General features: G+C 44.4%; 104 protein-coding genes, 1 tRNA gene, 2 pseudogenes and 1 riboswitch (1 of these 108 running past the window's edge). Of the genes and pseudogenes, 90 read left to right on the top strand and 17 right to left on the bottom strand.

Translation table 11 applies throughout. The features are described 5' to 3' along the window. Positions 1-929, bottom strand: the 5' portion of a protein-coding gene (mvaD, locus tag IE039_RS00530; protein WP_189428545.1) for a diphosphomevalonate decarboxylase. The gene continues 25 nt to the left of window position 1, outside the view; only the first 929 of its 954 coding nucleotides appear in the window; the start codon lies at positions 927-929; its stop codon lies beyond the left edge, outside the window. 206 nt (positions 930-1,135) lie between these two features. Between mvaD and IE039_RS00525 the strand changes: the two genes are divergently transcribed. The 4 genes from IE039_RS00525 to IE039_RS00510 all read left to right on the top strand — a co-directional run bounded on the left by IE039_RS00525 (position 1,136) and on the right by IE039_RS00510 (position 5,463). Then, entirely contained in the window at positions 1,136-2,284 is a 1,149-nt protein-coding gene (locus IE039_RS00525; protein ID WP_010006077.1) for an AI-2E family transporter, read from the top strand. Further along, on the top strand, positions 2,281-2,793 hold the full coding sequence (locus IE039_RS00520; protein WP_189428544.1) for a tRNA (cytidine(34)-2'-O)-methyltransferase: 513 nt from the start codon (positions 2,281-2,283) through the stop codon (positions 2,791-2,793). Before IE039_RS00525 ends, IE039_RS00520 begins: the two co-directional genes overlap by 4 nt. 69 nt (positions 2,794-2,862) lie before the next feature. Further along, positions 2,863-2,934, top strand: a tRNA-Glu gene (locus IE039_RS00515). A 126-nt stretch (positions 2,935-3,060) separates the two neighbouring features. After that, the gene (locus IE039_RS00510) at positions 3,061-5,463 is read left to right on the top strand and encodes an FtsK/SpoIIIE family DNA translocase (protein WP_189428543.1); all 2,403 of its coding nucleotides are present in this window, start codon (positions 3,061-3,063) and stop codon (positions 5,461-5,463) included. A gap of 26 nt (positions 5,464-5,489) precedes the next feature. On the opposite strand, the gene IE039_RS00505 is transcribed toward IE039_RS00510, so the two are convergent. Both IE039_RS00505 and ade read right to left on the bottom strand, forming a co-directional pair. Continuing rightward, the gene (locus tag IE039_RS00505) at positions 5,490-5,981 is read right to left on the bottom strand and encodes a hypothetical protein (protein WP_010005457.1); all 492 of its coding nucleotides are present in this window, start codon (positions 5,979-5,981) and stop codon (positions 5,490-5,492) included. Between the two features lie 2 nt (positions 5,982-5,983). After that, complete coding sequence (gene ade / locus IE039_RS00500) at positions 5,984-7,639, bottom strand: adenine deaminase (RefSeq protein WP_189428542.1); 1,656 nt, start codon at positions 7,637-7,639, stop codon at positions 5,984-5,986. Positions 7,640-7,849: 210 nt separating this feature from the next. Between ade and glmS the strand changes: the two genes are divergently transcribed. From glmS to IE039_RS00420, 16 genes are all read left to right on the top strand, one after another. Next, positions 7,850-9,655, top strand: a complete 1,806-nt coding sequence (gene glmS, locus IE039_RS00495) for a glutamine--fructose-6-phosphate transaminase (isomerizing) (RefSeq protein ID WP_010005454.1) — start codon at positions 7,850-7,852, stop codon at positions 9,653-9,655. A gap of 110 nt (positions 9,656-9,765) precedes the next feature. Continuing rightward, positions 9,766-10,545, top strand: coding sequence for an undecaprenyl pyrophosphate synthase (gene uppS, locus IE039_RS00490; RefSeq protein WP_010005452.1), 780 nt, complete (start codon positions 9,766-9,768; stop codon positions 10,543-10,545). 3 nt (positions 10,546-10,548) lie between these two features. Beyond that, positions 10,549-11,343: a phosphatidate cytidylyltransferase gene (locus IE039_RS00485; RefSeq protein WP_189428541.1), complete on the top strand. Its 795-nt coding sequence runs from the start codon at positions 10,549-10,551 to the stop codon at positions 11,341-11,343. A 3-nt stretch (positions 11,344-11,346) separates the two neighbouring features. Continuing rightward, positions 11,347-12,600, top strand: coding sequence for an RIP metalloprotease RseP (gene rseP / locus IE039_RS00480; protein WP_189428540.1), 1,254 nt, complete (start codon positions 11,347-11,349; stop codon positions 12,598-12,600). 65 nt (positions 12,601-12,665) lie between these two features. Then, entirely contained in the window at positions 12,666-14,381 is a 1,716-nt protein-coding gene (locus IE039_RS00475; RefSeq protein WP_010005501.1) for a proline--tRNA ligase, read from the top strand. 57 nt (positions 14,382-14,438) lie between these two features. Continuing rightward, on the top strand, positions 14,439-18,752 hold the full coding sequence (locus IE039_RS00470; protein WP_189428539.1) for a PolC-type DNA polymerase III: 4,314 nt from the start codon (positions 14,439-14,441) through the stop codon (positions 18,750-18,752). Positions 18,753-18,812: 60 nt separating this feature from the next. Then, the gene (locus tag IE039_RS00465; protein WP_029509222.1) at positions 18,813-19,238 is read left to right on the top strand and encodes a phosphate-starvation-inducible protein PsiE; all 426 of its coding nucleotides are present in this window, start codon (positions 18,813-18,815) and stop codon (positions 19,236-19,238) included. Positions 19,239-19,410: 172 nt separating this feature from the next. Beyond that, positions 19,411-20,322, top strand: coding sequence for a ribokinase (gene rbsK / locus IE039_RS00460; protein ID WP_189428578.1), 912 nt, complete (start codon positions 19,411-19,413; stop codon positions 20,320-20,322). Next, positions 20,322-21,770 carry an RsmF rRNA methyltransferase first C-terminal domain-containing protein gene (locus tag IE039_RS00455; RefSeq protein ID WP_010004080.1) on the top strand — a complete coding sequence of 483 codons (1,449 nt, stop codon included), beginning with the start codon at positions 20,322-20,324 and terminating at the stop codon, positions 21,768-21,770. The genes rbsK and IE039_RS00455 overlap by 1 nt, the downstream gene beginning before the upstream one ends. A 175-nt stretch (positions 21,771-21,945) precedes the next feature. Then, the gene (locus IE039_RS00450; protein ID WP_010004078.1) at positions 21,946-23,061 is read left to right on the top strand and encodes a BMP family lipoprotein; all 1,116 of its coding nucleotides are present in this window, start codon (positions 21,946-21,948) and stop codon (positions 23,059-23,061) included. 154 nt (positions 23,062-23,215) lie between these two features. After that, on the top strand, positions 23,216-23,554 hold the full coding sequence (locus IE039_RS00445) for a DUF1831 domain-containing protein (RefSeq protein ID WP_010000266.1): 339 nt from the start codon (positions 23,216-23,218) through the stop codon (positions 23,552-23,554). 1 nt (position 23,555) lies between these two features. Continuing rightward, on the top strand, positions 23,556-24,209 hold the full coding sequence (locus IE039_RS00440) for a histidine phosphatase family protein (RefSeq protein ID WP_010004077.1): 654 nt from the start codon (positions 23,556-23,558) through the stop codon (positions 24,207-24,209). Between the two features lie 39 nt (positions 24,210-24,248). Then, positions 24,249-26,636 carry an SF1B family DNA helicase RecD2 gene (gene recD2, locus IE039_RS00435; protein WP_189428538.1) on the top strand — a complete coding sequence of 796 codons (2,388 nt, stop codon included), beginning with the start codon at positions 24,249-24,251 and terminating at the stop codon, positions 26,634-26,636. 43 nt (positions 26,637-26,679) lie between these two features. Further along, on the top strand, positions 26,680-27,654 hold the full coding sequence (locus tag IE039_RS00430) for a ribose-phosphate diphosphokinase (protein WP_189428537.1): 975 nt from the start codon (positions 26,680-26,682) through the stop codon (positions 27,652-27,654). Further along, the gene (locus IE039_RS00425) at positions 27,651-28,544 is read left to right on the top strand and encodes a GDSL-type esterase/lipase family protein (protein ID WP_010004566.1); all 894 of its coding nucleotides are present in this window, start codon (positions 27,651-27,653) and stop codon (positions 28,542-28,544) included. The genes IE039_RS00430 and IE039_RS00425 overlap by 4 nt, the downstream gene beginning before the upstream one ends. A gap of 3 nt (positions 28,545-28,547) precedes the next feature. After that, positions 28,548-29,537 (top strand): aldo/keto reductase, encoded by a 990-nt coding sequence (locus tag IE039_RS00420; RefSeq protein ID WP_029509232.1) that lies wholly within the window; start codon positions 28,548-28,550, stop codon positions 29,535-29,537. Positions 29,538-29,563: 26 nt separating this feature from the next. Here IE039_RS00420 and mvk read toward each other — a convergent pair whose 3' ends face one another. Next, on the bottom strand, positions 29,564-30,496 hold the full coding sequence (gene mvk / locus IE039_RS00415) for a mevalonate kinase (RefSeq protein ID WP_048701856.1): 933 nt from the start codon (positions 30,494-30,496) through the stop codon (positions 29,564-29,566). A gap of 156 nt (positions 30,497-30,652) precedes the next feature. On the opposite strand from mvk, the gene IE039_RS00410 reads away from it, so the two are divergent. From IE039_RS00410 to IE039_RS00390, 5 genes are all read left to right on the top strand, one after another. Further along, positions 30,653-33,058 (top strand): exonuclease domain-containing protein, encoded by a 2,406-nt coding sequence (locus tag IE039_RS00410; RefSeq protein ID WP_189428536.1) that lies wholly within the window; start codon positions 30,653-30,655, stop codon positions 33,056-33,058. Between the two features lie 38 nt (positions 33,059-33,096). Beyond that, the gene (locus tag IE039_RS00405) at positions 33,097-33,630 is read left to right on the top strand and encodes a cell wall elongation regulator TseB-like domain-containing protein (protein WP_010005381.1); all 534 of its coding nucleotides are present in this window, start codon (positions 33,097-33,099) and stop codon (positions 33,628-33,630) included. A 22-nt stretch (positions 33,631-33,652) separates the two neighbouring features. Further along, complete coding sequence (locus IE039_RS00400; RefSeq protein WP_182056086.1) at positions 33,653-34,834, top strand: pyridoxal phosphate-dependent aminotransferase; 1,182 nt, start codon at positions 33,653-33,655, stop codon at positions 34,832-34,834. Between the two features lie 52 nt (positions 34,835-34,886). Further along, positions 34,887-36,194 carry an asparagine--tRNA ligase gene (gene asnS, locus IE039_RS00395; RefSeq protein ID WP_189428535.1) on the top strand — a complete coding sequence of 436 codons (1,308 nt, stop codon included), beginning with the start codon at positions 34,887-34,889 and terminating at the stop codon, positions 36,192-36,194. A 132-nt stretch (positions 36,195-36,326) separates the two neighbouring features. Continuing rightward, positions 36,327-36,965, top strand: coding sequence for a DnaD domain-containing protein (locus IE039_RS00390; protein ID WP_010004532.1), 639 nt, complete (start codon positions 36,327-36,329; stop codon positions 36,963-36,965). Here IE039_RS00390 and IE039_RS00385 read toward each other — a convergent pair. Further along, positions 36,957-37,241 (bottom strand): hypothetical protein, encoded by a 285-nt coding sequence (locus IE039_RS00385; RefSeq protein WP_010004533.1) that lies wholly within the window; start codon positions 37,239-37,241, stop codon positions 36,957-36,959. The genes IE039_RS00390 and IE039_RS00385 overlap by 9 nt on opposite strands. 59 nt (positions 37,242-37,300) lie before the next feature. Here IE039_RS00385 and IE039_RS00380 point away from each other — a divergent pair, with 59 nt between their 5' ends. The 4 genes from IE039_RS00380 to IE039_RS00365 all read left to right on the top strand — a co-directional run bounded on the left by IE039_RS00380 (position 37,301) and on the right by IE039_RS00365 (position 41,219). Then, positions 37,301-38,434, top strand: a complete 1,134-nt coding sequence (locus IE039_RS00380; protein WP_189428534.1) for a THUMP domain-containing class I SAM-dependent RNA methyltransferase — start codon at positions 37,301-37,303, stop codon at positions 38,432-38,434. 129 nt (positions 38,435-38,563) lie between these two features. Then, positions 38,564-39,763 carry an aminotransferase class I/II-fold pyridoxal phosphate-dependent enzyme gene (locus tag IE039_RS00375; protein ID WP_010005510.1) on the top strand — a complete coding sequence of 400 codons (1,200 nt, stop codon included), beginning with the start codon at positions 38,564-38,566 and terminating at the stop codon, positions 39,761-39,763. A 221-nt stretch (positions 39,764-39,984) separates the two neighbouring features. Next, positions 39,985-40,509 carry a GNAT family N-acetyltransferase gene (locus IE039_RS00370; RefSeq protein WP_029509244.1) on the top strand — a complete coding sequence of 175 codons (525 nt, stop codon included), beginning with the start codon at positions 39,985-39,987 and terminating at the stop codon, positions 40,507-40,509. 110 nt (positions 40,510-40,619) lie between these two features. After that, positions 40,620-41,219, top strand: coding sequence for a nitroreductase family protein (locus tag IE039_RS00365; protein ID WP_189428533.1), 600 nt, complete (start codon positions 40,620-40,622; stop codon positions 41,217-41,219). A 34-nt stretch (positions 41,220-41,253) separates the two neighbouring features. Here IE039_RS00365 and IE039_RS08465 read toward each other — a convergent pair whose 3' ends face one another. Continuing rightward, a complete protein-coding gene (locus tag IE039_RS08465; RefSeq protein ID WP_259651141.1) occupies positions 41,254-41,388 on the bottom strand; it encodes a hypothetical protein in 135 nt (44 codons plus the stop codon). Positions 41,389-41,507: 119 nt separating this feature from the next. On the opposite strand from IE039_RS08465, the gene IE039_RS00360 reads away from it, so the two are divergent. From IE039_RS00360 to IE039_RS00325, 8 genes are all read left to right on the top strand, one after another. Then, positions 41,508-42,452 carry a LacI family DNA-binding transcriptional regulator gene (locus IE039_RS00360; RefSeq protein WP_189428532.1) on the top strand — a complete coding sequence of 315 codons (945 nt, stop codon included), beginning with the start codon at positions 41,508-41,510 and terminating at the stop codon, positions 42,450-42,452. 111 nt (positions 42,453-42,563) lie between these two features. Continuing rightward, positions 42,564-43,919 carry an SLC45 family MFS transporter gene (locus IE039_RS00355; protein WP_189428531.1) on the top strand — a complete coding sequence of 452 codons (1,356 nt, stop codon included), beginning with the start codon at positions 42,564-42,566 and terminating at the stop codon, positions 43,917-43,919. A 24-nt stretch (positions 43,920-43,943) separates the two neighbouring features. Beyond that, complete coding sequence (locus IE039_RS00350; RefSeq protein WP_010005029.1) at positions 43,944-46,211, top strand: glycoside hydrolase family 65 protein; 2,268 nt, start codon at positions 43,944-43,946, stop codon at positions 46,209-46,211. A gap of 40 nt (positions 46,212-46,251) precedes the next feature. Further along, the gene (locus IE039_RS00345; RefSeq protein ID WP_010005031.1) at positions 46,252-47,220 is read left to right on the top strand and encodes an aldose epimerase family protein; all 969 of its coding nucleotides are present in this window, start codon (positions 46,252-46,254) and stop codon (positions 47,218-47,220) included. Positions 47,221-47,232: 12 nt separating this feature from the next. Next, entirely contained in the window at positions 47,233-47,907 is a 675-nt protein-coding gene (gene pgmB / locus IE039_RS00340; RefSeq protein WP_010005033.1) for a beta-phosphoglucomutase, read from the top strand. A 337-nt stretch (positions 47,908-48,244) separates the two neighbouring features. Then, positions 48,245-49,549: a histidine--tRNA ligase gene (hisS, locus tag IE039_RS00335; RefSeq protein ID WP_189428530.1), complete on the top strand. Its 1,305-nt coding sequence runs from the start codon at positions 48,245-48,247 to the stop codon at positions 49,547-49,549. Further along, positions 49,546-51,324 (top strand): aspartate--tRNA ligase, encoded by a 1,779-nt coding sequence (aspS, locus tag IE039_RS00330; RefSeq protein ID WP_189428529.1) that lies wholly within the window; start codon positions 49,546-49,548, stop codon positions 51,322-51,324. Before hisS ends, aspS begins: the two co-directional genes overlap by 4 nt. Before the next feature lie 110 nt (positions 51,325-51,434). Further along, a complete protein-coding gene (locus IE039_RS00325; protein WP_189428528.1) occupies positions 51,435-52,301 on the top strand; it encodes a YitT family protein in 867 nt (288 codons plus the stop codon). 58 nt (positions 52,302-52,359) lie between these two features. Here IE039_RS00325 and IE039_RS00320 read toward each other — a convergent pair whose 3' ends face one another. Together IE039_RS00320 and IE039_RS00315 are read right to left on the bottom strand one after the other, a co-directional pair. Next, positions 52,360-54,003 carry an alpha-glucosidase gene (locus tag IE039_RS00320; RefSeq protein ID WP_189428527.1) on the bottom strand — a complete coding sequence of 548 codons (1,644 nt, stop codon included), beginning with the start codon at positions 54,001-54,003 and terminating at the stop codon, positions 52,360-52,362. A gap of 18 nt (positions 54,004-54,021) precedes the next feature. Next, positions 54,022-54,657, bottom strand: coding sequence for an alpha-amylase family glycosyl hydrolase (locus IE039_RS00315; protein WP_010002372.1), 636 nt, complete (start codon positions 54,655-54,657; stop codon positions 54,022-54,024). On the opposite strand from IE039_RS00315, the gene IE039_RS00310 reads away from it, so the two are divergent. The 4 genes from IE039_RS00310 to IE039_RS00295 all read left to right on the top strand — a co-directional run bounded on the left by IE039_RS00310 (position 54,605) and on the right by IE039_RS00295 (position 58,252). Next, entirely contained in the window at positions 54,605-54,913 is a 309-nt protein-coding gene (locus tag IE039_RS00310; RefSeq protein ID WP_229782818.1) for a type 2 periplasmic-binding domain-containing protein, read from the top strand. The two genes, IE039_RS00315 and IE039_RS00310, sit on opposite strands and share 53 nt — an antisense overlap. A 57-nt stretch (positions 54,914-54,970) precedes the next feature. Next, positions 54,971-56,332: a carbohydrate ABC transporter permease gene (locus tag IE039_RS00305; protein WP_189428526.1), complete on the top strand. Its 1,362-nt coding sequence runs from the start codon at positions 54,971-54,973 to the stop codon at positions 56,330-56,332. 2 nt (positions 56,333-56,334) lie between these two features. After that, positions 56,335-57,183: a sugar ABC transporter permease gene (locus IE039_RS00300; protein WP_068850036.1), complete on the top strand. Its 849-nt coding sequence runs from the start codon at positions 56,335-56,337 to the stop codon at positions 57,181-57,183. Between the two features lie 61 nt (positions 57,184-57,244). Further along, a complete protein-coding gene (locus IE039_RS00295) occupies positions 57,245-58,252 on the top strand; it encodes a LacI family DNA-binding transcriptional regulator (protein ID WP_189428525.1) in 1,008 nt (335 codons plus the stop codon). Between the two features lie 140 nt (positions 58,253-58,392). On the opposite strand, the gene IE039_RS00290 is transcribed toward IE039_RS00295, so the two are convergent. Together IE039_RS00290 and IE039_RS00285 are read right to left on the bottom strand one after the other, a co-directional pair. Then, complete coding sequence (locus IE039_RS00290) at positions 58,393-59,790, bottom strand: amino acid permease (RefSeq protein ID WP_189428524.1); 1,398 nt, start codon at positions 59,788-59,790, stop codon at positions 58,393-58,395. 133 nt (positions 59,791-59,923) lie between these two features. Continuing rightward, positions 59,924-61,471, bottom strand: a complete 1,548-nt coding sequence (locus IE039_RS00285; RefSeq protein ID WP_189428523.1) for a PucR family transcriptional regulator — start codon at positions 61,469-61,471, stop codon at positions 59,924-59,926. 169 nt (positions 61,472-61,640) lie between these two features. Between IE039_RS00285 and IE039_RS00280 the strand changes: the two genes are divergently transcribed. The 22 genes from IE039_RS00280 (at position 61,641) to IE039_RS00175 (ending at position 80,450) form a co-directional block, all read left to right on the top strand. Beyond that, a complete protein-coding gene (locus tag IE039_RS00280; protein ID WP_068850025.1) occupies positions 61,641-62,906 on the top strand; it encodes an MFS transporter in 1,266 nt (421 codons plus the stop codon). A 33-nt stretch (positions 62,907-62,939) separates the two neighbouring features. After that, positions 62,940-64,442: a carboxypeptidase M32 gene (locus tag IE039_RS00275; protein WP_189428522.1), complete on the top strand. Its 1,503-nt coding sequence runs from the start codon at positions 62,940-62,942 to the stop codon at positions 64,440-64,442. Between the two features lie 135 nt (positions 64,443-64,577). Further along, positions 64,578-64,763 carry a 30S ribosomal protein S21 gene (gene rpsU / locus IE039_RS00270; protein ID WP_004899901.1) on the top strand — a complete coding sequence of 62 codons (186 nt, stop codon included), beginning with the start codon at positions 64,578-64,580 and terminating at the stop codon, positions 64,761-64,763. An 86-nt stretch (positions 64,764-64,849) separates the two neighbouring features. Then, positions 64,850-65,296, top strand: a complete 447-nt coding sequence (locus IE039_RS00265; RefSeq protein ID WP_010003440.1) for a GatB/YqeY domain-containing protein — start codon at positions 64,850-64,852, stop codon at positions 65,294-65,296. Between the two features lie 112 nt (positions 65,297-65,408). After that, complete coding sequence (locus IE039_RS00260; RefSeq protein WP_010003439.1) at positions 65,409-66,290, top strand: CvfB family protein; 882 nt, start codon at positions 65,409-65,411, stop codon at positions 66,288-66,290. Next, entirely contained in the window at positions 66,274-67,170 is an 897-nt protein-coding gene (gene xerD / locus IE039_RS00255) for a site-specific tyrosine recombinase XerD (RefSeq protein WP_189428521.1), read from the top strand. The genes IE039_RS00260 and xerD overlap by 17 nt, the downstream gene beginning before the upstream one ends. A 38-nt stretch (positions 67,171-67,208) precedes the next feature. Continuing rightward, complete coding sequence (locus tag IE039_RS00250; protein ID WP_029509273.1) at positions 67,209-67,565, top strand: hypothetical protein; 357 nt, start codon at positions 67,209-67,211, stop codon at positions 67,563-67,565. Further along, a complete protein-coding gene (locus IE039_RS00245; RefSeq protein WP_189428520.1) occupies positions 67,544-68,320 on the top strand; it encodes a segregation and condensation protein A in 777 nt (258 codons plus the stop codon). The genes IE039_RS00250 and IE039_RS00245 overlap by 22 nt, the downstream gene beginning before the upstream one ends. Next, positions 68,313-68,912, top strand: coding sequence for an SMC-Scp complex subunit ScpB (scpB, locus tag IE039_RS00240; RefSeq protein WP_010002770.1), 600 nt, complete (start codon positions 68,313-68,315; stop codon positions 68,910-68,912). Before IE039_RS00245 ends, scpB begins: the two co-directional genes overlap by 8 nt. After that, positions 68,905-69,654, top strand: coding sequence for a pseudouridine synthase (locus IE039_RS00235; protein WP_010002769.1), 750 nt, complete (start codon positions 68,905-68,907; stop codon positions 69,652-69,654). The genes scpB and IE039_RS00235 overlap by 8 nt, the downstream gene beginning before the upstream one ends. A 52-nt stretch (positions 69,655-69,706) precedes the next feature. Then, a riboswitch (FMN riboswitch) is annotated at positions 69,707-69,842 on the top strand. A 66-nt stretch (positions 69,843-69,908) separates the two neighbouring features. Beyond that, entirely contained in the window at positions 69,909-70,493 is a 585-nt protein-coding gene (locus IE039_RS00230) for an ECF transporter S component (protein WP_146976651.1), read from the top strand. 76 nt (positions 70,494-70,569) lie between these two features. Further along, entirely contained in the window at positions 70,570-71,142 is a 573-nt protein-coding gene (locus IE039_RS00225) for a hypothetical protein (RefSeq protein ID WP_019041101.1), read from the top strand. A gap of 13 nt (positions 71,143-71,155) precedes the next feature. Next, positions 71,156-71,833, top strand: coding sequence for a (d)CMP kinase (gene cmk, locus IE039_RS00220; RefSeq protein WP_189428519.1), 678 nt, complete (start codon positions 71,156-71,158; stop codon positions 71,831-71,833). A 95-nt stretch (positions 71,834-71,928) separates the two neighbouring features. Next, complete coding sequence (gene rpsA / locus IE039_RS00215; RefSeq protein ID WP_010005410.1) at positions 71,929-73,119, top strand: 30S ribosomal protein S1; 1,191 nt, start codon at positions 71,929-71,931, stop codon at positions 73,117-73,119. Positions 73,120-73,222: 103 nt separating this feature from the next. Continuing rightward, positions 73,223-74,536: a ribosome biogenesis GTPase Der gene (der, locus tag IE039_RS00210; RefSeq protein WP_010005409.1), complete on the top strand. Its 1,314-nt coding sequence runs from the start codon at positions 73,223-73,225 to the stop codon at positions 74,534-74,536. Positions 74,537-74,731: 195 nt separating this feature from the next. After that, complete coding sequence (gene hbs / locus IE039_RS00205; RefSeq protein WP_010000207.1) at positions 74,732-75,007, top strand: non-specific DNA-binding protein Hbs; 276 nt, start codon at positions 74,732-74,734, stop codon at positions 75,005-75,007. A 261-nt stretch (positions 75,008-75,268) separates the two neighbouring features. Next, positions 75,269-75,496, top strand: a complete 228-nt coding sequence (locus tag IE039_RS00200) for a CsbD family protein (protein WP_010000206.1) — start codon at positions 75,269-75,271, stop codon at positions 75,494-75,496. 201 nt (positions 75,497-75,697) lie between these two features. After that, entirely contained in the window at positions 75,698-76,963 is a 1,266-nt protein-coding gene (locus IE039_RS00195) for a tetratricopeptide repeat protein (protein WP_189428518.1), read from the top strand. Between the two features lie 95 nt (positions 76,964-77,058). After that, positions 77,059-78,264, top strand: a complete 1,206-nt coding sequence (locus IE039_RS00190) for a CCA tRNA nucleotidyltransferase (protein ID WP_010004312.1) — start codon at positions 77,059-77,061, stop codon at positions 78,262-78,264. After that, on the top strand, positions 78,257-78,757 hold the full coding sequence (locus tag IE039_RS00185; RefSeq protein WP_010004311.1) for a dihydrofolate reductase: 501 nt from the start codon (positions 78,257-78,259) through the stop codon (positions 78,755-78,757). Before IE039_RS00190 ends, IE039_RS00185 begins: the two co-directional genes overlap by 8 nt. A 7-nt stretch (positions 78,758-78,764) precedes the next feature. Next, the gene (fakB, locus tag IE039_RS00180; protein WP_029509285.1) at positions 78,765-79,616 is read left to right on the top strand and encodes a DegV family protein; all 852 of its coding nucleotides are present in this window, start codon (positions 78,765-78,767) and stop codon (positions 79,614-79,616) included. Between the two features lie 141 nt (positions 79,617-79,757). Continuing rightward, entirely contained in the window at positions 79,758-80,450 is a 693-nt protein-coding gene (locus IE039_RS00175) for an SGNH/GDSL hydrolase family protein (protein ID WP_010006356.1), read from the top strand. Positions 80,451-80,484: 34 nt separating this feature from the next. Here the strand turns inward: IE039_RS00175 and IE039_RS00170 are convergent, their stop codons facing one another. Further along, positions 80,485-81,516: a lactonase family protein gene (locus IE039_RS00170; protein ID WP_146976661.1), complete on the bottom strand. Its 1,032-nt coding sequence runs from the start codon at positions 81,514-81,516 to the stop codon at positions 80,485-80,487. 122 nt (positions 81,517-81,638) lie between these two features. On the opposite strand from IE039_RS00170, the gene IE039_RS00165 reads away from it, so the two are divergent. Genes IE039_RS00165 through IE039_RS00155 form a run of 3 tightly spaced genes read left to right on the top strand, consistent with a single transcriptional unit; the run spans position 81,639 to position 86,134 of the window. Then, complete coding sequence (locus tag IE039_RS00165; protein ID WP_189428516.1) at positions 81,639-82,802, top strand: metallophosphoesterase family protein; 1,164 nt, start codon at positions 81,639-81,641, stop codon at positions 82,800-82,802. Between the two features lie 5 nt (positions 82,803-82,807). After that, entirely contained in the window at positions 82,808-85,171 is a 2,364-nt protein-coding gene (locus tag IE039_RS00160) for an ATP-binding protein (RefSeq protein ID WP_189428515.1), read from the top strand. Between the two features lie 15 nt (positions 85,172-85,186). After that, positions 85,187-86,134, top strand: a complete 948-nt coding sequence (locus IE039_RS00155) for a 3'-5' exoribonuclease YhaM family protein (RefSeq protein ID WP_010005969.1) — start codon at positions 85,187-85,189, stop codon at positions 86,132-86,134. Positions 86,135-86,167: 33 nt separating this feature from the next. On the opposite strand, the gene IE039_RS00150 is transcribed toward IE039_RS00155, so the two are convergent. From IE039_RS00150 to IE039_RS00140, 3 genes are read right to left on the bottom strand one after another with little or no spacing between them, the layout of a single operon-like run. Beyond that, complete coding sequence (locus IE039_RS00150; protein ID WP_010005967.1) at positions 86,168-87,079, bottom strand: peptidyl-prolyl cis-trans isomerase; 912 nt, start codon at positions 87,077-87,079, stop codon at positions 86,168-86,170. Positions 87,080-87,133: 54 nt separating this feature from the next. Next, complete coding sequence (locus IE039_RS00145) at positions 87,134-87,373, bottom strand: hypothetical protein (RefSeq protein ID WP_189428514.1); 240 nt, start codon at positions 87,371-87,373, stop codon at positions 87,134-87,136. A gap of 5 nt (positions 87,374-87,378) precedes the next feature. Then, positions 87,379-87,810, bottom strand: a complete 432-nt coding sequence (locus tag IE039_RS00140; protein ID WP_010000190.1) for an HIT family protein — start codon at positions 87,808-87,810, stop codon at positions 87,379-87,381. Positions 87,811-87,880: 70 nt separating this feature from the next. Here IE039_RS00140 and IE039_RS00135 point away from each other — a divergent pair, with 70 nt between their 5' ends. Genes IE039_RS00135 through trmB form a run of 3 tightly spaced genes read left to right on the top strand, consistent with a single transcriptional unit; the run spans position 87,881 to position 90,589 of the window. After that, positions 87,881-88,624, top strand: coding sequence for an ABC transporter ATP-binding protein (locus IE039_RS00135; protein WP_010004275.1), 744 nt, complete (start codon positions 87,881-87,883; stop codon positions 88,622-88,624). Continuing rightward, positions 88,617-89,882, top strand: coding sequence for an ABC transporter permease (locus IE039_RS00130; protein ID WP_220727649.1), 1,266 nt, complete (start codon positions 88,617-88,619; stop codon positions 89,880-89,882). The genes IE039_RS00135 and IE039_RS00130 overlap by 8 nt, the downstream gene beginning before the upstream one ends. 47 nt (positions 89,883-89,929) lie before the next feature. After that, complete coding sequence (gene trmB, locus IE039_RS00125; RefSeq protein ID WP_029509297.1) at positions 89,930-90,589, top strand: tRNA (guanosine(46)-N7)-methyltransferase TrmB; 660 nt, start codon at positions 89,930-89,932, stop codon at positions 90,587-90,589. A gap of 487 nt (positions 90,590-91,076) precedes the next feature. Here the strand turns inward: trmB and IE039_RS00120 are convergent, their stop codons facing one another. Further along, a complete protein-coding gene (locus tag IE039_RS00120) occupies positions 91,077-91,643 on the bottom strand; it encodes a hypothetical protein (protein WP_019041817.1) in 567 nt (188 codons plus the stop codon). Positions 91,644-91,754: 111 nt separating this feature from the next. Then, on the bottom strand, positions 91,755-91,985 hold the full coding sequence (locus IE039_RS00115; RefSeq protein WP_010002824.1) for a hypothetical protein: 231 nt from the start codon (positions 91,983-91,985) through the stop codon (positions 91,755-91,757). A 350-nt stretch (positions 91,986-92,335) separates the two neighbouring features. Between IE039_RS00115 and IE039_RS00110 the strand changes: the two genes are divergently transcribed. From IE039_RS00110 to IE039_RS00055, 12 genes and pseudogenes are all read left to right on the top strand, one after another. After that, positions 92,336-93,331 (top strand): nucleoside hydrolase, encoded by a 996-nt coding sequence (locus IE039_RS00110; protein ID WP_010002822.1) that lies wholly within the window; start codon positions 92,336-92,338, stop codon positions 93,329-93,331. Continuing rightward, complete coding sequence (locus IE039_RS00105; RefSeq protein ID WP_010002820.1) at positions 93,328-93,873, top strand: ECF transporter S component; 546 nt, start codon at positions 93,328-93,330, stop codon at positions 93,871-93,873. Before IE039_RS00110 ends, IE039_RS00105 begins: the two co-directional genes overlap by 4 nt. Before the next feature lie 312 nt (positions 93,874-94,185). Further along, positions 94,186-96,126, top strand: coding sequence for a transketolase family protein (locus tag IE039_RS00100; RefSeq protein WP_010002819.1), 1,941 nt, complete (start codon positions 94,186-94,188; stop codon positions 96,124-96,126). Between the two features lies 1 nt (position 96,127). After that, entirely contained in the window at positions 96,128-96,961 is an 834-nt protein-coding gene (locus tag IE039_RS00095) for a shikimate dehydrogenase family protein (protein WP_010002817.1), read from the top strand. After that, complete coding sequence (aroF, locus tag IE039_RS00090; protein WP_010002816.1) at positions 96,958-97,968, top strand: 3-deoxy-7-phosphoheptulonate synthase; 1,011 nt, start codon at positions 96,958-96,960, stop codon at positions 97,966-97,968. The genes IE039_RS00095 and aroF overlap by 4 nt, the downstream gene beginning before the upstream one ends. Positions 97,969-97,993: 25 nt before the next feature. Further along, positions 97,994-99,061 (top strand): 3-dehydroquinate synthase, encoded by a 1,068-nt coding sequence (gene aroB / locus IE039_RS00085; protein ID WP_010002815.1) that lies wholly within the window; start codon positions 97,994-97,996, stop codon positions 99,059-99,061. A gap of 43 nt (positions 99,062-99,104) precedes the next feature. Continuing rightward, on the top strand, positions 99,105-100,283 hold the full coding sequence (aroC, locus tag IE039_RS00080) for a chorismate synthase (RefSeq protein WP_048701894.1): 1,179 nt from the start codon (positions 99,105-99,107) through the stop codon (positions 100,281-100,283). Between the two features lie 37 nt (positions 100,284-100,320). Next, positions 100,321-101,616 (top strand): 3-phosphoshikimate 1-carboxyvinyltransferase, encoded by a 1,296-nt coding sequence (aroA, locus tag IE039_RS00075; RefSeq protein ID WP_146976791.1) that lies wholly within the window; start codon positions 100,321-100,323, stop codon positions 101,614-101,616. Then, positions 101,613-102,452 (top strand): prephenate dehydrogenase, encoded by an 840-nt coding sequence (locus IE039_RS00070; RefSeq protein ID WP_189428512.1) that lies wholly within the window; start codon positions 101,613-101,615, stop codon positions 102,450-102,452. The genes aroA and IE039_RS00070 overlap by 4 nt, the downstream gene beginning before the upstream one ends. A 13-nt stretch (positions 102,453-102,465) precedes the next feature. After that, positions 102,466-103,266: a shikimate kinase gene (locus IE039_RS00065; protein WP_010002810.1), complete on the top strand. Its 801-nt coding sequence runs from the start codon at positions 102,466-102,468 to the stop codon at positions 103,264-103,266. Then, positions 103,263-103,816: pseudogene (locus IE039_RS00060) on the top strand (hypothetical protein). Before IE039_RS00065 ends, IE039_RS00060 begins: the two are co-directional and overlap by 4 nt. Further along, a complete protein-coding gene (locus tag IE039_RS00055; RefSeq protein WP_010002808.1) occupies positions 103,813-104,700 on the top strand; it encodes a type I 3-dehydroquinate dehydratase in 888 nt (295 codons plus the stop codon). Before IE039_RS00060 ends, IE039_RS00055 begins: the two are co-directional and overlap by 4 nt. Before the next feature lie 28 nt (positions 104,701-104,728). On the opposite strand, the gene IE039_RS00050 is transcribed toward IE039_RS00055, so the two are convergent. After that, the gene (locus IE039_RS00050) at positions 104,729-104,926 is read right to left on the bottom strand and encodes a DUF2929 family protein (protein WP_010002807.1); all 198 of its coding nucleotides are present in this window, start codon (positions 104,924-104,926) and stop codon (positions 104,729-104,731) included. A gap of 127 nt (positions 104,927-105,053) precedes the next feature. Between IE039_RS00050 and IE039_RS00045 the strand changes: the two genes are divergently transcribed. The 9 genes and pseudogenes from IE039_RS00045 to IE039_RS00005 all read left to right on the top strand — a co-directional run. Then, complete coding sequence (locus IE039_RS00045) at positions 105,054-108,407, top strand: DNA polymerase III subunit alpha (RefSeq protein WP_189428511.1); 3,354 nt, start codon at positions 105,054-105,056, stop codon at positions 108,405-108,407. Positions 108,408-108,503: 96 nt separating this feature from the next. Next, positions 108,504-109,925 (top strand): pyruvate kinase, encoded by a 1,422-nt coding sequence (gene pyk / locus IE039_RS00040; protein ID WP_010002699.1) that lies wholly within the window; start codon positions 108,504-108,506, stop codon positions 109,923-109,925. A gap of 153 nt (positions 109,926-110,078) precedes the next feature. Then, positions 110,079-111,275 carry an ammonium transporter gene (locus IE039_RS00035; RefSeq protein WP_189428510.1) on the top strand — a complete coding sequence of 399 codons (1,197 nt, stop codon included), beginning with the start codon at positions 110,079-110,081 and terminating at the stop codon, positions 111,273-111,275. 62 nt (positions 111,276-111,337) lie between these two features. Further along, a complete protein-coding gene (locus tag IE039_RS00030) occupies positions 111,338-112,348 on the top strand; it encodes a PhoH family protein (RefSeq protein ID WP_010004122.1) in 1,011 nt (336 codons plus the stop codon). Continuing rightward, positions 112,329-112,802, top strand: a complete 474-nt coding sequence (ybeY, locus tag IE039_RS00025) for an rRNA maturation RNase YbeY (protein ID WP_189428509.1) — start codon at positions 112,329-112,331, stop codon at positions 112,800-112,802. Before IE039_RS00030 ends, ybeY begins: the two co-directional genes overlap by 20 nt. Then, complete coding sequence (locus IE039_RS00020) at positions 112,786-113,259, top strand: diacylglycerol kinase family protein (protein WP_010006338.1); 474 nt, start codon at positions 112,786-112,788, stop codon at positions 113,257-113,259. The genes ybeY and IE039_RS00020 overlap by 17 nt, the downstream gene beginning before the upstream one ends. Before the next feature lie 113 nt (positions 113,260-113,372). Then, positions 113,373-114,284, top strand: a complete 912-nt coding sequence (gene era / locus IE039_RS00015) for a GTPase Era (protein WP_010006336.1) — start codon at positions 113,373-113,375, stop codon at positions 114,282-114,284. A gap of 44 nt (positions 114,285-114,328) precedes the next feature. Next, complete coding sequence (gene recO / locus IE039_RS00010) at positions 114,329-115,120, top strand: DNA repair protein RecO (protein ID WP_010006334.1); 792 nt, start codon at positions 114,329-114,331, stop codon at positions 115,118-115,120. Then, positions 115,117-115,275: pseudogene (locus IE039_RS00005) on the top strand (asparaginase); the annotation flags it as partial. The gene recO and the pseudogene IE039_RS00005, both read left to right, overlap by 4 nt. Between the last annotated feature and the right edge of the window lie 68 nt (positions 115,276-115,343).

The raw sequence follows: 115,343 nt of genomic DNA, 5'->3' as shown, positions 1-115,343 counted from the left end.
CCGCTAGTGGCGATTTCAAGGTGAAGATCGGGCATAGCGGCTTGTAACTGGTACACAATCAATGGTGCGTGTGCTTGTGTGGTGATGATTTTAACATTTGGGCCGGCATCAAGCGTGGCAAAAGCTAGTAATCCTTGACGACGCATGTCAGCGACCAAGGTCAAAATGTCGGTTGTGTCATTGGTAAAATAAGTGAACGGGTCCAGGCGGGCTGTTCGGTTCAAATCATGCATCGCTAGGGCATTGGTTTCGGCAATCGTGCCGATTTTTTCAATGTCACTGGCTTGAATGGCAGCTTGCATATCACGCAATTGGGTCGCACTATTTTGCACCCAAGTCGCATAATCAGGCGATGTTGCCGCGCGCCGCATTCCTTCAGTCGACCCCACCTTTTTCATGGCTGTTGAGACTTCTGCGACCACTAAGGCAATGGGCATGTCGGGGGCATGCAAACTTTCGGCAAATGATGAGGCATCATCATGACCTTCATGCCAAATGGCAAAATGACCATAAAACGAGCGTGAGGCGGAACCAGAACCCCGACGGGCTAAACGCGATAACGTCATGTTATCGAGCTCGAGTCCCAATTCACGCGTTACTGCGCCAGTTAAGGCCGCAAAAGCTGATGCAGAGGATGCAAGTCCCGCGCCGGTTGGCACATGATTTTCTGATGCAACAGTCAGTGGGGCAAAGTCGCCCAAATTATCGCGTAGCATGTCTAAGAAGCGGTGGATACGTTGGCTATCAAAAGGTCGCCCATTGATCAGTAATTCATCGGCTGAAGCACTTTGGCTCACGGTGGTGCGTGTATAAAATTCATTGAGCGTTAGTGAAATCGAGCTCGTGGTTGGTAGATTTAAAATCGGATCCTTTTTTCCCCAATATTTAATGAGGGCAATGTTGGTATGGGCAGTTGCTGTGGTTGTCATAAACGTTCTTTCTATCCAAAATTGAGTTATCTTAATATTATCATAATTTAGCCACAGCTGGGGTGAGCAGCTGTGGGCAGGGGCAAAATTTTGCAATAAAATGCGCCATTTAAATATGGTACTATGGTAGTAATAGTAATTTGTCGTTGACAAACTAACGCAACTGTTGCAAAACGGTTACACGAGATTGGAGGTTAAGAGCTAGAATGAGAGAACAATCATGGTATCGACGCTGGCTATCAGGTAATAACTTATTGAACGGGTTAGTGGTAATTCTACTGGTTTTATTGATTATTTTTTTGAGTTGGCAAGTGCGGTTTATTTTGGAGCCTATTCGTGCCTTGTTTACAGCTGTTGGGGCACCAATTTTAATCGCTGGGGTCTTGTATTATCTGTTAAGTCCTTTGGTCAAAATGCTCACGCGTTACACCCATATTCCAAGAGCGTTGGCAATTGGCCTGATATTAATTGCCATTATTGGGCTCGCTGCTGGCTTAATCACGATGTTAGTCGTTGTTTTGCGCTTTCAAGTCATGACATTTATTGACAATTGGCCAAATTATTGGCATACCAGTCAAAACTTTATTAATGAAACATTTAAGTCCAGCCAATTTAAACCGGTACGGGAATTCTTAAATAATACCAACACTGGCATTAATCAAAATGTGATTGACTGGAGTAAAAAATACCTGACCACAGGGGTGGCTGGTATTAGCTCACTGGCGTCAACGCTGACATCAGTTGGGATTACAGCCGTATCGACACCGTTTATTTTGTACTATATGTTGCTAGATGGGCATAAGTTTTCAGGCTTTGTTGCTGAAAAGTTCCCACCGAAAGCACAGCACTCATTACGAGAATTATTAACCGATATCAGTAAGCAAATTGCTAAATATATTCGTGGACAATTGGGTGTGGGCTTGGCTGTCATGATTATGTTTGGGATTGGCTATACGATTATTGGCTTGCCTTACGGGATTTTACTGGCGATGATGGCGGGTTTCTTCAATATGATTCCATACGTCGGCTCGATTTTGGCTCAGGTGCCTGTTTTCATTGTGGCCCTCATTGCTGGTGGGCCTAAACTGCTCATTTTGGCGATTATTGTGCTCGTGATTGAACAGCCAATTGAAGGGCATGTGATTGCGCCTAAAATTTTAGGGGATGCCTTGGCGATTCATCCAGTGACCGTTATTGTGGTATTGTTAACTGGTGCGCATATTTTTGGGGTGCTCGGCGTGATTTTGGGTGTACCAACTTACGCAGTCCTCAAAGTCCTTGTGACACGAATTTATACATGGTGGCGTAGTAACTCTGCCTTATTTAAAGAAGGAACGGAAGAAGTAGAACAATGACAAATCATATTGTGTTATTTGAACCGGTAATGCCGGCTAACACTGGTAATATTGCCAGAACGACTGCGGGAACGGATGCCGTGTTACATCTGATTGAGCCTTTAGGGTTTGAATTAGATGATAAGCATGTGAAGCGTGCCGGATTGGATTACTGGGAACATGTCCAATTGGTCAAGCATGATAGTCTCCCAGACTTTCTGGACACCTTGCGTGAGACGGATCATCTCTATTTAGTTTCAAAGTTTGCGAACTACGACTATACCAAACCTGATTATTCGGTGACTGATGGCGATCATTATTTCCTCTTTGGTAAAGAAACGACTGGCTTGCCAGAAGTCTTTATGCGCCAAAACCCAGATAAAGCGATTCGTATTCCACAAGATGACACGCATATTCGGTCATTAAACTTATCAAATACTGTGGCAATTGTCTTATATGAGGCATTGCGTCAACAAAGTTTCCCGAATTTGGAAACAACGCACACTTACGAACAAGATAAATTGAAATAAAGTGTTGACAAGGGGCGAAAATCTTGCTACTATAATATAGTTGTTTCAGTTATGAAACACACTGACCATGGCTCGTTGGTCAAGTGGCTAAGACGCTGCCCTTTCACGGCGGAATCGAGAGTTCGATTCTCTCACGAGCTATATCAAGTCGCAACTTCGGTTGCGGCTTTTTATGTTTTCAGGACAATCATTAAAAGCGAACACCAGTTTGATTTGGTTTCATGATAAAATAAAAGACATAACGATCAGATTTAGAGGGTATGGATTTTGGCAACTCGTAAAACACCGCAACGCCGACGCACAACTGCATCAACTCGAAAAAAAAGCATGAATGCTGTGATTGGCAAAAACATTGCCTTGCTTTTAAGCATCTTTTTAGGCGTTATGGGAACGTTTAAATTGGGGTTGCTAGGTGCCTACGTGGCCAATGTTTTCCGTCTGGGATTTGGTAATTTGTATCTCGGTGTACTCGTGCCACTGACGGTACTTCTGGGCTATGTGATGATTTATAAGCGGCTACCGCGTATCCCGCGGCATTTTTTGCTGGGGGCCATCATGGCGTTTGTCGCACTGTTAACATTATCGTCGTTGCTATTTTTTACCTATACCGTGAAAAACAGCAATGGCTATGTCCAAACGGTGGTGACATTGCTTGGTCAAGATTTTGCTAATAAATCTGCCAATACCCCCGTTGGTGGTGGGGTAGTTGGTGCCATACTCTATAATGGCTGCTTTACATTAGTCGCTAATATTGGGACTTGGCTGCTTGCCCTAATCTTACTGTTGAGCGGCGTGATTATTTTCTTTAGAATTCCGGCGCGTGATTTAACGCAGAAAGGGATTGAAAAAGCACAAAATGGGGTGGCCTATGTGCAAGAACAGCGCGCGAACATGCCACCACGTGAACCTTTGTTTAAACGGCGGGAACGTCCCAAAAAGAGCATTACGGACTTTGGCGATGATCCATTAGGTGTGAAAACAACCAAAACTGCCACAGTTGATCCAGTGGTACCACCCGCTACCGCGCCGGCCACTGAATTTGTCGAACCGGAAATTAAATGGCAGGGACCAGTGGCGCCGACTGAAACAGCACCAACGCCGGCACCAGCTGTGTCGACCCCTAAGCCAGCAAGCGCACCGGCATCAGTGTCTGATGCAGGCGATGATGATGAGCCATTGGCTTTGGCGACGGAAACGTCAGGGCAAGATAATCCAGATTATGAATTGCCAACGGCTGATTTGTTAACCAAAGTATCGCCAACTGATCAGACTATGGAATTCCAAAGTTTGACAGAAAAATCACGTCTCGTGCATGATACGCTGTTAAGCTTTGGTGTTGAAGCAGAAGTAACGAGTGTGTCACTTGGGCCAACTGTGACCCAGTATGAATTGAAACCAGGTCAAGGGGTTAAGGTTAATCGAATTGCCAATTTGGCCGATGATTTAGCATTGGCCTTAGCAGCCAAGTCTATTCGTATTGAAGCCCCAATTCCGGGAAAACCTTATGTTGGTATTGAAGTGCCTAATGACACGCAAGCCACAGTTGGCTTCCGCGATATGATTGAACAGGCGCCAAAGGATGATGGTCATCCATTAAATGTCCCATTGGGGCGCGATGTGACCGGTAATATCATTATGGCTAATCTAGCCGACATGCCGCATTTGCTGATCGCTGGTTCAACTGGCTCGGGTAAGTCGGTTGGGTTAAATGGGATTATTATTTCGATTTTGCTGAAAGCGAAGCCAAACGAAGTCAAGTTGATGATGGTCGATCCCAAAGTGGTTGAATTGTCAATTTATAATGGGATTCCACATTTGTTGACACCGGTGGTGTCTGATCCGCGCAAAGCGGCGCGTTCACTCCAAAAAGTGGTGGACGAAATGGAAAATCGCTATAAGTTGCTCGCCCAATTTGGGAAGCGTAACATTGGCGAATACAATGCGGCGGTCGAGCAACAAAATACGGAAGCCAAGACAACTGGCGCAGCTGTGATGCAAAAAATGCCTTATATTGTCGCGATTGTCGATGAATTTGCGGATTTGATGAGTACCGTCGGTTCCGAAATTGAAGTGTCCATTGCACGTCTGGGTGCTAAGGCGCGTGCGGCTGGGATTCACATGATTTTGGCCACTCAGCGACCAGATGTTAAAGTCATTAACGGTACTATTAAAAGTAATATTCCAGGGCGTATCGCCTTTAGAACAGCCTCTGGTATTGATTCACGCACGATTTTAGATACAAACGGGGCTGAAAAATTGTTGGGACGTGGCGATATGATTTTTGCCCCACCAGGTAAGCCAACACAGCGTGTCCAAGGGGCCTTTATTAGTAGCACTGACGTGACGAACGTGGTATCCTTTGTCAAGGCGCAACAAGAAGTTCAGTATTCAGAAGCCATGACAGTAACCGATGAAGAAATTGCCCAAGATGCGGGTGATGGTAGCGGTGCAGGCAATAGTGAAGATGAGTTGTTCCAAGAAGCTTTACAGTTCATTATTGAACAACAAAAAGCCTCTACTTCATTATTGCAGCGACGTTTCCGTATTGGTTATAATCGCGCAGCTCGCTTGATTGATGACCTTGAAGCAGGTGGTTATATTGGGCCTGCCGAAGGTTCTAAACCACGACATGTCAATATTAGTGATGGTAGCTCCGGTGTAGAACACTAAAAAAGATCGACGCAAGTCGATCTTTTTTAGTCGTTAAAGAGGGGTTTAATTTGCGCTTGAAACTGACCGTCTGGATCATTGACAAACTTAGCATAGTCTTGCCAATAGCGATCTGATAAAATTGCGGGTTCAGTAATTTTATCGGGAATATAGGCGCGGGGAATTTGCCCGTTATCGGTACGTGGGCCATCATATTGTTTGGCAAAGTCTTGTAACTTTTTTTCAACCACAATAGCTTGTGGCCCAAACCAGTTAATGGGTTCACGATGAATGAGTTGATCATCCGTTTCAAAGACGCCGGCTTGTTCGGGGACGGCAAATGGATGGACCAATGAGACCAAGGTTGGTTGGTGATTTTCTAAATACACAATGCCGCCCGCCATTTCTGATGGGAGGTTGGGCTGGTCATTTTTATTGGCAGCCAGTAGTATAAGACCAGTGTCATCAATGTCAAGTTTGTCGGGTTGACCGAGAAAAATTTTTAATAAGTGTTCTGGTGAAATGCTGTATGTTTTCATAATTAATCCTGAATTGTAATAAATGAGAAACGGTTAAAGTCGAATAAGCCTTGATCGGTGATTTTGAGGCTTGGAATAACGGGTAATGCCATAAAGGAAAGGGTCAAAAACGGATCAAACGGAATGTCGCTGAGTTCAGCAAAAGCCGCTTGCAGTTTGTGATCATTTTCAATCACAGTTTGATAGGGCGCTTCTGACATTAAACCACCAATTGCCAAGGTTAAAGTGGTGACTTGGCCGTTGTGCACCACCACTTCACCACCGCCCATGTCACGCAGTGTGTTGGCTGCCAAAATCATATCCTCATCATTAGTGCCAGCAATAATCACGTTATGTGAATCATGGGCAATGGTTGAAGCGATCGCGCCACTTTTTAAGTGCAGCCCTTTAATGATACCCACCCCGTGACCGAGGTTGTGATAACGCTCAGCAACGACAATTTTAACGTAGGTTTCATCAGCGACAAACTGACCATCAACGGTTGGCACGTTTTCAACCAGATGTGTTGTGGTGATGTGATGCGGCATAATGCCAATCACATGAGCTGGTTTTTCGGGATCCAAAGGTAGTGCCAAATCTGCCGCTGTTAAGGTGAAGTTGAGTGACTGATTGGCCAGGGGTAGCACTGTGGTTTCGGCTTCGTTATACCATTGGCCGTTAACCATGACTTTTTGGGCGGTAAAGTCGTTTAATTGATCGATAATGACCAAATCGGCGACAAACCCATCAGTGAGGGCGCCAACATCAGTTAATCCTTGAGCTTTGGCGGCGTTGTAACTGCCGATCGTAAAGGCCATGGCAGGCGACATGCCGTTTTGAATTGCTAAGCGGACATTAAAGTCAATTGAGCCTTCACGTTGCAGGTCATTGGCAGTTTTATCATCGGTTGCAAACGCAAAATGGGATTGGTTAGCCGTGGTGATTGCAGGTAAAATCGCTAATTCATCACGTTCAACGGTGCCTTCACGGACAAAAACAGCAAAACCAGCGTTCAAACGTTCCAATGCTTGCTTAGCATTTTCACTTTCGTGATCGGTACTAATCCCGTACTTACGATAAATCGCCAGCTGTTCGCGAGAAAGGCCGGACGCGTGACCATCGACCTGTTTACCCGCGGCTTGGGCGTCGCGAATCTTTTGGTGCATGTCACTATCTTCATTAAAGACCGCTGGGAAATCCATGACTTCAGCCAAGCCGTTAACTTCAGGCACACTATAAAAAGGTTTAAGCGCATCGGCATGTAGCTTGGCGCCGGCGTGTTCAAACGGCGTCGCTGGCACAGAAGACGGGAGCATATAATGAATGTGTAGTGGTGACTGACGCGCTTCTTCTAACATATATTGAATGCCGGAAACGCCGGAAACACTCGCAATTTCATGCGGATCAGCAAAAATACGCGTCACCCCACGTGGGATGACCAGCTTACCAAATTCACTGGGGGCGAGTAATGAACTTTCAATATGGACGTGGGCATCAATGAGACCAGGAACAATATATTGGCCTTTGGCATCATAAGTATGTGCGGCCTGTAAGTCGGAACGTTGTCCGCGATAGACAATTTTTTGATCATCAATCCAGAGTTCCGTTTCATCAAAAGTTAAGTTGAAGACATCTAATATTTTGGCGTTAATAATATGCCATGACACGGTTTTTGCCACAATAACACTCGCTTTCAATTTTTTAATAGTTTACCACAAATGGGCGGCGATGCAGCCTGGAATATTGGGGTGATAGCAGTCGATTTCAGTCTTGATTTCAACTAGACCAATTTTTAAAATTTATTGACAAAACAAAAGTATTGCCGTAGAATAGTGGATGTTAGGTTAATATAACGTATTGACCAATTTTATAAAGAGGGTAAATAAACTATGTGCGGAATTGTTGGATATACTGGTGTGAACCAAGTGTTGCCAAACTTGTTAAAAGGCTTGGAAAAGCTTGAATATCGTGGTTATGATTCAGCTGGTGTCTATGTCAGCAACGGATCAGCTGGTGACTATTTGGTTCGCGAACAAGGACGCGTTGCCAAGTTAGAAGAAGCAACGAAAGACCAAGGCATTGCTGGAACTGCTGGTATCGCCCACACACGTTGGGCAACCCATGGTGGTGTTTCTGTTGAAAACGCTCACCCACATATGTCAGAAGATGGCCGTTTCTATTTGGTCCACAATGGCGTGATTGAAAACTATGATGAATTACGTGAAAAGTATTTGCAAGGCGTGAAGTTGCATTCACAAACTGATACTGAAGTTGCGGTGCAATTGATTGATAAGTTCTCAAAAGAAAACAACTTATCAACACTCGATGCCTTCCGTCAAATGATTAGCTTGTTGAATGAAAACTCAGCTTATGGCTTCTTGTTGATGGATCGTGAAACACCAGATGTGATGTATGCAGCCAAGAAGAAGTCACCATTGTTGATTGGTGTATCTGAAGAAGCCAACGTGGTGACATCAGATGCTGCTGCCATGCTTGATGTGACGAAAGACTTCATCGAATTGGTGGATGGTGAAATTGCAGTCATCGATAAGGATGCCGTGACATTGTTCAACGCTGAAGGTAACGAAATCTCACGTGAACCTTTCCACATTGACATTGATGCTTCAGAAACAGATAAGGGTGTTTATCCTTACTACATGTTGAAAGAAATTGATGAACAAGCTGTGGTAGCGCGTTCATTGTCACAATATTATTTTGATGACAACAACCAAATTCAAAATATTGATCCAGCCATTATTGACGCTATGAAGGCCGCTGACCGTATTTATATTGTCGCTGCTGGAACGTCTTACCACGCTGGTTTGGTTGGCAAGCGTTACTTTGAACAATGGACTGGTAAGCCAACGGAAGTTCACATTGCTTCAGAATTTGCTTATGACCAACCTTTGTTGAGCGAGAAGCCATTCTTTATTTTCTTGAGTCAATCAGGAGAAACAGCCGACTCTCGTGAAGTGTTGGATAACGTGATCAAGCAAGGTTATGGCTCATTAACCATTGCTAACGTGATGAATTCAACTTTGACACGTGAAGCTGACTTTGCCTTGCCATTGTTGGCGGGCCCAGAAATTGCCGTGGCCTCAACAAAGGCTTATACAGCCCAAATTATTGTGGAAGCCATTTTGGCCCATGCCGTAGGTGACAGCGGCCTTGACTTGAAGCATGAATTGGCGAAGGTGGCAGTTGAAATGCAAGTCATCATCGATCAAAAAGATGAATTCAAGGCAATTGCTGAATCAGCTTTGCGTGGTCGTCATTCAGCCTTTTACATTGGTCGTGGTTTGGATGCCGCAGTTGCCGTTGAAGCAGCCTTGAAGTTGAAGGAAATTTCATACGTGCAAACAGAAGGATTTGCTGCTGGTGAATTAAAGCACGGGACAATCTCATTGATTGAAGAAGGCAAACCAGTCTTTGCTTTGTTAACACAAGCGAAAACAGCTGGTCTTGTGCGTGGTGAAATTGCACAAGTTGCAGCCCGTGGGGCAAACACAATTGTCTTTGCGACAAAGTCATTAGCAAAGCCAGGGGATGCCTACGTTTTGCCAGAAGTTAATGAACTTTTGATGCCATTGTTGGTGGTGATTCCAGCACAATTGATTGCTTATTATGCAACGCTTGATCGTGGTTTGGACGTTGACCGCCCACGTAACTTGGCGAAGTCAGTGACAGTGCAATAAGTCCGAAACGTGATAAGAAAATTCTTATCACGTTTTTTTGTGCCAAGACAAGACATCTGGTAAAATAAATGAGATACCATTGCGCTTTTGCGCATGAAGGAGGGGGCCTCTTGGCGCTTTTTAAAACAAAAACAGATCCTAAAGTTGTACCAGCACAACTTAAAATTCCTGACCATATTGCCATCATCATGGATGGTAACGGTCGATGGGCTAAAAAACGCATGATGCCGCGGATTGCGGGTCATAAAACTGGGATGAATACCGTTAAGCGGATTGCAACAGCAGCCAGTGATCTTGGCGTTAAAGTCTTGACACTTTACGCTTTTTCAACGGAAAATTGGTCACGACCTAATGACGAAGTGAACTTTTTAATGCAGCTACCCATTGATTTTTTCAATGATTTTGTCCCGGATTTGATTAAAAATAATATTCGCGTCGAAGTGATGGGGAATATTGCCCAGTTACCGGAAGGCACACAGCGGGCGGTTCAAAATGCCATCACGCAAACTGCTGGTGGTACCGGCATGGTGTTAAATTTCGCACTGAACTACGGTGGGCAAATTGAAATTGTTGAAGCAGCTAAACAATTGGCACAACAAGTGTCAGCTGGCGACCTTGATCCGGCTGATATTACCCCTGAGACTTTCTCCGCGGCCTTACAAACGGCTGCTTTAGGGGCGCTTGCCGCACCTGATTTGTTAATTCGAACGTCAGGCGAACTGCGTTTGAGTAATTTTATGCCTTATCAAGCAGCTTATGCCGAACTTTATTTTACGGATGTTTTGTGGCCGGACTATACGGCTGACGATTTGCTGGAGGCTATTGCGTCGTTTACCCGACGTGACCGTCGCTTTGGCGGTTTAAATGAGACGTATGAAAGTGAGTCCTAAGATATGAAAACACGTGTCATCACGGCCGTTGTGGCCTTAATTGTATTTGTACCACTCTTGATTATTGGCGGTATTCCGCTACTTTTGTTAACTTTGGCAATGGGCATTGTTGGTATGAGCGAAATCCTACGCATGAAACATCGTTTATTGGTCTCGATTGAAGCCTTGATTGCCTTTGTTGGGGTGGTTGCCTTGATCTTACCTAATCAATTTTGGCAAGGGGTACCGGTTGTCCAAAGTGCGCATGTTGTTTTCTATATTCTAGCGTTCCTCATGTTGCTCAATACCATCATTGTGCGTAATCATTTTAATTTCGATGATGCGGGCGCTTTGACACTGGCCATGCTTTATATTGGGACTGGCTTCCATTATTTCTATCAAGCAGATAGCGTTGGCTTAGCGACGGTGATGTTTGGGATGTTGATTGTTTGGATTACTGACTCAGGGGCATACATGGTGGGTCGGGCGATTGGCAAGCACAAGCTGGCCCCTAAAATTAGCCCCAACAAAACATGGGAAGGGTCAATTGGTGGTAGTGTTGTTGCCGTCATCATTGTCCCAGCGTTGTACACGATTTGCCACTGGTTACCTGCTTATAATTTTATTGAATTGTTGGCCTTTACGGTGCTCTTATCAATTGCGGGTCAGCTTGGTGATTTGATTGAATCAGCCTTTAAGCGTCACTATGGTGTGAAAGATTCAGGCCACATTTTGCCTGGTCACGGTGGCATTTTGGATCGTTTTGATTCAATGTTGATTGTGATGCCATTGATGTCACTTTTGGGCATGTTAGGATAACTTATGAATTTAACAGCCATCATTGCTTTTATTGTTATTTTTGGGGTCTTGGTGACCGTTCATGAATTTGGCCATTTTATTGCCGCTAAAAAAGTTGGGGTGCTTGTCCGTGAATTTGCGATCGGGATGGGGCCTAAATTACTCAGTTGGCGTCGCAACCATACAACTTATACCATTCGTGTTTTACCGGTTGGTGGTTATGTACGGATGGCTGGGATGGATGAAACACCCGACTTAGATGCAGGTCAACGCGTTCGTTTAATTTTTGATGCGCAAGGCATTGTGACCACAATTGACACCCGTATTGAGGAATTGGGCGAGGGGGTACCGTTTCAAATCGATCGATTTGATTTGACTGATGCGCTCACATTGACGGGCTACCGTGCAGACGAATCTGATATGGTGACGGTCAACGTTGACCATGATGCAACCATCATTGATAAACAAGGCATCGCCGTACAAATTGCGCCGCGTGATACTTGGGTACAAAGTGCTAAAGTTTATCAACGGGCCTTGATCAACGTTGCAGGACCAGTCATGAATTTTGTCTTAGCTTTGGTTGTTTTTTGTTTACTCGGCTTCTTACAGCCAAGTGTAACCTTGAATCAACCAATCATTGGGACAGTCCAGCCTAACATGCCAGCGCAACAAGCTGGGCTACGGCCAAATGATCAAGTGCAAACGATTAATGGCCAAAAGATCCATTCTTGGGAACAATTAGCGACAACCATTAGTCAGTCAACCAGTCAAAAGTTAACCCTATCCGTGCTACGGCAGGGTAAGCCAGCAACACTGACGTTGACCCCCAAGCAAGTCCAAGTTGACGGGGTGACGACGCGTTTAATTGGCGTGACACCAAAAACGTATACCGACTTTGGCGCACGCCTAAAGTATGGTATATTAGCAACTGGTAGTACCACGCAGCGCATCTGGTATGCCATCACCCATTTGTTCAGTGGTGGCTTTAACCTCAACAAACTCGGGGGGCCAGTAGCCATTGCGAAGACAACCTCAACGGTTGCCAAAACTGGTTTCTTAAATATTTTGGTTTATATGGCGATGCTATCGATTAATTTAGGGATGATGAATTTGATTCCAATTCCGGCCTTAGATGGCGGCAAGTTGCTCTTGAATTTGATTGAAGCCATTTGGCGGCGACCATTACCAGAAAATATCGAAAATGCGGTAACCGTTGCTGGGGCAGCCTTTATGGTGGTCTTGCTGGTCGCGGTAACCATTAATGATTTACTTAGATAAATAGTTATTCAAATAACAAGGCGCTTTGCGCCGTACATACTGTAAAAGGAAAAACGAGGATTCTCATGAAACAATCTAAACTATTAATGCCAACTTTACGCGAAGTACCAGCTGATGCGGAAGTCAAAAGTCACCAACTCTTACTCAAAGCGGGCTTTATTCGCCCAGTGGCAGCAGGGATGTTTGCCTATTTGCCATTAGCGCAACGGGTATTGAATAAAATTGAAGCCATTATTCGCGAGGAAATGGACCGGATTGATGCCAATGAAATGTTGGTACCGGAAATTTTACCAGCAGAATTATGGGAAAAGTCAGGGCGTTATGAAACTTATGGGCCAGCCTTGTACAAGTTCAAAAACCGCCAAGCACGTGACTTTATTTTGGGGCCAACCCATGAAGAAACCTTTACGCAACTGATGGCGGATGACATCAAGTCATATAAGAAATTGCCATTAATCGTGTACCAATTGCAAGCAAAGTTCCGTGATGAAAACCGCCCACGTTTTGGCTTGTTGCGGACACGTGAATTCATTATGAAGGATGCGTATTCATTTAGTGCAGATCAAGCTGGTTTGGACCAAGCTTATCACGATATGGAAGCGGCTTACACGGCTATTTTTGACCGCATTGGGTTGTCATACCGTGCAATCGTTGGCGATGCCGGAGCCATGGGTGGGTCAGATTCTAAAGAATTCTCAGCACCTGCGGCAGCTGGTGAAGACATCATTGCCTATTCTGATGCGTCAGACTACGCAGCGAACTTAGAAATGGCAAAAGATTACTACGAACGTCAAGTGTCAACTGTTGAACCTTTGCCATTGGAAAAAATTGATACACCAAATGAAAAGACAATTGATGAATTGTCAGCATTATTGTCAGTGCCAGCATCAGAATTGGCTAAGACCATTACTTTTATTGCTGATGGTGAATTAGTTGCAGTTGTGACAACTGGTGATTATGAAGTCAACGATGTGAAGGTACAAAACTTCTTGCAAGCCGACACGCTTGAACTAGCGGATGAAGCGCAAGTGCGTGACTTAATTGGGGCTGGATTTGGTTCATTAGGACCAGTGAACTTACCAGAAAATGTCCGTTTGTTAGTCGATGAACGAGCTGCTGATTTGGTTAACTTTGCGGCTGGTGCTAATGAAGATGGCAAGCATTACGTTAACATTAATTGGGAACGTGATGTGGTACTGGACCCAGAAAATGTTGGTGATTTCCGTACTGCACGTGAGGGTGATTTAGCCATTGATGGCAAGGGTCACTTGGTGTTCACCCGCGGCATTGAAATTGGCCACATTTTCAAGCTTGGAACACGTTATTCAAAGACAATGGGTGCCCAAATTCTTGATGAAAATGGTCGTCAAATTGATATGATCATGGGCTCATATGGAATTGGTGTGTCACGTTTGTTAAGTGCGATTGCTGAACAAATGGCCGACGAAGACGGGTTGGTTTGGCCAGCAAGTGTTGCACCATTTGATGTGCACATTGTGCCAGTGAACTTGAAAGATGAAGATCAAGCACGTATTACCAGCCAATTGGAAGCTGAATTAACGGCACAAGGGCTTGATGTCTTGGTTGATGATCGTAAGGAACGTGCGGGCGTTAAATTTGCCGATGCTGATTTGATTGGCTTGCCAATCCGTATCACAGTCGGTAAAAAAGCCGCCGAAGACGTTGTCGAAGTTAAAGTACGTGCAAGCAACACAAACATTGAAATGCGGGTCAGTGAAGTGGTCGACTCAGTTTCAGTTTTGTTAAATGGCGATAAATAATCACGCACAAAAGGCCGATTTGATCGGCTTTTTTAATCAGTAAAAGAAGGGGGAACCATGGCAATATCCCAAGAAGAACAACTGCAACATCTCATCTCACAAATTCAGCTGGCTGATGATGTGCAACCATTTTTTGCTGAGGGACGTTTGAAGCAAGTCACCGTCGCCAAACAAGCCAAAACGTGGACTTTTCATATCGTATTAAACGACATTTTACCGGTCCATGTCTTCATGCAATTTCGGCAACAATTACAAGCGGCGTTTACCAATATTGCACAGACCCAATTAAATATTGAGACACCTGTCCAAACCATTGATGCAACACAAGTCAATCAATATTGGCATATTGCCTTAGCTGACTCGGACTTAAATCACGCGGCGAGTCAACAATTAACGAGTAATACGATGTTACGCCAAATTGATGCTCAACATTTTGGGATTGCCGTCGGCGCACAGTTATTGTATAACGCGCTGACCGATACGGCCTTGCAGTCAATTAGTCAGGCCTATCGTCGTTATGGCTTCCCAGAGTTACTGTTGACACCGCAACAAGACGAAGCTTTAGCCCAACAAATTGCTGAAAGTGTTGCCCAACACCATGCCAAAGCGCAAGAAGATTTACAAAAAGCCATTCAAGCAACTGAACAAGCTAAACCCAAGGCTTCATCTGAAGGGGTGCCGTTGACACTGGGACGTAAAATCGCTGCTGATGCTGACATCACGCGTCTTGAGACGATTGAAGGTGAAGAAAATCGGGTGGTGATCGAAGGCTATATCTTTGCACATGAAGTACGTGAGTTGCGCTCTGGGCGTAAGCTCATGACGATCAAAGTGACAGATTATTCGAGCTCGATTGCAGCCAAGAAGTTTTCAAATAATGAAACGGACGAAGCTGTTTTTGACGGGCTAAAAGCCGGCATGTGGGTACGGTTGTCTGGTAATGTACAAGAAGACACTTATGCGCGTGAATTGGTGATGAACATTTACGATTTGCAAGTGATTGACCATGAGAGTCGCGTTGACAACTATCCAGATGATAAAAAGCATATCGAGTTGCATGTGCATACCAATATGTCAACGATGGATGCGGTAACCGACTATGGCGCAGTAGCCAAGTTAGCCAAAAGTTGGGGCCAAACAGCGTTAGGTGTGGTTGATACAGCAAATGTGCAAGGCTTTCCAGAAGCCGTGGCTGCCGGCAAGAAAAATGATCTCAAAATGATTTATGGGATGGAAGCGAATTTAGTTGAAGATGGGGAACCGATTGCCTTTAATCTAGCTGATGTGCCATTACTTGGACCAGAGACAACTTTTGTCGCTTTCGATTTGGAAACCACGGGACTTTCAGCCGTAACGGATAAAATCATTGAATTATCCGCGGTTAAAATGCAACTTGGGAATGTGGTGGATCAATTCTCTGAATACATCAATCCTGGTTTTCCCTTGTCAGAATTTACGACTGAACTGACATCAATTACGGATTCGATGGTTGCCAATGCCGATCCAGAAAGTGACGTCATCCAACGTTTCCGCGATTGGGTTGGGGATGCGGTGCTGATCGGACACAATGTGACGTTTGATATTGGGTTTATGAACGCTGCGTATGCGCGTTATCAAAAACCAGCCATTAGCAATCCAGTGATTGATACCTTGCCATTCACGCGCTGGCTTTACCCTGATTACAAATCTTACCGATTAGGGACAATCGCCAAGCGCTTTAATATCAATCTCGAACAAGCGCACCGAGCCATTTTCGATTCGGAAACGACCGGACATATTGCATGGCGGTTGATGAAAGAGGCCAAAGAACACTATGATTTGACCAGCCATCAACAGCTCAATGATCATATGACGGAAGGGGATGCTTGGAAACATGGCCGACCGGTACATGCCACGTTGTTGGTAAAAAATGCTGTCGGTTTAAAGCATCTTTATGAATTAGTCTCGCGCTCAAATATTGAATTTTTTGCGCGTGTACCACGTATTCCGCGTTCCGTTTTGGAACAACATCGAGAAGGCTTATTAGTCGGTACGGGTGATACGGGCGGTGATATGATTGTCACACTAATTGAAAAAGGTTATGACGCAGCGTTAGAAAAAGCGGCGTATTATGACTTTATTGAAATCCAGCCCACTGCTAATTATGCACCGATGATCGAATCAGGCTTGATTGCTGATACCGATAAATTACACGATATTCTCCGTGATATGGTGGCGATTGGTGACGAATTGGATAAGCCGGTGGTCGTTACTGGCGACATCAAGTATACGAATCCAGAAGATCGGATTTATCGTCAAATCCTAATTGCCACGCAGCCAGGTAACCCACAAAATCGGACAACCTTACCCGAACTTCATTTCAAAACAACGCAAGAACTACTTGACGATTATGCGTTTTTGGGTGAGGACTTGGCGAAAAAAGTTGTGATTGACAATACGCATGTGATTGCGGATAGTCTAGAAGATGTGGCGCCGCTAAAAAGTGGGTCGTACCCGCCCAATATTCCGACCGCTGGTGAGGAATTAACCCGTCGAACACTGGAAACGGCTAAAGAATGGTACGGCGATCCCATTCCCGATGTCATTCAAGCCCGTATTGACCAAGAATTAAAAGCCATTATTGGTAACGGCTTTGCGCCGCACTATATGATTGCCCAACGCTTGGTTGAAAAGTCCAACAAAGATGGTTATCTGGTTGGTTCGCGTGGCTCAGTCGGTTCATCATTTGTGGCGACAATGTCAGGGATTACCGAAGTTAATCCGTTTGCCCCGCATTATCGCAGCGCCCATGGTGACTACTTTGAGCTGGCTGATCCAAAAGTTTATGAATCAGGCTATGACTTGCCGGATAAGCCAGACCCTAATCATCCTGGTGAAATGTTGATTGGCGATGGGCAAAATATTCCGTTTGAAACCTTCATGGGCTTCAAAGGGGATAAGGTCCCAGATATTGATTTGAACTTTTCGGGCGATTATCAACCGATTGCACACAATTACATGAAGGTTTTGTTCGGTGAACACAATGTGTACCGTGCCGGCACGATTGCGACGGTGGCGGAGAAAACCGCCTTTGGTTATGTCAAAGGTTATGAACGTGATCATGATAAGCATTACCGTGGGACAGAAGTAGAACGTTTGGCTCAGGGGATTACTGGCGTTAAGCGGACAACAGGGCAACATCCAGGTGGGATTTTGATTGTGCCACGTGAATATGATGTCTATGATTTCACACCGGTTCAATATCCGGCCGATGATCAAAAATCATTGTGGCAAACAACGCACATGGATTACCATTCGATTCACGATAATTTGCTCAAAATGGATATTTTGGGGCATGATGATCCGACGATGGTACGCACGTTAAAGGATATGTCAGGGATTGATCCGCAATCAATTCCGGTCAATGATCCTGGCGTCTTGAGCCTGTTTACGTCGCCAAAAGCGTTAGGCGTGACGCCAGAACAAATTTTCTCAAAAACTGGCACACTTGGTTTGCCTGAATTTGGGACGAACTTTGTGCGGGGCATGTTGGAAGAAACGCAACCCCACAATTACTCTGAACTATTGCAAATTTCTGGTTTGTCACACGGCACGGATGTGTGGCTAGGGAACGCCAATGAATTGATTGAAAACGGCACAGCAACGATTGGGACCGTGATTGGAACCCGTGATAAGATCATGACGGATTTGATTAACTGGGGCTTCCCAGCAGCTGATGCGTTTAATGTCATGGAAAAAGTCCGTAAAGGAAAAGGGATTACGGATGAGTATCAGGCCCAGTTACGTGCAGCAAAGATTCCAGAATGGTATATACAATCGATGCTCAAGATTAAATATATGTTCCCACGGGCGCACGCGGCGGCGTATGTTTTGATGGCGTTACGGATTGCCTATTTTAAGGTTTATTTCCCAACGATTTATTATGCGACTTACTTCTCAGTCCGCGCTGATCAATTTGATATTGTGGCCATGAGTCGTGGTAAAAATGCGACAAAAGAAGCGTTAAAGCGTTTACGCGCCTTGGGCAATGATGCCACGGTGGGCGACAAAAACCTTTTGACGGTATTGGAGATGGCGAATGAAGCCTTAGAACGTGGGATTACCTTCTCAATGGTTGATTTATATAAGTCAGAAGCCAGCGAGTGGGTGATTGATGGCGACACGCTAATTCCACCGTTCTCAGCAGTGCCAAGTTTGGGCGATAACGTGGCCAAGCAAATCATTGTGGCGCGCCAAGAAAAGCCATTTTTGAGTAAGGAAGATTTGAAAAAGCGTGGGAAGGTCTCCCAAACAGTCGTTGACTATTTGACGAAAAATTCAGTCTTAGATGGTATGCCAGACGAAAATCAATTGAATTTGTTTGATTTTTAATATTTTTTGAACCACCAAGCGCCAGTTGGCGCATCATTAAACAACGACGGAGAGCGTAATATGAAACACGAATGGCACCAAAAAGTGGCCAATTATTTTGAATATGTCTTAAATAGCCTCATGATTATTATTGGGGTTGTGATTTTTGGCTTTTTGTTGCGTGAAATTTATAATTTAGCGCATTTACTCCTGACAGTGGAGGATATGCGGTCACACTTTAATCAAATTACGGATGCCACGCTTGCCGTCTTCTTGTTCTTTGAGTTTATGAGTTTGGTCCGCGAATATTTTATCAAGGACGCTCATATTTCGATGGAAAGTTTTCTTTATATCGGGGTGACCGCCTTGATTCGGGCAATTTTGGTTTATCATGATCAAACGATGAAAACGTTGCTATTAGCCTTATCAATCGGTATCTTAGTGGTTGCTTTGACGGTGTACCGTTATTTCCGTGAAAAAGGGAAACAGCAGAAACTACCACATTAACCAGTCAGTTTTGAATCAAAAAGCACGGCTTGCCGTGCTTTTTTGCATGGTTTAAACATGGTATGATAAGAGATGAAAATACGCGGAGGAGAGTCATTCACGGTAGAAAGATGCCATGTGTACAGGTTGTCTTGTACATATGCCACGCGCGCGTGAAGACCAAAATGAAAATATGACGAAAAAAATTGTTGTCCTTGGGAGTCTCAACGTTGATAGCATCATGAAGATGCCTCGTATGCCATTAGTTGGCGAAACAATGGCTTTAACAGACGTGACAACAGCACCTGGTGGCAAAGGTGCCAACCAAGCAGTTGCAGCGGCCCGACAAGGCGCTCAAGTGGCCTTTATTGGTGCAGTAGGGCAGGACAATAATGGCCACTTTATGCGCCAAACCTTAGCTGATCAAGCCGTTGATGTGGCGGCGATTCAAACCAATGCAACAGTACCAACTGGTTCAGCCTATATCATGTTGCAAGACAACGGCGCCAATACAATTTTGATTCATGGTGGGGCCAATCAAGCCTTGACCGTTGATGATTTAGATGAGGAGCTGATTGCCCAAGCCGATACGTTGATTGCGCAATTTGAGGTCCCATTGGCAGTGATTACAGCAGCTTTTAAAATGGCCAAGGCGCACAATGTGCAAACTGTGCTGAATCCTGCACCAGCAGTTTATGAGGTCACACCAACCTTGGCTAATTTGACAGATATTATTTTGCCTAATGAAACAGAAGCACAATTGTTAACGGGTATCACTGTTGAAAATGATCGTGCGGTGTTGAATCAAGTCAGTGATGCCATCTTGGCAACAGGGGTAGCTCGCAGTATTATTACCCTGGGGGAAGCGGGCTCGTTTATCGCTGACGGTGCCAACCGTTGGTGGGCAAAGCCGAAAAAAGTTGCGGCCGTTGATACGACAGCAGCGGGGGATACTTTTATTGGGACCCTGGCGAGTGAACTTGCCGCCGATTTTAGTAATTTAGTCGACGCCGTTGATCGTGCTAGCACAGCCAGTGCCATTGCCGTTACGCGACCAGGTGCCATTCCGTCAATTCCAACCCGTGAAGAAGTGGATCAGTTCTAATGCAACAATTACCAGAAGCGTTTACAACTAAATATACGCATTTATTAGGCGATGAAGCGCCGGCTTTTTTTGACACTTTTGATGACCAGGTACAAAAGGCCTACCGTGTCAATCCGTTAAAAGCCAATCCTGTGGTCAGTGACACCCCAGATAACGGGCTAGTACCGTACGGTAAATGGGGCCATTTTGGGGCAGTTTCTGGGCACAGTGTTGACCATGTCACTGGCGTTGTTTACTCTCAGGAACCCTCTGCACAATTTGTTGGCGAAGTCTTACAGCCAAAACCTGGTGAACGGGTGCTAGATTTGGCCGCCGCACCTGGTGGCAAAACGACACATCTCGCTGCTTTTATGCAACAGGAAGGCTTACTTTGGGCCAATGAAATTTTTATGAATCGGGCCAAAGTTTTAAGTGAAAATATTGAACGAATGGGCGTGCAAAATAGTATCGTCAGCTCGCATGCACCAGCTGAATTAAGTGCCAAGTTACCACAATTTTTTGACAAAATTTTGCTGGATGCGCCATGTTCTGGCGAAGGGATGTTTCGTAAAAATCCGGCCGCAGTAGCACAATGGCACCAAGATTTCCCGCAAGAATTAGCTGACTTACAACGTGAGATTTTACGCGAAGCCATGAAAATGCTTCGGCCAGGCGGACAAATCGTTTACTCGACGTGCACATTTGCGCCCGAAGAAGATGAACAAATGATTGCCTGGTTGATGCAAGAATATCCAGAAATGCAGCTTGTACCCATTGATAAACCAGCCCATACACATGTCCAAGATGGTCGGCCAGCATGGGCTGATCAGGCTTACACTGATGGCCAAACCACCGTATCAACGACAGCAGATCTCACAGTACTTGAGGGGACGGCTCGTTTGTGGCCACAAGCCTTACAAGGTGAGGGCCACTTTGCTGCCAAATTAGAAAAAGCCGCTGACGCAACGCCGACAACTGCGGTCGTTAAACCGTTAGTGCCAACACCATTGAGTCGTAGCCAAGAAAAGATTTTTGCTGATTTTGTGGCGACAACGCTACCCGACTTTGATATGACCCAGCACACGTTAACCTTATTTGGTGATCGACTTTATCTGGCACCAGTGGGAACACCTGATATTTCAGGGATGAAAATTTTGCGACTAGGACTTGAGTTGGGCACGTTTAAGAAAAACCGCTTTGAGCCAGCGCATGCGCTAGCCTTGGCTTTGCCACCACAAGCAGTCAGTCAAACTTACGCCATGACGCCTGACGATTGGGCACAATTTGTCCATGGTGATGTGGTTCGACCAGCGGCACCTTTACAAAAAGGGTGGGTCTTAATGACGGCCAATGGTAATGGCGCGGGCTGGGGACGGTACGTTGATGGCCAAATTAAAAACTTCTTCCCTAAGGGGCTACGCTTTGCTGTTAAAGCGTATGATACCACGCTAGCAGCGGATATGTATTAAACAGCGAACAACTGTTTGTGATGTCAAGCCCATGATTTGACCTTGTTCTTAAGTAAAGAACACGTATAATAGATTCTAGTCTTTACAGTTACGTTTGACGTCGCGTGAACGTGAAGTTTAAATTACGGGGTCGGTGCTATGCATTTGCATACCTCACAAAGGGAGAACAATCACCATGAAACAATCAACTAAAATCATTGCAGGTCTTGCAGCTATTGCCATTATTGGCGGCGGTATTTATACGGGTTTGTCGCATAAGTCAACGCAAAATGGGCAGGCAAATAATGCCGCATCACTTGGCTTGGTCCTAGATGTCGGCGGTGTGGATGACCATTCATTTAACCAATCTGCCTGGGAAGGTGCTAAGCAATATGCGGCAGCACATCATATGAAGGCGGGACAAAATGCGCCAGTGACGTATTTCACGACCACTGATCACTCAGATTTGGACCAAAACTTTAATTTGGCAACCAAAAATCATAAATACCAGATTGTTTATGGGATTGGGTATTCATTAAACCAAGCGATCACTAAGTCAGCGAAGTTAAACCCCAAGCAAAAGTTTGTGTTAGTCGATGATATTGTGACCAAGCAACCTAACGTGGCATCAGTGATGTTCCGTTCAGAACAATCTTCTTATCTAGCTGGTGTTGCGGCTGCGATTAAGGCCAAGGAAAACGGCGAAAAGGCTGTTGGCTTTATTGGCGGTATTCACGGTAACATTATTGATGCATTTGATGCTGGTTTTGAAGCCGGTGTGAAGGCAACTGATCCAACATTAACGGTCGAAAAGCAATATGCTAATTCATTTACCGACTCAGCTAAGGGTAAGACGATTGCTGCGGCAATGTACGCCTCAGGCATTCGCACAATCTTTGCGGCCGCTGGTTTTGTTGGTAATGGTGCTTTTACTGAAGCGAAAGCCGAAAATTCAAAGTTGGATGCTGATTCAAAGCAACGTTTGTATATTATTGGTGTTGACCGTGATCAGAAGGCTGATGGAGCTTATAAGTCAAAAGATGGTAAGTCAGAAACGTCAACGATGGCCTCATCAATCACGTCCGTTGGGGCAGGTGTTAAAAACATCGCCGATGCCTATAACAAAGACCACAGTTTCCCAGGTGGCAAAACAGTGGCCTACGGGCTTAAGGAACGTGGTGTTTATTTGACAAAATTAGAATTGACACCAGCACAAAAGACAGCCGTAGATAAAGCGGAAAAGGGTATTATTGATGGTACGATTAAAGTGCCAAACCACCCAGCTGGCTCACAATTTAATCAAAAGTTCTAACCGAAGTAGTCAGAGATTTTCACAAGCAAGCCCCGCGTGAGCGGGGCTTTTTTGGTATAATAAAGTCAGTATGTTTTAGGAGGAAGTGTCTGTCACAGGCGAATTTTGGTGAGACGCATGACCAGAAAATGCTGCTGGCGACACAAAATGAGAAATGGCTTTTGATCAACAAGTAACGATTCCAGGTGATGCCACCTACCGTCTTAGTCCACAGATTAAAAAGTATACGCTTGGCGACTTAGGCTTCATTACGAATAATGCCGGCGCCTATACGTTACATCGCTCGCTTGAACCGGAAAAAGCATTGGCTAACGCAGTCAAATTAAAAGTGACGGTTAACCCAGATTTGACCGGGTTTAAGATGAGTACTGTTTCTGCTGGGGATGTGGTACGCGTTGACATTTTTAAAAATCAACATGCAGCAGAAATGGTGCCGTTGTATCATTTTTTTGTTGATGAGCTTGTGGCACGCGGGGTGCTAGAAAAGATTTAATATGACTAAATTTTATTTTGTACGACATGGCCAAACGGCTTGGAATCTCGAACGCCGCTTTCAAGGGGGCAACGGTGATTCTGATTTATTACCTTCAAGTTATGATGATATGGTGAAAGTCGCCGACTTTTTGCGAGACGTCGAATTCACACGGGTATTTGCGTCGCCATTGCGGCGTGCGCGGATTACCGCCACACAAATTGCGCGCGAAATGAACTATCGTGGTCCCTTGTCACTGCGCTCAAATATTGCCGAAGTTGGCCTAGGCCGCTGGGAAGGTGAACTGGTGGCACAAGTGCAAGTTGACTATGCGACCGCCTACCATAATTATCGCCATAATTTGGATCAGTTTGAAGGCACTGAATTTGATGGGGAAGGGTATACAAAAGCAAGTGCGCGATTTGCGCGGTTTATTAAAAACCTGGCACAGCAATATCCAACGGACAATATTTTGATTGTCTCACACGGGATGGCTTTATCTTTTGGTATCAACGAACTCCTACAAACACCGCGAATGGCGATTCGTGAACGCGGTGGTTTAAGTAATACATCAACGACTGTACTGTCAACGACTGATGGTCAACAGTTTGAAATTGAAGATTGGAATAATACAATGTATCTCAATAAGCTTCAAAATGACGGAACCACCATTTAAGTTGACACGAGCGCAGTGAAGGATTAAAACAAGCACACGATGACATTTGAAACTGACCAATTGGACAAAGTTACTGGGACGTTGCAACACGTCATTTTTGCGTCCAGTGATTCTTATTTTAAAATTTTATCCGTGCAAATTGATGACAGCACGCTGACCGACTGGGAGACCCCAGAAATTATTGTGACTGGGACGTTTGCTAATGTTCAAGAAGGGAGTACTTATGCTTTCTTCGGACAAGTGGTCCGCCATCCGAAGTACGGGCAACAATTAAAAGTATCACATTATGAAAATGAATTGCCACCCGATGAAAATGGCTTGATTAAGTATTTTGCGAGTGGGCAATTTTCAGGGATTGGTCAAAAGACGGCGGAAAAAATTGTTGACCACTTAGGCCTTGACGCTGTCACCTTGATTTTAGATGATGTACAGGTATTGGACGGTATCGTTAAACCAGCAACAGCGCAAAAACTAGCGCGTAGTTTCCAATTGAACCTTGGTTTGGAACGCTTATTTCAAATTGGTAATCAGTACGGCCTGGGGGCTGATTTGGCTGGGCGGCTTTATGACCAATACGGCCATGAAGCTGAAGAAATTTTAACAACGGATCCTTATCGTTTGGTTTTTGAATTTGATGGGGTTTCCTTTAAAATTGCCGATGCCATTGGTCAAAAAAATGGTCATGCGCGTACGGATCAGCGCCGAGTGCAGGCGGCTGTCTACGCTACGATGATGAATGTCAGTTTCCAATATGGCCATACTTATTTATCGCGCGCACAACTGCTACAAGCCACCGGGCAATTACTACATGATCAGCAGTTACAAGCTGATATTGACCAAGCCATTGAAGCGTTAATTGCCAATCATATTTTAGTCGATGATGAAGGTCGCTTATATGCGGCAACGCTTTACCAAGCTGAACGGCAAGTGGCCCAAGACCTTAAGCGTTTGTTACGCGCTCCAATGCCGTTTGATATCACACCGGAGGCGATTGCTGATGCGGTGACCACTCCAGGTCACTTGCAGTTAGATGACACGCAAATTGCGGCGGTAAAAGCTGGCTTGAATGCGCAGGTGTTCTTGCTGACGGGCGGTCCTGGGACAGGTAAAACGACAATTGTCCGCACGATGGTGGCAACTTGGCATAAATTGTTGCAGCAACGAGCGGAATATGCTGATAATACCCAAGATTTCTTAAAAAATTATGCGGTGAAATTAGCGTCACCAACTGGACGAGCGGCCAAACGGATGACGGAAGTTACTGGCCATGAGGCGACGACGATTCATCGGCTACTGGGGATTTCGGATTTAGATGAACCGGAATTTAATGCCGAAAATCCAATTGCGGGTGGGCTACTAATTATTGATGAGGCCTCCATGTTGGATATTGAATTGACGGCAAAGTTGTTTGCTGCCATTCCGAGTGGCATGAAAGTCATTATTGTTGGCGACGCGGATCAACTGCCGTCGGTTGGTCCTGGAAACGTATTGGCTGATTTTGTAGCCAGTCAGCGAATTGCTCATATCGAATTGGCAACGATTTATCGGCAGGGTCGCGGTAGTAGTATTACCACATTGGCACAACATATTAAAAATGGTCAGCTACCCGAGGACTTTATGACCAACCAACGTGATCGTTCGACCTTTATGGTCGGCCCAGATCAAGTGGTGACGGCCATTGAGCAAGTCGTGCAAGCGGCCATTAACAAAGGCTATACGGCTGATGATTTACAGATTTTAGCACCAATGTATAAAACCACTGCGGGCGTGCATGCGTTAAATACGATGGCGCAAGCTTTGTTTAATCCCCTCAAGCCAGGTCAAAAATCCTTACAGTTTGGCGAGACAATTTTTCGGCAGGGCGATAAGGTCTTGCAACTTGAAAATGACAGTGAGCGTGATATTTTCAATGGCGATATGGGCAAAATTATCGCCATTCGCTATAAAAAAGACTCTGGTAATACTGAAAATGAGGATAGCCTCGTCGTTGATTTTGATGGCAAAGAGCTGGTGTATCCCAAGAAGCAGTTAAACCAACTCACGTTAGCCTATGCAACGACGGTCCATAAAGCACAAGGCAATGAGTTTAAACTGGTGGTTATGGCACTCACCACGCGTTTTGGCTTAATGCTAAACCGAAACTTGTTGTATACTGGCCTGACGCGCGCAAAAGAAGCTTTAATTTTGGTTGGAGAATATGCGGCATTTAATCGGGCAGCGCAGACACCAGTGCCGATGCGGGCAACTTGGTTGACGCAACGGCTGCAAGCAGAAAACGCGCCCACCGTCACACCAGTGGTGCGCCCAACACCGCCACCAGTAACTGAAAAATATCAACTAACTGAAGCGCTAATTGCCGCACAAACCATCTCGCCAATGATTGGTTTGGCGGATGTCACCCCATATGATTTTATGGCAACCAGCTGATTACTGGTGTAATGAAACTAAGAAAACGAGACGGAGATAGAAGATGACGACCCCTGAATATCGCTTATTTAGCCTTGGAAGTAATCCAAAGTTGGCTGATGAAATCGCCAATATTTTAGGCACCAACTTATCAGATATTGATGTACGGCAATTTGCCGATGATGAAATTTATGAACGGATTGAGCAAACCGTTCGTGGTCGAGATGTCTATGTGATTCAAGGCATTTCCGATCCGGTCAACGATAATTTTATGAAGTTAATGATCTTTATTGATGCGGGACGTCGTGCTTCTGCCAAGACCATTAATGTCGTGATTCCTTATTTTGGCTATGCCAGATCAGATCGCAAGGCGCGTTCACGTGAACCAATCGCGGCGCGTTTGATTGCGAACATGCTAGAATCACAAGGGGTTAAGCGTGTTATCACGATGGACCTTCATGCTGATCAAGTGCAGGGCTTCTTTGATATTCCAGTTGATCATTTGATTTCAATGCCAACTTTAGGCCATTACTTTTATGAAAATGACCTGTTGGGGTCAGATTTAGTTGTTGTAGCACCAGATCACGCGAGTGTTGGTCGTGCGCGTAAGTTTGCGAAACTACTTCATGCAGAATGGGCAGTCATTGATCGTCGGGTCGGTGAAGATTTGCAAACGGCACCATTTGGCATTACTGGCAATGTGAAGGGGAAGCGCGCGATTTTGATTGATGATATTATCGACACGGGCACAAGCATGACGTTGGCGAGTGAAGCGTTAACGGCGGCTGGTGTGACAGATATTTACGCTGTTGCCCCACACGCAGTGTTGTCAGAACAGGCCGTTGACAAGTTAGCCAAATCGGCAATTTCAAAAACATTAGTGGCGAACACGATTGAAGTACCCGATGATAAGCGTTTTGATAAGTTAGTACAATTATCAGTTGCAGCTACATTTGCCGAAGCGATTCGACGGGTCGATGCGTGCGAAAGTATTGAGGACATTATGAGAAGTCCGGATAACTTGGATGTTAAATTATGAAAACAGTTGACATGATACGACTATTGTCACCAGAATGGGGCGTAACGGATGATGGCATGATGACCACCCAATTTGGGGCGTCAGTAGCTTTTGTGACAACCCATGTTCACGTGGTGCGATTATCATTTGCTAAAAACTACGACGGGTTGACTTTTGCGGTGCAAATTAATGCCGCCGATTGGCAGGAGATGCCGGTCACGGACCAAACTTTGCAAGTGACCATACCCACAGAGACGGCCGAGGTTCGCATGGTGTTGCGTGATCGCGCAGGTAGTAGTGAAGCTTTTTGGCAAGATCCTGTCTATGTGACAGCCATGACAATTGATCAGGGCGAAGTGGCCCCAATTGAAAATGCACAGCCTTACGTGACGTTTGTTGGAGATTCCATTACTGCTGGTGAAGCCATGGCCGCCGATGGGCATCATCCCGAATTGAGCTACCCACAACTGGTGGCTGATGCCTTAGGGCAACCGTTGGCGCGTATTGCGTATGGGGGAACGGGCTTAACCGCTGCTGCGCCATACCAAATCCCAACAGCGATCGAAGCCTTGTGGCATGTTGGTGACAATGTGTCGCGACCATTAGTGACGACTAACCTCGTACTAGTGAATTATGGCACCAACGATTTTAACTATGGTGCCACACCGACCGCGTTTGCATTTGGTTTACGCATCTATTTATTCGAATTGATAAAGCGCTTTCACAATGCTAAAATTATATTAATGATGCCATTGAATGGGGCGTTTCGTGAGGTGTTTTTAGCTGAAACGGCACGCTTTGATCAATTCACGTTAATTGAAACCAAGTCATGGTTACCAGCCATGACAGATGTCCACCCGAATTGTGCAGCGCATCAAATTATTGCAGAGCAAATAATGAAAGGACTTTAAATCATGGTATATGCAGCAGATGAACAACGTTATGAGAAATTACCTTACCGTCGGGTGAGTGATTCTGGCTTAATTTTACCAGTCGTATCATTTGGCTTGTGGCGTAATTTGGGTGACCAAATGCCACTTGAAAATTCTCGAAAAGTGATGTTGAAGGCATTTGACAGTGGTATTTTTAGCTTTGATAATGCATCTAATTATGGCCCAAGTAACGGCACCGCGGAAGAAACTTTTGGTCAGGTCTATCGCAGTGATTTGAAGCCGTATCGTGATGAACTGATTATCACGACCAAGGCGGGTTATCACATGTGGCCTGGGCCATTGGGTGAGTTTTCCGGTAAAAAGACGTTGACAGCCGCCTTGGATTTAAGTCTCCAACGCATGGGACTAGATTATGTTGATATTTTCTATGCGCATCGTTGGGATCCCAACACGCGTTTAGAAGAAACTGCTTATGCGATGGACTTGTTGGTTAAGCAAGGTAAGGCATTATATGTCGGGGTATCTAATTATAATGCTGAACAAACAGCCGCCATTGCGAAGCTGTTTGATGAACTTGGCACACCATTTATTGGGAACCAAGTGTCGTATAACATGTTAAATCAAACAGCCGCTGATGATGGTTTGTTGGACGTATTGGATGAGAATCATGCGGGCTTGATTGCCTATGGGCCACTAGCTGAAGGCTTGCTGACGGATCGTTACTTAGAGGATATTCCGGAAGATTACCCAATTCACCGGACGAATGCGTTCTTGTTTGAAGATGGTAAAGCGGCCTTGATTGCCAAGTTGAACGCCTTAAACGCCATTGCGCAAGCCCGTGGTCAAAAATTGTCACAAATGGCATTAGCTTGGTTGCTCCGCGACCGCCGCGTTGCCACTGTTGTCATCGGGGCAAGTAAGATTGACCATCTGGTAGATAACTTAGCCTTTAGTGATAACATGACTTTCACTGATGACGAAGTTGCTCAAATTGAAACGATTTTGAAATAGAAAAAAGCATCCCGTTGGGATGCTTTTTATAATGGTTGAATCCAAGTATTTTGTGCGCCCGCTTTTGTGAGGGCATTGGCGATGGTGATGGCATCATCGTTATTTTTGGCTAGGGCAAACATTGCGCCGCCAATACCGGCACCGGTCAGCTTAGCGCCGAGTGCGCCAGCATGTAGGGCAGCATTGACAAGGTTGTCGAGTTTAGGGTGTGACACACCGAGTGATTGTAATTCGTGATGTGCCGCCGTAAATAATAAACCGACGTGTTCGGGGTGATTATGAGTTAAATCAGCCCGCACTTTTTCTGCAATTTGCCCCAAATGGACAATTTTTTGCCAAGTGAGGTCATAATCATCATCCAAATTGCTTTTCACGATATTAACAGCGTGCATCGTTTGGCCATGAATGCCTGTATCAGCGACAACAAGTGTCCCTGTTAAGGTCATTTTAAAAGCCGTTAAGGTCTCGTTTTTGACGAACCAAATGGGGTCGTCAGAGCCGACAGTGGCGGCATCTAAACCAGAGGCCGAGCCATGGGAAATACCTTCCGCCAAATCGGTAAAGTGTTTTAATTGTTTAGGTGACAAGGGGGCCTTCACGTAATCAAAAAAGGCTTTTGTGATCGAGGTTGCAAAAGCCGCTGACGCGCCGAAACCACGTTCTTGTGGAATATTTGTTTCAATTTCTAGCGTGAAAGGGGCATCAACCAAATTTAAAGATTGCAGTAATTTAAGGATGAGCTGACGTAAGCCTTCCACATTGGCGCCTAATTCATCGAGGTCGCCGTGAAACGTGCTACTTTCAATTGTTTGTCCGCTAAAGGCTGGTCGAATTGTTGTCGTCACGGTCAGGTTTGTTAATGGAATGGCAATAGCTGGTTGGTTATAAACGACGGCATGTTCACCGACTAAAATAATTTTGGCATGGGCAATTCCCACCCCAAGCATTTGACTAATCATGATTTTTCTCCGAATTTCCTTTACTATTGTACCGCACTTTTCTAAATAGTGTAAAATGATAGATGAATTGCGTTGTTAAGTTTGTCGTAGTGTTGCCTGATTAGGGCAAAGTTAACAACGCAATTCATCACTAAATTTCAGAGAAAGGTGTTTGCCATGAACGCCAATAAAACGTTTGTTGTTGTCGATTTAGAAACAACCGGACAGAGTGTTGCTCGCGGTGGGCGCATCATCCAAATTGGGATGACTTTTATCAAAAATCGCCGTATCGTTGATCATTTTGAATCTTTTGTGAATCCAGGTCAATCAATTGATCGCAACATCCAACAACTCACGCATATTTCAGAAAAAGATGTGCGTGATGCGCCTTATTTTGAAGAAATCGCACCAGTTCTACGTAACATGTTACAAGATACTGTGCTGATTGCGCATAATATTAATTTTGATTATCCTTATTTGAACGACGAGTTAGCGCGGACAGGCTTTCCAGTACTGACCAATCCTGCCATTGACACGGTTCAATTAGCACAAATTTTGTTGCCAACAGCGCCAGGTTATCGGTTGTTGGATCTGACAACATTTTTAAATATTACGCTTAATAACGCCCATCGGGCAAATGCTGATGCGCAAGCAACGGCTTTACTGTTTTTGAAGCTATGGCAAAAGGCGGAGCAGTTACCCGTCATTGTTCTCCAGCAATTACAATTTGGGCAGTGGCCACTCCTGAGACAAACACAAGATTTTTTACGGGTGGTCAAATCAAAACGGCAACAAACTGATTTTGACATTGTGGCCCAAGTCGCCCTGACGAAACCAGATCCCGTGCCACCAATGACACCAGCGACGTTGCCCGCCTATCCACGGTCTTCGCAAGAGAAGCAGCGGCAATTTGGGCAATGGTTAACCCAAAACGAAGCCCAGAATGATTTAATGAATCGCGTCTATGCGTTCCTCACTAAAAAAGCTGATGGTGTATTAACGGTGTTGACTGCGCCGAAAATTGGCAAAACTTTGGGTTATTTGGTCCCATTAATTTTTGATCCGCAAGCACGTCCAATCGTGTTGTTGACAAATGATGACAGTTTGCAGCAACAGCAACAAGCATTGGTGGAGAAAATCGCTAAATTATTAGATGTCCATTTTACGGCAGCCATTTTGCATGATCCAAGTGCGTATATTGATGTTGAACGTTTTAACCAATTGTTAAAAACAGCTGACGACACGTCGCCAGCCCAATTCTTCAAAGCTCGTATTTTAGTGTGGTTAACGCAAACACAGACTGGTTTACTAAACGAAATCCAAGTCGGTGCTACCAATTTGCCGATTCTAGATGCATTGCGTGGCAATGAGCAGGGGATTTTCTATCAACGTGCGCAACGTTTGGTCAACCGTGCTGAAGTGTTGACGATGAATTTTGAAACTTACTTTAATCAGGCGCAACCGCTTTTGGCAGCGCGTGAGCGTACAAAATGGCCGGTCGTGGTCATGGAAACGCCGAGTGCGTTTGTTGATGAATTATCAGCACATTATCGGGCACAGTTGAATTTGACAGACATTAAAAACAGCTTGAAAGGGTTGATGCATCAAGAAGTTGCGGGGCTCACGCATAAGCAGCGGTTGTTTGTCAAACAAAGTGTGGCAGAGGCCTTGAAATTAGTGAAGCAAATTTTGCAAACCGATAAGGTAACCACCCAACTCAAGCGCGCAGAACGTTTATTAATGATCATCATGCGTTTAATGACGATTTTGGATATTGGCGAGCATGGTGTTGTCCCGGCATCATGGGCGACCTTACCGCACGAACTGACCAACGTCAAACGTTTGCAGCAAGAACCGCTTGTGACGGTGCAGGATCAAGAACACGACGAAAACGGGCAAACGCAGCTCACGAGAACATTCTTCGTTCCAGTCGCAACAACGTATCAAACACACTTTTTGGCGCATATCCATAAACTTTTGGTTGTTAGTGAATACTTAGATAATCAGGTGAGTGCCTTTTTGCGTGAGGTGCCAGAGCAGATGACGGCAGAACGCGATTTTATTCACCATGATAATCAACCGGTAACTGTGATTCAAATGGGTCGCACTTCGCCAGTCACGCACTTACAAGCGCTCACACAGCATAACGTGGGTGAAATTATGATGATTGTGCCAGATGGTGAACGGGTGAATCATTGGTATCAAAAGTTAAAACATGTTTTGACAACTGACTACGGGCTCGTTGCGGAAGGGGTCACCGGCTCACTTGAAAAAATCCAGCGCCAACGGCATACCGAACAGCAAAACATTCTGATTGTCACACCAAAAATCATGTCAACCATGTGGTTACGCGATCAGGAGTTACCAAACATTGTGATTGTACCGGAACGGGAAGTTTGGCAACCAGTGTCACGTCTCGCCTTGGTATTAACTGAAATGCAACGTCATCCGAAAGCATTACTCGTCACACAATTAAATGCCATGCAACGTCATCGCTTTAAGTCACAAGCAGACATCAAAGCCAACGTGGGGTTAAAAAATAATTTGCTGGCACAGTATGACCAAATTTTGACAGATTTTTGATATAATAAGTCTAGCTATGCGTTGGAGGACTAAACAAAATGATGCAATTTAAAGATGATATTCGAATCCGCCAACGTCAACGCCGTTCCCGCGTTCATTGGGCGCGGATTTGGTTTGTCGGGGCGGGCATCGGAATTGTCGTGGCAGCCATTACGTTAGGTTACTTTTATGTGTCGTTAAGTCCGATGCGACAAAATGAGGCGCGATTACAAAAATTGGTGAAGGCCAAAACAGACATCGCGACGGTTAAGCAAATTAGTGCTGATTATCGTAAAGGAACGACTTATGCGGTTGTTGGGACAACGGCTCGTGGTCAAGAAAAAGTCGCCATTGTCCATGGCAATAGTTCGCGCGTCACGGTTTATGATCGACGAGATGGGATGACCAATCAGCAATTAGGACAATTATTGCTGAAAACGTATCAGCCAAAGAAAATTTATTCTGCAAATATCAGCGAGTACAAAAAAACGTTGGTATGGGAAGTCAGTTATAAGGGGCAAAATAATGCTTTAAATTACCTGACCTTAGATTTTAAAACTGGAAAACCTTATCGGGTTATTAACGGCCTGTAAGTAATAGGAACGAGGAGAAAAAATGATTTCGGAAAGAGCACAAGCAGTCGAAGCCGCCGCTACCTTGGCAATGAGTCGTTTAGCCAAGGCCATGCAAGCCGATGGGATTGATGTGATTAATTTGGGTGTTGGCGAATCAGATTTTCAAACACCTGAACACATTGCTCAAGCAGCGATTGCGGCGATTGAAGCTCATCAAACCAGCTTTTATACGCCAACAAGTGGATTAGATGCTTTAAAGCAGGCCATTGTAGATCACGTACAGCAACGGTACGATGCCACCATCGCCCGTAACAATGTGACGGTGACGACTGGGGCTAAATTATCACTTTATGCGTTGATGCAGGTGCTCTTAAATCCAGGCGACGTTGTGGTTGCAGCGGCACCACTTTGGGTCAGCTATGTTGAACAAATTAAGCTCGCTGGCGGCCAATTGCAAACAATTGTGCCAGATAATGCCGCTTTGAAGTTAACAGTCGCTGATCTCGCGGCGTTGACAACACCGGTTAAGGCCATTATTGTGAATTCACCAACCAATCCGACCGGCCAAGTTTATACGCGTGACGAATTACAAGCGATTTTGGACTGGGCTAATGAACATGACACGTATGTCATTTTGGATGAAATCTATGGTCAGCTCGTTTATAACGGCGCAACATTCACGTCAGGCTTGCAACTTCAACCGCTTGAAAATAGCCGGATGATTATCGTTGATGGGGTGTCAAAAGCTTATGCGATGACCGGTTGGCGGATTGGCTGGACGCTAGCCAGTTCCGAGGTGATTGTCGCAATGAACAAGTTGTTGGATCACATGACATCAAATCCAACAGCAGTTGCACAATATGCGGCGATTGCGGCATTGACAGGGGATCAATCATCTGTTGAAGTGATGCGACAAGCCTTTGAGAAGCGCTTGAACGCCACGTTCGACGCCCTTAACAACGTACCAGGCCTTGAAGTGGCCGTCAAGCCCGAAGGTGCTTTCTACCTATTTCCAAAGGTTGAGCCACAAGTACTGACGGCGGCTGGGGTAGCTGATACTAGTGAACTGTCGATGAAAATCTTGAAAGAAGCACGCGTGGCCATGCCATCTGGTGAAGGTTTCGGGATGCCAGGTTATTTGCGGATGGGCTATGCCAAAGACCAAGCAGTTTTGGACGAAGCTGTTCGTCGTTTAACTGAATTTTTTCAACAATACATATAATTAAAATAGAGGAGAAGCAGGTGGTGCGGTAACAAACCACGTGTATATGATCATGTCACAAGATATTCCCACAATTCAAATTATCGATGCTAAAAACTATGTTGGCCAAACGGTCAAGATTGGAGCTTGGCTTCGTCAAAAGCGCGGTTCAGGTAAGTTGGCCTTTTTGCAATTACGCGATGGGACAGCATTCTTTCAAGCTGTGGTAGCCAAAGCAGATGTGCCGGAATCAGTTTTTGAACTGGCTAAAGGGTTAAAGCAAGAAACAAGTCTGTACGTGACAGGGGAAATCCGTGAAGATGCGCGATCATCATTTGGCTATGAAATGGCGGTATCTGATATTGAAGTCATTGGTGAAAGCCATGATTATCCCATCACGCCAAAAGAGCACGGGACAGACTTCTTGTTTGATGAACGGCACCTCTACCTGCGTCATTTGAAGCCATTTGCTACATTGAAGATCCGGAATACGTTGATTGCCGCAACGTATGAATTCTTTAACAACGAAGGCTTTACAAAGTTGGATTCTCCACTTTTGACTGGTTCTGCCCCAGAAGGCACAACGGAATTGTTTGAAACAGATTACTTTGGCGAATCAGCCTTTTTGTCACAAACAGGACAATTGTATGCTGAAGCAGGCGCCATGGCCTTCGGTAAAGTCTTTACTTTTGGCCCAACATTCCGTGCAGAAAAGTCAAAGACACGTCGTCATTTGACAGAATTCTGGATGGTCGAACCAGAAATGGCCTTCATGCATCAAGAAGAGAGTCTTGAATTGCAAGAACGCTATATTTCATTCTTGATTTCAAAAGTCTTGGAACGCAATGAACAAGAGCTTGATATTCTTGGTCGAGACAAGGCATTGTTGGCGTCTTACACGGAGCTACCTTACCCACGTATCAGTTATGATGATGCAGTGAAGTTGTTGCAATACAATGGCTTTGATATTGAATGGGGTGTTGACTTTGGGTCACCAGAAGAAACATTCTTGGCTAATCACTTTGCTAAACCAGTCTTTATTATCAATTTCCCAAAGGCAATCAAAGCCTTCTATATGAAGCGTCACGCAACACGTGATGATGTTGTTGTGTCTGCCGACTTATTGGCACCAGAAGGTTATGGGGAAATTATCGGTGGGTCAGAACGTGATATTGACTACGAATACTTGAAGATGCGCATTGAAGAACAAGGCTTAGACCTTGAGGAATACAACTGGTATTTGGATTTGCGTAAGTTTGGTTCAGTGCCACACTCAGGCTTTGGTTTAGGGTTAGAACGCATGGTGACATTTGTCACGGGTGAAGAACATATTCGTGAAGCGATTCCGTTCCCACGAATGACTAATCGTATCCGACCATGATTTTTAAAGGGCGAAGACAGCTTTTGTTCAGCGTCCCTGATCAAAACATGTTAGACTAAAGTAGATGATAAAAACGTCCAAGCTTAACTTGGACGTTTTTATAACGGTATTGGAATTAAAGTAGGTTGACAGATGGTATTAGATCAACGATTACAGCAATATATTCAAGCAGGTCAAACGGCAATTAGTAATGATTTGTTGCAACACTACCAAGAAATTGGGATGGATAATGATGATTTAGCCTTATATTTACAGGTAACACGTATCCAAAGCCAAGGGGATGCTGCGACGCCTAAAATTTTAGCGCAAATTTTACACGTGACTGAAAATGTCGTGGTTGCCCGCTTGAAAAGTTTGATTACGCGTGAGCTGATGGTGATTGCTGCGACCACGAAACAAGTAGAAACGTATGATTTCACGCCGATGATTGCCAAATTGCTGCAAGGGCAACAAATTAGTGTGCAACCCATCATGTCTGATGGGAAATCGACGCGCCGTGAGATTTTCCAAACGTTGGAGGCTGAATTTGGCCGGCCATTGACACCGATGGAAATGCAGACGGTTGGCCACTGGTTTGATCAAGATCATTTTGAACCAGACTTGATGTTATTAGCCATTCAAGAAGCTGTTGCCAACAATGCGCGTAGTTTACGTTATATTGAAACAATTTTGGTGAATTGGCAACGGGATAACGTTAAAACAGCCACCCAAGCGCAAATTGCAAAGCAAAAGCGGCGCGGCGTAACCTACACATATGACAATTTATTTTAAAATAATGTGTGGGACGGGGTGTTCTAACTGTAAGTGAAACCCAAAAATTGGTTGGCCATCTGGCGCAAATAATTGTGTTTCGCTGCTCATATCTTGCAGGCGCGTTTGCAATTGGGATAACGTCATGGGATGCTGGCCGGTCACGATCATCAAATTGGGACCAGATGTGGCAAATTTAACCTGGGCAACGGGTAAAATTGCTGACGCATCTTGCCAATATAAACGACTTTTTGGGGACATATAGTGTGTGAGTTGTGTTAAATCAATCAATTTCATGTGCAATTAAACCTACCTATCGTCACGTGATGTGACTTAATTAGTATAAAGGAAAACAAATGGAAAAAACATATCATTTAATGGCGACTGCTGCAGCAGGTCTTGAGTCATTAGTCGGCAAAGAATTAGAACGCTTGGGTTATGACCCAAAGGTCGAAAATTATCGTGTCCGTTTTGATGGCACAGCGCGTGACATTTTAAACACTAATATTTGGTTACGAACAGCTGACCGTGTGAAAATCATCGTTGGTGAATTTGATGCGACAACATTTGACGACTTATTTGAAGGCGTCAAAGCCTTGCCATGGGAAGATTATCTGAACTACGATTCAGAATTCCCAGTGGCCGGACGGTCTAAGAAGTCAGAACTCTTTAGTGTACCAGACGTGCAAGCCATTACGAAAAAGGCGATCGTTAATCGCTTACAAGAAGCGTACCATATTCGGACACGTTTACCTGAAAATGGCTACTTTGCGCAGCTTGAAGTCATGATCGACAAGGATCATGTGATTGTCACATTGGATACGACAGGCCCATCATTGTTTAAACGTGGCTATCGTGTCAATAAAGGTGGGGCGCCGTTAAAGGAAAACTTTGCCGCAGCGTTGGTTTTGTTGACGAATTGGCATCCAGATCGACCATTTGTCGATCCAACGACGGGGTCTGGGACATTAGCAATTGAAGCCGCCTTGATTGGCCGAAATATTGCGCCTGGCTTAATTCGTGACTTTGATATTGAGCAAATGGATTGGTTTGATAAGACATTATCTGATACAGTACGTGATGAGGCAGAAGCACAAGCAGATTATGACCGGACATTGGATATTCAAGGCTTTGATATCGATGAAAATATGGTACAAATCGCGATTGAAAATGCTAAGCATGCCGGCCTTGGACAAGATATTGTCTTTAAGCAACTGGCGGCCAAGGATTGGACGACAGACAAAGAAAATGGCGTAATTGTAGCCAACCCACCATACGGTGAACGCTTGGGTGAATTAGATGCAGCGCATGAACTATATGCGCAAATGGGGGATGTTTATCGCCAATTGCCAAGTTGGAGTAAGTATATTTTAACGAGTGATTTAGACTTTGAAAATGCTTATGGTGAGAAAGCAACGAAGAGTCGTAAGCTCTACAACGGGGCATTGCGCGTCGATTACTTCCAGTATTGGGGCAAGCGTGCCAAATAAAAATAAAGCAAAATTTGTGCAACCTGCATAAATTTTGCTTTTTTATTTTTACGTGATCACCCGTGTTTTTTTGTATGATATTGGTAGAATGGTTAACAATATTGAATATGTAAGAAATGAGGCGTAACTATGGTTGAAAGGAATCCTGCACTAGCAAACATTTTTTCTGATCGTTTGCAACAAGTAGTCCCTAGTCCAATTCACACCTTTAGTGAACAAGTCAGTCATTTGCCAAATATCTTAAAGTTAACAATTGGTGAACCTGATTTTCCAGTCCCAGACCATATTAAAGCTGCCGCTGTGGCTGCCATTGAAGCGGATGATTCTCATTATTCGGTCTCTGCGGGCTCACTGGCTTTGCGACAGGCAGCTCAGCAATTTTTGGCTGAACGCTACCAATTAAATTACAACGCAACCACGGAAATTTTAACAACCGTTGGTGCCACTGAGGGCCTGTTTACAATTCTCTCAGCGGTCTTAAATCCAGGCGATGAGGTGTTAATTCCCACACCAGCTTACCCAGTATATGCCGAAATGACACACCTCAATGGTGGCGAGCCGTTATTAGTTGATGTGTCGCAGGATGATTTTATTTTAACCCCACAGCGTTTGCGCGCGGTGTTAGCAACGCATCCCCGCATCAAAGTCTTACTCCTAACCAATCCATCGAATCCGACGGGAGCGACTTATACGGCAGCAGAAATGCAGGCGTTAGCGGACGTGCTAAAAGAAACGTCTGTTTTGGTGATTTCAGATGAAATTTATTCAGAACTACAATATGAAGGGGAACACGCCTCCATGGCGACTTATTTGCCACAACAAACCATTGTTGTGAATGGTGTGTCCAAATCACACGCTATGACGGGTTATCGCATTGGGATTTTGGCTGGGCCAGCAGCGTTAATTGCTCAGATTAATAAAGTCCACGGATTTGTGATTATGACCCCATCTAATCCGGCGATGGCCGCGGCGACCGAAGCTTTCAATTGTGCGCGTAGTTTGGCGGATACCCAGCGTATGAAGGCGGCCTATCAGGCACGGCGTGACTTTTTAGTCACTGAATTGACGGCTCTTGGCTTTGATATGGTGCGTCCAAACGGTGCCTTTTATATTTTTGCTAAAATTCCAGCTGATTTAGGCCAAGATGACGTGGTGTTTGCCAATGAATTAGTAGCTCGAGAACGGCTTGCTGTTGTGGCGGGTTCCGGTTTTGGGCCTGGTGGCGAAGGTTATATTCGCATCAGTTATGCGGCGAGCATGGCCATGCTGGTTGACGCCATGTCGCGTTTGAAAAGCTTTGACACTTCGGCGCGCGCAACAGCTGTTTAAAGGTGCATAAACTTGTTTTTTTTTTGCTGGCTATCATGGTAGAATTAAATGATTAACTCAGCTGTTTTGTCAGTTTTATGACAAAGCAGCTGTGTTAATTTGGAATGAACTACCAAAATGGAGGAAACGTATTCGGGCAATCAATGACGACGTGAATGAGTCAGACCATGGAGTTGAATAAACGTGAGGGTTAAAGAATATTCCCTGAATACTTTGGAAATATGCCAGCAGTATACATGCGCCAAGCGCACGCAGATGACTTGCACGACATCAAAGCAATCATCGATAATGGACGAGAGTATTTGAAGCAACAAGGCCTTAACCAATGGCAAATGGGGTATCCCAATCAAGATACAATTGCTACCGATTTAGAGTTAAAACAAGGTTATGTGCTCGTTGTGGATGAAACAATTGCTGGCTACGCGGCCGTCATTGTCGGAGAAGATCCAGTTTATGGTGTAATCGAGGCTGGCCAATGGCAGAATGATGATAAATGCTATGTCACGCTACATCGCTTTGCGATGTCAAATGAATTCCGTGGTCAAAAACTTGCTCAGCGTTTTATGACAGCAATTTTATCATACTTTTACGCACAAAATCAACGCGATTTTAGAATTGATACGCATCCAGAAAACTTTGCCATGCAAGCCGTGATTACTGGTAATGGTTTTCAAAAACAAGGGCATGTGTACATCCAAGAAGGTGAAGATCGCAACATCCGTTGGGCTTATCAACTGGTATTATAAGTGGCCGCTGTTTACTTATTTTAAGTCAGTTGGTATGATAGAACTATCACAAAGTGATAGTTTATTGCAAAGGTAATAGTATGGTTTGGCCCTGCTATAAAACATACACCATGTCTTTTACGGATCTACAAACAAAACGTCGCTCAATCTATGCGTTAGGACGACAAGTTACACAAACGCCTGAAGCTTTATATGATTTGGTGAAGTCAGCTGTGAAGCAGTCACCAACATCTTTTAACAACCAATCGGTTCGTGCCGTTGTTTTGATGGGTGACGCCCATGAAAAGTTGTGGGATATAACAGCACAACGGTTACAACAAGAAGTGCCAGATGAAGCAGCGTATCAGCAGACGTTGTCTAAGATTAACCACGCCTTTAAGGCCGGTTTCGGAACAGTATTGTTCTATACTGATACCGACGTGGTCAAGATGTATGAAGAACAAATTCCACTTTATGCGGAAAACTTCTACGATTGGTCAGAACAAGGGCATGGCATGGCTGAATATGCCACTTGGCTTGCATTGACGGAAGCTGGATTAGGCGCATCACTGCAACACTACAATCCGTTGATTGATGAAGCAGTCGCTGCGGCCTTTGATATTCCTGACAACTGGCGGTTACGCGCCCAGATGCCATTTGGCTCAATTGAAGCAGCTGCTAGTGAAAAAGACATGATGAGCGATGCAGAGCGTTTCAAATTTTTTAATTAAACTCATTTAAAAAGCAAGTAATCCTAAATAAGGATTACTTGCTTTTTTGCTGTGTCAATTTTGCCTTGATGGCTGAAATTTTTTCAGCCTTTGTTAATTGCGTTTGTTGTCCCGACTTGTATTTGGCATCGGCTTGTTTTTGCTTAAAGTCAATCTGATAACGTCCCATATTTTCCATCCTTTTGTGTCTCTAATAGTATACCTTATTCTAACGGCAAAATATAGAGCAGTGGTTTACTTGACGGGTCATGGTAAAATGAGAAACATAAGCAACATAAAGGAGTTAACATGGCAAATTTAGCAGATGTCGCACATCGTGCGCATGTTTCTAAAATGACAGTGAGTCGGGTGATCAATCATCCGGAGAAAGTTTCAAAAGAAGTACGAGAAGCCGTCCGCGCAGCAATTGAAGCCGTTGGTTATCAACCGAATCGAATGGCCCAAGCACTGGTGACAAATCGGCACTACGTGATTGAATTTCTAGTCTTAGAAGATGTCGTGACGGTTGAACCAAACTATGCGATTTTATTACTACAACTAGCTGATCTCTTAAATAAAAAAGGCTATACCTTACAAATTAGTACCAAAATTCAGGACAATCACCAAATTGATGGGGTGATTGCGAGTGGTTGGCGACATGCAGATTTGGCCGCTTTAGAGGCCTTAAATGTACCAGTTGTCTTATATGGGGAATCACCGCTTGATCATGATATGGCCTTTGTGGATAGTGATAACCGTCTCGGGACAACGCTAGCAACCCAGCATTTGATTCAGGCCGGTTATGACAAAATTATATACATTGGTATGCAGGTTGATTTGCCATTTATGCGCGAACGCGAACAGGGTTATTTAGCTACCATGGCTGCGAATAAACGCGTATCGCGGGTGTATACGGTCGCTAATCATTCGCATGAGGCCGAACGGTTGATTGATAATTTGATGCCACATTTACCAGAAAACACTGGTATTGTTTGTGCAACCGACCGGATTGCCTTGGGCGTTGTCCGAGCATTGGGACGAAATCATGGCATACCGGATAAGTATGGGGTGGTCGGTTTTGATGGCGTCTTCATTGATCAAATTACGTCACCACAATTAACGACGATTCGACAACCCTTTGAACAAATTGCGCAAGCTTTGGTGGATAATTTGTTTTTACAACTCAATAATGGGGAGCTAGGGATGCAGCGTTTAGCGCCAGATTTGATTATTCGAGACACAACGCGCCACTAAAAAACATGTTACCGTTAACATCGCGAAAGCGGTTTCATTTTTTTACAGCATGTTTTATACTAATAACTGTAAACGCTTACAATATTATATATTTTATTTAAGGAGACGATTATGGTTAGCAAGCAAAAAGGCCAAGGCCTACCAAATTTGCCATTAAGCACAATTTGGATGTTGAGTTTTGGTTTCTTAGGCGTACAGATGGCGTTCTCATTGCAGAGTTCACAAATGGGACGTATCTTTCAAACACTTGGGGCTGACCCCACAAAATTAGGATTCTTCTTTATCCTACCACCACTTGCTGGACTCTTTGTTCAGCCAATTGTGGGTTACTTCTCAGACCGCACATGGACAAAGCGCTTTGGACGCCGCATGCCTTACCTATTGGTTGGGGCATCGGTCTCAGCTGTTGTGATGTTCTTGTTGCCAAACTCAGGTAGCTTTGGCTTCTCAACAACGGCTGCGCTATGGTTTGGTGCCATTGCAATTTTGTTCATGGATTTGAGTTCTAACGTGGCGATGCAACCCTTCAAAATGGTTGTTGGTGACATGGTTAACGAAGACCAGAAGTCATATGCTTACGCAATCCAGAGTTTCCTCTCAAATACGGGTTCAGTCTTAGCAACAATCTTCCCATTCTTGCTTACAGCAGTTGGTGTTGCTAACACGGCGCCAAAGGGTGAAGTGCCTGCTTCTGTTGTCATTTCATTCTATGTTGGTGCTATTGTGTTGGTTATCTTCTCATTGATCGCCGTATTTAATGTTAAAGAATATGATGATGCCACATACGAACTTTACCATGGTTATGCTTTAAACACGGCTGAAAATGGTAATGGTGATTTCTTCTCTTTGCTCAAGCGTGCCCCAAAGACTTTCTGGACAGTCACAGTCACACAATTCTTCTGCTGGATGGCTTTCCAATACCTTTGGACTTATGGTACTGGTGCGGTCGCTGATAACATTTTCAATGCGACTGATCCAACAACAGCAGGTTACCAAAACGGTGGTAACTGGTTTGGTATCATGTCAGCCGTTTACGCGGTTGCAGCCGTCGTTTGGTCACTTGTTTTGTCAAAGATTCCAGCTTCACGTAACAAGCTAGGTTATGCTTTGTCACTCTTCTTGGGCGCAATTGGTTTTGCGTCAGTATTCTTTGTCCACTCACAATACTTGTTGATTGTGTCATTTATCTTAATTGGTATTTCATGGGCCGGTATGATGACTTACCCATTCATCATGGTGACAAATGCGTTGCCAGGTGATCACATGGGCACATACTTGGGCTTGTTTAACGGCTCAATCTGCTTGCCACAAATTGTGGCTTCAGTTGCCAGCTTCGCATTGTTCCCAGCTTTAGGTTCAAGCTTCCCAGTCATGATTTTGGTATCTGGTATCTTGATGTTCCTTGGTGCGCTAAGTGTTGCCTTTATTAAGGAAATCCACAGTAACCCAGTTAATGCTGATGTATAATAAACGTAATGAGGTATAAAACAAATGAAAAGAATTTTTGAAGTTAATCCCTGGACAGTCACAACCCACGAATTGAATCCACAAGACAAGCGTCTTCAGGAATCAATGACCAGTTTGGGAAATGAATATATGGGCATGCGTGGCATGTTTGAAGAAGTGTATTCTGGTGATACGCACCAAGGTATTTATATTGGTGGTGTCTGGTTCCCCGACAAAACACGTGTTGGTTGGTGGAAGAATGGCTATCCACACTACTTCGGTAAGGCAATTAATGCTTTGAATTTTGTTAAAGCAGATTTCTATATCGATGACCAACAAGTGGACTTGGCGAAAAATGATGTTCAAGACTTTGAGTTGTCATTGGATATGCAAAAGGGTGTCTTAAACCGTACCTTTACGGTATTTGGTGTCAAAGTGACGGTAACCCGTTTGATTTCAGTCGCACAAAAGGAATTAGCCGTCTTGCATTACACGTTTGCATCAGCTGATGGTCAAGCCCATCAAGTACGCTTTGATGCAAGTATTGATGCAGATGTTGTCAATGAAGATTCAAACTATGATGAAAAGTTCTGGCAAGTTTTGTCATCTGGTCATGACGGTGATGCCTCATTTATTGCCACACAAACGGTTGAAAATCCATTTGGCGTGCCACAATTTACAGTAGTAGCCCGTCAAAGCTTTGTCGGTGGTGACAACCAAACGGCATCACAAACAGCAACCGAAGTGACTGATCACTTTGAGTTGACAGTGCCAGCAGCCGGCGAAGTGACATTTGAAAAGCGTGTTGTCGTGACAACATCACGTGATTATGCGGATTTGGATGCCGTGGTCGCTGCAGGTGCTGAAATCACGCAAGCGATTGCAGGACAAAGCTATGATGACTTGTATACAGCACACACCCAAGAATGGGCTAACCGTTGGGAAAAGGCCGATGTTCAAATTGAAGGGGACGATGCAGCCCAACAAGGTATTCGCTTCAATCTCTTCCAATTGTTCTCAACTTACTACGGTAACGATCCACGCTTGAACATTGGACCAAAGGGCTTCACTGGCGAAAAGTATGGTGGGGCAACGTACTGGGATACGGAAGCGTTTGCCATCCCAGTTTACCTTGGGGTTGCTGAACCTGAAGTGACACGGTCATTGTTGCAATATCGTTTTGATCAACTTGATGGTGCTTTCCATAACGCTAAGGAACAAGGCCTAGCAGGTGCTTTGTATCCAATGGTAACCTTTGATGGCATTGAATCACACAACGAATGGGAAATTACGTTTGAAGAAATTCACCGTAATTCAACGATTGCTTATGCGATTTATAACTACACTAACATTACCGGTGATCGTTCATGGTTGACAGGTGATGGGGCGCAAGTTTTGTACAACATTGCGCGTTTCTGGGCTGATCGTGTGCACTATTCTGAACGTCACGGACAATACATGATTCATGGTGTCACGGGACCAAACGAATACGAAAACAACGTCAACAACAACTTCTACACTAACTGGATGGCTAAGTGGGTCTTGCAGTATGCGTTGGATAACTACGATGACATTGCAGATGATCAAAAGGCACGTTTGAATGTGTCAGCTGACGAACTTGAGAAGTGGCAAGACATTGTGGCTAAGATGTATTTGCCAGAAGCAGATATCACGCTTAAGGGCAAGGACTACCATATCTTTGAACAACACGATACGTTCTTGGATAAGGATTTGACACCAATTGCTGATATGCCTCAAGATATTCGCCCAATTAACCAAAACTGGTCATGGGATCGTATCTTGCGCTCACCATATATTAAGCAATCAGATACATTGCATGCGATGTTCTACTTCCCAGATGCCTTTACTGAAGATGAAAAGCGTCAAAACTTTGAATTCTACGAACCATTGACAGTGCATGAATCATCATTGTCACCATCTGTTCACGCCATTTTGGCTGCTGATCTTGAAATGTCAGATAAGGCTGTTGAAATGTATGAACGTGCGGCGCGTTTGGATTTGGATAACTATAACAACGATACAGAAGATGGCCTTCACATCACAGCGATGACAGGTTCATGGTTGGCAATTGTCCAAGGCTTTGCTGGTATGCGTGTTCGTGATGGTCAATTGCACTTGAAGCCATTCTTGCCAAAGAAGTGGGACAAGTACAGCTTCCGTTTGGTCTTCCGTGGTCATGTCTTGGAAGTATCAGTTGACCAAATTGGTGCCAATGTGCAGCTTATTAGTGGTGACCCATTGACAATTAACCTTTCAGGAGAAGAAGTGACATTGTCAAAGTCAGACAAGTAAGCGTGTTGTGACACATTTGACTTGAAGTAAGGTAGGGGTTATGCAAGTAAAAGAGCAGGTATTTGGCCATTTACCAGATGGTCAAGAAGTGACGGCGTACACGTTAGTCAATGAGAATCAAACAGCAGTGACCGCTTTGACCTATGGCGCTACTTGGCAATCATTTCGCGTGATTAAAGCTGGTCAATCACATGAATTATTGGTCAATTTTGATCAGTTGTCTGACTATGTGGGACAACCTTTCCACGTGGGGCATACAATCGGTCCAGTGGGTGGTCGCTTATCGCAAGTGGCCTATCAATTTGACGGTGAAGCGTTCAAATTAACACCGAATGATGGCCCAAACGTTTTGCACTCAGGTATTAATGGGTTTGATCGCGTGAATTGGCAAGCATCCGTGACGCAAGATGCCCACCAAGTAGCGGTGCATTTTACCCACACGTTTGTGACAGAATTTCCCGGCGAATTGCGGGCAGAAGTAACGTATACACTGGATGAGGCTGATCGTGTGACGATCACATTCAGTGGGCAATCAACGGCAACGACATTATTCAATCCGATGACCCATGTTTATTTCAACTTTGATGGGCGACAGCAAGATGCGAGCCAGCATGAATTACAGATTGCTGCGCGTGAGCATGTGGCAGTTGATGACGCTAAAATCCCAACTGGAACACTGGTTGAAAACACTGGGACTAAATTTGACCTTGAGGCGTTAAAACCAATTGGTGACGCCCGCTTTGATGATGCTTGGCGCTTAGCTGATGACCGGCAAGGGCCGGCAGTGATCTTACGCTCGCCCAAGACTGACATGACGCTTGCCATTGATTCAGATCGTAACGGGGTGGTGGTCTTTACGACCAATCCAGCGATGGATAGTGACCAGATGACGGCCGTTGCGATTGAAATGCAAACCTTACCTGACGCGGTTAATCATCCAGACTTTGGGGATATTGTGTTACCGGCAAATGCGAAGAAAACCTATCAAGTGACTTATGATTTAATTTAAAGGAGTCAAAAAATGACTAATTTTTCAGAAATAAAGGGCTTCCTCTTTGACCTAGATGGTGTGATCGCTGATACGGCGAAGTTCCATGGTCAAGCTTGGCGACAGGTCGCTGACAAAGTTGGCACACCATGGACAGATGAATTGGCTGAAGGCCTCAAGGGGATTAGCCGGATGGATTCTCTCCAACTGATTTTAGAGGCAAGTGGGCAGGGCGATGCTTATAGTGACGCGGAAAAAGCAGTTTTGGCTGATGAAAAGAACCGCAACTATCAAACATTGATTGCTACACTGACAGAAGCTGATATTTTACCGGGGATGAAGGCCTTCATTACCAATGCTAAAGCAGCAGGGTATCAACTCGCCATTGCTTCAGCATCTAAGAATGCGCCACTTATTCTTGAACACCTCGGTTTGATAGATGATTTTGTTGGGATTGTTGATCCAGCGACGCTTGCTAAGGGTAAGCCTGATCCAGAAATCTTTGTGCGGGCGGCTGAAATTTTATCATTGCCACCAGAACAAACGATTGGCTTAGAAGATTCAACTTCTGGTATTGAAGCGATTAACGCAGCTGGCGCAATATCATTGGGTATTGGTGATCCAAATGTGTTGTCAGCAGCAGACTTGAATTTTGCAACAACTGCAGATGTGACGCTTGAAAACATTGCGGCTTTAATGGATAAATAACTGCTTGACTTTAAAGCAGTGACCCGATATGATTAGGTTATATATTAAAGCCGATGAATTGGAAAAATCACAGTTTGGACCTTTAGAAATTTTGCGGGTGATGTAAGCAAAACAATGACGTGATTGGTGACACCTTGGAGGTCGCTGTTGTTCAAGACAGTGCGTGGTTGCGCGATAAGCAGTCAAAGTGACAGTCAGTACTGTCAATATTTAAGGTGGTACCGTGCAAAAGCGCCCTTAACGATTAGTCGTTAAGGGCGCTTTTGAGGTTTAATGTAAAAAATAAAAGGAGTAGGCGTTGTCGACAATTTAAGCGTCGCACAACGTGTGAATGAAAATGGCAAAAGCAACTTTCCAACGCCCTAAAGGCACAGCTGATTTGTTACCAGAACAAACGGCCCAATGGCAATATGTTGAAAATCTAGCCCGCGTTTTGTTTGGCGATTACAATTTTAAAGAGGTGCGGACACCACTTTTTGAAAACTTTGAAGTCTTTTCACGTTCAGCAGGGGATACTTCTGATGTGGTGACGAAAGAAATGTATGACTTCCACGATAAGGGTGATCGTCATGTGGTCTTGCGGCCGGAAGGCACAGCCGGCATCGTGCGTGCCTTTGTGGAAAATAAGCTTTATGGCCCAGAATTTGACAAGCCGTATAAAGCCTTTTACATTGGCCCAATGTTTCGTTATGAACGCCCACAAGCTGGTCGTTTCCGTCAATTCCACCAAATTGGCGCAGAGGCTTTTGGCTCATCATCACCAGCGCTTGATGTTGAAATCATTGCGATGCTGATCAATTTTTTCCAAACCTTTGGCTTGGATAACTTGAAGGTTGCCATTAATTCCTTAGGAGATAAGGCAACCCGTGACGCTTATCGTCAGGCTTTGATTGATTATTTGAAGCCCCACTTTGATGAACTATCCGCTGATTCACAAGCGCGTTTAGAAAAGAATCCGTTGCGTGTCTTGGATTCTAAAGATCCCCGTGATCAAGTCTTTGTTGCGGATGCACCAGTAATTTTGGATTATCTTTCTGATGATGCAAAAGCACACTGGGAAAAAGTCCAAGCACTGTTGACTGCGCTTGATATTCCATTTGAAGTTGATCCGACAATGGTGCGTGGTTTGGATTATTATAACGATACCATTTTTGAAATCATGACGGTGGATGACACCTTAAAAGGGGCAGCAACCATTGCTGGTGGCGGCCGTTATTCTGGCCTTGTATCAGAATTCGGTGGGCCGGAAACGCCTGGTGTTGGCTTTGGGATTGGCGTTGAACGCCTGGTGAGTCTTCTTGAGGCCAAAGGTTTAAAGCCAGTTGAACCCGAAGGGCTAGACTTTTATGTTGTCAATATTGGTGATGACACAGAAGTGGCAGCCATGCAAATTGTGCAAGCCATTCGTGGTTTTGGTTACGTCGCGGAACGTGATTATTTGGGGCGCTCAGCGAAAGCCCAATTTAAATCAGCTGATCGCTACCAAAGCAAGTACGTGGTCACAATTGGTGAACAAGAATTAGCGGATCACGTAGCAAAGATTAAAAATATGGCAACTGGTCAGCAACAAACAGTGAAATTAGCTGATCTTTATACAGATTTGCCAACAATTATTGATGCAGAAGGAGATGAAGAACAATGAAGCGAACAACATATGCCGGCTTAATTGATGAAAAGTATCTTGGCCAAACTGTGACACTATCAGGTTGGGTACAAAAGCGCCGTGATTTTGGTGACTTGATTTTCGTTGACTTGCGTGATCGTGAAGGGATTGTGCAACTCACATTTAACGCGACCCATCCAGCCGCGTTGGCCGTGGCGGAATCCATGCGCAATGAATACGTGATTGCTGTGACAGGGACAGTTATTGACCGTGAAGCGAGCCAAGTGAACAATAAGATTCATTCGGGTAAAGTGGAAATTGATGTTACAGAGGCAGAAATCTTAGCTACATCAAAGACACCACCATTTTATATTGAAGATGGCGTGAACGCTAACGAAGAATTGAAGTTGCAATATCGTTATTTGGACTTACGTCGACCAGAAATGCAAAAGAATCTTCGTATTCGCTCAAAGATCATGTCAAGCGCGATGAAATTTATGGATGACAATGATTTCATCAATATTGAAACGCCAATTTTGGCCAAGTCAACACCAGAAGGCGCACGTGATTACTTAGTGCCTTCACGTATTTTCCCCGGTTCATTTTATGCCTTGCCACAATCACCGCAATTGTTTAAGCAATTGTTGATGGGCGCTGGCTTTGATCGTTATTTCCAAATTGCGCGGGCCTTCCGTGATGAAGATTTGCGTGGTGATCGTCAACCAGAATTTACGCAAATGGACTTAGAAACATCATTTATGTCGGCTGATGAAATTCGGGCCTTAGTGAATGAGTGGGTGAAGACGATGATGCATGATGTCATCGGTTATGATCTTGACACTGATGCAATTCAAACACTTACTTGGGAAGAAGCGATGACGCGTTTTGGGACGGATAAGCCTGATTTGCGTATTCCTTACGAACTTAAGGATTTGTCTGAAACGGTCAAGGATTCTGAATTTGGTGTCTTTGCGAATGCGGTCAAAGATGGTGGTGGAGTTGTCAAAGCGATTGCCGTTCCTGGTGGTGCGGCGCACTACTCACGTAAAGATATTGACAAGCTTGCGCAATATATTGAACGCTTTGGCGCAAAGGGCTTAGCTTGGTTAAAGGTAACCGCTGATGGTATTTCTGGCCCAATCGCCAAGTTCTTCCCTGAAGCAGATGCAGATGCGTTGCTTGCAGCCACTGGCGCCAAAGAAGGCGACTTGTTGTTGTTTGGTGCTGGCCGTGCGGATGTTGTCGCAGCAACCTTAGATTACCTACGTCGTCAAACAGCGCAAGATTTAGATTTGATTGATCAAGACAATCCTTGGGCCTTTGCTTGGATCGTGGATTGGCCATTGTTTGAATACTCTGAAGAATTTGATCGCTGGATTGCCGCGCACCATCCATTTACAATGCCAAATGAGGCAGATTTGCACTATCTTGATGAGGGTGAAGATCCGCACCAAGCCCATGCACAAAGTTACGATTTGGTCTTAAATGGGTACGAATTAGGTTCAGGGTCAATCCGTATTCATCGCATGGATATACAAGAAAAGATGCTCAAGGCACTTGGCTTCACACCAGAAGCAGCCCATGAAGCCTTTGGCTTCTTACTTGAAGGCATGGAATATGGTTTCCCACCAATGGGCGGTATTGCGCTTGGTTTGGATCGTTTGGCCATGTTACTTGCGGGACAAGATAACATTCGTGAAGTGATTGCCTTCCCTAAGAATTCACGTGCAACTGAACCGATGACTGAAGCACCAACACGTGTGGACGGTAAGCAATTGAATGATCTTGGCTTAATTGTTCCTGATGCTGACTAAATGAGAAAATGCGTGTCGTTTATCTTGATTAGAGGTATATTTTTGCGGGCATTCATGCTATATTTATCATACTCTAATTCAAAAAGGACAAGCGTTAACGCACATTCATCATGCGAAAATTTTTCCACAACTTTATGAAACATCGTGTTGCCGGACGTATCGGCGGGGCGGTCTTTTATGCCGTTATTGTCGCGGTCGCCATGGATTATTTCTGGCGGCCAGGGCATATTTACTCTTCTGGTTTTACCGGTTTTGCCCAATTAGTGTCAACGTTATCTGGCGGGCAGATTCCAGTTGGCTTGGCGTTGGCCTTTGTTAATTTGCCTATGTTGATGATTGCTTGGTGGCGGTTATCGTGGCGATTTGCGATTTTTACCACTTTGGCTGTTTTACTCAGTGCGGCCTTCATCCCGCTCTTTGATACGCATCGGGTGTTAACGCCTGATCCGTTGATTAACGCATTGTTTGGTGGCGCCCTTAATGGCATGGCGGTTGGCACGGCATTGCGTTATGGAGTTGGCACGGGTGGCCTTGATGTGATTGGTATCTTGGTCAAAAAGAAGTTTGGCTTTAAGATGGGACCGGTCAATCTTGGCTTTAACGCACTGATTATGATTGGGGCGGGTTTGACTTACGGTTGGAAATACGCCCTGTACTCAATTGTTGGTGTGATTGTCAGTTCACGCATGATTGATGCCTTTTATACCCGTCAGCAGCAAATGCAGGTCATGATCATTACGACCAAACCAGATGAAATGGTGCAAGGCATTTATGATAAAATGCGCCGTGGTGTGACCATTATTAATGGTGCACGTGGTGGCTATACCGGTGAAGGCCGTTCCGTATTATTGACGGTGATTACCGAGCAAGAACGGTATGAGTTACGGGAAGCGATGAAGGCGGTTGATGAACATGCCTTTTCGTCAACGTGGAAGATTGAACATACCGTGGGCCGTTTCTACGAACCAGAACTATAAAAAAGCGAATCTAACGATTCGCTTTTTTTGATGGTTAATTTTTGGTGTTTTTAACGGGTTAGTGATACCAGATAGTAGATTGAAATGGTTGCAGGTTCAGGGTTGGTGATATTTCTGGTATAGGATTAATAGTGGCTAGCAATGGCTGCCAGTCTTTCTTGAGTAGTTGTTTGGGTAGGGAAATTGTTTGAGCCGTATCTGACAAGTTGATGATAATTAAGCGTTGGCTATCGGTGGTATGTCGTGTAAACACTAAAATTTTAGTATTTGCCATAGTGATTAACTGAAAATCACCTGATTTTAAGGTGTCATCATGTCGACGGAGATGAATTAAGCGACGATAATAATTCAATATGGCATCAGGATTTTCTCGACTCTCCTGATAATTATGCGTTGTCGTGTTAGGATTAGTGACCAACCAGGTTTTTTTAGCATCTGATGCATTGTCGGAAAAGCCAAATTTGGTCCACTGCATTGGGGTTCGAGCATTGTCGCGTGACCAACTTGTTGCTTTTTTTAAAGCTAAATCTGTTGTCATCCCAGTTGACTTAAAGCGTTGAAAATCATGATAAGTTGGTGGATCATCAATTTGATCTGGCGAAGTAAAGGGCATGTTGGTCATGCCTAATTCCTCACCTTGATAAATAAATGGTGTACCGCACAGTGTGAGTAACAAAGTGGCCAAACTTTTCGCTGCTAAAGGCTTGTTATCGCCATAAACAGTTAATGATCTAGGCTGATCATGATTTTCAAGATATAACCCTAGCCAGCCTTGGGAATTGAGTTGTGTCTGCCACGTTGTCAAACTAGACAATAAATGATTGATGTCGGCGCGTGGTGGGACTTCTGATTGACGAGATTGATGTTCTAATTCAAAAATCATGTCAATGAAACCCTGTGGGCCCGTCCAATTTTTCGCAGTGTCAGCATGCACACCACCAGCTTCACCAACAGTCATCAAATGCAGTGATTGAAAAGTATCATGCAACCGTTTTAAAAATTTTTCGATACCTGGATTATTAGCAAAAATATCAAATTGATGTTCACCGGTGGGTTGTGGTGTCTCAAATGAAACTTTTTTAAGATGACTGAGCGCATCCAGACGAAAACCATCAATATTTTGTTCAGACCACCAAGTTATCATATTGATCATTTCGGTTTGTACAGATGGATTTTCCCAATTTAAATCAGGCTGTTCTGGCGCAAACAAGTGGAAATACCATTCATCGGTTGCCTCATTATAGGTCCAAACACTATCGCCAGTAAAATTAGTCCAATTATTTGGTGGCTGGTGATGATGGTTTGGTTGCCAAATATAAAAATCGTGGTAAGGGTTAGTACGACTCGTTTTGGCTGCTTCGAACCAAGCATGCTGATTTGATGTATGGTTGACAACTAAATCCATAATGACACGAATATCTTGTTTGTGCGCTGCTGCAATCAGCATTTTGAAATCAGATAATGTCCCATACTCTGGCGCAATGTTTTGAAAATCAGCAATGTCATAACCATTGTCGACATTGGGTGAGGTATAAATTGGATTGAGCCAAATAAAATCAATACCAAGCCATTTAAGATAGGGTAGGCGCTTAATAATACCTTGCAAATCGCCGATACCATCATGATTGGTATCCTGAAATGAACGTGGATATATTTGATAGCCAATCGCTGATTGCCACCATGGTGGCGTCTGTTTTGTCATTATTAACGACCTCTAAAATCACATATTTGTTGTGACTTGCACCACAAACGCTTCGTAAGGTTGCAACGTTTTATGCTGCAAAGTGGTTGGTGCGTCATAATTTGCAATGATGACGGCTTCGATGTGATCTGTACTTGTGAACGTATTGGTTTGGTGACTGAAATTAGTCACAACCAGCCAAGTGTGATCGTAATAATGTCGGTAATAAGCAAAGACTTGATCAGCTGTATCAATAAGTTCGAAATCACCATAGACCACGATGTCATTTTGATGTCTCAGTGTAATTAATTTTTGATACGTGTAGAAAACACTGTTGGGATCATTTAAAGCGGCTTCAACATTAATCTCAGGGTAATGGCTATTGACAGCAAGCCATGGGTCAACATCAGAGAAACCACCATTCAGGCTATTACGCCAAGGGATAGGGCGTCTCGCATTATCACGACCTTTATGATTAATTTGATCAAGTATCGCATTATCACGACCTTTATGATTAATTTGATCAAGTATCGCATCATCAGAAAGATTGCCATCTTTGCGTGCATCATGGTAATAGTTTAATGATTCAATATCGCGTAAAGCTGAAATATCTTTGGCAGCGATGAAATTAGCAAAGTACTTATCAAGTGATAAGGTACAAGAGCTTGGATTCAAAGATTCACATTACATTCCATCATCTAAGAAGGTGCAAGCCTCTCAAAATATTCAAAATGATGCGCTTGCTAAGGCGGTTGTTGACATGTCGCAAAAGGGTTATTCAACACCAATGCCTAAATCACCAGCGATGGCTAACTTCTGGACAGCATCTGATGCCTTGTTTAACGACACATACAAGGGCAAGATTTCAGACAGTCAGATGTTACCAAAGTTGACCACTTTGGTTAAAAATGCCTCAAAATCAGTTAAATAGAAGTAAAACAGTGAGTGGCTAGCAGTCACTGTGTACATACTTATGAAGGATGGAAAGATGTTTAAAAGAAAAAAGCATGCGACTTTTGAAGCACATATACCCCTAACACAGTTATTTAAAAAAGCAGATGGTGCGACCAAGGCCTCTTATTTAATTATGGGTGCTGCCAACATTGCCAATAAACAATATCTCAAAGGCTTCATCTTTTTAGCACTAGAAATATCTTGGGTGACGTGGTTGTTCACGACAGGATTAAAAGGTTATCACAACATGATCACGTTGGGCACAAATGCACAAGGTTTGGTTTATGACAAAAAATTAGGTATTTCTGTCTTAAAAGCGGGTGATAATTCAATGCTTTTGCTACTGTGGGGCATGCTAGCGGTCATTATTACGGTACTGTTTATACTCTTATACCGTGCTAATTTGGCATCGGCGCGGAAAATATGGGAATTAAATCAAGCCGGTGAACCACTGCCAACTTTGAAGCAAGACTTAGCGTCCTTGCTTGACGAAAAAATGCATGTGACATTGATGGCCATTCCAATGACAGGCGTTTTATTCTTTACTATTTTGCCGCTGATTTATATGATTGCGATTGCTTTTACCTCATACGATCACAATCACTTGCCACCCAAAAATTTATTTAGTTGGGTTGGCTTTGCGAATTTTGGTAATGTGATCTCAGGGCAAATGGCTAGTACCTTCTTTCCTGTCCTGGCCTGGACATTGATTTGGGCCGTTGCCGCCACTGTAACATCATTTTTCTTTGGTGTTATCTTGGCAATGATGATCAATGCTAAGGGGATCAAAGGCAAAAAAGTTTTTCGAACACTCTTCATTTTAACGATGGCGATTCCAGCCTTCATTAGTTTGTTAATTATGAACAATATGTTTGCTGATGGCGGCTTAGTGAACACATTGCTGATTAACGCTGGTCTGACTAAAACATCGTTACCATTTTTCACAAATCCATTGTTTGCTAAGTTAACAATTATTGTTGTTAACTTATGGATTGGGATTCCAGCGACAATGTTGGTGACAACGGGGATTTTACAAAATCAATCTGAAGAACAAATTGAAGCAGCAGAAATTGATGGCGCGAATAAATTTCAAATTTTCAAGTCAATCACATTTCCGCAAATTGTGTTTGTGATGGCACCGAGTTTGATTCAACAGTTCATTGGTAATGTGAACAATTTCAATGTGATTTATTTGTTAACTGGTGGTGGCCCGGCTAACTCCAATTATTACGGCGCTGGCTCAACAGATTTGCTGATTACTTGGTTATACAATTTAACTTTGAATACCGCTGATTATAACTTAGCTTCAGTCATTGGTATCTTAATCTTCATTTTGTCTGCCACATTCTCGTTGCTTGCTTATAAGAAAATATCAAATTCTGGGATAGAGGCATAACAATGCATAGTTTAAAAGGCGTAAAACGCCGTAATACAATGATTTTGTATCTATTATTGACTGTCATGGCAATTGTTTGGGTCGTGCCTATTCTCTGGATTATATTGACGAGTTTCCGTGGGGAGGGTGGTGCGTTTGTTAACTATTTTTGGCCAAAAACCTATACCCTTCATAACTACGTCCAACTGTTTACCAACTCACAGTATCCTTTTGGTCGCTGGTTCTTGAATACATTATTTGTGTCGATTGTGAGCGGTTTTATTTCCACAGCTTTAGTGTTAGCAATGGCATACTCATTGAGTCGCTTACGATTTAAGTTAAAGGGTCCTTTTTTGAAAGTTGCCTTAGTTTTGAACATGTTTCCGGGCTTTATGGCAATGTTTGCGATCTATTATATTTTGAAAGCAGCTGGTTTGACGCAAAGTTTGTTCGCCTTAATATTAGTGTATGTGTCGGGCGCTGGTTTGGTATTTTACATCCAAAAAGGCTTTTTCGATACGATTCCGTATTCATTGGATGAAAGTGCCATGTTAGATGGGGCAACGAAATGGCAAATTTTTACCAAAATCACATTGCCATTATCTAAACCAATCATTGTCTTTACGGCATTGACAGCATTTACGGGGCCTTGGATGGATTTCATTTTTGCTCAGGTGATTATGGGGGACAATGTTAAAAACTATACCGTTGCGATTGGATTATATTCGATGATGACGAAAGAAACGGCGAATTCATTATTCATGAGTTTCGCTGCGGGGGCAGTGATTATTGCCATTCCAATTACAATTTTGTTTATTGTGTTGCAACGATTCTACGTTTCTGGTGTGACAAGTGGTTCGGTCAAAGGTTAAAAAGATTGGGACGTCAGTCCCAATCTTTTTCATGTTACAATAACGGGTACAGGAGGGGGCTATGGTAACAATACAAGATATTGCAAATAAATCCGGCGTTGCGATGTCAACGGTTTCGCGCGCGTTGGCTGATTCACCCAAATTTAGTGTTAAAACCAAGGAACGGATTAAAAAAATGGCACAAGATATGGGCTATACGCCAAATTTTGCTGCACGGAATTTAACACAGCGTGAAAGTAACACGGTCGGGGTTGTTTTTCAACCACAAGCCGTCGGTAGTGCTGAAAATGATTTTGCCATGCAATTACTATTTGGTATTAATTCTCAACTCGTTGCGCGTCAATATTTATTGACTACTGCGACGGGCAGCAATTGGTCTGAAGTCTACAATGCCGTTAAAATGATGGTGGAAGCCGGACAAGTTCGTCGTTTTATACTGCTTTACACGGTTGAAAATGATCCAATTTCTGAATTGTTACGAGAAAACAACGCGCGTGTGGTTGTTACTGGCGAACCAGAGCAAGCGCATCATGTTTTTAATGATAACCGACGCGCTGGAGAAGAGGCGACTAGGCAGTTAGTTGACCAGTTTAATCTAAAAGCACCGCTCTTTGTTCGCACTGTAGCTGATTGGCGTTATGAGCGAAATCGTGAAATTGGGTTTCATATTGCCCAACCAGAGGGCCAAATTTTATCATTACCGATTGATTTTCAAGCGCAAAAACAGGTATTGAAACATTATTTCGAATTACATCCCGAAATTGATGGCATTGTTGCGAGTGATGACAAAATCGGTTATCTGGCACGTCATCAAGCCCAAGCACATTTGCCCACACACCCCAAATTACCAACGATTGCATTTAATCATTCTGAATATGCACGACTCGGTGGTGAGGACTTCTATTCAGTTGATGTGTTACCACGTAGTTTGGGCAGTGAAGCGGTCCGATTATTGTTTAATGATCAGCGTTCTGTGCTGGAGCAAACAAAGGCAACAAGCGTGATTGTGCCGTATCGTTTACCTGAATTTGGGGGCGAATCGTTGAATCGAATGATACCAAATGATTGATTTGATTAGTGCATAAGGGATAACAAAAAGGCAACACACTGGCAATTAGCTTGGCTATTCCGGCAGAGATAGCCAGTATTGCCGGTATAATCGAACGGGCATCAAAAAAAAGCGAATCGTCAGATTCGCTTTTTTGATGGTTAATTTTTGGTGTTTTTAAAACGTTGATGCACAAGGGTACCAAAGACAACGGTGAAAATAATGGCACCAATGGCTGACATACGCGTATCAGACTGGAAGAACAGGCTGAAGTAAATGGCAACAAAGAAGAGTAAGGTTAATGGACTAGTGACTTTGTAACCTGGCATTTTGAACCCGTCAGGCAAAAAATCAGCTGATTCACGGAATTTGCGATGGGCATACATCGTTAACCCATAAACAATGATATACATATTTGATGAAATGGCCGTGATGAAACTAAAGGCTGATGTAATTTGTGGCAACGCACTGATAATGGGTGAAAAGAGTACCAAGGCGGCGGTGAAAATAATGGCATTGGCTGGGATGCCAAGTTTAGAAATCTTGCCAAATGGCGCCATGATCGTGGTATTTGATTCTTTTGCTAATTGATAGAAGTGACGTCCTGCCGAATAAAGCGCAGAGTTCAATGCTGAGGCAGCCGACGTTAAGACGACGAAGTTAATCACCGTCGCTGCTGCCTTGAAGCCCGCTAATTCAAACACCATCACGAAGGGACTTTGACCAGGTGTTTTGGCGATGACGTGCCAGTTAATAATGGACATGATAATGATCATGGCACCTAGATAGAAAATTAAAATACGGAAGATAATGGTGTTAATTGCGCGTGGTAAGACTTGACGCGGATTTTGTGTTTCGGCTGTGGTGATGCCGACAAATTCCATACCTTGAAAGGCAAAGAAAACCATGGGAAAGGCGGCAAAGAACATGGCTGGTCCGTTGGGGAATAGCTCAAAATTATGGGTGATATTAGCAAATGACGCAATGGTATGACCGCCAGCTGCGGGCGCTTCAAAACCGGTGAAAATCAAGAACAAACCAGTCGCAATCATGGCCAGAATGGCGATAATTTTAATCATGGCAAACCAGTATTCTGTTTCACCAAAAATTTTGACGGCCACCAGATTAACCAAAGTCAAAATAGCTAAGAAGACAATTTGGATCAACCACGTGTGCCAACCTGGAAACCAGAACTTCACATAAGTCGAGACAGCGGTTAATTCAGCCATGGCGACGAAGGTCAACCCAATCCAGTAGGACCAGCCGGCAAAATAGCCGGCACCGGCGCCGACGTAGCGACTAATAAATGACACAAATGTGTGTTGGGTTGGATCGGCGTAGAGCATTTCACCAATCCCACGCATCATTAAGAAGAAAAATGCGCCAAGAATGGCATAGACAACCAAAATTGATGGGCCGGTTTTGGCTATCGAATTACCAGCCCCTAAAAACAAGCCGGTACCAATTGTGCCACCGATGGCAATCATTTGGACATGCTTCTTTTTGAGGCCACGTACTGTGCCGTCAGGGTTAGTTGCTAAGTCTGTATATTCAATCATATTTGTACCTCCGGTTATCGTGGCCAAAAAAAAGAGCCAATATAAACATATTAGCAGTTTTACGGTTGAGCATATCGGGAAGGATGACAAAAAATAAAGAATATTTTGTGCACAATCAATAAAAAGTATGTGCCTAAATGAGTAAGAGTGCTAATTGAATATCAACTAACACGTCAGGCATTTCTAAATCAACGCCGAGCAACTCGCTAATCCGTTTTAAGCGGTAAGTAATCGTGTTGCGATGGACGAATAAAGCATTAGCTACGGCCGTCACATTTTGATGCAAGAAAACATAAGTTTCTAAGGTTTCCAGTAGTTCGGCATTCTCTAAAATTGGACCCAATGTTTTTTCAACGAAAACACGGGCTTCTTGTTTTGGTAAGAGATGTAGTAGTTCTTGGGCGTTTTTAGGCCGGAATCGCATAATGGGATGCTGCTGAGAGGTTAATTTCAGCGCGTTATTGGCCTGATCATATAAGTCAGACAGCATATGAATCGATTCGGCAATTCTTGAAAAGCCAATCGTAAAGGCATAATGTAAACCGGGCTGTTGCATTAAAAAATCATAGAGACGCTTGAGGAATTGTCGAGTATCAATCTGTTCGTCAATCAACAAGACGAGTTGCTGGCGATGAGAAAAGGTCAAGACTTGCCAATCATGTTCAAAAATAAACCAGCGGGTGAGTTGTTGGCGAATTTCAAATTGACGCGATTCGATGACCTTGTTTTTTTCGCTGAAATCAAGAATGGCCACCCGATAGCGGCGTTTATTGTCAATATTGGCATTATAGAGATAATTATCAATCGCCTCGTGGCTTAACCCGCGTTGCATCACGTTTAAGAAGAAACCAGAACGGTTCCGAAACTCCGTTTCGTTCAATAAATCAGTGCGCGAATTAGCAAGACCGAGTGTATTCATTACCTGTTGGCGCTTTAAAATTTGAAAGCTTGACGGTTCATCTTGATTAACAACAAAGGCAGCAAATGCCTTGTTTTCATTTAAAGCGGAAAAAATCGGCAAAATGTCAATGAGTTGGTGATTAAATTCAACCCGAACTGGGACGGTCAAATTCAAGTAGTCAATACCAGACTCGTGGCGTAAGTAATGGGTTAAGAATTCACGTTGCGCCACCCATTCGCTGCTCGCATAAATGGCTGTAAAGTGGGCATCGAGTAGTGCTAATGGTGTTTCCAATACTTTGGCACTTTGATCGAGTAGGTGTTGATAGGTAATATTTTGTGCATTCAATTCCGACAATTGCTGGTTGATGGCAATAATTTGTTTTAATTCAGTATTCTGAGTTTCTAAAATAACAGCCGTCAGCCGTTTAACGGTTAATGATAAAAAATCATCCGTTGGTGTCCATAAAACAGGCACTTTAAGATGATCGGCCAGCTCAATGATCGTTTTGGGCAGGGTGGTAACGTAACGACCAGCCTTAATCGCAATCCCACTGGCATTCGTCTCATGCATGCCAATAATCAAATCACGTAATAAATGATGATTTTGGGAAAAATGATAACCTGACGTGACCAGAAGTTGGCCATCAAATAAGAAGTCCGTGATATCCGGTGCATCAATCATACCGACTTGGGATACTTCGCGTGATAACCCATCGGCGCCAGCCGCAACTTGAATGTTGCGTAAGGATGGGTGTTGTAAAATCTCAGATAATTGCATGTCGTGTCAGCCTCAAAGTATTTTTTTCATTGTATCGTAGTTAGTGATAGTGCACAAGCGAATTTTGAACGTTGTGCAAGTCGCACGAATACCCGTATCGGACGGCATGATATATTACGATATGTAGGAATGATATATTTAACGTTGGGTAGGGTATGAAGGGATAATTATGCGAACAGAAAAAGCAATTATTAGTAACGTCTTAAAAGGTTCTTTAGGGAATTTGGTGGAGTGGTTTGATTGGTATGTGTATGCCGCGTTTGCCATTTATTTTGCACCGGTATTTTTTCCATCACATGATAAAACAGCCGAGTTATTAAGTACGGCAGCCGTTTTTGCGATTGGTTTCTTGATGCGTCCTTTGGGGAGCTTGTTACTGGGTAAATATGCCGACCAACATGGACGCCGAGCCGCGTTGACATTGTCAGTGCTGATTATGGCGGCTGGGTCATTGGTGATTGCGGTAACACCAGGGTATGATCAAATTGGGATATTGGCACCAGCGATCTTAGTCATTGCGCGACTTTTCCAGGGCCTATCTTTGGGTGGTGAGTACGGTACGTCAGCTACTTATTTGTCAGAAATGGCAAGTGCGGGGCACCGCGGCTTTTACTCATCCTTTCAATATGTGACGTTGATTAGTGGTCAATTGCTGGCTTTAGGGGTACAAATTATCTTGCAAATCACGTTGTCTGAGCATGCGATTGCAGTCTGGGGATGGCGGATTCCCTTTGTCATTGGTGCGCTTGGGGCGTTAGTCGTCCTTGTTTTGCGACTGAGTATGGAAGAATCCGATCAATTCTTGGCACAAGCCAAAAAAGAGAAGGGGCAATTGCGTGAATTGTTACGTTATCCTAAGGCAGTGCTGACGGTGATGGGTTTGACGTTAGGTGGGACGATTGCCTTTTACACCTATACCACATATCTCCAAAAGTTTATGATTAATACCACGGGTTTGCCAAAACAAACAGTGACCTGGATTAACTTTGCCGCTTTGTTTATTTTCATGGTATTACAACCGTTTGCTGGCGCTTTGTCGGATAAAATTGGGCGTAAGCCGTTGCTGTTTTGGTTTGGTGGGTTAGGGACAGTGTTCACCGTTCCGATTTTCTTAGCTTTGGCACAAACAAAGAGTGCCTGGGTGGCCTTCTTCTTGATGTTGGCGGGCTTGGTGATTGTGACAGGTTATACAGCCATTAACGCTATTGTGAAAGCAGAAATGTTCCCAACAGAAATTCGGGCATTGGGTGTCGGGTTGCCCTATGGTCTGACGGTTGCCGTTTTTGGTGGGACGGCGGAATATGTGGCCCTCTATCTCAAGAATGCGCATCATGAATCGGTCTTCTTTGTTTATGTCGCCGCTGTTATTTTTATTAGTTTACTCGTTTATTGGCGGATGGCTGATACAAAGGCCACTTCTAAACTAGATCAATAAATGATAAAATAATGATAATACAAGGAGGGTTTCATGGCGACACAACAAGCACTTTTAGATTCAATTAAAGAACAGACCATTTTGTCAGAAATTTCGGCATTATCTGGCTGGGATGCACTGACTGGTATGCCAAAAGATGCAGGGCATTTTCGGGCCGATGTGGATGCTTATTTGGCTGAAAAGACCTTTCAGGTCGCCACGGGCCCACAACGACAACAGTTACTCGAGGCGTTGTCGGCGGATAAAAGCGTTCTAGACGACTTTGGTCAATTAGTCTTAGCCAAAGCGCAGAAAGATTTTGACGTGACGGGGAAGATCCCTGAAAAGGACTATATTGATTTTCAACGGACGTTATCTGAGGCCCAAGATTACTGGGCCCAGGCGCGTGAGGCTAATGATTACACAATTTTCCAGCCTTATGTTGAAAAAATTATTGCTTACTTGAAGCAATTTATTCCCTTGTGGCAAACTGATGAAGCAACGCCGTATGATGTGTTGCTGAATCAATATGAACCAGGCTTGTCCGTGGCTAAATTAGACGCGGTGTTTGATGAACTGAAAACAGGGATCATGGCCTTACGTCATCGCCTAGAAACGCTTGGGACCGAGCCTGATGGCACGTTTTTATCACGGCAAGTATCTAAAGACAAGCAACGTGAGTATGCTTTAGCTGCTTCACAGCGATTAGGCTATGATATGAATAAAGGCCGTCTGGATGACACCATTCATCCCTTTATGGAAGCGTTAAATCGTGATGATGCGCGTATTACCACGCGCTGGGACGAACATAATTTCCAAATGGCGGTGTTGGGCATTTTCCACGAGGCAGGGCATGGATTGTTTGAACAGAATGTGGCCGCTAAGTATGATGCCGTACGTGCCGTGATGCCGATTAGTATGAGTGTTCATGAGTCACAATCACTCTTTAATGAAGTCATGGTTGGTCGCTCAAAGGCGTTTTGGCAGGCAGAATATCCAAAAATGCAAGCGGTGTTTGCCCCAACGTTTGATGACATTTCATTTGAAACCTTTTATAATGGTTGGATTAAAACCAAGGCGACGTTGATTCGGACTGAAGCGGATCCATTGACGTATCCGTTGCACATTATTATTCGCTATGAAATTGAAAAAGCCATCTTTAATGACAATGTGCCAGTAGCAGAGTTGCCTCAGCTTTGGCGTGATAAATATCAAGAATACTTAGGTTTGACGGTGCCGGATGATTTGACTGGTATTTTACAAGATATTCACTGGGCTGGTGGATCATTTGGTTACTTCCCGAGTTACGCTTTGGGTCATTTATATGCGGCGCAGTTTATGGCTACGATGCAAAAAACATTGGATTTCGAGCAGATTTATGCTTCAGGTGATTACACACCAATTTTTGAGTGGCGCAAACAACATATTTGGCAACACGGTGGGGCAGTTGATCCAGGCGACATCTTAATGGCGGCGACTGGTGAAGGGTTGAATCCACAATATTGGTTAACCGTGATGAATGATTTATATGCTACGGCCTACCAGTTACCAAAATAATACCCCAATCCGGCAAAAAATAAAGGCACGCTTTGGGGTCTGTTGTTGACAGCAACACTGGATTTTGATAGAATAAATAAGTATTTACAGCATGTCGTTTAATCGAAATAAAATGCGAGAAAGGAGGGTTATCACATGGCAAAGGTCATCGTACGTAAGAACGAATCTTTGGATGATGCATTGCGTCGCTTTAAGCGCGGTGTTTCAAAGGACGGTACTCTCCAAGAATACCGTAAGCGCGAATTCTATGTTAAGCCTTCAGTTGCTCGTAAATTGAAGTCTGAAGCAGCACAAAAGCGTAACAAGAAGAAGGGCCGTTAATCGGTTCTAAACGTCACTTTGGTGGCGTTTTTCTTTTGCATTTTATGTTAAAATAGCAATAGACTAAACAAGAAAGAAGAAGACACATGAGCCTGTTAGAGACATTGAACGCTGATATGAAGCAAGCAATGAAAGATAAGAATAAGGAAGCGCTATCGGTTATTCGGATGGTGAAGTCAACAGTGATGAACGAACAAATTAGTTTGGGTCATGACTTGACACCGGAAGAAGAATTGACGGTGTTATCACGTGAAGTGAAGCAACGTCAAGATTCTCTAGCGGAATTTGAAAAGGGTGGCCGTGAAGACTTAGCGGCAGGCATTCGATCAGAATTAACGATCTTGGCCAAGTATTTGCCAGCACAATTGACCGAAGAAGAAATCGTTGCCATTGTTGCGGCAGCTATCGAACAAACTGGCGCAACCGGTCCTAAAGACATGGGCAAGGTTATGGGCGTGGTGACGCCGCAAATTAAAGGTAAAGCCGATGGTAAGGTTGTCGCTGACTTAGTTAAGGCAACCTTGGCACAATAAAGACAAGGATAATCGGCTACGGCCGATTTTTTTGTTGGCTTATCGTTGTCTATCCGTGTTAAACTAGGGTATTAAAGAAAAATGCGTGAAGTTGCGCATCAGAGGAAAAATCATGACGAATCCAACAGTTGGTACAATTGTAAAAGCATCAGTAACGGATGAAAATACCCAGTATTTTTTTGCGCAAGTTGATGGCTTTACGTACGAAATTGACAAATCAGAACTTGAAAAGCCCCTTAAGGTTGGGGGCTTTGTAACAGGTTTTGCTTATGAAAATGAAAATCATAAGCTACAAATTACTAAAACACTACCAACAGCTCAAAAAGATGTTTATGGCTGGGGGACGGTTGTGGCCAACCGGCACGACTTAGGGGTGTTTGTCGCTATCGGGCTACCTAACAAAGACCTGGTCGTTTCTTTAGATGATCTGCCAACCATCACAACATTGTGGCCACAAAAAGGTGACCGCTTGATGCTAGCGATGAAAGAAGATAATAAAGGCCGGTTGTGGGGCGAGATTGCTCAGCAGCACATTATTGGTGCGGTTGCCCGCCGTGCGCCACAAGAAATGAAGTCTAAAACAGTTAAAGCCACAGTGTACCGTAATAAAATTGCAGGGACACTTGTGATTACTGAAGATTATCATCTAGGCTTTATTCACCCATCACAACGTCACGATGAGCCAAGATTAGGGGAAGTCCTTAAGGCGCGTGTCATTGGCGTCCGTGAAGATGGGACGTTAAATTTGTCGCTCAAGCCATTAGCTTATAAGACAATGGATGAAGATGCCCAATTCTTGTTACTCCAGTTACAACGTCGGACGGATCATTTTTTGCCGTTCAATGATAAAAGTAATCCCGAAGCCATCAAGCGTCAATTTGGCTTTAGTAAGAGTCAGTTCAAGCGTGCGTTAGGTCATCTGTATAAAGCCCGCTTGATTGAACAAGTTGACGGTGGTATTCAACTGATTGCCGAAAATGACACAAACAATTAACCTCGCCATTGCCGACTATTTGCACTATATTCGGATAGAACGTGGCTTGTCTGACAATACAATTAACAGTTACCGACAGGATTTAACGCAATTTGGCGCCTATTTGACAGCAGAAAAATTGCCGCTGGAAGCAGTCGATCATGTCGTGGTTTTGGCATGGTTGAATCAACTACGGTTAGCTGGTAAATCTAATAATTCTGTGATCCGCATGGTCACGTCACTTCGGAAGTTTTTTGGCTACTTGGCTCAAGAAAAAATTGTTTTGCCAAATCCGATGCGCGATATTAAACCACCGAAGAAAGCCACGCATTTACCGGCCGTTTTGAGTGTGGCGGAAATTGATGCCTTGCTGGCTGTGCCAACAGACACGACCCCACTTGATATCCGGAATCGCACGTTAATTGAAGTGATGTATGCCACTGGCTTGCGTGTCAGCGAGCTGGTCAACCTTAAGTTAAGTGATTTACATTTGCAATTGGGGTTGATTCAAACCGTTGGAAAAGGCGATAAGGAACGCATTATTCCGATTGGCGAAGTGGCGGCGGACTGGTTAATACGTTATTTTGCCAGCAGTCGCTTAGCCTTACTAAAGGGTAAAGCATCACCCTATGTTTTCTTAAATGATCGTGGGGGACAACTCACACGGCAGGGTGTTTGGAAAATCATTAAGAAGTTGGTTGCTGAAGCAGGCATTACAAAAGATGTCTCGCCTCATACGTTGCGCCACTCGTTTGCCACGCATATTTTAGAAAATGGGGCGGATCTACGGATTGTGCAAGAATTACTCGGACATGCCGATATTTCAACCACTCAGATTTATACGCATATTTCAAAAAAGCGTTTGAGTGAAGTGTATGATCAGTATCATCCACGGGCATAATTGACTGGCGTCAGACCTACCATCAATGAGGAAGAAAAATGTTAGCATTGGCTAGAAGTGATAATCAAAAAACCGTGATGGGTATTTTATCGTTGTTGCCTGGGTTACGTGAGTTACCGTTTTTGAAAGCTGAAATGGCTTGGTATAACGATCGTGAGACACGTTGTCTCTATGTTTGGCAGCGTAGTAATTGGGTGCAGGGTGTTTTAGGCGTTGAATTTTTAGACCATGATATCGTGTTGGTGCGTCATGTGGCGTTTACCCCAGAAGCCCGCACGGTGGAAAATTATTTTGAATTGTTGTCTAATTTTCAAACGCAAAATCCAACGGCTTTTTTGATGGGAACCTTAGATAATCAAAAATTAATTAATAAATGGAGAAAAGCAACATCGTAGCGCAGCGTTTAACAATCAAATTAAGCGATTTTGAAGGCCCGTTAGATCTATTACTGCATTTAATTAAAAAATCAGAACTGGATATTTTTGATTTGCCAATTGCCACAATCACGGCCCAGTATTTGGCCTTCATTCAGGCGCAGCAAGATATGCAGTTGGATGTGGCATCTGAATATTTGGTGATGGCAGCTACGTTAGTTCAAATTAAATCAGCGGATTTGTTGCCACAAGAAACCTATGACGATGATATGCTGGTTGAGGAATTGAATGATCCGCGTGATGAATTAATGCGGCAACTGTTAACCTATAAGCAGTTTCAAGCGGCCAGTGCGCAATTACGAGAACGAGAGTGCGCTGATCACCAATCATTTGCACGGTTACCGATGGCAGTCCCAGCAGATTTTGAGCCTGATATGGCACTGGCACCAGGGCTGGGGTTAGTGGATTTACAGGTAGCGTTTGCTAAGTTATTGCGCAAAAAGCGACAACATGAACCCATTAGTCGTCGGGTTGTCCGTGAAAAAATGACGATGGCGCACGCAGTGGCGAATATTCGTCAGCATTTTGCAGCCCACCAAGTTGGGGATATGCTGCCCTTTGAGTCGTTATTTGACCAGTTACATGATCGCGAATCGATGGTCATGACGTTTATTGCTTTGCTGGAAATGGCAAAGGAAGATCAGGTTATTTTGCATCAAACGGATGCACAAGCAGAAATATTTGTAGAAATTGAGAACATAGACGGGCATGAATAATTTGAGTCAAATTGAAGCACTGCTCTTTGTCGCTGGTGATGAAGGGATGGCGCTATCAACGCTTTGTAGTATTACCCAATTTGATAAGCCAGCAGTGTTGAACTTGATTGAAGCGCTAGCCAATAAATATGCTGATGATCCCAACAGTGCGTTAGAGATTCGGGAAACGGATGGTATGTATCGTTTGGTCACCAAGCCAGCACTTGGCGCGGTTGTTAAGGGCTATTTTGAAGCGCCAGCCCAGGCCACTTTATCACAAGCACAACTAGAATCTTTGGTCATCATTGCCTATAAGCAACCGATTACGCGCATTGAAATTGATCAAATTCGGGGCGTGCAATCAGCGGGGACTATTCAGAAGTTGATGTTGCGTCAGCTTGTGGTTGAAGCGGGGCGAAAAGATGAACCAGGTCGTCCCATTATGTATGGGACATCAGCCGAATTTTTAGATTATTTTGGCTTAAAATCACTTGATGAACTCCCACCACTACCAGATTTTGAATCCCTTGACGTCGCAGATGGTGGTGGCGAATTATTTACCAGCGCATTTGATGCGCAGACAACAGAAATGGAAGAAAAAAATGATGTCTGAAGAAGCACAACGTTTACAAAAAGTCATTGCGCAAGCAGGACTTGCTTCTCGTCGTGGGGCAGAAGAATTAATCACACAAGGTCGGGTCCAAGTCAATGGTGAGACGGTCAAAACCCTTGGCATCAAAGTGATGCCACAGGATACCGTTCAGGTTGATGGCGCACCGATTGAAGGCCGCGAAAAGCTGGTGTATTATTTGATGAACAAGCCACGTGGGGTCGTCACGACAAATAGTGACGACAAGGGCCGCCAAACGGTGCTTGATGTGCTTGAAGACGTGCCACAACGTGTTTACCCTGTTGGTCGTTTAGATTATGATACAACTGGTGTTTTATTATTGACCAATGATGGGGTGATTGCTAATCAATTGATGCACCCTAAGTCACGTGTTGACAAGGTCTATATGGCTAAAGTTGAAGGGATTGCGACTGACGAAAAGCTAGCACCGCTAAAGCGTGGTGTGGTCATTCAAGGTCGGAAGACGGCCCCTGCGCGGGTGAGTGTTGAGCGCGTGGATAAAGACAAAAAGACCAGTATGGTACGCGTTATTATTCATGAAGGGCGTAATCACCAAGTGAAAAACATGCTCCAAAAAGTGGGGCTGCCAGTCGCTAAGCTGACTCGTGAACAGTATGCCTTTTTTGCTTTGACGGGTCTACAATCGGGTGAATATCGTAAATTAACGAGTGCAGAAGTTAAGCGCCTCAAGAATCAAGACTACAAAATGTATCGTCGTCGCTAAAACATTGCTTTGTGATGATTACTTTGTTACAATTAGTAAGTAATCTTAATTGAATATACTTCAGGGTCGGGTGTAAATCCCAACCGGCGGTGAGACATGCAAGACATGGTAAGCCCGCGACCTGCGTAAGCAGCTGATCTGGTCAAAATCCAGAGCCGACCGTAAAGTCGGGTATAAAGAAGTTTAAAAAAGAAAGTAAAACTGCCTTTTTGTGCTACCCTGACAAATTGTGCAGTTTTTTTGAGGCAAAAAATATGTCTATCTCACACACACGAACGCAACGCTTAACGCTGATCGCGATTTTAAGTGCCTTGTCATTTGGCTTAATGTTGTTTCCACAATTGCCGTTGATACCAGGGGCTGATTTTTTGAAATTAGACTTTTCAATTGTGCCGGTACTGATCGCAGGGTATTGGTTAGATCTGACAGCGGCACTGTGGACCGTTATCTTACGGACGCTCTTAAAGTTAATCTTGGCTAACGAAGGGGTCAATACCTATCTTGGCTTACCCGTTAACTTGTGGGCGATTGTGATCTTTGCGCTTATCTTATTTTGGGTAATGCCGCAGTTTGACGCCAAAAAAATTGGCCGCGCCTTGTTGGCAGTCGGTGCGGCAACAGTGGGCTTAACATTGGCAGGTGTCGTGATGAACTGGTTGATTGCGGTGCCGCTCTATGCGAAGTTTGCCCATTTTGACATCGCTAAAATGATTGGGTTAGGCCAATATTTTATCGCGATGGTGATCCCATTTAATATTGCGCAAGGTTTGATATGGGGCATTGTCAGTTTTGCGGTGCTTTCTATTTTGCAGCCCATGCAACGTCAAATTTTATCTTAAGCAAACGTTATCGACATCAACGACCTCCTATGTGGTAAACTTTTAAGTGAACTATTATGATGGAGGTCGTTTTATTATGAACGATTTTGACCCAAATAAGATGAGTCGGTCAGCCCGATCAAAGCAACAAAAAGTTGAACCGCAGTTTTCGCGTAAATCAAGCCAACAAAACAGCGAACACAAGCGCCTTCGGGTATTCTTGATTATTCTTGGATTACTGATTTTATCGAGTGTCCCAGTCTATGGCTTTTGGGTGAATCATAAAGCACCCCAGCAACAAGTGGCGTCATCAGTGAGTCATAAGAAAACGGCGTCGTCGAAAAAAGCATCATCTGTTGATTCATCATCGTCATCAGTCGCTTCTTCAGACGATACGGCTGTATCTGAATCTGCTGTAAATAGTAGTGATGACACAAGTTCAGTTGATGAGAGCGTTTCATCAAGTGCGGTCGAAAGCAGTAGTAGTGCGGCACCTGAAGTATCATCATCAAGTGTTGCCAACAATACAGCCGTGCTAGGTGCCAGCCAAACACTTTATAATTTTGCCGTGACCCATGGGATGACAACGGATCAAGTGATTGCGTTAAACCCAGGCCTGACGGTGTCAAATTACACCCAATATGCTGGTCGCGATTTGAATATTCGCTAAGTTAGAGGAGACTATGACAAATAATTTTCAGGTGGCAATTGATGGCCCAGCATCAGCTGGTAAGTCAACGATTGCTAAAATTTTAGCTACCCAATTACAATATGTTTACGTAGATACAGGTGCAATGTATCGTGCCATCACCTTAGCGGCCAAATTAGCTGGCGTCGCCTATGATGACGAAGCACGGGTTGTAGCTTTACTGCCGCATACGCAGGTGCGCTTTGAACCAGGGACACCAGTGCAACGTGTTTTCTTAAATGATCAAGAAGTAACAGAAGTGATTCGCTCAACGGAAATCACGAACAACGTGTCATTGGTTTCATCATATGCCGCAGTGCGAGCTGATCTTGTGGCCCGTCAACGAGACATTGCTAACAGTCATAATGTGATTATGGATGGGCGTGATATTGGGACAACAGTGTTACCAGATGCGCAAGTGAAAATCTTCCTTGTGGCCAGTGTTGACGAACGCGCACAACGCCGTTATCAAGAGAATTTAGCTAAGGGGATGACTGTTGACCTGCAAACTTTAAAGGCTGAAATTGAGGCGCGTGATTATAAGGATTCACATCGTCAGATTAGTCCGTTAGTCAAAGCCGACGATGCCGTTTTGGTCGACACAACGGGTCACAGTATCGATGAAGTTGTGGCAATGATTACAAAAATCATTCTAGATAAACAGCAAGATTAACTTACAGCGTGAAAACGCTGTTTTTTACTATACAAGATAAAAATATTCTGGTAAACTATACACATAGTGTAAATTGTAGGAGGACGTTAGACGTCATGAGTGAAACAAACAACGAGTTCTTAGCAGCTCTCGAAAGCGCAGCAGATCAAATTAAGGTGGGAGATGTCGTTACCGGTGAGCTTTTAGCTATTGATAATGATAACCAAGCAGTTGTTGGTTTGTCTACCGGTGAAGAAGGAGTTGTGCCAGCACGTGAGTACTCAGACGATCGTAACATCAACCTGGCAGACGAATTAAAAATTGGTGATACCATTGAAGCAGTTGTCATTTCTAACGTAACAAGCGACAAGGAAGGCGTAGCTTACTTGTTGTCAAAGAAGCGTTTGGATGCGCGCAAGGCATGGGAAAATTTGAGCTTTGCTGAAGGTGACACAGTTGATGCCAAGGTTATCAACGCTGTTCGTGGTGGTTTGATTGTTGATGTTAACGGCGTACGTGGTTTCGTACCAGCATCAATGGTTGCAGAACGTTTCGTTTCTGATTTGAACCAATTCAAGAATAAGGATATTAAAGCACAAGTTATCGAAATTGACCCTGCTAATGCACGTTTGATTTTGTCACGTAAGGCTGTTGCTGCACAAGAACGCGCTGCACAGTTGGCTGAAGTATTTAGCAAGTTGTCAGTTGGTGAAGTTGTTGAAGGAACTGTTGCCCGTTTGACAGACTTCGGCGCATTCGTTGACTTGGGTGGTGTTGATGGTTTGGTTCACGTATCAGAAATCTCACACGATCGTGTGAAGAAGCCGGCCGATGTATTGACAAAGGGTGACAAGGTTGATGTTAAGATCTTGGCATTGGACACTGAAAAGGGTCGTATCTCATTGTCAATCAAAGCAACACAACGTGGACCTTGGGACGAAGCTGCAGATCAAATCGCTGCAGGTTCAGTGCTTGAAGGTACTGTTAAGCGTGTGAAGGACTTTGGTGCCTTTGTTGAAATTTTGCCTGGTATCGAAGGTCTTGTGCACGTGTCACAAATTTCAAACAAGCGTATTGAAAACCCATCAGAAGTTTTGAAGTCTGGTGACAAGGTACAAGTGAAGGTATTGGACATTAAGCCAGCCGAAGAACGTATTTCATTGTCAATGAAGGCTTTGGAAGAAAAGCCAGAACGTGAAGATCGTCGTGGTAACGATGGTTCAGCTTCACGTGCTGATATCGCTGCTTACAAGCAACAAGATGACTCAGCCGCAACATTGGGTGACATCTTTGGTGATAAGTTGTAAGAGGCATCAACATAAAAGAGCTGGTTCGCCAGTTCTTTTATTTTTGAAGAAAAATTGAGTGGGCATTAGTGGGCGCTCACGGTATGAAAAAGGAGGTGCGATTATGGCAGCACCAGTAGTAGCCATTGTTGGCCGACCAAACGTCGGAAAATCGACTATCTTTAACCGGATGGCCGGAGAACGTATTGCAATTGTTGAAGATCAACCAGGGGTAACACGCGATCGTTTGTACGCGCCAGCCGAATGGTTGAATTATGAATTCCGGATGATTGATACCGGTGGGATTGAACTCGGAGACGAACCATTTTTGGCCGAAATTCGAGCCCAAGTTGAATTAGCTTTGGATGAAGCAGATGTCATTGTCATGGTGACATCTGGGCGTGAAGGGGTGACTTCAGCTGATGAAGTTGTCGCAAAAATGCTTTATAAGACGGACAAGCCCGTCGTGCTTGCGGTCAATAAGGTCGATAACCCAGAAATGCGTCAAGACATTTATGACTTTTATTCACTTGGTCTTGGTGAACCTTATCCAGTTTCTGGTTCACACGGCTTGGGCTTAGGTGATTTGTTGGATGAAGTTGTCAAGAATTTCCCCGACGAAGCAGCTGAACAAGAAGACGATGGCGCTATTCGTTTTAGTATCATTGGTCGGCCTAATGTTGGCAAGTCATCAATTGTGAATGCCATTTTGGGTGAAGAACGCGTGATTGTGTCTGATATCGAAGGGACAACTCGTGATGCCATCGATACGCGTTTTGTCACGCCTGAAGGTGATGAATTCATCATGGTGGATACTGCTGGGATGCGTAAGCGCGGTAAGGTGTATGAGAATACGGAAAAGTATTCTGTGATGCGCGCCTTGAAAGCCATTGATGATAGTAATGTGGTCTTGATGGTGCTGGATGCTGAAGCAGGCATTCGGGAACAAGATAAGCACGTGGCAGGTTCTGCACATGAAGCCGGCCGTGCCATGATTATTGTGGTCAACAAGTGGGATGCCATTGAAAAAGATGATCACACAATGAAGGATTTCGAGAATATGATTCGCGCAGAATTTAAGTTCTTGGATTATGCCCCAATTGTCTTTGTCTCAGCAAAAACGGGGCAACGTTTGGATCGTTTGCCACAGATGATTAAGGACGTTGATGCTAACCACCGTAAGCGTATCTCATCGTCAACGTTGAATGATGTCATTATGGATGCGATTGCCGTGAACCCAACGCCAACTGATAATGGCCGTCGCTTACGTGTTTACTATGCGACACAAGTTGCCGTGCAACCACCAACTTTTGTTATCTTTGTTAACGATGTTGAATTGATGCACTTCTCATACGAACGTTTCTTAGAAAATAAAATCCGTGAAGCCTTTGATTTCACGGGTACACCAATCAAATTGATTGTCCGTGCCCGCAAATGAGAAATCAGCAACGGCGCATGTGAGTCGTGTTGTGATGACGTCATTTTCTTGTGACAAAATTATTACGAAAACCTGAAAACCCGCATAGACACTACACATTCGGGCGTTCTTGTGTTATTCTAGTTACATGAAATAATGTTTCGACAGATTTCAAAACCGGTTGACGGTTAATAAAAACTCTTAGGAGAAGCGAAAATGGCTAACAAGCAAGAATTAGTAGATTCAGTTGCAAAGGCAACTGGTTTGACAAAGAAGGATGCTACTGCAGCAGTTGATGCTGTCTTTACATCAATCGAAGAAGCTTTGAAGAACGGTGAAAAGGTTCAATTGATCGGTTTTGGTAACTTTGAAGTTCGTGACCGTGCAGCTCGTAAGGGTCGCAACCCACAAACTGGCGCAGAAATCGAAATTCCTGCATCAAAGGTACCTGCATTCAAGCCTGGTAAGGCATTGAAGGAAGCTGTTAAGTAATCAGATTCTGACTGAATCGTGATTGACAGGGTATCCTGGGTGAAATGAGTCAACAGAAGTGTTTATTTTCTAATCTAGCATACCGAAGGCAAGCGCAACAGCGCTTGCCTTTTTCTGTGTGATGACGCCATTAATTTTAAAAGGCATTAATCAATAAAGGACAAAATACTTAAAAATTAATGTGCAAAATTCGCCCTATATTATCTTTTTTGTGTTAGAATATGCTTGTAACGTCAGATCACCACTCAAGGAGGACAGGTTATGTCAGTTGAAGAAAAGTTTGATAACGCTAAGGACAAGGTTGCTGGTAAGGCAAAAGAAGTAGAAGGCAAGGTTACCGGTGATAAGGCACGTGAAGCAGAAGGCAAGGCTCAAGGGCTATTTGCTGATGTGAAGGACAAGCTATCAGATGCTGCTGAAGCAGTCAAGGACAAGGCAGAAGAAGCCGTTGACGCAGTGAAAGATGGTTTCGACCATCTCAAGAAGTAAGATATTAGTTAGTAACGCTGCTCAATGAGCGGCGTTTTTATTTTGAATAGATTGCTGATATGTTAGCCATAAAGTCGCTGTTACCAACGGTTTTATGGTAAAATAGGCTGTTAAATAAAATCATATTAATGGCGACATACTGCCCTAAAAAGTAGTGTGGTCGGCCAATAAAAAATAGGGGTCAAAGTTAGAGGAGTCAGAATGTCAACAAGTTATGCCGAACAAATGTTAGATGCACTGGAGCGTGGTCAGTTAGAACCGGCGCAAAAATTTTTTGATCAATCATTACGTCAAGATAGCGATGAGTTGATATATAGTTTAGCCGAAGAGTTGTATGCTTTGGGCTTTTTAGAAGAATCACGACGGGCTTATCAACAATTATTGGCTAAGTATCCGGACGAAGATGAATTGCGCACAGCGTTAGCTGACATTGCTATTGAAGATGGCGATATTGATGACGCACAAAACTACCTCGCGCAAATTCAACCAGATTCTGATTCTTATTTGCGGGCATTATTGGTTAAGGCCGATATTTATCAATCAGAAGGCTTAAATGAAGCAGCTGAACACAGTTTGTTACAGGCTGAAAAATTAGCACCAGATGAAGATATTATCCAGTTTGCTTTAGCTGAATTTTATTTCGCAAATCAAGCCTACCAAAAGGCCATTAGTCGCTACCGCGCCTTACTTTTGAAAGGCAAGCGCGACATGAGTCGGGTGGACTTGGTGGCTCGGATCGGGGTTGCATATGCCCAAATCGGACAATATGACCATGCTATTGGTTATTTGGAACAAATCAAGCCGGAATTGATGACGCTAGACACGCGGTTCCAGCTAGCCATTTTGTACCAAGAAACGCATCGAGAAAACGAAGCTATTCGGCTATTTAATGACATTTTGGATGTTGATCCAAAGTACACATCAGTTTATCCACTACTTGGACAAGCCTATACGCAAATTCACCAGATAGAAGATGCTTATCGGACGTACCAAGCGGGGTTGGCCCAAGATGAAACGAATGTGGCGTTATATCGTCTTGCTGGCCAAGCGGCTGAAAAATTGGGGGATACAGCGGCAGCCGAAGCTTATTATCTTAAGGGACTCGCTGTTGATGGGTCCGATGTGGCCACGTTAATTGCGTTGACGGATCTTTGGCTTGCCCAACAACGTTATGACGACGTGATTGCGCGCTTAACGACCGCTATGGCAGAGGATGTCTTAGATCCACAGTTCTATTGGTCATTAGCCCGTGCCTATCAGGCTATCGGGGAGACAGACAAGGCCGCTGAAAATTGGGCAACTGCTGCGCCATTATTCCAAGACAATAGCGCCTTCTTGCACGATTTGATTGATTGGTACCATGAACAAGGGCAACCTGAAGAAGAAATCACTGCGTTGAAGCAATATCTATTCTTGGCACCTGATGATCTGGACATGCAAATGCGTCTGGAAGATTTAGCTTACTAAGGTGAGAAAAAAGACCGGAATCAGCCTGATAAATGGTGTGAGGGAGTGTTTCTAATTAGGGTGTTTTTGATATAATAGACAAAAGGATATTATGTATGAAAATTGAAACGTTACCATCGGAATTTGTGGCTGCGCAACCAGTTTTGCAACGTTTAGAAGCAGCCGGATTTGAGGCCTGTTTTGTTGGTGGCTCCGTACGCGACATGTTACTTCAAAAACCGATTCATGATGTTGACATTGCGAGTGCTGCATTTCCAGAAGAAGTCAAAAAACAATTTGATAAAACAGTCGATACTGGCATTCAGCACGGGACCGTGATGGTATTAGATCATGGGCTGGGCTACGAAATTACGACGTTTCGGACGGAATCGACCTATACAGATTTTCGCCGACCGGATACGGTTACGTTTGTGCGGAGTTTATCCGAAGATTTGCAACGCCGTGATTTTACGATTAACGCCTTAGCAATGACCTATGATGGTGAAATTGTTGATTTGTTCGATGGGCTAGCGGATTTGTCGGCTGGTGTCATTCGGGCCGTCGGTGAGGCTGAAGTACGCTTTACCGAAGATGCGTTGCGCATGATGCGTGCTTTACGTTTTAGTGCCCAGCTTGGCTTTCAAATCGCACCGGATACCCGCGCAGCTTTGCAACGATTGGCGCCAAATTTGGCCAAAATTGCGGTTGAACGGATTCGTGTTGAATTTGAAAAACTATTGATGGGGCAACAAGCCGCCGCCAGTCTGGCCATGGCAATTGAAGATGGCGTTGTGACGTACTTACCTGGTCAACTGGATCAGTGGCAATTTGATGCGATCATGACGGACCTTGAAGCCCAGCAACCCGCAACAATTCCCGTCGTTTGGGCGCATCTTTTAACCCGTTCAACATTAAATGAGTCAGAGATGACGACATTTATGCGGACTTGGAAAACAAGTCGGGACTTGATTAAGATGGCCACTGCGGTTGTGCCGGTTGCACGCCACATTGCGCGGCGTGACTTATGGACGTTATATCAAATTTATGATTACCGTGACGTTTTAATGCACGTCTTACGTTTAATCGGAACCGATGATGCGGTAATTGCCGATGTGGACGCGATGTTTGCGGCCTTACCGATTCATCATACACGTGAACTACGTGTGGCTGGCGGCCAATTAATTGCCGAACAAATTGTACAACCAGGCCCACAAATGGGACGTATTTTAAAGCAAATTGAACGGGCAGTTGTTACAGGCCAAGTGGCTAATCAGCCAGCGGCATTGTTAGCCTATGCAAAGGAGCTCAGTCAACATGACTAAGATTAAAATGGTATGGGCAGAAGACAAACAGCACGCAATTGGTAAGAATGGGGACTTACCATGGCATTTACCTGATGACCTTAAGCTATTTAAACGAGAAACAATGGGGACGTTAATGATTATGGGCAGGACGACTTGGGATAGTATTGGGCGCCCATTGCCCAACCGGACAACCCTGGTCTTAACCCATCAAACCGATTGGCAACCTGGCTACGACGACGTACTGGTCGCGCATAGCATGTCAGAAGTTTTAGCAAAGATTACGGCAGAAGATCGTGATGTGACAATTGCTGGTGGGGCAACCATGTATCAAGCATTCATGCCTTATGCCACGGATTTAATAATTACAAAAGTTGCTGGTGATGTGGCGGGTGATACGTTTGCTCCAACGGTGGATTTGTCACAATTTGAGCTGATTGCCAGTCAACCACACCCAAAAGATGAAAAACATGACTACGCATTTGTTGTTGAACGATATCAGCGTAAGAATTGAGGAAAAAATGTCGAATATAAAGATTGTTACAGATTCAGCGATTGCTTTAACCCCAGAAGAAATCGCCCAATATGATATTACGGTAGTACCTTTGACGGTGCAAATTGATGGGGTCGTTTATGAAGATGGTGTGACGCTTCAGCGTGATGAATTCCTTGAAAAGATGTCAAAAAGTGCTACCTTACCGCAAACATCACAACCATCAATTGGTAAGTTTCAAGCAGCTTATGATGCGATTCATCAACAATATCCTGAATCAGAAATTTTGAGTATGCATCTCTCATCTGGTTTGTCTGGGACAGTGCATGCAGCCGAACAAGCGGCCGCACTATCAGCAGCCAAAATCACAACATTTGATACGTTAAATGCTGACCGTGCCGAAGCTTTCCCTGTTTTAGCAGCAGCTAAAATGGCACAAGCAGGGGCATCAATGGCAGAAATCTTGGCGGAAGCAGAAAAGGTGCGTTCAGAATCGCATACATTTTTGAGCTTTACGTCATTAGATAACATGGTGGCTGGTGGTCGCTTGAGTAAAACATCTGGCATCATCGGTAATTTGTTAAATATTAAAGTCGGTGCAACAGTTGATAACACGGGTTCAGTTGAAGTGTTGGCTAAGGGACGTGGGATGAAAGCCATTGCCAAATTCAATGACAGTGTGATTGAAAAAATGCAATCTTATAATGAAATGATTGCCATTGGTATTTCTCATGCCGGTGTGCCAGAAGTGGCCGAAAAAATGGCTGCCCGGTTAAACGCTATCTGGCCCGATATTAAGATTGAAGTGACGAATACAACACCGATTGTCTCAACCCATACGGGTATCGGTGCTTTAGCTATTTTGTATCAGGCACATTAAAATAGGTGATTAAAACCCCAAAATTTTTTGGGGTTTTATTTTAACCGTTGTGTCAAGAAAGGACATTGGGAAACCGCAATGTGGGGACAATTGAAACATTTCAGCCATCAACTTATCGGTCGGTTTAAAACTTGGCGGATAATGACACAATGGCAAGACACCGATATGGTGAGTTTAGCGCGTATTCGGCACTCGGCGCTTAAGAATGTGCACCAAATTGGCATTATTGGCGATAGTGTGTCGTTTGGCTTAAAAGCCAAATATAATTATGGCCAGTATATTCAAAAAGCCACAGGGGCCACGGTCCAAAATCTGGCGGTTTCCGGTGCGCATCTTGCTGATAATGGTTTTACCAGTATATTTCAACAGGCGCAACGGTTAAATCCAGCTGACTTATATATCGTTCAAGGTACGGATGATGATTGGTTGGGAGATGTCCCCATTGGTGGGTCGACTGATTTAACCGCTACGACTTATATCGGTGCGTTCTATCAGATTATTGTCTATTTACGGCAACGCCAGCCGCAGGCGACAATCATCGTCTTGACGCCGACATATCAAACACCTGTCCGTGGGCAACAGGTGCGACGAACTGACCGGACGTTAAATGGCTTGGGCTTGGATTTGCATGCCTATGTGGCTGCTCAGCTTGCGGCTTGTCAGGATTTGGCCGTACCAGTCATCAACTTAATGCAAAAAAAACGCTTTGATCCGAGTCAGGCCGACTTTCGGGCACAAGTAATGCCGGATGGGTTACATCCAAATGACGTGGGTCAGCGCCGCATTGCCAGATTAATTGCTGAAACGTATACCAAAATAATCAAGGCCAAATAAAAAAGTTCAAGTCAAACGACTTGAACTTTTTTGATTAGTTTTCAAAGGCAACGCGCACACCTTCTGGAATGGCAAAGTCTTTTTGTAGTAGCGTTAATTCGCCAGTTGCTTGATCGCGGGCAAAAAGCGTCACGTTATCCGTGTCTTGGTTAGCAACAACCAGGAAATCTTGGTTGTCATCCCAGTTCATGTCACGGGGGAATTCACCTTCAGAACTGATGAGTTGGATACGTTCAATTTCAGCGCCTTCATTCATGACCTTAAAGACCGCAATTGAGTTGTGGCCACGGTTTGACGCGTAGATGAAGCGACCGTCATGGCTGATACGGAGGGCAGCTGAACCATTGTGGGCTGTCCAATCAGCTGGAATCGTTGAGGCCGTCATCACGTGTTCAAATGTGCCATCTTCAGCGTTATATTTCAAGACACTTAGCAAGCTTGAAAGTTCACCGAGCACATAAGCATATTGCCCATCTGGTGAAAAACGAATATGACGTGGACCAAAGCCTTCTTCAGTGTGGAAACGCGCCACTTCAGTAAATTGGCCATCATCTTGTACGTCAAAAGTAATCACTTCATCTGTTCCTAAGTCGACAGCAACTAAGCGATTATCAGGCGTCAAGTTAGCAAAATGAATGTGAGAGCTCCCTTGTTCTGGGCGTGGGCCAGAACCTGTATTAGTCCATGTTGTCACGAGTGACAAGTTGCCATCAGGCTTGATTTGATATGATTCAACGGTACCACGATGGTAGTAACCAGTAAAGACAAGTTGACGGGCTTCATCAATACCAATATAAGCTGGCGCAGAGCCTTCACTTAATTGGGCATCAATTTCAGCCAATGGGCGAACAGTGTTATCCAATGTGACAACGCCACCTTGACCGTCGCGATTTTCAACGGCATATACTTTGTCAGCCTTTGATACGGCGAGGTAAGTCGGATTTGTTAGTGGTGCCACAAAAGTGGGGTTTTGTAGTTGACGCGCTTCAGTGTCGAGTTCAGCTTCATAGAGGCCTTTTGAGATGCGTTTTGTATAAGTACCAAATAAAATTTTATGAATTGTCATAATAAACTCTCCTTGATGTATTGCCTCTATCATAGCATATATGTAAGGGGTTTCACAAGTTGTGAAAGCGCAAGCAATTCAGTATAATAAAATAAGCGAACATTTGTTCAGAGAGGTCGATTATGAAATTTATTCATGCAGCGGATAGTCACTTAGGGAACCCCTTTAAAGGGTTAGATCGTGAGTTACCAGCAGCGCTCAAACAGCTGGTGCAAGCGTCAACTATGCACGCATTTGAAAAAATGATAACGCAGGCGCTGACGGTGCAGGTTGATTTTTTAGTGATTGCTGGGGATTTATATAGTGCCACAGAAAACAGTCCCAAAGTCCAAGTTTTTGTGTATCAACAGTTTGAACGTTTAAATCAAGCAAATATTCCGGTTTATCTGAGTTTTGGGAATCATGATTTTGAAGCGGATCAACATGCCCACTTACCTTGGCCAGCAAATGTGCATGTGTTCAGTCAAGATGTGGCGACACAACGGTTCACACTTGCGTCCGGTGAACGGGTGGCGCTTACTGGCTTTAGCTACCAAACGCCGCGACAAATGCAGCCTGTTTTAACAGATTTTCCGGTGAAAAGCACGACGGATGACTATCATATTGGTCTGTATCACGGCGCGCTGGGGAAGGCGGGCGATCCTTATGCGCCATTTACCCTGCAAGGACTGCTCACCAAGCGCTATGATTATTGGGCACTTGGTCACATTCATGTGCGCCAAACACTACATGAGCAACCATTTATTGGGTATTCGGGGAATTTACAAGGGTTAAACCGGAAAGAAACTGGCGAGAAGGGCTACTATTTAGTCACAGCGACGCAAGGTAAATTAGTCCCAGTATTTCAGCCATCAACGGTGATTCGTTGGGAGGAACTCGTTTTTACGGACAGTTTAAACGAAGATGAGTTGTTAGCGCAACTGGCGGAACGTGATGATCAGACGCCTGTTTTTTTAACCATTCAATTCACTGGACAGTTAGATCCAGCTGTGGTTGAACGCTTAACAAGTGGCGTGATGTTAGCCAAAATTCGGGCAAATTTACCAGCCAACCAATGGGTTGTTAAACTGGAACGGCGACAGGCAGCCACAACGATGTTAGCAGCCGATCAAATTGATCAACAATTTTGGCATGACGCAATGGCGCAAGTACTCGATGATTTTGATATGGGGGCGCATTTACCCGCACAAGTACCTAATGTTGTCCGTGAGTATTACCTTAGTGCAGCTGGTAAGCAAGCTTTACGTGACAAAATGCAACAACTGTTATTAGAAAGGAATATGTGAGACGCATGGATATCCAACAAGTCGATATCAGTGGCTTTGGGCGTTGGTCAAAGCAACATTTTGACTTTCAATCAGGACTCCAAGTCATTCTTGGCCAAAATGAGTCTGGTAAGTCAACCTTGCGGGCCTTTATCGTCGGAATTTTATTTGGTTTCCCCAGTAAAAAAGGGAAGACCAATACTTATGACCCACGAGATGGGAGCCGCTATGGTGGGAGCTTAACGGTGCGTTTTGCGTCCGAAACGGTGAAAATTTCCCGCTTAGGTCGTACACAATCGCAATTAACGATCACGCGTTTGGCTGACCAAACGCGTATCGCGGAACCTGAAAAGTGGTTAGCTGATCAATTAGCCCCGCTAAATCGTGAAGCCTTTGACGCGATTTTTAATTTTAGTCAACAGGATTTAGCAGAAATTACACAGCTTAAAGCGGTTGATTTACAGAAGCTTTTGCTTAATATTGGGGCCGTGGGCAGCGCACAGTGGTTAACTGTTGCTGATGATCTAGACAAACAAGCAGATAAGCAATTTGCGCAACGGCCAACAGGTAAACGGCCGCTTAATCAAGCGACCAAGCATTATTTTGATACATTGGCGCAAGTTCAGCAAAAAGCGACCGCCTTACCTGATTTTATTGCCGGCGAGGCGGCAGTGATGGCTGATCAACAACGCGTAGCTGAAGCTAAGGCAGCTGTTTTATCGCTGACAGCACAAGTTAAACAGCATGAGCAACTGCAACAACAATATGATGTGTATACAACAGCTGTTGCGTTAAAAACAAAAATGACGCAAGCTGGGCCGCACGTTTCAGATGCGGATTTGTTGGCTTTACAAGAGCAGACGTCAGCCATCAAATTACATCAATCGGCTTTAGAAACTTTACAACAGGCACAAGATCCCAAACAAGTGGCAGCCACACCAGACGCCTTTGAATTCGAGACAACTTTGGCGCAAGCCCAACACGCAGTGACACAATTACAGGAGAAACTAGCAGCACGGGAAAAGCTCCTGTCAGCGCAACGTCAATTACAGGCACAATTTGAAGACGGGGTGCTACCCGAACCGCTAAGTCCTGCTGAAAAGCAGCAATTGACACGGCGCAGCTCTGAAATGGTCTGGTTAATGGCGAGTTTGGTTGTGGGCGTTTTAGGCTTTTTGGTTGCCAAACCAGCGGTCTTGTTGGCCGTTGTGCCGGCTGGCTTGGCCTTTTGGCAATACAAGTCACATCAGCGCCAAGTCGCCGCAATTTTAGCGAGTTATGGTCATTTAACGGTTGATGAGGTGTTAACACTACAGAAAACCTTGCAGCAACAACCGGCAACAAAACAAAAGTTATCGGGTTTAAACATTGCAATTGCTGATTTACAAACTGCGATTATGCGTCAATTGAAGCCAGTTGCCACGCATTTTAACGTGACGTTGCACATGACTGATTTAGCGCAATCAGTGGTTGAATTGCAACATCGCTATGAACAGCAAAAATTAACGGCGCAACACGACTTTCTGGCGTTGAGCCAGCAACAACAGCAGCGCGTTGAAGCCATCGCTTTTCATCAACAGCAATTAGATCAAGCTCGTGAATCGCAACAGAAGTTATTTGCCCAGTATCAAGTCAGTGACATGGCAGATATTGAGGCCTTAAAACAACAAGAGTTATCACAGACCAGACTGCGCCAACGGTATGACGATTTGATGCGTCAAATTCAGCCTGACGTGCTGACGCAATTAGAACAAATTAAGGATCGTGATACTTTACAGGGACAACTCTCTGCTTTACAACAGCAGTTACAAGCTGCCCAGCAGCGTCTTTTTGCCTGCCAAGCGGCATTATCAGATCGTCAAGCACAACAAGCACATTTAACCAGTAACGACCAATTTATCGCCATGCAACAGGCGCTTGCAGACGAGGAGACCGCCTTAATTGAACAATTCGGTGTCTATATTGCCGAAAAGTTGACTAGTCAATGGATTACAGTCGCTTTACAACGCGCCTCGCAAAACCGCTTTCCAAAAATGCAAGCATTGGCGACGCAGTATTTCAAGCGATTAACGCACGGTCGCTATCATGAGATGACATTTTCAGCGTCGGAACTATTGGTCACGCGTGCGGACCAGCAACAATTTGCCGTGACTGAATTATCAACTGGGACACAAGAACAACTTTATATTGCGTTAAGGTTAGCTTTAAGTCGCGTGATTGCAGATATTGTATCAGTCCCAATTTTGATTGATGATGGGTTTGTTAATTTTGATCCGCAGCGTAAACAGACAATGATCGCGCTGTTACAAGATATTGCCCAGCAGCAACAAATCATCTATTTTACAACGGCTTGGCCCGATCAAGCGGCCGAGAGTATGATAAAATTATAATCAAAGAGGTGGCAAATGGTGAAATTACTGACAGCGTATCAAGATACAGAACCGATTGACAATTTTGCACTAATTAAGAGTGCCGATATGCGACTGACAAAAACAGGTAAGCCTTATTTGAGTCTGGTTTTTTCAGATCGATCGGGTGATTTGCCAGGTAATTTGTGGGATGCGACGGATGAGCAGATAAAAACTTTACTGCCAGGTCAAATCGTCAAATTGCAGGGCGTTCGCGGTGCTTATCAGGATAAGCCACAAGTTCAAATTACGCATGTACGCTTATCACAAACTGGGGAACCGGATGATCCGGCTGATTTTATGACGCATGCGCCGATTAAGACGGAGGCGATGCAAGAAGAATTAAATGACCTTATTTTGATGATTACCAACCCCACTTGGAATCGATTGGTCCGAAAGTTATTTACAACCTATCATGAGGCATTTTTGCGTTTTCCGGCAGCTAAGGTGAACCATCATGCCTTTGCCGGTGGCTTAGCGTATCATTCATTATCGATTGCGCGTTTAGCAAAAAGTGTCGCAGCGCAATACCCACAGCTCAATCAATCCTTACTGATTGCTGGGGCTTTGTTGCATGATTTGGGCAAAGTCATTGAATTATCCGGTCCAGTTGCTGCGCAATATACATTGGCTGGAAATTTGATTGGGCATATTACGTTGGTGGATGAACAAATTGTATTGGCCGCTCACGAATTAAAATTTGACTTACAATCTGAAGATATGCTGTTGCTGCGGCACGTTGTGTTGGCGCATCATGGGGTACTAGAATATGGCTCGCCAGTACGACCAGCCACGATGACAGCCGAAGTGTTACATCAACTCGATGAGATTGATGCCAATATTCAGATGATGACGGCTGCTTTAGAAAAAACGCCTGAACATGCTTTTTCTGATCGTATCTTTGGGTTAGATAATCGTCGTTTTTATCACGATACGCAGGCATAAAAAAACACGTCACTTCAGTGACGTGTTTTTAATTTACTTTGACTTGTTAGCTGTTAAACCAGCTGTCAAGTAAGCATTCAAAGCATTTTTAAGTTGTGCGTCCTTAACGTCAACGTTTTCTTGACGTAGGATCTTACCAATAATGGCTTGCACTTTATCGCTGCTCTTTTGATCATTCAAGAAGTTTGTGACAAGCTTGTCCGTGAGTTGTGTACGCACGCTGTTCAAGCTCGGCTTCTTTGTCGTCTTGTCCAAACGGATCACATAATAGCTACCGTTAGAAGTTACAGGGTCGGTGGTATAGTCACCGGTTTTTGCAAGCTTGAAGGCTGCGTCTTGAATGGCTGAATCAACACTTGTGCTAGTAGAATCAAAGGCAGGGAGTTGGCCATTTGACTTTTCATAAGTCTTATCTGTTGTATATTGCTTATAAACATCGTTCCAACTTTTACCCGACTTTAAGTCTTCAATGGCTTTTTTGGCAGAATCTTCATCTTTTGCTTTAATCATCGAAATTGTTGTTGATTGATGATAGTCTTTGTAAGCTTGTTCAAGTTGGCTGTTTGACACCTTGTAGTTGGCTTTCACAGCTGCCGTCATAATCAAATTGTTTTTGATGTTCGTCTTGAATTGTGCTTCAGTCATATTGTTTGAAGCTAAGACAGTCTTGAAGGCATCGCCGTATTTCGCCTTTTGCGTATCAAATGCTTGTTGCACGTCAGACTTTGAGACATCACCTCCGTATTTATTGTCAAGTACGGTTGTGACCACGGTGTTGGCGAACGCTTGTTGACCAGCTGGTGACTTTTTTAAGTCAGCCAAGAATGATTTTTCCGTAATTTTTCCTGCGTCAGATGTCATCAGTGTTTTTGATGAATTGAGACCAAGATAGATTAGACCACCTGCAAAAATAACAACAAGTAGCCCCCAAATAAATTTGCGCATGAGATGCTTCCTTTTCTGATTAGTATCTTGATTATTTTAACACAAAATCAGTCACTACGCCTGATACTTTGACAATTCAGCTTTCAGGTGCGCAGTGGTCTCTTGGATGCGATCGAGATGTGGCTTATTTTTGAAGTTCATCTTATTAATGTCAACTTGGAGATCATCTTGCACGACTTTTAGTTGCGCTAATTGCACCTTAAGTTGGGCTTCTTGGTTTTTAAGTTTTTTGCTCAAAGACAGGATGGTTTGAATTTGGGCAATCACATGTTTGATTTGATCAATGAAAACCATGGCAGTTACTCCTTTTCAAGGGCTTCAGTAATCGCTGTAGCAATCGCTTGGTAACGTTCAGGTGAGAATTGACTGCTGTTGTCAATAGTTGGTGCCAAGCGTGAAGTCAAATTGTCGTCATCATAACGTGGAATCAAATGCCAGTGAGAGTGACGGACTGTTTGACCAGCGGATACGCCATTGTTAGATGAAATATTCATCCCCGTAATCTTAGGATCACTGGCTTTAATCGCCCGCGCAAGCATAGGGAGTTTCAATAGCACCGCTTCAGACACAGCGGCATCATAATCGAAGATATCATCGACGTGTTTTTTGGGCACGACTAGCGTATGACCAGGGGTTACTTGAGAAATGTCGAGGAATGCTAACACATCGTCGTCTTCATATACTTTGTAGCTGGGAATATCACCAGCAATGATTTGATCAAAAATATCCATTGTTTAACTCCATTTCGTTTTGTTATGGCTATTATACCAAATAACCAATGGCCCCTGTTATAATGGAATCATGGGATTAAAAATTGACAATTTAACCGGCGGTTATGCTGGGAATCAAGTCTTGCACAACGTGTCGTTTGAAGTAGCTGATGGTCAAATTGTGGCGTTAATTGGGTTAAATGGGGCAGGTAAATCAACCACCATCAATCATATTATTGGTGAGTTGTTACCAAAATCTGGCAAAATTACCTTGAACGGCTTTGATTTGGCACAAGACCCGTCAAACTTCAAGGCACAATTGGCTTATATTCCAGAACAGCCGATTTTATATGAAGAATTAACGTTAGAAGAACATCTCGACTTGATGTTAGCTGCGCATGGTTTTGATAAAACCGCGGTCTGGCCAGATGTGGTGGCGTTGTTAACCTTATTTCGGTTAGCGGACAAATTACATTGGTTACCAAGCCATTTTTCCAAAGGGATGCGCCAAAAGGTGATGCTGGTCTCAGCATTTATGTTAAAGGCACCGTTATTACTCGTTGATGAGCCATTTTTGGGACTCGATACGTTGGCCCATCGGGATGTGGTGCGCTTGATGCAAGCACAAGCATCAGCTGGCAACAGTGTTTTGTTGACGACGCATTTGCTGAGTTCGGCGGCCCAATTTGTGGACACTTTTGTCGTGCTAGAAGCTGGACAAGTACGCTTTGTGGGGTCCCCGCAAGCATTAGCGAATCAATATCAGCTCACGTTGGCGACGCTTGATGACTATTTTGATTTGGCACAAGGAGCGGTGTCTCATGGCCATGACTAAGATTTTTGCGGCGCGTTGGCACCAGGCTAATCACATCACGGTTACTTACTTGAAGCGGTTGTTTAATGACCATTTTCTAGTTTTTCTCGTGATAGCATTTGGCGCTGGGGTACTGGGCTATCGCGAACTGTTAACGGACCCGCGATACATGCAGTTGTGGCAATCGCCGTGGTTAATTGCCGCTGTGGTCTTGTGGTTGGTCGTGGGCCTGCAATTTGGGACGTTGATCACTTATTTTAAGCCGGCTGATGCGCTGTTTTTGATGGGCAGTGACCAACAGCTTGTCAAACATTATCTGCCACGTGCTTTTGCAGTGAGTTATGGTGTGGCGATGGTGTGGCAGTCAGCGATTATCGGCCTTATTGTGCCCATCCTTTGGCAAATCGGGGGCATGTCAGGCTGGCGTTTGGCGTTGCTCTGGTGTATCGTTTTGGCCTACAAAGGGCAGCTGCTTTTGATCGCGCGGCAACGTTTATTTTTAACGCTGCAACAGTCAGATCACGCCTGGCGACGGGGCGTGCAAGCAATCATATATCGCGTTGTGATACCTGGTGGTCTGCTAACTTTACTCTTAACTGTACCGCAAAAATGGCTGGGGTTGTTTGGCCTGACGCTACTCATCATATTATGCCTAGCTGGTTATCGTTATTGGTTAACAGCAACATGGGCCAAAAGCTTGGCCATCAATTGGCCGATAGCCATTGCGCAAGCACAACAACATGAGCAGCGCGTCTATCGCTTTTATGCAACCTTTTCAGAAACCCCTAACCAACCAAGAACCATTAAGCGTCGGCGTTATTTGGACGGGGTGATAAAAACATTGACAAAACGCCAGTCGGTCATGTATCGTTTATATTTGATACGTTTGGCGCGAGATAATGACAGTTTGCCATTAGCCATACGATTAGCAGTATTAGGGTTGCTACTCGTTTGGGCGTTAGCACAGGCGCCAATTTGGCTTGTTGCTGTTATTGCAGCAGCTGTGCTGTATTTAATCACGTTTCAACTGCTACCGTTGTATACTAACACGCAACAGACGTTATGGACGCGTTTAATGCCAGTGTCGCCTGCAATACAGCAGCGGGCTTTTATCACGTTGAATCAACAACTCAATGGGTTAGTTGCCAGTTTGCTGGTGTTGGCAAGTTGGCCACACGGGTGGGCAACAATGGGGGCAACGCTGATTAGTGTGGTTGTGATGTGGCTATTTTTAAGCCGAGTTTATCTCCCCAAACAGTTAAATAAAAAAAGATTTTAAAAAGAAAGGCAATCAATGCGTGATGCGCATTGGTTGATGTTATGCATATGCATTTACGAGCAAAACCATGGGCGGCCGATTGGTTGGCTGCCCATTCAGATATTGTGATTGACCAAGAACGGGCAACGGCACAAATTGGCAAGTGGCAAGACTTGTTTGATCAAGAACAACCTATTCATGTTGAAATTGGTTCAGGAAAAGGCCAATTTATTTTGGGGATGGCTTTAGCACACCCTGAAATCAACTATATTGGGATGGAAATTCAAGAAACAGCGATTGCCATTGCGGCACGTAAAAGTTTTGATCAAGTTGGGAAGTTACCGAACTTGCGTTACATTTACGGTAATGGTAACGGGGTCGAAACGTATTTCGAAAAGGCCGAAGTTGCCAAATTGTACTTGAATTTCTCTGATCCTTGGCCAAAAAAGCGCCATGAATCACGTCGTTTGACTTACAAGACATTTTTGAAGTCGTATGAAGCAATTTTGCCTGATCATGGTGAAGTTGAATTTAAGACCGATAATCGTCACTTGTTTGAATACTCAATGGTCAGTTTCATGGACTACGGTATGCGTTGGACAGCCGATGATTACACATTGGATTTGCATGCAGACGAAGACAAGGTCGCTGGCAACATTGAAACCGAGTATGAACAAAAGTTCTTAGCTAAAGGACAACCAATCTATAAAATTAAGGCACACTTCTAGTCCTGCAAGGGTTACAGCCTGCTTTTAACAATAAAAACACGACTCAAATTGAGTGGTGTTTTTATTGTTTGGGGACATTTGGGGACCTGATACGCAAATAATCGTTGCTGTGTTGGGGAATTAAAAAGTAAAACCTTGCAGGGGATTAAAATATGTGATACACTTAGTGTTATTGAATGCAACAGAGAGTGTTTTCAGCAGTCTAGCAGAATACTTGTCAAATCATAAGTTATTTGTTTTAATATGATATTTAATAGATGTTGAATGGGACAGAGAGCCCGTTAACATCACATATATTAAGTGAGTTTAATTAATCAATTAAATCTAGTTTTGTAATGTATATCCGTTTTATCAAGAAGCCTGTTAGGCTTTTTATTTTGAAAAAATACGCACATAAAAACCGCTAAACAAACGTTTAGCGGTTTTTATGTGCGTATTTTATTAATCAAATTTTGACGTTGTGTCTCTTCACACCAACAAGTGACAATTATTCTTCGTAAATATCGTTTGCATCACCACGATTGTTGACGATTTTGGCTTCCATGTATGGGACAGTCACATGAACATGGTTGGGGTCATTGTAAGACTTGGTTCCATCACCAATCCCTGATACAGTGATGAGATTGTCTTCTAAAATACTTGCGTTTTTAAGTAAGTGGCGATCGATTTCAACGAGCATCACGTGATCCTCATTATTATCAACGGCAATTGGCACTTCAATTTCATCATCTTCGACATTGATCACTTGCAAAACGCGACCAGTGAATTTTAACTTCTTGTCATCGAATTGCTCAGGATTACGCGCAACTTGGTTGTAAGTGTTCTTTGATTGGTACGCTTTAGGATCTTGGTCGTGTGCATCACGTTTTGATTGTGCAATCATTGTTACGACTAACGCACTCAAGAAGGCGAGTGCGACGACAAAAGCAATCATAACCGTGCGTAAACGGATCGACCCTTGACGCTTGCGAATTTTATCAATGACGTAAATTACCAACAAAACGATAAATGCGATTGCCGCAATTAGAGATAGTATGGAAAAAATTTCTGTCATCTCATGACTCCCTAAAGCCTTTTTATGTGGATGCTCAGCACATGTTGCGCTTATTTGAGCGACTGCATGGTCCAATATGTACGCCCACTTGGGCATGACGCAAACGTCGGGTTATTGTGTTTGCTTTGTTTGGGAGGCTGTTGGCTGTGTTTCAGCAGCATCCATAATGGCTGCCCCAATAATCCCAGCAAAAAAGACAAAAACGACAAAGAAAGCAATAATAAGTATCCGTAGATTAATCGCACTTGGTCGTTTGTTGATTTTATCAACGAAAAAAACAACTAATAACAACATAAAGATTAATGTTGTTATCAGCCAAAGAATGCATAAAATTTCAGCCATTTTTTCTCCCCCAAAAACCTTTTACTGCGATTGTTTAGCACATGTTGTGTTGATCTACCGCATGATGTTGCAAATTTGCAACGGGCAAAGTGATTTTTTTCCATAAAATATATTAAATGAGTTTTAGGTGTCAGTCAACCGAATTGTATCATATTTATCGGTTTTATCAAGCGAATTGCTAAACGTTTGCATGTTGGGAAGGTAGGATATCTGAGGCTAGGGGTTCTTTTGTGACGTGATTTTTGATACACTTAATAAGCATTTATCAAAAATCAACGGCTTCCCGTTGGACTGGTTCGAAATGCTGCCCAGGATAAAAAACCAAGAACCCTTGAAAGGTAGGAGAGATAATGCAAAAACATCATGTGATTATCGATGCTGATCCTGGCATTGATGATAGCCTCGCGTTACTGGTGGCATTGCAATCACCAATGATTGAAGTCATTGGGATTTCAATTGTCGCTGGTAACGTCCCAACTGATATTGGCGTCGCCAATGCGCTAAAAGTCTTGCGTGAAGTCGATCGGTTAGATATCCCAGTCTTTGCTGGGGCCACGACCCCTTGGACCCATGAATATGTGAGTGCCCAAGATACTCACGGAATGGATGGCATGGGCGATAGCCAAATGCCACCAGTTACCGACGTGAGCGCTTCACCATTAGATGCGCAAGCAGGGTACAAAACCTTGTTACAAGCACACGATGACGTTTGGTTCATGGCGTTAGGGCCGTTAACCAACGTCGCGCAGTCGCTGAAAACGCAACCAGAACTTTGGTCCCATGTTTCACGTTTCATTGTGATGGGTGGGGCCTATCAAACCAATGGGAATACCTCCCCAGTTGCTGAATACAATTTTTGGGTGGATCCCGATGCGGCCGATTATGTTTTCCAAAATAGTCCGCTGATGATTGAATTGGTGCCGCTAGACGTGACCCGTAAAATTGTGATGACGCCCAATATTTTGCAAATGATGCATTATTTGGATGCTGATAAATCAGCCTTTGTTGAACAAATTTTGCCATTTTACTTTGATTTTCATTGGGCGCAAGAACATGTGTTGGGGGCGGTGATTAACGATCCGTTGGTCATTGTTTACGCCTTACATCCTGAACTGGCAACAGCCATCGAAAAATATGTGACGGTGGTAATCTCAGGCGTCGCCTTGGGGCAAAGTATTGTGGACGGGGCCGACTTTTGGCAGCGACCAGCAAATGCGAAAATTTTACAACAAATTGACGCTAAACGGGCGATGGCCTATATTGTGGGTGGCTTATTAACACGCGATGTAACAACAATTGAAAAAGAGCTTGATAACATCGCCACAGATTTGGAGCGATTATCATGACAAAACAGTTTTCAGCACAAAAAATTGCCCTCATTGCGCTTTTTACTGTGATTAACATTGTGGGTGGCCATTTGGCCCTTTATACACGGCTACCAGTTTATTTAGATACAATTGGGACCTTGTTAGGCAGTGCGTTCTTTGGACCAATTGGTGGTGTGATTACAGGTGTCTTAACAGCCTTGATTAACGGCGCAACTGGCGACTTATTCTCGATTTATTACATGCCGAGTCAAATTACCGTGGCCTTAATGGCTGGTCTGGTCTATAAAAAGTTCAAGCCAACCGATATCAAAAATATTTGGTGGCTGGCTTTGGTTATTTCGTTGCCAGCAACGATTGTCAGCACGATAATTACCGTCATGCTCTTTCATGGCATCACGTCATCAGGGCCAAGTATGATTGTCCAAGTGCTGCATGGCATGGGCATTAATGAAGTCGTCGCAGTCTTTTTGGTTCAAGTGGGGACAGATTACCTTGATCGCTTGATCGGTGTTTATGTGGTAGCGATTGTTTATCCCGTCATTCATCGCTATATTAAATAATTATCACTTATTTTTAATTTATTGTTGACAACTATCATTTTTAACGTTATAGTAAGAGCATCAAATAGGAACGAGAAAAATCATGAACAATACAATCTTGAAAAACAATAGCTATTATTACTTCTGGTTTATGTAGTACCGTCGCATGTTAAGTGCGTCGGTCAACGACGCACTTAGCGGCCAGAGGTTTTTCAAGGTTGGGTCACTAAGTGGAGTGTAACACTTAGTGGCTTTTTATTTTAACAGGTGAACTGTTGTGGTAAATCGTGCTGGGGGGTTACACCCTGCACGATTTTTTTATGAGGAAGAATAATGAGCGAAACATTAGTAAAACCTGATATTGCCACGCAGACGATTAATCAATTACGATTACTCGCTAACCAAATGATTACCAAAGCAGGCTCGGGTCATCCAGGGATTGCTTTGGGAGCGGCGCCAATGCTCTATGAATTGTATGCGAACCAATTGGTCGTGGATCCGGCGCAACCCGAGGCGCTTAATCGCGATCGGTTTGTGCTATCAGCAGGTCATGGGGCAGCATTACTGTATGCCACTTTGCATGCCGCAGGTTTTGCACTATCGGCTGCTGATTTAGCCGCGTTTCGTCAACCACATTCAAAAACACCTGGGCATCCTGAAGTGGGGGTGACACTAGGCGTGGATGCGACCACTGGGCCACTGGGACAAGGATTAGGCATGGCAGTTGGTATGGCGATGGCAGAAGCTAAACTTCATGCCCAATTTCCAACGGTCATTGATCACTTCACCTATGCGCTAGTTGGGGATGGTGACTTAATGGAAGGCATCAGTCATGAAGTCGCGACGCTGGCTGGCCAACAGGCGCTGGCAAAACTGATTGTGTTATACGATGATAATCAGGTGAGCTTAGATGGCCAGCGGGCGCGGGCCGATACGGCGGATAATGTCGCCCGATTTGCTAGCTATGGTTGGGATGTACGACGCATTACTGATGGTAATGATTTAGCGGCCATTCATGATGCGATTGAAAATGCCAAATTGTCACCAGAACCCACGTTGATTGCGGTGCGGACAACCATTGGTGATTCAGGACCATATGCTGGGACGCATCAAGCCCACGGGACGCCGCTAACACCGGCCCAACTCAACGCGTTAGCGGATAATTTAGGCACCACATTAACGACGAACTTTAGCCTCGATGAGCCACCCGTTACCCATATGCGTAACAAAATAATGCAGCGTCTCGCACAACAAACAAAGCCGAGTGCTGCCGAGTTACAAGCTTATCTTGAATTTGCGCAATGTCAGAGTCCACAAATACCAACCCTGAATGCTACCGCGCAACACCAAGCAGCGCGTACAATTGGAAAAATCACGTTACAAACAGTCGCTCAAACTTGGCCACAGTTGTGGGGTGGGGCTGCGGATTTAGCCAGTTCCACGCAAACGACGATTACTGATTCATCCTTGTTTGCGCCAAACAATCGTACGGGTCGTAACATTGGATTTGGCGTAAGAGAGTTTGGTATGGGCGCAGTCATGAATGGGATTGGGTTACACGGTGGCACCAAAGTGTTTGGTAGTACATTTCTGGCATTCTCCGACTATATGAAGGCCGCTATTCGTTTGAGTGCCTTGCAGCACGTCCCTGTCATTTATGTCTTTACCCATGATAGTGTCACAGTTGGTGAAGATGGGCCGACGCATCAACCAGTTGAACAGTTAATGGGGTTGCGCCTGATTCCTGGGGTGAACGTCTTACGACCAGGGACAGCTGAAGAGGTGGCGGCCGCCTGGCACCAAGCCCTATTATCAACAGATACACCCACGGTTTTAGTCCTAAGTCGTGGCAGTCTAGGTATACAGGGCACACCAGTACAAGCGCATCAGGCCATGATTGCTGGGGCAGCGCAAATTGTCGCGGCACCAGCGGCCGTCGTTAATTTGATTGCCACAGGGTCAGAAGTGCAGTTAGCACTGGCTGTTAGCCAACAGCTCCCACAGCCTAGTCGGGTCATTTCAATGCCAGACTTACAACGTTTTCTATCGCTTGATCAGTCAAAAAAAGCTGCAATCATCCCCAAAGACCAGGCTAAAAATGTGATAATAGAAGCAGGCACAACGCTTGGTTGGCAGGCTGTTGCCGGCGATGATGGCTTGATATTTGGCCTTGATCATTTCGGCATGAGCGCTGCACCGCAAACCGTTCTTGAAGACGTTGGTTTGGCCGTGGATGTGTTGACTGAAAAAATTACGCAATATTTAGGGAGTTAGTATGACAATATATGGTTTGATTGCCCAACCGGCTATGCATTCGCTATCGCCAGTGATGCAAAATAGGATGATCGCCGCACGGCAAATCGATGCGTATTATCAAGCATTTGATGTTGCACCCGAACAATTGGGTGCTGCGGTTGCAGGATTACGGGTCCTATCAGTTGGTGGGTTCAATGTGTCGACCCCCCATAAATCAACCATTATCCCGTATTTAGATGAACTCACACCACTGGCGCAACGTCTGCAAGCGGTGAATACGGTCAAAAATGTAAAAGGGCGCTTGATTGGAACGAGCACAGATGGCGATGGTTTTTGGCAAAGTATCCCGCGTAACCAACCACATGAACGGGTGGTGTTACTTGGCACTGGTGGCGCTGCGCGTGCCGTTATGGCAACGGCACTACAATATGGGGTGCGACAATTAACCGTGTTCAACCGTGCGCATCTGGATTGGTCACAACGGGAAACAACCGTGGCATATCTCAGCCAAGGGATTGGGCAATTGGCTGATTTGGCTGATAATCAAACACTCTCAGCAGCCTTACAACAAGCCGATTTGTTAATTAATGCCACAACGGTAGGGATGAATGATGCCCGCACCTTATTAACGGATTACCAAATTGGCCTCTTGCCACAACATACGTTAGTGGTAGATATGATTTATCGTAACCAACAAACAGGCTTATTACGTGCCGCTGCTAGTCGCCAATTACCTACGCAAAATGGGTTGGCGATGCTAGTGAATCAGGGCGCATTAAGTTTTGAATACTGGTTTAACCAACCAGCTGATCGCCAGTTGATGGCAGAAACAATTCGAGGAATAACAATATGATTATTATTGCAAATAACAATACCACTGCCCAACATTTGGCCGATAACCTGAGCACAGGTGATCCACTTAAACCGGTATTTGTCCACAACAACCGTGTGGCATTAGCCGGCGTTAAAACATTATCAGATGAGCTACTGGCACCTTTTAAAAATGACATTATTGATGTTATTACCAACCACCATACCGCCATTGCGTCATCACGTGACTTCCATCCAGAAGACACGGTGATTACGACCAAGCATTCTGTCATTGGCGGCGATAATTTTGTCTTTATGGCTGGGCCAGATGCCATTGAAAGTCCGGACCATGTGATGACCATGGGTGAGGCCGTTAAAAAGGCTGGGGCAACGATTTTACGTGGTGGGGCCTTTAAACCACGCACATCACCTTACTCATACCAAGGGAATGGTGAAGCTGGTCTTCAAGCGCATCGTGCCGCTGCTGATGCTTTGGGGATGGATATGGTCACCGAGATTTTGGATACCCGTGACGTTGAGCTCGTGGATCAGTACACGGATATTTTCCAAGTTGGCACACGCAATATGCAGAATTTTGCCTTGTTGAAAGCTCTTGGACAAAAGCGGAAGCCTGTTGTCTTGAAACGCGGGATGTCTGCTACGATTGATGACTTGTTAAATGCCGCCGAATACATTGTGGCTGGTGGGAATACGCAAATTATTTTAATGGAACGCGGTATTCGCACTTACGATAATAAGTACACGCGCAACACCATTGATGTGTCAGCGATTCCAGTATTGCAGAGCTTGACTCATTTTCCAGTGATTGCTGATGCCTCACATGCTGCTGGGGTTGCAAAATTTGTGGCACCGTTGGCTTTGGCAGCGATTGCAGCGGGGGCTCAGGGCTTGATGACGGAGATTCATGATGATCCAGCGCATGCTTTTGTTGACGGGGCGCAAGCACTGACCCCAGCAGAATTTAGCGCATTAGCGGACAAAGCGCGTCGGGTGCGTGAGGTTGTGCAAGCTGATTTAGTGGCGCAATGATATGGCATGTGAGAAAGGAAAGATCATGACGACTGTAACTGTCAATGTTGGCCAACAGGCTTATGACGTTAAAATTGATGATAATAACCACACGCGCATTGGCGACGAAGTCGCAGCCGTTTGGTCATCACGGCAAATCGCTCTAATTACTGATAGTCATGTTGGGCCACTTTATTTAGCCGATACGACACGCCAACTCGAAGCGGCCGGCTTTCATGTTTTACCACTCGAAGTGCCGGCTGGCGAACAATCAAAATCGCTCCAAGTTGCCGGTGATCTAATAAGCGCCCTGGCCGAGCATGGATTTACCCGCAGTGATGGGGTGGTGGCGTTAGGTGGTGGCGTGATTGGTGATTTAGCTGGCGTGGTTGCATCACTGTATATGCGTGGCATTGCCTATATTCAAATTGCAACCTCGTTGACGGCGCAAGTGGATTCATCAGTTGGTGGTAAAACTGCTGTCAATTTAGGCGCAACCAAAAATATTGCTGGCACTTTTTATCAACCTGACTTGGTCTTAGTTGATCAGACTTACTTGGCTACTTTGTCGGATCGTGATTTAGTGGAAGGCTATGCGGAAGTGGTGAAAACGGCTGCGTTAGCCGGAGCTGAATTTTTTGATTTGACGGGTAAGATTCGGAGCATCCCAGATATTCGCACCCATGCGCAAGCATTATCAGCCCGCGCCATTGCTTACAAAGCAGCGGTCGTGATGGCGGATGAAAAAGAAGCCGGGCAGCGGCAGTTCCTCAACTTTGGCCACACGTTAGGTCATGCGATTGAATTACTGGCACATGGGGATCTGCGACATGGTGAAGCAGTGGCGATTGGTATGATGGCGTTGACTGAACGCATGGCGCGCGACGGCGTTTCGCCAGTTGATCTTGTCCCAGCATTACAATCTCGATTAACGGCAGTTGGTCTGCCAATTACCTCTGATTTGCTAGGCACACCAGCCTTCTTTGACCGATTAGTTAATGATAAGAAAAATCACGCCGGTACTTTGAACCTGGTTGCGCTTGCTGAGGTTGGGCAACCCGTTATTGTGCCCAAAGCGTTATCCGCCATGCCGGAATTTATGGCATCAATTTGATTTGAAAGGAATTGCGCCTGTGGGCGCAACATATAATAAGACGATGAGATATACAACTGCTGGCGAAAGCCATGGCCCAGAAGAAATTGCTGTGATTGAAGGGATTCCTGCCGGCTTACATCTTACCCAAGAAGACATTAACGAACAACTTGCACGGCGCCAACGCGGGTATGGTCGGGGTGAGCGCCAAAAAATTGAAACAGACACGGTCACTTTTTTAACAGGGGTGCGGCATCAGTACACGCTTGGTTCACCAATCACTTTAAATGTGCATAATGATGATCACAATAATTGGTCAAAAATTATGGCGCCTAACACGCCGGCTACACCGGAAAATACGCTCCGGAAAGTATTGCGCCCACGACCAGGACATGCTGATTTGGTGGGGGGGATCAAATACCGCCACCATGATGATTTGCGCAACGTATTGGAACGTTCTTCTGCCCGAGAAACGACGATGCGCGTGGCGGTCGGTGCCGTAGCCAAGAAGCTTTTGGCTGAAATAGGCGTGGATGTCCATGGTTTTGTGGTCAATGTTGGGCCAGCTAAATCTGATTTGAGCCAGTTAACCCAGTATCATGACTTACAAGCTTTACGTGAGGTCACGGAAAGCTTTGAAACCCGCGCCCTTGACGCTGCAGCTGATGCGGCGATTCGTGACGTGATTGATAAAACAAAACGCGATGCCAACACGGTCGGCGGGCAGGTCCAAGTCATTGCAACTGGTATGCCAGTTGGTTTGGGGTCTTATGTTTCAGCCGATGAAAAATTGGATGGTAAAATCGCGCGGGCCATTGTTGGGATTAATGCGTTTAAAGGTGTGCAATTTGGCGGTGGTTTTGACAATGCTGAAAAATACGGCGACCAAGTGATGGACGAAATTTTCTGGGATGCGGAAAAGGGTTTCTATCGTGGCTCAGACAATTTAGGCGGCTTTGAAGGTGGCATGACAACTGGGGAAGCGATTGTGGTGCGCGGTGTGGTCAAGCCGATTCCAACACTTTATCGGCCAATGCAGTCGGTTGATATTGATACCCACCAAGATCACAAAGCGTCCATTGAACGTTCCGATACGACGGCGGTGACGGCAGCTGCGGTGATTGCCGAAGCGATGGTGGCCATTGAGTTGGCTAAGGCCGTTTTGGATAAGTTTGATGCCGACAATATTGACCGGATGAAAGAACAGGTCGCGGCCTACCGTGAAGAAGTTCGTCGTTTCTAACAAGATATTTTCAGATAACAGGAAAAAAGGAGAGGCTATGATTCGATTAACGCCCGCCCCGACAACGGGCCTACACGGGCAACTAACTGTCCCTGGGGACAAATCTATTTCACACCGCGCCTTGATGTTTGGGGCGATTGCCCAAGGCATGACTGAAATTGAAAATTTCTTAGATTCTGATGATGTGTTACACACCATGCGCATTTTTCAGGACTTGGGGGTTCAGATCACACAAACCGGCACACATGTCCGCATTCAAGGACAAGGACTTGAACATTTTCAGGCGCCTAACGCGCCATTAGACATGGGAAATTCAGGGACTTCCACACGCTTGTTAATGGGGTTGTTGAGTAAACAGCCCTTTGACATGACAATTTTTGGGGATGGCTCATTAAGTCAGCGGCCGATGCAACGTGTGTTAGCACCGTTATCACAAATGGGGGCGCAAATTACGTTGACCGATGGTGATAAATTACCAGGTGTGATTCATGCGAATCAAGCGTTAACCGGTATCACCTATGAGATGCCGGTGGCGTCGGCGCAAGTTAAAAGTGCCATTATTTTAGCTGGGATGCAAGCCGCGGGACAGACGACAATTATTGAAAAATTACCTTCACGTGACCATACGGAACGGATGCTGCGCCAATTTGGCGGTCAAATCCAGGCAGATCATGGCGTCATTACCTTGTCACAGCAGCCAACATTGATGGGCCAACATGTCGTAGTACCAGCTGATATTTCCAGTGCTGCCTTTTTCATTGTGGCTGCCTTGATTACCCCAAATTCTGAGATTACTTTGAAAAATGTGGGCATTAATCCAACGCGCGATGGGGTTTTGCGTCTGCTACGGCAGATGGGCGCTGACTTAACGCTGACTCATGTGAATGACGGCTATGAACCGACTGCAGATATTACAGTGCGCGCCCAACCGTTACATGGGATACAAATCACCGCTGCAGATATTCCTAGTGCTGTAGACGAAATCCCAATTTTGGCCTTAGCTGCCACGCAAGCACAAGGGGATACTGTCATTTCGGGTGCGGCTGAACTGCGGGTGAAAGAAACAGATCGTATTGCCACGGTGGTTGCTGAATTAACAAAGTTGGGCGCAGATATTGAGGCCTTACCGGATGGCATGATTATTCACGGTGGCACACCACTCCATGGTAGCAATGAGTCCACGTTGTTAGAGACGCATGGGGACCATCGGATTGGTATGATGAATGCGGTGGCCGCTTTGATTGCTCATCAAGATGTTGTGATGACCGGCGAAGATGCGATGAGTGTCTCTTATCCTGGATTTTTGGCCGATTTGATGCAGGTGATGCGATGAACATTGTTGTGCAAGGGTTAGGAGAAATGGGGGCGTCATTGGCGGTTTGTTTGAACGCCCAACCGGCGCATCACGTGATTGGTGTTGATCAAGACCCAAACACGTTAACACTAGCGTTAGCCCAAGGAATTGTTGCCGAAACGGCATCACAATTAGCGCTAGTCGCCACGCAAGCTGACGTCATTATTTTAGCAACACCCGTGACAGGGATTATCCAAGCATTACAGACACTCGCGTCGCTGCCTTTGAAATCGGATGTCATCATCACAGATACTGGCTCGACAAAACGAGACATTATGGCTGTAGCAGCCACGCAACTCGCTCATGTGGCCTTCATTGGTGGACATGCGATGGCAGGGACGCATTTAAGTGGGGTGACTGCCGCCAACCCACAGTTATACCAGCAAGCACCCTATTTTCTCATCCCAAATCAAAAAGGGCAGGCTGCTTTATCGACATTGCAAACGTTGTTGGCGCCCTTACAGGCGAACTTTAAAACGATTGACACAACCACCCATGACCACTTGATGGCGATGATTAGTGATGCGCCACATATTGCGGCGTTTGCGTTGATGAATGCAGCGGTTAAGCAACTTGGGGATGTGGCCGATTTTGGGCAATATGTAGCCGGTGGCTTTAAGGATACCACGCGCATTGCAGCCAGCGATCCCAAACTTTGGACGGACGTTTTAATGAGCAATCAAGCAGCGGTACTTGCCAGTACGCAACAACTGATGGCGGAACTGACTGCATTTAATCAGGCATTGGCCGCACAAGATACTGACCAATTGTTACGATTGATTCAATCTGCGCAAAAGGCACGACAACATTTATGAGGTAGCGACAATCATGTTGACAGCACCAGAAACATTGCTATTGGTTGGATTTATGGGCGCCGGCAAAACGACGATTGGTCAGGAAATTGCCCGCCAACACCAAGCCAATTTTATCGATTGTGATTCAGAAATTGAACGCCGCGCTGGCCAAACGATTCCAGAAATTTTTGCCAGTCAAGGCGAGGCGGGTTTTCGTGCGCTGGAGACCCAAGTTTTAGCAGATTTGCAGACGTTTAAAGGTGTCGTGGCGACCGGTGGTGGGGTGATTGAGCGGCCGGAGAATCGGGCGATATTGCAAGCCTCATCGGCCACGATTATTTATCTGCATGGGAACTTGGAAAGTACGATTAGTCGTTTGCTGAACGAAGGTCAACGGCCGTTGTTGCAAGAAAAATCAACCGCAGCATTTTTTCAGCTATGGCAATTACGGGATCCGTTATATCGTAGTGTGGCACATGTCACAGTGGAAACGGTTGGTAAAACGCCTGAACGACTGGCAGCAGAAATTACCGCGTTATTTAGTACGCCGGAAGATGAATTAGATTTGTTACAATTACGCTCGGAAATTGATGCGCTTGATCGTCAAATTTTTCAAATGATTGAAAAACGTATGCAAATTGTTGGGGCCGTAGCCGAGTACAAGGAAAAATTTGGCATGGCTACCGTACAAACAGCGCGCATACAACAGATGCGTGATTTATTGAAATATGATTTTGCGCAATCGGCTGATATCTCAGATGACATGATTGATCAAATTATGACCATCCTGACAAATTCAGCGATTAATAAAGAAAATAAGCAGTTAAAGCGATGAAACTACACACGTTAGGGCCTGTCGGAACCGACTCAGAACAGGCAGCAAAAGATTACATTACCGACCAGACGTTGGTTTTACATCAAGATTTTGAAAGTATTTTAACGCATTTAGACGATTATGCCGGCGATCAAATTCTCGTGCCAGCAGCGTTTAAATCGCATCAATTGCCAGCGTTGGATTGGGCAAATTTTAACTATTTGGCTTGGGAAAAGGCAACCATTGTGGTCACGTTTGCTCGGCCTTTGATGACGCTTGTTGTGGTTGAAAATACCGCTTATGCACGAAATGTGGCTGTCATCCATGCCCAACTGAGGGATTATTGGCCCAATATTTACGCGCTAATAGCTTAGATAATGCCTGGGGACCCTCGGTGATTTTTGCCCCCAGTAAGCCTGTCGCCATGTCAGCCTTTATAAATGACCAAAATCGGTTTACAATTATATCAGAAGCACAATTCTTAAAATTACCAGAAAGCGAAGACCCAAAGTACCAAGTGCGACAACGATTAAGTCCACAAATGGTCTGGGTTGTCTATCAAATCAAATGACAATACGAGAACAATTACACCTTCCTGAAAGTCCAACTGGTAAGCCAGTTATCGCTGTGCCATTAATGCTTGGCCCAACTGATAAATTGACACCGTTTGCCCAGCAACTCCAAGCCCGAAAGCCAGACGTGGTGGAATGGCGCGCCGACTATATTGCGGATGATTTTACTGAAGCGGTGATGTGGCAACAAGTCAAAGCAGGCGCACAAGCAGCGTTAGCGCAAAAAGATGTTTCCGCGATGACGGAAGCTAAAATGTTAGCAGAAATCGACCAAGCCCAGCAGGAATTTAAGGCGAATTGGCCGATTATGAACCAACAAATCATTAAAGAACTGACGGGGTCAGTGTTTGAGACGATTGGCGACTTTCCTATTATTTTGACGTATCGCACGCAAGCACAAGGTGGTCGGGGCGAAATGTCACCACTTGAATATACGTTGTTCATGGTCAATGCGTTAAAATCGGGCTATCATTTTGCCGCTGTTGATGTGGAATATACGTTAGCTGCCGAATTCCGTGATAAAATCATGGCGGCCGCGCGTGCAGTTGGTGTGCCCGTCATCATGTCGTATCATGACTTAAATGAGACACCAGATGTGCCGGTTTATTTAGCTGATTTGGCGGCAACGGGTGCTGATATTGTGAAACTTGCGGTGACACCACATGATGAAGCGGATGTTGAGCGCTTATTGCTGGCCACACAAGCCGCACAAATTGCACAGCCGCTCATCACCATTAGCATGGGGCTATTGGGACAGCGGTCACGGATTGAAGGGTATCAATATGGCTCAGAAATGACCTTTGCGGTCTTAGATGGCCAACCTGTAAGTGCACCAGGACAACTCACAATAAGTGAATTAAGAGCAGCTTGGCAAGCCAAATAAAAAATCGCGCAATAATTTGCGCGATTTTTTATTTTTTATGAATGACTGCTTTTGATACGGCTGAGCCTGAAATTGCAGGGATTGCAATGATCGCAATTTCGCCAACAATAATGGCCAAAACGGCAGCACCAACAAATGAATAAGTACCACCAGTTAATTGAGACACAATGTAACCCAAAATTTCGCCAAATACAGCAGACCAAAAAGCAACAGTAATGAATTTCATACTTTTCACCTCTTTACAGAACTATCATACGCTTATTCCTGAAAAGCGCAACCTTTTTTCACGATTTTCGTGTATAATTAAAGGGAACAAAGTTTCGTATCATGAAGCGAAATTATGCGGAGGGCTAATGTACGCACCGTTACAAATTTTAAGCGCCTATAGCTTACTAAAAAATCCTAATACGATTCCTCAAATTATTGCAACAGCGAAAGCACGGCACTATGAGGCGATTGCCTTAACCGATCTCAATGTGATGTATGGGGCAGTCGAGTTTTACCGAACGGCTTTGGAAAATAATCTTAAGCCGTTATTTGGCGTAACTTTGGAAGTTAATGGATTAGTGAACACGGCGACAACGTTTCCCATGATTTTAATCGCGGAAACGCAAGTCGGTTATCAAAACTTGATGTGGTTATCATCAGCGAAAATGACGGCCAAAACGCCTGATTTAACGTTGGCGGCATTGTCAGAGCATTTAGAAGGGATTAACGTGATTGTGCCAGGCGATAGTGAATTATCACAGTTCATTGCGTCGGCCTACGATGATGTGGCGCAATATTGGCAAATCCTCACGACTTATATTGCGCCAGCACATTTATATTTGGGGATTAACCCCCAGATGGCGCCACAAATCCAAACCCGTCTCGCTGAGTTCCAAGCGGCAACCCAAGCACAATTGATTGCACTAGATGACGTTGCGTATCTGAATGCAGATGATGCGTTCACGACCCAGGTGTTAAAGTCAATTGATGCCAATGTCAAACTAGAGGGTATTAAAGCGTTGGCCCAGCAATCAGGCACCCAAATTTTACAAGATTACAACCAGGTCAAGGCCGCCTATCAGACGAGTGATTTCTTAAAGGCGGCCTTTTTGGCCAATGAAGCCTTGGTAGCCAGAAGCCAAGTCACGTTGACTTTTAGTCAGACAGCTGCTTTACCGGCGTTTCAGTTGCCAGCTGGTATGCCGGATGCCGGCACGTATTTAAAAACGTTGGCCGAGAAAGGCTTGGCGGCGCGATTACAAGGCTTGCATGTCGATCAGTCCCGTTATCAAGCGCGTTTAGCACATGAGCTGGCAGTGATTGATCAGTTGGGCTTTAATGATTATTTCTTAATTGTTTGGGATATTGTAAATTTTGCTTATCAAAACCATATCCAACTCGGGGCAGGGCGTGGATCGGCTGCTGGGTCACTGGTCGCATATGCCTTGCGTATCACGGATGTGGATCCACTGCAGTTTGGCTTACTCTTTGAACGTTTTTTGAATGCGGAACGTGTCCAAATGCCAGATATTGATATTGACTGGCCGGATAATAAACGAGACGTTGTCTTGAAATATCTACATGACAAGTATGGTCAGCGTAATTTTGCTCAGATTCTAACGTTTGGCACGTTAGCCGCTAAGCAAGCACTGCGCGATACGGCACGCGTGTTTGGTGTCTCGCAGCAAATGATGAGCCGGATTAGTAATGCCGTACCAACAGGTAAACAAGGGCGAAAAGTCTCAATTCAAGATGCGCTCCAAGCAGGTGATGGGCTCCAAAAGGTCTTGTCAGAACTTGATGACGGGCAATTACTGCTAAAGGTTGCCCAACAAATCGAAGGGTTGCCACGAAACTATTCAACGCACGCAGCGGGTGTCGTGTTAAGTGCCGATACACTGGTGCACACATTGCCGGTGCAGTCAGGGACTGACGAACGCTTATTGACGCAGTTTGAAAAGGATACGGTTGAGGCGTTAGGACTGCTAAAAATTGATGTCCTAGGGTTATCAAACTTATCCATTTTGGCACAAACTTTATATGAAGCACGGCAGCAATTGCCAGAGCACTTTGATATTAGCCGTGTGCCATTGGATGATGCGGCAACACTTGCTTTGTATGCTAAAGGCGATACCAATGGGATCTTTCAATTTGAATCGGCAGGCATTAAACATGTCTTGCGTCAATTGCAACCGGCCACCTTTGAACATATTGTGGCGGTTAATTCACTTTACCGGCCAGGGCCCAGCCGTAACATTGAAAGCTTTATCAAACGGCGGCATGGTCTTGAACCCGTGACGGTGCCTGACGCCAGCTTGAAAACTATTCTAGCGCCAACATTTGGCATTATTGTGTATCAAGAGCAAGTCATGTTGGTTGCTGAAGCCTATGCTGGTTTGACGCTTGGGGAAGCGGACGTGTTGCGTAGTGCCATGTCAAAAAAGAAGCTGACGCAAATGGCGGCGATGCAAGAGAAGTTTATTAATGGGGCAGTAGCCTTGGGACATGATCGCCAAGAAGCGGCCCAAATTTTTGCTTATATTGATGAATTTGCAAACTATGGCTTTAATCGCTCGCATGCGGTGGCGTATAGTAAGTTGTCTTTCCAATTGGCTTATATGAAAGCCCATTATCCAGCGGCATTTTTTACTGCTGTGTTAAATGCCAATTTAGGGTCACCGGAAAAGGTGCGGATGTATGTTGCGGAAGCTAAGGCGCGTCAATTGCAAGTAGCAGCACCGCACATCAATCAGTCACAACGTTTTTGGACAGTTAATCAAGGCGTCTTGCAAATGGGACTTAATAATATCCGAGGTTTGCGAACTGATTTTGTGGCTGCTGTCTTGGCTGAACGGACAGCTAATGGCCCGTTCCAATCGATTCAATCCTTTGTTCGGCGTCTACCAGAAAAGTTTAGAAAACGGGACACGCTGCGTCAGCTAGTTTATGCGGGGGCTTTAGATACATTCGGCTACAATCGGATGGAACTTGTTACCGCTTTAGATGATTTGATTGAAGCGGCTAGCTTTGGCGACTTAATTTTAAACGAAACCAAAATTAAGAAAATGCCGGATTGGGATTTGACGGAGAAGTTAGCCTATGAAAAAGAGGCCATCGGGGTGAATTTATCGGGCTATCCACTGGATGGGTATGCCAGCTTAATTGCTGATCACAATTACCAAGAGATTGCTGATTTGACTGAAAAGACTGATAAAAAGCAACCGGTGACCGTTATTGCCCTCATTGACCAAGTGCGCACAACCCGTACCAAAAAGGGTGAAGAAATGGCTTTTGTCACAGTATCAGATGCGACGGGTACAACTAGTGTGACCGTTTTCCATCAACTTTATGACAAAGTGAAAGCTGACCTAAAGGTTGGCGCCATTATCCAATTCACGGGCCGTGTGGATTACTATAATGGGAAAATTTCAGTGGTGGCCAATCACTTGAGTTTGGCCCCGGATTTAACCCAATCACAACAAAAAGGGACGTGGTTTTTGCAGTTTGATACCGCACATGATACGCAAGAAAATCGCCGTGACGTTATTGCAGTTTTGAAAAAGTATCATGGTAATAATCCCGTCGTGATTCATTGGCAAAATGACCAAAAAAATCAACAATTAGCACCGGCATTTTGGTTAAGTGATGAAACCGCTATCATGCGTGAACTGGCGCCATTGCTGGGAAATGACAATGTGGTCTTTCGACGAAGTCATTAATATTATGGCTTGTATAAACACCTAAGAATGTATAAAATAGAGCTTGGGTAGTGTTGCACAAGCAACAACCAAGATAACTAAGGAGCATATTTAACCATGAAAAAGACGAAAATCGTCTCAACACTTGGTCCGTCATCATCTGATGTCGAAACAATCGTCAAGTTGATTCAAGCGGGTGCCAACGTATTCCGCTTCAACTTCTCACACGGTGATCACGAAGAACACTTGGGCCGCATGAATGCTGTTCATGAAGCTGAAAAGATCACAGGTAAGACAGTTGGTATCTTGTTGGACACAAAGGGTGCTGAAATCCGTACAACAAAGCAAGTCGATGGTAAGATTGAATTCCAAACAGGCGACGTTTTGCGTATCTCAATGGACGAAAACCTTGAAGGTACAAAGGAAAAGATTGCCGTAACCTACGCAGGTTTGTTTGATGACGTGCAAGTGGGTGGACAAGTCTTATTTGATGATGGTTTGCTTGGCACAACTGTTCTTGAAAAGGACGTTGCCAACCGTGAACTTGTTGTTCGTGTTGACAATGATGGTATCTTGGGATCACGTAAGGGTGTTAACGCACCTGGTGTTTCAATCAACTTGCCTGGTATCACTGAAAAGGATGCTGATGACATCCGCTTTGGTTTGGACCACGGTATCAACTATATTGCCGCATCATTTGTTCGTAAGCCTGAAGACGTGCTCGAAATTCGTGAGCTGTTGAAGGAAAAGAACATGGAACACGTGCAAATCGTGCCTAAGATCGAATCACAAGAAGGTATCGACAACCTTGATGCCATTATTGCCGTTTCTGATGGTTTGATGGTGCCACGTGGTGACATGGGTGTTGAAATTCCAGCCGAAAACGTGCCTTTGGTACAAAAGGAAATGATCCGCAAGATGAACTTGGCTGGTTTGCCAGTTATCACTGCGACACAAATGCTTGACTCAATGGAAGAAAACCCACGTCCAACACGTGCCGAAGCTTCCGACGTTGCCAACGCTGTCTTCGATGGTACTGATGCCACAATGTTGTCAGGTGAATCAGCTAACGGTGAATACCCAGTTGAAGCCGTTGCAACAATGGCTGCTATCGATGAAAAGGCTGAATCATCATTGCCTTACTACGGTCGTCATCAAGATCTTCACTTTGATGAAACTGATTCAACTGAAGCTGTTGCTTCAGCTGTATCACGTATTGCCCACAGCGTAAACGCTAAGGCAATCGTTGTGTCAACAAACTCAGGTTACACAGCACGTATGGTATCAAAGTACCGTCCAGAAGTTAACATTTTGGCCGTGACTTATTCAGAACGTGTACAACGTGGTTTGACTTTGAACTACGGTGTCTTGCCAGTTGTTTACGAAGCCCCTGCAACAATAGATGAAATGATTGCATTGGCTAAGACAGCTGTTAAGGAACAAGGTTTGGCTAACTCAGGTGACACAATTGTTATCGCAGCCGGTGTACCAATGTCACAATCTGGTACAACAAACATGATTACTGTACAAACAGTTTAATCAAATTAATTGCTTTAAGTGAAATAGCCGCTAGCGGCTATTTTTTTTGCTTTGGGTTAAAAATTAGCAATGTCATAAAACCTACCACAATTAAAACGATCAATTGGTCTAGCTGATATGATTAGAGCAACGTTAAAAGAGGAGTACGGTTTTATGAATACAGGTGATTTGGCTTGGGTGTTAATTTCAGCGGCATTGGTTTGGTTAATGACGCCAGGTTTGGCCCTTTTCTATGGTGGCTTGGGTGAACGACGCAATTTATTGCACACGATGTTTGTGCCAATTTTAATTATTGGTATTGCGACAATGGTCTGGTTCACTGTTGGTTACTCGTTAGCCTTTGGTGGCGCGGGTGATATCATTGGGAACTTTAAGCACTTGTTCTTATCAGGGGTGTCATTTACCCATTCAACCAAGAGTTTAACGATTCCAGATGGTGCGTTTGCCTTATTCCAGGGCATGTTCCCAATTATCACAGCTGCCATCATTACCGGTTCGGTGATTGGCCGTGTCCGCATTAAAGCCATGATTGTGTTTATAACGCTATGGTTGATTTTTATTTATACCCCATTGGCACACATGGTGTGGGGCGGTGGTTTGTTGGCTAAGCTAGGTGCGATTGACTTTGCTGGTGGGACAGTGGTTCATATTTCAAGTGGTGTGACGGGCTTGGTATTGGCTTTGATGATTGGTCATCGTCATAATGACAAACACGTACCAGTTCGTCCTTCATACGTCCTAATTGGTGGGGCATTGCTTTGGGTTGGTTGGTTCGGCTTTAACTCAGGTTCTGCATTAGCTGCCAACGGTATTGCTGTTTTGGCCTTGGTTAACACGTGGTTGGCTTCAGCTGCTGGTGTATTGACTTGGGGACTTGCCGAATATAAAATGCATGGCCGCGCTACCTTGTCGGGCATTACTAGTGGTGGGGTTGCTGGTTTAGTTGCCATTACGCCAGCTGCAGGTTTCGTTGCCCCTTGGGCTGCAGTTGTGATGGGCTTGTTGGCTGGTGTCATTGGTTTTGGTGGTATTACTTTTGTTAAGAATAGTTTTGGTTATGATGATACGCTAGATGCCTTTGGGATTCATGGCATTGGGGGTGCAGTTGGGGCTATTTTAACTGGTGTGTTTGCTGATAAAACGATCGGTGGCATTGCTGGTGCTGTGAACGGTGACTGGTCACTCGTTTGGAAGCAGTTGGTTGCCATTTTGTTCACCGTGGCCTTTGCGGCGATTGGCACCTATATTTTGGCAAAAAGCACTGCAGTGATCGCCGCGCCATTACGCCTAACACCTGAAGAAGAAGCGCAGGGTTATGACAATATTATGCATGATTTAACGGTGGAATAACGGGCAAATACCCGTTTTTTGTGTTAAAATTAAAAGAAACAATATAAAAGGGGATTTGCAATTTGTCAGCACAAATACAGCAAATTTTTAAATTCGAAAATGCCGAGCAGCAGACGAAATTAATTGGGGTAAATGATAGTCTTATCCGTCTCATTGAGGAAGGATTAGATGTCACGTTGCATGCACGCGGCGACCAGATGACGATTGCGGGTGAAGCCGATCGGGTGGCACTTGCGCAAGCTGTCTTACATGAACTAACGCAACTGATTAAACATCAAATTACCGTTTCACCGGCAGATGTCGTGAGTGCTGTCACGATGGCACAACGTGGCACAATTGAATATTTTGGTGATTTATATTCAGAAACATTGATTCGTGATAATAAAGGCCGTGCCGTTCGTGTGAAGAACTTCGGGCAACGGCAGTATATTCAAGCCATTCGCAAGCATGATGTGACTTTTGGAATTGGACCAGCCGGTACGGGAAAGACCTATCTTGCCGTCGTGATGGCGATTTCTGCGCTGAAGCGTGGAGAAGTTGAGCGTATTATTATTACGCGACCAGCTGTTGAAGCGGGTGAGTCACTAGGCTTTTTGCCAGGTGATTTGAAAGAGAAGGTTGATCCGTATTTGCGACCAATCTATGATGCGATGCATGCCATTATTGGGGCTGAACAGACGCAGCGCTTGATGGATCGTGGGGTCATCGAAATTGCGCCACTGGCTTATATGCGTGGCCGAACATTAGACGATGCCTTCATCATCTTGGATGAAGCACAAAACACCACTAATCAACAGATGAAAATGTTTTTGACACGTTTGGGCTTTGGCTCAAAAATGATTGTCAACGGTGATATTTCACAAATTGATTTACCACGTGGGGCTAAGTCTGGTTTGATTACGGCGCAAAAGATTTTGCAATCAGTGAATCGGATTGCTTTTATTAACTTTAGTAGCGCAGATGTGGTGCGACATCCAGTCGTTGGATTGATTGTTAATGCCTACGAGGCCGCAGAAGCCGCACAACACACGAATGAAAAGGAGCCATCCTCACATGGATTTAGCGATCATTGATCAAACACAAGCTGGTATTAGTCGTTATCACCACGACCTCGTGACGTCGGTGATTGATTTTGCTGGCCAAGCATTAGCTTTACCAGATGATACAGAAATGTCGATTACATTTGTCAATAATGAGGACATTCAACGTTATAATCGCGAATATCGTGGCGTAGACAAATCCACTGATGTCATTAGTTTTGCCATCGAAGAAGGCGATGACGTGTTTGAACAAATTGCTGCGGTGGATGACATTGCTAAAAACATTGGGGATATCATTGTCTCTGTGGATGTCATCGCTACGCAAGCAGAGTACCTGGGTCACAGCTATGAACGTGAGCTTGGCTTCTTGGTCGTGCATGGCTTTTTGCATCTAAATGGTTATGACCATATGTTAGGCGATGCAGAAGAAAAGGAAATGTTTGATTTGCAGCGGAAGATTTTGGACGATTATGGCCTCAAGAGATAATAAACAGACAAAATTAATCGGTGAACCAGCATCAGAAAAGCGGCAAACAACGCGTAATCGCAATTTCTTCCGAGCAATGCGTAACTCGCTGAACGGGATTTGGTTGATCTTGGTGCGCGAACGCAACATGCGTATCCATATTTTGTTAGCTTTTCTGATTTTAGTTGCTGGCTTGCATTATGGCTTGTATCGATCAGACTGGCTTTGGGTCACAATGGCCGTGTTTATTGTGATTTTCAGTGAATTTTTGAACACGATTATTGAAGCCGTTGTGGACCTCGTCGTGGAAAAAAAGTATCATCCGTTGGCAAAACTGGCCAAGGATGTCGCTGCGGGGGCAGTCTTAGTGGCAGTCGGCGTTGAAATTATCATTTTATTGCTGATTTTTCAGCCTTATGTTTGGCGTCAATTCGGCATTGTGACTAATTTTTCTGATTTGCTACATAATTTTAAATAAGGTAACATTAATATGTGGTATCGATAAGGTACCTACTGTGCTTGGATTGCCAGTGGTAATCGAGCTATCACTATCAATAGGGGAGAAAGTCGACCTAGGCGTCGCAAAATATTATGACAGAAACACCATTTAAATCAGGATTCGTGGCCATTATTGGCCGACCAAATGTTGGTAAGTCAACATTGCTTAATCGCATCGTTGGTGAAAAGATCGCCATCATGTCAGATAAAGCACAAACAACACGGAATAAAATCCAAGGGATTTATACCACTGATAATGCACAAGTGGTCTTCATTGACACACCTGGTGTGCATAAGCCACAAAATTCATTGGGCGACTTCATGGTGAAGTCAGCCTTCTCAGCATTGCATGAAGCAGATGCCATTTGGTTTGTGGTGGATGCCTCAATGCCACGTGGTCGCGGTGATGATTTTATTATTAGCCGACTTAAAGAAGTAAAAGACACACCAATCTATCTGTTGATTAATAAAGTTGATTTGGTCACGTCAGATGAACTTCTTGATGTGATTCAGAGTTATCAAGAAGACGCCCCAACTTGGGCGGAAGTTTTCCCAATTTCTGCCACTGAAGGGGACAATGTGCCAGAATTATTGGGGAACATTGTCGAAACACTTGAAGAAGGGCCACAATACTTTGATTCTGACCAACTAACAGACCATCCGGAACGCTTCGTCATTGGTGAATTGATTCGTGAAAAAGTCTTACAATTGACACGCCAGGAGATTCCGCATTCAGTGGCCGTGGTGATTGATAAGATCGCGCGTGAAAGTGAAGATAAAATTCATATTCAAGCGTCAATTATTGTCGAACGCCCAACGCAAAAGAATATTATTATTGGTAAGCAAGGGGCGATGATTAAAGAAATCGGCACTCGTGCCCGTAAAGATATTGAACGTTTGATGGGCGACAAAGTTTTCTTGGAAACATGGGTTAAGGTTGAACCACGCTGGCGTGACCGACCACAAGCTTTGCAAACACTAGGTTACCGTAAAGAAGATTATTAAGCTTGACGATGACCTGCCAGTTAATGTAGTTGGTAATGTGATAAATGGCAGTAATTAATGGCATTGTGCTATATACCAGACAATATAAAGACCATGATTTATTAGTTCGTATGCTCACCGAAAACGATGGGTTGCGAACTTTTTTGGCACGTGGTGCTAAAAAGCCGAAGTCGGCATTGAGTGCCGCTGTGCAGCCGTTCACGATTTTATCGTTTGAAGGGGCATTACCAAAGCGCAACACCGGACTTGGTTATATCAATGATGCGCAGCAAGCTAACTTATATCCACGATTGATCGATGATATTGAAGCCAATGCTTATGCGGCTTTAATTGCCAGTCTGATTGATCAGAGTTTTGAAGAGGGTGAACCGCTGACGCGTTGGTATCATCAGTTTGAACTGGCTTTACAGAAATTAGAGGCGGGCCTTGATCCGCAAGTGATTGCCAATATCTTTGAAATTCAATTACTCGTGCCGCTTGGGGTCGCGCCTAATTGGCGCGCCGACCCCATCAGCGGCCAAGTGACCGGACGTTTTGATTATTCGGAAAAATATAATGGCATTTTAGCTGAAGAACATTATGATTTAGATGAACATCGATTGATGTTAGATCAGAAAACTATTTTTTATTTGCGGCAATTTAGTGTGATTGATTTGCGGCAAATCAATCAAATCAATTTGTCGCCCGTTACCAAACGCGGGCTTCAGCGGGTGATTGATCATATTTATGATAAGCAAGTGGGATTAAAGCCACGTGCTAAGACGTTTATCGAGCAAATGCATGCATGGCAAAATACATTGGTTAATTTCAGAAAGAATAAGGAAGGTGCATCATGACCGTTAAAAAAATATTAGTCCTCCATACTGGTGGGACCATTTCAATGCACGAAGGCGAAAATGGTGGTGTTGAAACAGGCGTTGAAAATCCCTTAACGGGCGTTAAATTGGCCTTACCAGATGTTGACCTGACGGTTGAAAATATTTTCAATTTGGCAGATTGCAAGAAATAACTTGAACGAATTTAGTGACGTAGATTAAGTAAGAAGATCTCGATTGGTGT

The sequence above is a fragment of the Leuconostoc lactis KCTC 3528 = DSM 20202 genome, from assembly GCF_014651235.1.
Classification (GTDB): Bacteria; Bacillota; Bacilli; order Lactobacillales; family Lactobacillaceae; genus Leuconostoc; species Leuconostoc lactis.
This window is presented reverse-complemented; position numbering and strand designations above follow the sequence as displayed.

What these genes read in the sequence shown, in the direction of transcription:
- IE039_RS00130 (WP_220727649.1), top strand. Translation starts at nt 88,617, where the DNA reads ATGACTAAGATTTTTGCGGCGCGTTGGCACCAGGCTAATCACATCACG.
- rseP (WP_189428540.1), top strand. Translation starts at nt 11,347, where the DNA reads ATGAATTTAACAGCCATCATTGCTTTTATTGTTATTTTTGGGGTCTTG.
- IE039_RS00265 (WP_010003440.1), top strand. Translation starts at nt 64,850, where the DNA reads ATGAGCCTGTTAGAGACATTGAACGCTGATATGAAGCAAGCAATGAAA.
- era (WP_010006336.1), top strand. Translation starts at nt 113,373, where the DNA reads ATGACAGAAACACCATTTAAATCAGGATTCGTGGCCATTATTGGCCGA.
- IE039_RS00450 (WP_010004078.1), top strand. Translation starts at nt 21,946, where the DNA reads ATGAAACAATCAACTAAAATCATTGCAGGTCTTGCAGCTATTGCCATT.
- IE039_RS08465 (WP_259651141.1), bottom strand. Translation starts at nt 41,388, where the DNA reads ATGGGACGTTATCAGATTGACTTTAAGCAAAAACAAGCCGATGCCAAA.
- IE039_RS00320 (WP_189428527.1), bottom strand. Translation starts at nt 54,003, where the DNA reads ATGACAAAACAGACGCCACCATGGTGGCAATCAGCGATTGGCTATCAA.
- IE039_RS00260 (WP_010003439.1), top strand. Translation starts at nt 65,409, where the DNA reads ATGACGAATCCAACAGTTGGTACAATTGTAAAAGCATCAGTAACGGAT.
- scpB (WP_010002770.1), top strand. Translation starts at nt 68,313, where the DNA reads ATGAATAATTTGAGTCAAATTGAAGCACTGCTCTTTGTCGCTGGTGAT.
- IE039_RS00250 (WP_029509273.1), top strand. Translation starts at nt 67,209, where the DNA reads ATGTTAGCATTGGCTAGAAGTGATAATCAAAAAACCGTGATGGGTATT.
- IE039_RS00285 (WP_189428523.1), bottom strand. Translation starts at nt 61,471, where the DNA reads ATGCAATTATCTGAGATTTTACAACACCCATCCTTACGCAACATTCAA.
- IE039_RS00470 (WP_189428539.1), top strand. Translation starts at nt 14,439, where the DNA reads ATGGCAATATCCCAAGAAGAACAACTGCAACATCTCATCTCACAAATT.
- rpsU (WP_004899901.1), top strand. Translation starts at nt 64,578, where the DNA reads ATGGCAAAGGTCATCGTACGTAAGAACGAATCTTTGGATGATGCATTG.
- hisS (WP_189428530.1), top strand. Translation starts at nt 48,245, where the DNA reads ATGGCAAAAGCAACTTTCCAACGCCCTAAAGGCACAGCTGATTTGTTA.
- IE039_RS00235 (WP_010002769.1), top strand. Translation starts at nt 68,905, where the DNA reads ATGTCTGAAGAAGCACAACGTTTACAAAAAGTCATTGCGCAAGCAGGA.
- IE039_RS00165 (WP_189428516.1), top strand. Translation starts at nt 81,639, where the DNA reads ATGAAATTTATTCATGCAGCGGATAGTCACTTAGGGAACCCCTTTAAA.
- IE039_RS00200 (WP_010000206.1), top strand. Translation starts at nt 75,269, where the DNA reads ATGTCAGTTGAAGAAAAGTTTGATAACGCTAAGGACAAGGTTGCTGGT.
- IE039_RS00420 (WP_029509232.1), top strand. Translation starts at nt 28,548, where the DNA reads ATGGTATATGCAGCAGATGAACAACGTTATGAGAAATTACCTTACCGT.
- IE039_RS00310 (WP_229782818.1), top strand. Translation starts at nt 54,605, where the DNA reads ATGAAATTAGCAAAGTACTTATCAAGTGATAAGGTACAAGAGCTTGGA.
- IE039_RS00110 (WP_010002822.1), top strand. Translation starts at nt 92,336, where the DNA reads ATGCAAAAACATCATGTGATTATCGATGCTGATCCTGGCATTGATGAT.
- IE039_RS00505 (WP_010005457.1), bottom strand. Translation starts at nt 5,981, where the DNA reads ATGAAAACATACAGCATTTCACCAGAACACTTATTAAAAATTTTTCTC.
- recD2 (WP_189428538.1), top strand. Translation starts at nt 24,249, where the DNA reads ATGACATTTGAAACTGACCAATTGGACAAAGTTACTGGGACGTTGCAA.
- rbsK (WP_189428578.1), top strand. Translation starts at nt 19,411, where the DNA reads ATGACGAAAAAAATTGTTGTCCTTGGGAGTCTCAACGTTGATAGCATC.
- IE039_RS00280 (WP_068850025.1), top strand. Translation starts at nt 61,641, where the DNA reads ATGCGAACAGAAAAAGCAATTATTAGTAACGTCTTAAAAGGTTCTTTA.
- fakB (WP_029509285.1), top strand. Translation starts at nt 78,765, where the DNA reads ATGTCGAATATAAAGATTGTTACAGATTCAGCGATTGCTTTAACCCCA.
- IE039_RS00175 (WP_010006356.1), top strand. Translation starts at nt 79,758, where the DNA reads ATGACACAATGGCAAGACACCGATATGGTGAGTTTAGCGCGTATTCGG.
- IE039_RS00325 (WP_189428528.1), top strand. Translation starts at nt 51,435, where the DNA reads ATGCGAAAATTTTTCCACAACTTTATGAAACATCGTGTTGCCGGACGT.
- IE039_RS00370 (WP_029509244.1), top strand. Translation starts at nt 39,985, where the DNA reads ATGCCAGCAGTATACATGCGCCAAGCGCACGCAGATGACTTGCACGAC.
- IE039_RS00050 (WP_010002807.1), bottom strand. Translation starts at nt 104,926, where the DNA reads ATGAAATTCATTACTGTTGCTTTTTGGTCTGCTGTATTTGGCGAAATT.
- IE039_RS00065 (WP_010002810.1), top strand. Translation starts at nt 102,466, where the DNA reads ATGTTGACAGCACCAGAAACATTGCTATTGGTTGGATTTATGGGCGCC.
- IE039_RS00185 (WP_010004311.1), top strand. Translation starts at nt 78,257, where the DNA reads ATGACTAAGATTAAAATGGTATGGGCAGAAGACAAACAGCACGCAATT.
- IE039_RS00115 (WP_010002824.1), bottom strand. Translation starts at nt 91,985, where the DNA reads ATGGCTGAAATTTTATGCATTCTTTGGCTGATAACAACATTAATCTTT.
- IE039_RS00405 (WP_010005381.1), top strand. Translation starts at nt 33,097, where the DNA reads ATGATGCAATTTAAAGATGATATTCGAATCCGCCAACGTCAACGCCGT.
- cmk (WP_189428519.1), top strand. Translation starts at nt 71,156, where the DNA reads ATGACAAATAATTTTCAGGTGGCAATTGATGGCCCAGCATCAGCTGGT.
- IE039_RS00155 (WP_010005969.1), top strand. Translation starts at nt 85,187, where the DNA reads ATGGTGAAATTACTGACAGCGTATCAAGATACAGAACCGATTGACAAT.
- IE039_RS00070 (WP_189428512.1), top strand. Translation starts at nt 101,613, where the DNA reads ATGAACATTGTTGTGCAAGGGTTAGGAGAAATGGGGGCGTCATTGGCG.
- IE039_RS00390 (WP_010004532.1), top strand. Translation starts at nt 36,327, where the DNA reads ATGGTATTAGATCAACGATTACAGCAATATATTCAAGCAGGTCAAACG.
- IE039_RS00105 (WP_010002820.1), top strand. Translation starts at nt 93,328, where the DNA reads ATGACAAAACAGTTTTCAGCACAAAAAATTGCCCTCATTGCGCTTTTT.
- asnS (WP_189428535.1), top strand. Translation starts at nt 34,887, where the DNA reads ATGTCACAAGATATTCCCACAATTCAAATTATCGATGCTAAAAACTAT.
- IE039_RS00290 (WP_189428524.1), bottom strand. Translation starts at nt 59,790, where the DNA reads ATGATTGAATATACAGACTTAGCAACTAACCCTGACGGCACAGTACGT.
- IE039_RS00350 (WP_010005029.1), top strand. Translation starts at nt 43,944, where the DNA reads ATGAAAAGAATTTTTGAAGTTAATCCCTGGACAGTCACAACCCACGAA.
- IE039_RS00525 (WP_010006077.1), top strand. Translation starts at nt 1,136, where the DNA reads ATGAGAGAACAATCATGGTATCGACGCTGGCTATCAGGTAATAACTTA.
- IE039_RS00140 (WP_010000190.1), bottom strand. Translation starts at nt 87,810, where the DNA reads ATGGATATTTTTGATCAAATCATTGCTGGTGATATTCCCAGCTACAAA.
- pgmB (WP_010005033.1), top strand. Translation starts at nt 47,233, where the DNA reads ATGACTAATTTTTCAGAAATAAAGGGCTTCCTCTTTGACCTAGATGGT.
- IE039_RS00440 (WP_010004077.1), top strand. Translation starts at nt 23,556, where the DNA reads ATGACTAAATTTTATTTTGTACGACATGGCCAAACGGCTTGGAATCTC.
- IE039_RS00400 (WP_182056086.1), top strand. Translation starts at nt 33,653, where the DNA reads ATGATTTCGGAAAGAGCACAAGCAGTCGAAGCCGCCGCTACCTTGGCA.
- IE039_RS00430 (WP_189428537.1), top strand. Translation starts at nt 26,680, where the DNA reads ATGACGACCCCTGAATATCGCTTATTTAGCCTTGGAAGTAATCCAAAG.
- trmB (WP_029509297.1), top strand. Translation starts at nt 89,930, where the DNA reads ATGCATTTACGAGCAAAACCATGGGCGGCCGATTGGTTGGCTGCCCAT.
- IE039_RS00475 (WP_010005501.1), top strand. Translation starts at nt 12,666, where the DNA reads ATGAAACAATCTAAACTATTAATGCCAACTTTACGCGAAGTACCAGCT.
- IE039_RS00020 (WP_010006338.1), top strand. Translation starts at nt 112,786, where the DNA reads ATGGCCTCAAGAGATAATAAACAGACAAAATTAATCGGTGAACCAGCA.
- IE039_RS00410 (WP_189428536.1), top strand. Translation starts at nt 30,653, where the DNA reads ATGAACGCCAATAAAACGTTTGTTGTTGTCGATTTAGAAACAACCGGA.
- IE039_RS00485 (WP_189428541.1), top strand. Translation starts at nt 10,549, where the DNA reads ATGAAAACACGTGTCATCACGGCCGTTGTGGCCTTAATTGTATTTGTA.
- rpsA (WP_010005410.1), top strand. Translation starts at nt 71,929, where the DNA reads ATGAGTGAAACAAACAACGAGTTCTTAGCAGCTCTCGAAAGCGCAGCA.
- IE039_RS00305 (WP_189428526.1), top strand. Translation starts at nt 54,971, where the DNA reads ATGTTTAAAAGAAAAAAGCATGCGACTTTTGAAGCACATATACCCCTA.
- IE039_RS00145 (WP_189428514.1), bottom strand. Translation starts at nt 87,373, where the DNA reads ATGGTTTTCATTGATCAAATCAAACATGTGATTGCCCAAATTCAAACC.
- IE039_RS00455 (WP_010004080.1), top strand. Translation starts at nt 20,322, where the DNA reads ATGCAACAATTACCAGAAGCGTTTACAACTAAATATACGCATTTATTA.
- aroB (WP_010002815.1), top strand. Translation starts at nt 97,994, where the DNA reads ATGACGACTGTAACTGTCAATGTTGGCCAACAGGCTTATGACGTTAAA.
- glmS (WP_010005454.1), top strand. Translation starts at nt 7,850, where the DNA reads ATGTGCGGAATTGTTGGATATACTGGTGTGAACCAAGTGTTGCCAAAC.
- IE039_RS00150 (WP_010005967.1), bottom strand. Translation starts at nt 87,079, where the DNA reads ATGCGCAAATTTATTTGGGGGCTACTTGTTGTTATTTTTGCAGGTGGT.
- IE039_RS00345 (WP_010005031.1), top strand. Translation starts at nt 46,252, where the DNA reads ATGCAAGTAAAAGAGCAGGTATTTGGCCATTTACCAGATGGTCAAGAA.
- aroA (WP_146976791.1), top strand. Translation starts at nt 100,321, where the DNA reads ATGATTCGATTAACGCCCGCCCCGACAACGGGCCTACACGGGCAACTA.
- IE039_RS00045 (WP_189428511.1), top strand. Translation starts at nt 105,054, where the DNA reads ATGTACGCACCGTTACAAATTTTAAGCGCCTATAGCTTACTAAAAAAT.
- IE039_RS00245 (WP_189428520.1), top strand. Translation starts at nt 67,544, where the DNA reads ATGGAGAAAAGCAACATCGTAGCGCAGCGTTTAACAATCAAATTAAGC.
- IE039_RS00355 (WP_189428531.1), top strand. Translation starts at nt 42,564, where the DNA reads ATGGTTAGCAAGCAAAAAGGCCAAGGCCTACCAAATTTGCCATTAAGC.
- IE039_RS00445 (WP_010000266.1), top strand. Translation starts at nt 23,216, where the DNA reads ATGGCTTTTGATCAACAAGTAACGATTCCAGGTGATGCCACCTACCGT.
- aspS (WP_189428529.1), top strand. Translation starts at nt 49,546, where the DNA reads ATGAAGCGAACAACATATGCCGGCTTAATTGATGAAAAGTATCTTGGC.
- pyk (WP_010002699.1), top strand. Translation starts at nt 108,504, where the DNA reads ATGAAAAAGACGAAAATCGTCTCAACACTTGGTCCGTCATCATCTGAT.
- mvk (WP_048701856.1), bottom strand. Translation starts at nt 30,496, where the DNA reads ATGATTAGTCAAATGCTTGGGGTGGGAATTGCCCATGCCAAAATTATT.
- aroC (WP_048701894.1), top strand. Translation starts at nt 99,105, where the DNA reads ATGAGATATACAACTGCTGGCGAAAGCCATGGCCCAGAAGAAATTGCT.
- IE039_RS00160 (WP_189428515.1), top strand. Translation starts at nt 82,808, where the DNA reads ATGGATATCCAACAAGTCGATATCAGTGGCTTTGGGCGTTGGTCAAAG.
- der (WP_010005409.1), top strand. Translation starts at nt 73,223, where the DNA reads ATGGCAGCACCAGTAGTAGCCATTGTTGGCCGACCAAACGTCGGAAAA.
- IE039_RS00275 (WP_189428522.1), top strand. Translation starts at nt 62,940, where the DNA reads ATGGCGACACAACAAGCACTTTTAGATTCAATTAAAGAACAGACCATT.
- IE039_RS00365 (WP_189428533.1), top strand. Translation starts at nt 40,620, where the DNA reads ATGTCTTTTACGGATCTACAAACAAAACGTCGCTCAATCTATGCGTTA.
- IE039_RS00225 (WP_019041101.1), top strand. Translation starts at nt 70,570, where the DNA reads ATGAACGATTTTGACCCAAATAAGATGAGTCGGTCAGCCCGATCAAAG.
- xerD (WP_189428521.1), top strand. Translation starts at nt 66,274, where the DNA reads ATGACACAAACAATTAACCTCGCCATTGCCGACTATTTGCACTATATT.
- IE039_RS00095 (WP_010002817.1), top strand. Translation starts at nt 96,128, where the DNA reads ATGACAATATATGGTTTGATTGCCCAACCGGCTATGCATTCGCTATCG.
- IE039_RS00465 (WP_029509222.1), top strand. Translation starts at nt 18,813, where the DNA reads ATGAAACACGAATGGCACCAAAAAGTGGCCAATTATTTTGAATATGTC.
- aroF (WP_010002816.1), top strand. Translation starts at nt 96,958, where the DNA reads ATGATTATTATTGCAAATAACAATACCACTGCCCAACATTTGGCCGAT.
- IE039_RS00380 (WP_189428534.1), top strand. Translation starts at nt 37,301, where the DNA reads ATGGAAAAAACATATCATTTAATGGCGACTGCTGCAGCAGGTCTTGAG.
- IE039_RS00295 (WP_189428525.1), top strand. Translation starts at nt 57,245, where the DNA reads ATGGTAACAATACAAGATATTGCAAATAAATCCGGCGTTGCGATGTCA.
- IE039_RS00035 (WP_189428510.1), top strand. Translation starts at nt 110,079, where the DNA reads ATGAATACAGGTGATTTGGCTTGGGTGTTAATTTCAGCGGCATTGGTT.
- IE039_RS00195 (WP_189428518.1), top strand. Translation starts at nt 75,698, where the DNA reads ATGTCAACAAGTTATGCCGAACAAATGTTAGATGCACTGGAGCGTGGT.
- IE039_RS00055 (WP_010002808.1), top strand. Translation starts at nt 103,813, where the DNA reads ATGACAATACGAGAACAATTACACCTTCCTGAAAGTCCAACTGGTAAG.
- hbs (WP_010000207.1), top strand. Translation starts at nt 74,732, where the DNA reads ATGGCTAACAAGCAAGAATTAGTAGATTCAGTTGCAAAGGCAACTGGT.
- IE039_RS00135 (WP_010004275.1), top strand. Translation starts at nt 87,881, where the DNA reads ATGGGATTAAAAATTGACAATTTAACCGGCGGTTATGCTGGGAATCAA.
- IE039_RS00425 (WP_010004566.1), top strand. Translation starts at nt 27,651, where the DNA reads ATGAAAACAGTTGACATGATACGACTATTGTCACCAGAATGGGGCGTA.
- IE039_RS00190 (WP_010004312.1), top strand. Translation starts at nt 77,059, where the DNA reads ATGAAAATTGAAACGTTACCATCGGAATTTGTGGCTGCGCAACCAGTT.
- ybeY (WP_189428509.1), top strand. Translation starts at nt 112,329, where the DNA reads ATGGATTTAGCGATCATTGATCAAACACAAGCTGGTATTAGTCGTTAT.
- IE039_RS00360 (WP_189428532.1), top strand. Translation starts at nt 41,508, where the DNA reads ATGGCAAATTTAGCAGATGTCGCACATCGTGCGCATGTTTCTAAAATG.
- IE039_RS00100 (WP_010002819.1), top strand. Translation starts at nt 94,186, where the DNA reads ATGAGCGAAACATTAGTAAAACCTGATATTGCCACGCAGACGATTAAT.
- IE039_RS00120 (WP_019041817.1), bottom strand. Translation starts at nt 91,643, where the DNA reads ATGACAGAAATTTTTTCCATACTATCTCTAATTGCGGCAATCGCATTT.
- IE039_RS00375 (WP_010005510.1), top strand. Translation starts at nt 38,564, where the DNA reads ATGGTTGAAAGGAATCCTGCACTAGCAAACATTTTTTCTGATCGTTTG.
- IE039_RS00170 (WP_146976661.1), bottom strand. Translation starts at nt 81,516, where the DNA reads ATGACAATTCATAAAATTTTATTTGGTACTTATACAAAACGCATCTCA.
- IE039_RS00520 (WP_189428544.1), top strand. Translation starts at nt 2,281, where the DNA reads ATGACAAATCATATTGTGTTATTTGAACCGGTAATGCCGGCTAACACT.
- recO (WP_010006334.1), top strand. Translation starts at nt 114,329, where the DNA reads ATGGCAGTAATTAATGGCATTGTGCTATATACCAGACAATATAAAGAC.
- IE039_RS00300 (WP_068850036.1), top strand. Translation starts at nt 56,335, where the DNA reads ATGCATAGTTTAAAAGGCGTAAAACGCCGTAATACAATGATTTTGTAT.
- IE039_RS00385 (WP_010004533.1), bottom strand. Translation starts at nt 37,241, where the DNA reads ATGAAATTGATTGATTTAACACAACTCACACACTATATGTCCCCAAAA.
- IE039_RS00230 (WP_146976651.1), top strand. Translation starts at nt 69,909, where the DNA reads ATGTCTATCTCACACACACGAACGCAACGCTTAACGCTGATCGCGATT.